Here is a 114274-nt window from a genome sequence, read left to right on the forward strand (position 1 = left end):
TCACATTCGACAGATCAACCCCAGACCCGTCCGCCTTCACCCGAGGCTTCACATTGTAATCCAATACCCGCTTCACCGGGACCAGCAATTTCATATCCAACCTCCTGGAAGGCACTTTTCGAACATCGGGAATGGCGAATGCTTAAGCACAACGGTGCCCGAGAATCCAGAGTTGAACCCAAGGTCGGGAAATCGCTGCCGCGTTGGGAAAATGCCGGTCCGGTCGCTATATCGCCCACGTGCCTTTGTTCGCCGCCTGTTTCCCCGTCCACCGGCCCGCCGCATGAGGGCGGTCGACTGGATCGGCCGCGTTGCGCTGCTGGTGCTGAGCGGCCTCGCGACGATGGCGCTGCTGACGTCGATCGCTTCGGTGTCCGACCAAGCTTTCGAAAGCGCGATCCAGCCGCCAGGCGCAGTCGAGCGGGCGGAATATCCACCCGATACCCCCGTCGCCGAACCAAGCGAGGGGCGGCTGGTTGGCGCCGGGCCAGCCCCGGCCAGCCGGGACGACCGGCTTGCCGCCAAGCTCGACGCGCTGATCTATGCCATCCTCGCGCTTGCCGGCTTCGCAGCGGCGATCCTGCTCGTGCTGTTGCGGATGACCGTGCATCTTTCGCGGATCGCCAGCCGCTGATGCCGCATTTGCGATCGACAGGCGGATGCCATAGGAATTCCCCGTCCGGCCGGTCGAGGAATTACGGCCGGCCGAGCAATTTCGAGGAGCGATTTCGCCAGTGATCCAGCCTGCAATCCATGCCCCGAACGCTCCCGATCCGGCATGGGACTGGCGCAAGATCGCCTATCACGTCCAGCTGTCGCGCGCGCTCGACGCGATGGAGGAAGAGCGGCTCGTCCCCGAAAAGAAGGTGCTCTATCAGTTTTCGGCGCGCGGGCACGACATGGCGCAGGTCATGCTGGGGTTGCGGCTGACCGATGTCCGCGACGCCGCCTGCGGCTATTACCGGTCGCGCCCGATGCTGCTGGCGCTGGGCGTCGATGTCGCCGATGCGCTGGGGTCGTCGATGGCGCGCGCCGGGGGCTATTCGGACGGGCGCGACATCGGCGTGGTGTTCAACTATCCCAATCCGCACGGCGCGTCTGCCTTGCCGATGTGCGGCGGTGTGGGGGCGCAATATACGCCGACCGCGGGCTGGGCGCAGGCGATCGAATATCATCGTTCGGTGCTGAAGGACCCGGCGTACGACGCCGCGATCGCGGTCGTGCTGGGCGGCGAGGCGTCGGTCGCGACCAACGGCTTCTGGGCGGCGCTGACGATTGCGACGACGCAGAAGCTGCCGATGCTCTTTTTCATCGAGGACAATGGCTATGGCATCTCGGTGCCGTCGTCGTACCAGACCCCCGGCGGCGACATCGCCGCCAATCTGGCGAGCTTTGGCGGGCTGACGATCCTGACCGGAGACGGCACCGACCCTGCCGAGGCGGCGCGGCTGATCGGGCAGGCGACCGATCATGTCCGCACTCAGCGCACGCCGATGCTGTTGCGGTTGAAGGTGCCGCGGCTGCAGGGGCACAGTTTCCAGGACACCCAGGCGTACAAGTCCGACGAAACCGTCGCCGCGGAATGGGCGCGCGATCCGTTGCCACGCCTCAAGGACTATCTGGTCGGCGCGGTCCTCGAACCGGGTGAATGGGATGCGATCGAGGCCGATGCGCAGGCTGCGGCCGAAGCCGCGCGCGAAGCTGCCGAGGCACGCCCGGTCGCCGATCCCGACACGGTGACGCGGCACGTGTTCTTCGACGGCGATATGCAGGTCGAGGGCGGGCAGTGGACGCACGGCTATGCGCCGCCGGACCCGGTTGCCGAACCGGCGCCCGAGGGTCAGCGGATCAACATGGTCACCGCGATCCGCCGCACGCTCGATCAGGAACTCGAAGCGAATCCGCGCCTCGTCCTGTTCGGCGAGGATATCGGGCCGAAGGGCGGCGTCCATGCCGTGACGCTGGGCCTGCAGGAGAAATACGGCCACGACCGCGTGTTCGACACGTCGCTGTCCGAAGAAGGGATCGTCGGCCGCGCGGTGGGGATGGCGCTGGCGGGGCTGATGCCGGTTCCCGAGATCCAGTTCCGCAAATATGCCGAGCCCGCGACCGAGCAGATCAACGATTGCGGGACAATGCGCTGGCGCACCAACAACCGCTTTGCCGCGCCGATGGTGCTGCGCGTGCCCGGCGGCTTCTTCAAATGCGGCGATCCGTGGCACAGCCAGACCAACGAGGTCGCGTTCGTCCACCAGCCCGGCTGGAAAGTCGCGGTGCCGTCGAATGCCGAGGATGCGGTGGGGCTGTTGCGCGGCGCCATGCGCGGCAACGATCCGGTGATTTTTTTCGAGCACCGGGCAATGCTCGACGACGCCTGGGCGCGGCGGCCGTGGCCCGGCGACGCCTATGTGCTGGAATTCGGCAAGGGAAGGAAGCTGGCCGAGGGCGACGCGATCACGATCGTGACCTGGGGAGCGATGGCGCCGCGCTGTCAGGAGGCCGCACAGGGGGTTTCGGCTGACGTCATCGACCTGCGCACGCTGATGCCGTGGGACAGCGAAATGGTGCTCGAATCGGTCCGCCGCACGCGCCGCTGCCTGATCGTGCACGAGGATCTCAAGACTGCCGGGTTCGGGGCCGAAATCGCGGCGGTGGTGGCGGACGAGGCGTTTCTGGACCTCGACGCGCCGGTCGCGCGGCTGACGATGCCGGACATTCCCAGCCCGCATAATCCGGTGCTGCTCGACTGGGCGGTGCCGTCGGTCGCGCGCATCCGCGCCAGGATCGACGAACTGGTGGCGTTCTGATGATGGATATCGTCATGCCGGCCGAGCTTGAGGGCACCAAGGCGGTCGTGCGCAGCTGGCTCGCGCGCGTCGGCGATCGGGTGAAGGCGAACGATCCGCTGGTCGAGCTCGAAACCGACAAGGTGACCACGGAGGTCCCCGCCCCGGTAGATGGCGTCGTATCGGAAATCCTGCTCGATACCGACGCCGATGCCCGGCCGGGCGACGTGCTCGGACGGATCGATCCGCAAGCGCGCGATGCCGATGCGGAAAAACCTTCCGCAGCTGCGCCGCCGCCGCAGGTCCGCAAGCAGGTGGCCATCTCCGCCGAACGCGAGCACCGTCTGTCGCCGTCGGTCCGGCGGGCGGTGCGCGAGCGCGGACTCGACCCTGCTGCAATCGCGGGAACCGGGCGCAACGGCCGGATCACGCGCGCCGACGTCGATGCGCATGTCGAGGCGAAGCCGGGCACCAATTTAATCGTCCCGCACGATCGCATGCGCCGGATGATCGCCGACAACATGCTGGCGAGCGTCACCGCCGCGCCGCACGTCACCGCGGTGTTCGAGGCCGATTTCAGCCGCATCATCGCGCACCGCGCCGCGAACAAGGCTGCGTTTGCGGACAAGGGCATCCAGCTTACCTACACCGCCTATCTGGTTGCCGCGTCGGTGGCGGCGATGCGCGCGGTGCCGGCGATCAACAGCCGCTGGCATGCCGATCACCTCGAGCTTATCGACGCGATCAACATCGGCGTCGGCACCGCGCTTGGCAACAAGGGGCTGGTCGTTCCGGTGATCCACCGCGCGCAGGATCTGTCGCTCGAGGGGATCGCGCAGCGCTTGCAGGACATGACCGCGCGCGCTCGCTCGGGCAAGCTGGGCGCGGCGGACATGAAGGACGGCACCTTTTCGATCTCGAACCACGGCGTGTCGGGATCGCTGGTCGCGACACCGATCATCATCCAGCAGCCGCAATCGGCGATCCTGGGCGTCGGCAAGCTCGAAAAGCGCGTGGTGGTGCGCGAGGTGGACGGTATCGACACGATCCAGATCCGCCCGATGGCGTTCGTGTCGCTGACGATCGATCACCGCGTCGTCGATGGCCACCAGACCAATGGCTGGCTGACCGCGTTCGTCGATGCGCTGGAGAATTGGGAGGGGTGAGCGGCTAGGGCAATTCCACCGGGCAAAGGTGGACTATCCCCGCTCGCCGCTGAACCGCCGCATTGCCGCCAGCGTCTCGGCGCTCAGGTGATGCTCCAGCCCCTCGGCATCCATCTCCGCGACGTCTTCCGGCACGCCCAGCGACAGCAAGAATCGTACGACCACGCCGTGACGCTCCTTGGATTGCGCGGCCATCGCGGTGCCGGCATCGGTCAGGAAGATCGAGCGATAGGGCCGCATCTCGACCAGGCCGTCGCGCTTGAGCCGGGTCAACGTGTTGGCGACCGTTGCCGGGGTCACGCCCAGCCGCTCGGCAAGATCGGCAGCGCGCGCCTCGCCGGTGGCGGCGATGAGGTCGGCGATCAGCTCGACATAATCCTCCTGCGTCTCGGTGCGGTGCGCCGATCGGACGCGCGCGAACCGGCGCGCCTGTTCCAGCGCATCGGGCAACGCGGCGGTGCGATCGTCGTGCATCGCGTCCCTGTCGCACAATGTTGCAGGCACGCCAAATATTAGTGTTGGCTAATCTTGGCAGTGGACGCATATAACCGGTTCTGCCCTGCGGAGTTGCCGATGAATCCCGATCCTTCCGCTCCCACCCCTTCGGCGGCTCCGGGCGGCTGGCGCACTCAATCGGGCGACAGCCTGCCCGAGGTGTTCCGCACCATCGCGATCCCGCGCGATCCGCGATTCTGGAAGAAGCTCGGCGCGTTCTCGGGCCCCGGCTATCTGGTCGCGGTCGGCTATATGGATCCGGGCAATTGGGCCACCGATCTCGCCGGCGGATCGCAGTTCGGCTATACCCTGCTGTCGGTCATCCTGCTGTCGAACGTTATGGCGATTCTGTTGCAGGCGCTGGCGGCAAAGCTCGGCATCGTCACCGGGCGTGACCTGGCCCAGGCGTGCCGTGATCACTACAGCCGCCCGGTCGGTTTCCTGCTGTGGGTGGCGTGCGAACTCGCAATCGTCGCCTGCGATCTGGCCGAGGTGATCGGCACCGCGATCGCGCTGCAACTCCTGTTCGGACTGCCGCTTGTCTGGGGCGTGTGCCTGACTGCGCTCGACGTGCTGCTGATCCTGGTGCTGCAGGCGCGCGGGTTTCGCAAGCTCGAGGCGTTCATCATCGCGCTGCTGATCATCATCGGCGGCTGCTTCGCGATCGAGCTGGCGCTGTCGCAGCCGGCGATCGGCGAAGTGCTGCGCGGCTATGTTCCGACCAGCGAGGTCGTCACCAATCCGGCGATGCTGTATATCGCCATCGGCATCCTCGGTGCAACAGTGATGCCGCACAACCTCTATCTCCATTCCTCGATCGTCCAGACGCGCGCGTTCGACCGCGACGATGCAGGCAAGCGCGAGGCGATCAAGTTCGCGACGATCGACAGCAGCGTCGCGCTGATGCTGGCGCTGTTCATCAACTCCGCGATCCTGATCCTGGCGGCATCGACCTTTCACGTCGCGGGGCGCACCGACGTGGCCGAGATCGGCGATGCGTACGAGTTGCTCGCGCCGATGCTCGGCGCGGGCATCGCCAGCACGCTGTTCGCCGTGGCGCTGCTCGCCTCGGGCCAGAACTCGACGGTGACCGCCACGCTGGCCGGTCAGATCGTGATGGAGGGGTTCCTGCGCATCCGGCTGCCTGCATGGCAGCGTCGGTTGATCACGCGGCTGCTGGCGATCATTCCGGCCGTGACGGTGGCGGTGCTGTACGGCGAGAGCGGGACGGCGCAGTTACTGGTGTTGAGCCAGGTGGTGCTGTCGATGCAGCTGCCGTTCGCGGTGATCCCGCTGGTTGCCTTCACCAGCAGCCGCGCGAAGATGGGCAGCTTCGCCAATCCGGGCTGGCTGAAATGGGCTGCGTGGATCATCGCGGCGGTGATCGTCGGGCTCAACCTGAAGCTGCTGTCGAGTTTTTTCTGGACGGGTTGAAGCGTTTGGCACCCTAAGATCGCTCAGTTCATCCCGGCTTGCGGAATTTGAGCGTCATGCGGTCGCTCTCACCGATCGCCTGGTATTTCGCGCGGTCGGCGTCCTTCAGCCTGAGCGTGGGAGGCAGCGTCCAGACGCCCTCGCGCCAGTCGGCAGTGTCTTTGGGATTGGCGTTGACCTCGGACTGATCGACCAGTTCGAACCCGGCGGCCTTGGCAAAGGCGACGACGCTGCTGGTCTTCATATAGCCGCTCTTTTCCTCGAGCGCGGAGTCGCGATCCTCGGGCAGGCGATGTTCCACGACGCCCAGCGTGCCGCCCGGCTTAAGCATCGCGAACATCCCGTTGAACACCCCTTGCGCCTGGTCGGCGCCGCCGAATCGCCAGTTGTGGACGTTGCGGAAGGTCAGCACTACGTCGGCGGTCCCGGCCGGTACCGATGGCGCACCGGCTGCGGCGGGAAATGCAGCTACCTCGATCTTGCCATAGGTCGCGGCGTCCTTGGCCTGGAGCGCCTGCACCGCCTTGACGCCATTGGGGAATGCGGCGGCCGCGTAATAGCGGCCCCGATCCTTGAGCAGCGGCGCGAGAATCTCGGTGTACCAACCGCCGCCGGGCGAAATCTCGACCACCGTATCGGTCGGATCGACGCCGAAGAACGCCAGCGTTTCGGCGGGATGGCGATAGCGGTCCCGCGCCACGTTGGCAGGCGTGCGGGTCGGCGCGGCGACCGCGGCGGCAATCTCGCTCGACTGGGGCGCGGTGGCGGCGACGCCTGCACAGCTTGCCAATGCTACCGCGGCTATGGCGAGAAAGGACTGGCGCATGACGACTCCCAAAAGGCTGCGAATGTGCGAAAGGCTTGTCCGGTCATAGTGGACGAGCGGCGGGGCGATGCAAGAACGATATTGGATCGGAGCGGCGGCGATGGTGGCGCTGGCGTTGCTGAGCGGCGTGGCCGAGCGGCGCGTCTCCACGCGCAATGATCCCGACCGGGTCGGCTGGGTAGCGTGGCCGTTCGTCCAATTCCTGGCGATCGGTGCCGCGCTGATTCTCGCCGCGCTGGCACTCACCGAGCGGTAGGGTGGCGGACCCAGGTCAGTAGAATTCGCGCAGCGTCAGTTCGCGTTCGCCGCCGTCGCACATGCCCAGCGCAACGGTGCGTCCCGGCGATCCCGCCGACCAGCGCGTGTCGACCGCACCTTCGGCATCGGGTGGGACGGTCGCGCCATCGACGGTGCAGATCAGCTCGCCGGTCTTCCAGCCGGCGAGCGCCGCGGGCCCGCCGCGCATGACGTGCAGCACGCGCAAGCGTCCGCGGTCATGCCCGATCAGCAGCCCGCTGGTCGATCGCACCGGCATCGCGCCTGCCTGGCGACCCGCGGCGAGTATCATGTGCCCGGCGCGCGGGTCGAGCAGCACGCGATACCGCTGCAGCAGCCCCGAGCCGATCCGTCCGGCGGTGCGGGTCCGTTCGGAAAAACCGCCCGGACCTTCGATGCGCAGCTCGACATTTGGCTCGATCCGGGTGCCGAGGCCGAGCCGGGGGAGGATGGTGACGTCGGTTTCGATCGCCCCGCCGATCCCGAACGCGATCGCGCTGGTCATCCGGCTGGGACGGGCGCCCGAACGCTGCCACGCCGCGTGCGACAGCGTGATCGCCGAGCCGTCGCCGGTATCGACGATCAACGGGGCGATGCGGCGGCCGGCGATCACGACTTCGCTGATATAGACCTGGGTGGTGGCACCGATGCGCAGGGGCACGCTGGTCCCGGTGAACGGCATCCGTCCGCTGGGCAGCAACCGGAAGCGCCGCGTATCGTAATCGATATCGAGCGCGCAGCACGACAGGATGTCGCTGCCGACCAGAATATCGACCCCGGCTGCGCTGCCGGTCGCGATCGGCGCGAGATCGACGACGGCGAGCCGCCCGCCGGTGCGTTCGAGCCCGCCCAAGGTCAGTGAATTGACGGTCGCCCAGCGGATCGGCACCGCACCGCCGATCGCCGCGGCGCGCCCGGGGGCATCGGCATGGGGCAGCGCCGCGCTGCGGGCGAACTGACGCGACGCCACTGAAAAGCTGACACCGGTATCAAGGATCGCGGTCGCGGGCTTGCCGTCGACCTGCATCGCAAAGCGAATCTGGTTGCCCGGCGTCAGGTCAAATGCGATCCAGCGCGCCTCTGCATCGCGAGCGAGCGACACGCCGCGCGGATCCATCGGCGCCTGGGCGGCGGCGGGCAGCAGCATCGACAGGGCCAGCCACAGGAAACGCATACCTACGCCTAGCGCGGACTGCCCGCGCTGGCGAGCCTGCTTACAAGCAGGCTTCGAGCATCGCCTGGTCGAAGCCGAACTGCTTGGCTTTCTCCAGCGTGTAGGGACGCAGCCCCATCGAGCGATACTCGCCGACGATCTTGCCGTCGGCGCTTTCGTCCAGATATTCGAACTTGAACAGTTCCTGCGTCACGATCACCGGACCTTCCATGCCGATCACCTCGGTGATGTTGGTGACGCGGCGCGAACCGTCGCGCAGGCGCTTGACCTGGACGATCAGATCGACCGAATCGGCGATCTGACGCGAAATCGCTTCTTTCGGCACCTTGATGTCCGACATCATCACCATGTTCTCCATTCGCGCGAGGCATTCGCGCGGGGAGTTGGAGTGAAGCGTCGCCATCGATCCGTCATGGCCGGTGTTCATTGCCGCAAGCAGGTCGAAACATTCCGATCCTCGAATTTCGCCGAGGATGATGCGATCGGGGCGCATACGCAGCGCGTTCTTGACGAGATCGCGGATGGTGATTTCGCCTTGTCCCTCAAGGTTGGGCGGGCGGGTCTCGAGCGGCAGCCAGTGTGGCTGCTGCAGCCGGAGTTCGGCGGCGTCCTCGATCGTCAGCACGCGTTCGCCCGGGTCGATCATCTTCGACAAGGCGTTGAGCATCGTCGTCTTGCCCGAACCCGTGCCGCCTGAAATGACGACGTTGAAGCGACAGGCTCCGGCGATCTTGAGCGCGGTCGCCATCTTCGCACTCATCGATCCGAACCCTGCCATCATGTCGAGCGTGATCGGCTTGGCGGAAAATTTGCGGATCGAGATCGCCGTGCCTTTCAGGCTCAGCGGCGGGACGATCACGTTGACGCGGCTGCCGTCCTTGAGGCGGGCGTCGGCGAGCGGCGTGGTCTGGTCGACGCGGCGGCCGACCGAGTTGCAGATGCGCTGCGCGATCTGGAACAGATGTTCCTCGTCGCGGAACTGGATGTTGGCGAGCTCGAGCTTGCCCTTGCGCTCGACATAGGTCTGTTCGGGGCCGTTGACCATGATGTCGCTGATCGCGGGATCGGCGAGAAGCTCCTCGAGCGGACCCAGCCCCAGCAGTTCGTCGACAAGTACCTTTTCGAGCGCAAACTGCTCGCGGCGGTTGAGCGTCAGCTTCAGCTCGGCGAGCACCTCGCCGATGATCGGACGGAATTCCTCGGCCAGTTCGTCCTTGCTGAGCGTCGCCGCTGCTTCGGGATCGACGCGTTCGAGCAGGCGCGGCAGCACCTGTTCCTTGATGCGGTGGATCGAGCTTTCGAACCCTTCCATGCGACTGGCGGCGGCGTCGCCCGATGCCGCCTGACGATCGGCAAGACGCTGCATCGCATCCGGATTGACGCTGGCGTCCAACTCGCCGCCATCGCCCATGCCGGGGAGCGGGACGCTTCCGATCGGCGGGAATTGCTCGCCGCCCGGTTCGGCGTCGGGCGCGCGTCCGCCGCCCTGCATCGGCCGGGCGACCCCGAACGACGGTCGTCCGCCGCCGCCTCCTGCGCCATTGCGTCGACCAAAAGCACTCATGCACGCATCCCCAAGCTCGTCTTGGGGAGGACGCTAGCGCCGAGAGTTTGACAATATGCTAACCAAGCGCCGCCTCAGTCGGGCAGGCTGTGGCGCGCGAAGAACGCCCACATCGCCTCATTGTCGGCGACCAGCCAATTATGTTCGCCTGCGACATCGACGTGCGCGGTGACGTCGGCGCCGTCCCGGCAGCCGGTATAACCCTCGGCATAGGTGCCGGCCTCGATCCAGCGGACGAACGGCGCATCGCGGCAGCCATTGATTGCGGCCCAGCGCTGTTCGGCGGCATGCATCGAATAGCCCCAGCGCGCGCCTTCCCCGCCGGCGATCGGATTGGTGCGGTCCTGCGCGCCGGCAAAGCTCAGCACCGGAACCGCGCGGGCAGGGGTACAGCTGGCCGTATCGACGCGGGTCTGGTCTTCGCCGAGCGCGCGTCCTGCCCTAAGGCCGACCACCGGCGCGATCGCCGCGATCCGGTCCGCAGCGGCGCAGCCCAGCCACGACGCCATGCGCCCCCCGCCCGACAGCCCGGTCGCATAGACGCGGCGCGTATCGACGCACAGCTGCGCATCCAGCGTATCGATCAGTGCACGCACGAATGCGACGTCATCGGGTGCGCCGGGTCCGGGGATCGATCCCGAGACCGTCGGCACACCGGGGATGTTCCATACAAAGCCGCGATCGTGCGCGATGCCGGCGTCGGGCGCGGCGACGATGAAGCCATGCGCATCGGCGGTCGCTGCCAGCTTCGACGAGGCCAGCTGTTCGCTGCCGCGACTGCCGCTGCCGTGGAGATTGAGGACCAGCGGCAATTGCTGGGCACCATCATAGCCGCGGGGAAGATGGACCAGCACGTCGCGGCTCGATCCCGGGATGGAGACGGCAATCCGCATCGCTCCGGCCGCATGGGCGGTCCCACAACCCGATTGCGGCGCGCCGAGCGTCGCCAGCACCGAAAGCGCACTGCCGATCATGGCTTGAGCCGCTGTGCCGCCCAGGCGACGTGATCGGCCATGAAGGTGGCGATGAAGCAGTAGCTGTGGTCGTAGCCCGGCTGCATCCGCAGCGTCAGCGCGATGCCGGCATCGCGGCACGCCGCCTCGAGCAGTTCCGGGCGCAGCTGTCCGGCAAGGAACGGATCGGCATCGCCCTGATCGATCAGCAGGTCGGAAATGCGCGCGCCGTCGGCGATCATCGCGCAGGCATCGTGGCGCCGCCATGCCTCGCGATCCGGCCCGAGATACCCGCCCAGCGCCTTTTCCCCCCACGGCACCTGCGACGGTGCGGCGATCGGCGCGAATGCCGTGACCGAGCGGAACCGATCGGGGTTGCGCAGTCCGATCGTCAGTGCACCGTGCCCGCCCATCGAATGGCCGGTGATGCCCTGGCGGCCAAGGTCCGCCATCGCAAATTCGGCGGCGATCAGCGCGGGCAGCTCGTCCTCGACATAGCGGCGCATATGGAAATGCTCGGCCCAGGGGTCCTGTGTGGCGTCGACGTAGAACCCTGCGCCCTGCCCAAAATCATAGGCATCGTCGTCGGGTACGCCCGGCCCGCGCGGCGACGTATCGGGCGCGATGAAGATCACGCCGTGCTCGGCACAGGCGCTGCGATACTCGCCCTTGTCGGTGACGTTGGCATGGGTGCAGGTGAGGCCCGAGAGATACCATAGCACCGGCAGCCTGGCGCCATCCTCGTGCGGAGGAACATAGACCGAAAAGGTCATGTCGGTACCGGTCGCCGTCGAGGCGTGGCGATAGACGCCCTGCGTGCCGCCGAACGCCTTGCTGGTCGAGATCGTTTCGAGCGTCATCGGAAAACCACCGTCTTGCCGTCGTTGAGGAATACCCGCCGCTCGCCGATCGCCTCGACCGCGCGCGCCAGCACCTGCGCCTCGATGTCGCGGCCGATGCGGATCATGTCGTCGATCGAAGCGCGGTGATCGATGCGCTCGACCGCCTGTTCGATGATCGGCCCTTCGTCGAGGTCGCCCGTGACGAAATGTGCGGTCGCGCCGATCAGCTTGACGCCGCGGGCATGGGCCCGGTGATAGGGCTTGGCGCCCTTGAAGCCGGGGAGGAAGCTGTGGTGAATGTTGATGCACCGCCCTTCGAGGCGCCGGGCGAAGTCGGGTGACAATATCTGCATGTAGCGCGCGAGCACCAGATACTGGGCATCGGTCTCGGCGATCACCGCCTCGATCGCGCGCTCCTGCGCCTCGCGGTCGTCGCTGACCGGCAGATGATGGAACGGCACGCCATGCCATTCGGCAAGTGCGCGCAGGCTTTCGTGGTTCGAGACCACCGCAGCGATCTCGACCGACAGCGCGCGGGTCTGGCGGCGGTGGAGCAGGTCGTTGAGGCAGTGCGATCCCTTCGACACCGCCACCACCACGCGCGGTCGTACCGACGCCTCGGTCAGGCTCCAGTCGAGCTGGAGCAGGGTCGCCACCCCTTCGAACGCGGCGATCAGCGCCGGCGTGTCGGGTGGGAAGCGCCGCCCCCCGCTCTTGAATACCACGCGCATGAAGAACCGCCCGGTTTCAAGATCGGCATATTGCTGGCTATCGAGGATGAAGCCGTCCCGGCTGGCGAGGAAGCCCGCGATCGCGCCGACGATGCCGACGCGATCGTCGCAGGTCAGCGTCAGGATCCAGCTCGGCTCGCTCATGCGGCGGGGCGGTGCATGGCGCAGATCTTGTTGCCCGCGGGATCACGCAGATAGGCAAGATAGAGCTTGCCGAACGCGTTCGATCGCCAGCCCGGCGCATCCTCGATCGCGGTGCCGCCGTGCGCGAGGCCCGCGCCGTGCCATGCATCGGCCAGCTCGGGCGATGCGGCCGCAAACCCGACGGTGCCGCCATTGGCGTGGCAGGCAGGCTCGCCATTGATCGGCTTGCTGAGCAGGAACAGCCCCGTCGGGTGGAGGTAGATCACGCGTCCCTTGTCGTCGGTACGGCCGGGCTTGATGCCCAGTGCGCCCAAGGCAGCATCATAGAACGCCTTGGACTCGTCGATATCGTCGGTTCCGAGCATGACGTGGCTGAACATGGTCTCTCCTGTCAGATGATGGTCAGTAGACGACGACGCTGCGGATACTTTCGCCAGCATGCATCAGGTCGAAACCCTTGTTGATCTCGTCGAGGGTCAAAACGTGCGTGATCATCGGATCGATCGCGATCTTGCCGTCCATGTACCAGTCGACGATCTTGGGCACGTCGGTACGCCCGCGCGCGCCGCCGAACGCGGTGCCGCGCCAGTTGCGGCCGGTAACGAGCTGGAACGGGCGGGTCGCGATCTCCTTGCCCGCCTCGGCGACGCCGATGATGATCGACGTGCCCCAGCCGCGATGGCAGGCTTCGAGCGCCTGGCGCATGACGTCGGTGTTGCCGGTGCAATCGAAGGTGTAGTCCGCGCCGCCGTCGGTCAGCGCGACGAGATGCTGGACGATATCTCCCGACACGTCCCTGGGATTGACGAAGTGCGTCATCCCGAACTGGCGGCCCCACTCCTCGCGGTCGGGATTGATGTCGACGCCGACGATCATCCCCGCGCCGGCCAGCCGCGCGCCTTGCAGCACGTTGAGGCCGATTCCGCCCAGCCCGAACACGATCACCGTGTCGCCCACCTGCACCTTGGCGGTGTTGACCACCGCCCCGACCCCGGTGGTGACGCCGCAGCCGATATAGCAGCTGGTCTGGAACGGCGCGTCGTCGCGGATCTTCGCGACTGCGATCTCCGGCAGCACGGTGAAGTTCGAAAAGGTCGAACATCCCATATAGTGAAAGATCGGCTGGCCCTTGTAACTGAACCGGCTGGTGCCGTCGGGCATCACTCCCTTGCCCTGGGTAGCGCGGATCGCGGTGCACAAATTGGTCTTGCCCGACAAACACGACTTACATTGGCGGCATTCGGGGGTGTAGAGCGGGATGACGTGGTCGCCCGGCACGACGCTGGTTACGCCGGCACCGACCTCGCGGACGATGCCCGCGCCCTCATGCCCCAGCACGCTCGGGAACAGCCCTTCGCTGTCGAGCCCGTCCAGCGTGTAGGCGTCGGTATGGCAGATGCCGGTCGCCATGATCTCGACCAGCACTTCGCCTGCCTTGGGGCCGTCGAGATCGAGTTCGACGATCTCGAGCGGCTGCTTGGCGGCGAACGCTACGGCGGCGCGGGTCTTCATCGGGCAGTATCTCCTAGAGCGGGCGCGTCGTTGCGCGGATCATCAGGTCGGGGGAAAAGCGCGTGGAGAGCGGCCCCGAGCCGTCGTCGCCGTCGATCGCGCGGGTGACGAGCTGGATTGCGCGTGCGCCAAGATCGGCGATGTTGACGCGCAGGGTGGTGAGTGCGGGATTGAGGTAGCGCGCGGCGGGGATGTCGTCGAACCCGGCGAGCGACAATTCGCCTGGCACCGATATCCCCCCTTCGCGCAGCGCGAGCATGCATCCGATCGCCATCATGTCGTTGGCGGCGAACACCGCGTCGGGCAGGTCGCCTGCCATCAGGCGGTGCGCGGCCTTGACGCCGCCTTCCTCCAGGAAGTCGCCCTCGATGACGCTCGCCTGATCCGACAGGCCGGCCTCGGCCATCGCCGCGAGGAAGCCGGCCGTACGTTCGTCGGCATCGATATTGCCCCTAGGCCCGCTCACATGCACGATCCGGCGGCAGCCGGTCGCGATCAGGTGGCGGGTCATTGCGCGCGCGCCGGTTTCGTTCTCGATCAGCAGCGCGGGGAACCGCTCGCGCGGATCGCTGCAATTGAGCATCACTGCGGGAACATTGCTTTGCAGGTGCCCGGCCAGCTCCTGCGGATCGCCATGCGGCGCCATCACCACCATGCCATCGACGCGGCCGCGCATCATGCGCAGCGCTTTGGTCGTCTCTTCCGAACCCATATGCATATTGGCGAGGAGGAGCTGATACCCGCGCGAGACCGCCTCGCCGTCCATCCCGCGGACGATTTCCGAAAAGAACTCGCCGTGGAGCGCCGGAAGCACCACGCCGATGATGTGCGCGCGCGACAGCGACAGGCTGCGGGCACCGGCGTGCGGAACATAAGCGAGCCGCTCGGCAACCTCGAGGATGCGCGCACGGGTCTCGGAATGGACCGATTTGTGACCGTTGAGCGCGCGCGACGCCGATGCCACCGACACCGCGGCTTCGCGAGCGACGTCCCGGATCGTCACATTAGCCATGATGGAGGGCCATGATGGGTCGATGCTCCTTGGCGGGAAGGGTGCCGGGATAGGCTGCCACGCGTTACATGGCATGTTTTATCGTTTTCGAAAGACCGTGGAACCGGTTACGGGCTTGATGATAGTGATTGGTCGGCCGATTCGACGCCGACGGCAAGGGCGGCAGGATGCGTGAGGCGTCCGCCACAGGTTCAGGAGAGACGCATGCTCGACACCCCGATCTCGCGGCGCAGCGCGATGCTCGCGACCGGAGCGACGCTTGCCTGGGCGGCCAGCCCGGCGCGTGCGCTGCTGTTGCAAGCGGATTCCGCGGCAACCCCGGCGTTCATCGATGGGCTAATCGCGCAGATGACGGTCGAGGAGAAGGCCGGGCAGCTGACGCTGATGGCCGCCGCCTGGGCGGCGAGCGCGGCGACCGCGCTCAATCCGCCGCAGGGAAATAATTTCGACGACCAGCTCGCCGCGGCGCGCAGCGGGCGGCTGACCGGCGTGTTCAACGGCAACGGGGCCGAGATGGCGCGGCGGATGCAGACCGAGGCGCTCAAGTCGCGGCTCAAGATTCCGCTGATCTTCGCTGCCGACATCATCCACGGCCACCGCACGGTGTTCCCGATGCCGATCGCGGAAGCGGCGTCGTTCGAGCCCGAGCTTGCGCGGCGCACCGCGCGCGCCGCGGCGGTCGAGGCGTCGGCGGCGGGGATCGACTGGACCTTCGCGCCGATGGTCGACATCGCGCGCGACCAGCGCTGGGGCCGCGGTGTCGAGGGATCGGGCGAGGACGTACTGCTCGGCAACCTGTTCGCCGCCGCCCGCGTGCGCGGATTCCAGGGCGACGATCTGACCGCGAACGACGCGATGCTCGCCTGCGCCAAGCATTTCGCAGCCTATGGCGCGGCGATGGGCGGGCTCGACTACAACACGGTCGACGTCTCCGAACGCACGCTGCGCGAAATCTATTTCCCGCCGTTCGAAGCGGCGATCCAGGCGGGCGTGCGCAGCTTCATGGCGTCGTTCAACGAACTGTCGGGTGTGCCCGCCACCGCAAATCGGTGGCTGCTCGACACGGTGCTGCACGACGAGTGGAAGTTCGACGGCATGGTCGTGTCCGACTACACCGCCGATTTCGAGCTGATCGACCACGGCTTTGCCATCGATGCGCGCGAGGCGACCAAGCTGGCGTTCAATGCGGGCGTCGACATGAGCATGCAGTCGGGGTTCTATATCGACCATCTGCCCGGACTGGTGGCGGCGGGCGAAGTGACTGCCGAGCGCCTCGACGAAGCGGTGCGCCGGGTGCTCAAGGCCAAGGCGGTGGCGGGCCTGTTCGACGATCCGTTTCGCCGCATCGACCCGGCCCGCGAAAAGGCGCGCAGCCGCACGCCGCAGGCGCTCAAGCTCGCTCGCGAGGCAGGCGCCAAGTCGATCGTGCTGCTTAAGAACGAGGGCGACGTGCTGCCGCTCAGGAAATCGGGCCAGCGCATCGCATTGATCGGCCCGTTCGCGCAGGGCAAGCACGACCTGATCGGGCCGTGGAACGTCTATGGCACCGATGAACAGGCGGTCGATCTCGCCACCGGGATGCGCAGCGCGCTGCGTGACGACGCGCTGCTCAGCGTGACGGACGGCTGCGCGGTGGAAGCGGCGATCCCCGGCGGGATCGATGCCGCGGTCGCCGCCGCCAGCGCCGCAGACGTGATCGTCCTGGCGATCGGCGAGCCGCAGGGTTATTCGGGTGAGGCACAATCGCGCGTCGACCTGATCGTGCCCGAAGCGCAGCAGGCGCTGGCCGAGGCGGTGGCGGCGACCGGCAAGCCGATGGTGGTGCTGCTCAAGAACGGCCGCGCGCTGGAATTGTCCGGCGCGGTCCTGAACGCCCAGGCGATCGCGGTGACATGGTTCCTTGGCAGCGAGAGCGGCCCGGCGACGGCGGACATGCTGTTCGGCGATGTCGCCCCTTCGGCGCGGCTGCCGATCAGCTTCCCGCTCGACGACGGGCAGCAGCCCTATTTCTATGCGCACAAGCCGACCGGGCGCCCCGCACCGGACGACAAGCCGGTCGAATACAAGGCGCGCTATCGCACTGCGCCGAATCAGGCGCGCTTCGCGTTCGGGCATGGCCTCACCTATGGGCGGATCGCCTATGGCGCGCCCGACAATGGCGGCGGCCGGATGGCGTGGGACGGCACGATCACGCTGTCGGCCGACGTGACCAATTCGGGGACGCGCGCCGCCGAGGAAGTCGTCCAGCTCTACACCCGCGACCTGGCGGCGAGCATCACCCGGCCGGTCCGCGAGCTCAAGGCGTTCCGCAAGATCAGGCTGGCGCCGGGCAAGACGCAGCGCGTTACCTTCACGCTACGCCGGGCGGACCTGGAGTTTATCGGGCTCGACATGGCGCGGACGGTGGAGCCGGGCGCATTCGAGTTCTGGATCGCTCCGTCCGCGCAGGACGGTGCGGCGGGGACGTTCGAATTGGTTCGGTGAGGTTCGCGGGCCGGTTCTCAGTCCCGGCCCAATTCCTCGACGATGCGGGCATGCACGCCGCGCTTCAGCGGATTTTGCGCCATTGCCAGCGCCGACAGCGCCAGTCCGGCGATCGGGATGGCGAGCATGATCCAGCGCATGCCGTCGATCGTATCCGCCGCCTGCACCATGTTCGCATGATAGCCGATCGCATCGTAGAGCAGCCCGAACAATGCTGCCGATGCGCCGATCGCGATCTTCTGGAGCAGCGCCGCCAGCCCGAACATCGTCGCTTCGCGGCGTTCGCCCGTCGCCGCCTCGCCAAATTCGACGGTGTTGGGCAGCATTGCCCAGAAGGCGTAGTGGAAGCCGACGATGGCGGACTGCATCGCGATCAGGAATGCCAGCATTGCCGGAGCCGAGCGAAGGTTCGCGATCGCGAACACCAGCAGCGCCGCGATCGACAGCCCACTGGCGGCGAACCAGATGCGGCGCGGGTCGGCGCGCTTGCCGGCCAGCATCCATAGCGGGATCGCCACTCCGCCGGCGATGCTCATCGCCGCCAGCCCGACATGCGCGGCATCGCCGTCGCCGATCACATATTTATAGTAATAAAGGATCGATTTGCTGAGCACGGTGGTGGCGACGATCATCGACAGCATCGCGATCATCAGCGTCACGAAGGCCCGGTTGCGCGCGAAGCCGGCCGCCCCGATCAACGCCTTGGGCGGAGTGATGGCCGGGCCGACGCGCTCGCGAGCCTTGAGCCCCAGCGGCAGCAGGATCAGGCAGGCGAGCCCGGCGAACAGCGCCGCCACCCCCGCGAAGCCGCCAATGCCGCCGCCCATGCGCTGCGCCAGCGGCTGAGTGACGAGCGCGACCAGAACGCCGGCGAGCGTTCCGAACAACATGCGCGCGCCGGCGATTTCGGCGCGGTCGTCGGCCCGGGTCGCGATGCGCGCCGTCATCGCTGAGTAGGGGACGTTGGTGGCGGCATAGAAGCTGCGGAACAGCATGTGCACGGCGACGATCGCAAGCGCCGACCACGCCGTGCCGCCCCACGGCAAAGCATAGACCAGCACGAACGCGAGGCCGAGCGGTACCGCACCCGCGATTAGGAAGATGCGATAGCCGCCGCGCCCGCCCTTGCGCCGGTCGGCGAAAATGCCGATGCCGAGATCGACGCAGCCGTCCCAGATCAGCCCGACCGCATAGACCCCCGCGGCCCATGCGACCGGCAGGCCGACCACATCGGTGTAGAAATACAGCAGGTAGAGCGAAACGCTCTGCCAATAGAGATTGAACGCGAAATCGCCTCCGGCGAACGCCCATTTCTCGATCCGCCCGGGACGGGATTCGTGCGAAGCCGTGGCCATCGTCGCGGCGCTAGCGCATTTTGCCGCGATAGTGAAAGCTGCCAGCCGTGGATTGACAGCGGCCCTGTCCGCGCGCCAGCTTGAGATACTGTAACAAGGGGGCAATCTCGATGATCCGCACGCTTCTCGCCGCATTGCTCGCAACCGCGGTTCCCGCGGCAGCCGTAGCGCAGACCTATTCGCAGTTGAGCGACACGGCCGCGCAGCGCGAGTTGGCGAAGCAGGCCGACAGCCAGATCGCGGTGATGGTGCCGATGCGCGACGGCGTCGGGCTGGCCACCAATATCTATCGGCCCAAGGGCGCCAATGGGCCGCTGCCGACCATATTGTGGAAAACGCCGTACAACGAGCTGGCGAACAACGCATCGACGGCGCGGCGCGCGCTGGAAGCAGTCAGCCGCGGCTACGTCTATATCGTCCAGAACGAGCGCGGGCGGTATTTTTCCGAAGGAGAGTATGAGATCCTCGGAAAGCCGCAGACCGACGGCTATGATGCGCTGAGCTGGATCGCGCAGCAGCCCTGGTCGAACGGCAAGGTCGGGACGCTTGGCTGTTCGTCGTCGGCGGAATGGCAGCTGGCACTGGCAGGGCAGAACCATCCCGCGCACGCCGCGATGGTACCCATGGCGTCGGGAGCGGGGATCGGCGATGTCGGGCGTTTCCACGAGGCCGGCAACTGGTACACCGGCGGCGTTCCGCGCACCTTGTTCCATATCTGGCTGTACGGCGTCGACAATCCGCTGCGCGCGCAACTGCCCAAGGGGCTCGATGCGGCGACGCGGGCGCGGCTGGTCCAGTATAATGATCTCGATGCCAAGAAGCCGGAGGTCAACTGGGCCCGGCAGATCGAACATCTGCCTTATGATGACTTGCTGAGGGATCTTGGCGAGCCGCCTGCCACGTTCGAGCGGTTCGTCGGCCGCACCCCTGCCGATCCGGCATGGAAGCAGGGCGGACTCTATCATCAGGAGATGGGCTGGGGCGTTCCGGCCTTGTGGGTCAACAGCTGGTACGACGTGTCAATCGGGCCGAACCTCGAATTGTTCAACCATGCCCGCACGGCGGGGACCGACAAGGAAGCGAGCGCCAACCAATATGCGATCGTCGCTCCCAACACGCATTGCGCCTTTGCCGGGCTGGGGCCGAATTTCGTGTCGGGCGACCGCGATCTGGGCGACGCGTCGTTCGATGTCGATGCGCAGGTGTGGAGCTGGTTCGACCGGTGGCTCAAGGGCAACCGGCGCGCCTTTCCAGATACCACGCCGCATGTCCGCTATTTCGAAATGGGCAGCAATCAATGGGAAAGCGCCGCGCAATGGCCGCCGCGCGCTGCCGAGCCGGTGCGGATGTACCTGCGGTCGGGCGGCGACGCCAACAGCGTCTATGGGGACGGCAGCCTGTCGCGGCAGGCTCCCCCCGCTGGGGAAGCGCCCGACCGCTATCGCTACGATCCGATGAATCCGGTGCAGACCATCGGCGGCGCGGATTGTTGCAATGGCGGCCTCATCAACCCCGGCGCGTATGATCAGCGCGCGATCGAGGCGCGCCAGGACGTGCTGGTCTATTCCACCGAGCCGCTGGCCGCGCCGATCACCGTCACCGGTTTCGTGACGCCGGTGCTCAAGGTGTCGTCCGACGCGAAGGATACGGATTTCGCGGTCAAGCTGGTCGATGTCGCACCCGACGGGACTGCCTATATCCTGGGCGACACGATCCTGCGTGCGCGGTATCGTGACGGTTTCGCCGATCCGCAGATGATGGCCCCCGGGCAGATCTATACGCTGACGCCGACGCCGATCACCACCAGCAACACCTTTCAGAAGGGGCATCGCATCCGGGTCGAGGTGACGTCGTCCAATTTCCCCAAGTTCGTACGCAACCTCAATACCGGCGGGCCGAACGAGAGCGAGAGCATCGGCGTGATCGCCAATAACGTCGTCCATCACGCAGGCGACGCCGCATCCTATATCGAGCTGCCGGTGGTGGAGTAAGGCGGGACGGCGCCTCAGGCCGCTGCGGCCGCCGCCACGCTGTCGCTGCGCCAGACGACGGGGCGGAACACCAGGATCAGCGCCATCGGCCGATCCGACGGCTTGGGCGGCGCCAGAACGAAGCCGGCGGGACCTGCGCGATACAGCCCGCCATTTTCGGCAGTCATCCCATCGGCGATGATTTCCGCACGGATCTCGTCGCCCTCGGTGCGATCGAGGTCCGCCAGCGCCACGAACTGCGCGTCGCCAAGTTGCACCCACTCGCACAGCGCGCCCAGCTGGACGGCAGGCGTCAGCGTTCCCGTGCCGATCGGCACAACCATCCGATAGAATCCGTCCGCGGTCGGGCGCGCGTCGATGTCGAGCTTTTGCTGACCGCTCGATCCGAGCAACATCACCGGCACTGGCACGCCGGCACCTTCGAAATCGGCGTTGCGCAGGTCGAGCGCATGTCGCGCCGACCCGAACAGCGCCAGGTTGAGCGCCAGCCCGTGGCGCTGCAGCTCGCCCGGCACGAACATCCGATCGGTGGTGTTGAGATAGGCGGGGCCGCGCCTGCGCAGCCCGGTGGTGGAGGCAGACCCGTCGAGCAGCCGCACGACGTCGTCGCTGCCGAGATTTACGTCGTGGTCGAACGCTTCGAGCAGTTCGACCTCGCGGGCGATCGGCAGGAACATCAACCGCGCCAGCACCGCCGCGGCGGACCGGCGATCGGCGTCGCGATCCTGGACGGCGTTGGCCTTGACCACACCGCGCGCGGCGTTGGCGACATAGGCGATTGCCGCGGCCTGCACGGCGTCGCGCACGGTGCTTTGCGCTCCCTTGATCCCGCTTGCCGCGCGGATCGGGCTGCCGTCGCTGCGATAGTCGGTGGTCGAACCCTGTGCCACGGTGCACAGCTGTTCGAGCACCGCGATCGATCCGCTGAGCGCATTGAGCACGCGTGCCTCATAATGGCGGCGGTCGAGGAAGCCGGCCTTGTCCAGCCCAGACGCGACGCCCTCTCGTAGCATCAGGTAGCGGCCGACGACGGTCAGTTTCATGCGATCGGCCAGCATCGGCGCGACCAGATTCTGGACGGTACCGTTATATCCCAGATCGACCAGCATCACCGCATCGCCGTTTTCGACTCCGGCAGCGGCGAGATGCGCGATCAGGCGATCGGCGAATTGCCGCGATCGTGCGACGATGCGCGCGACCTGCTTGCGCTCCAGCACTGCCCTGCGGAACGCGCCGCGCGTGCCGCCCGCTTGCGCCTGGCGGCGTTCGGCGGCGGTGAGCATCAACTGGTCGGCCAGTGTCGCGGTCGAGACGCGGTCGAGCGTGTCGATCACATGCACCTCCACGCTGGCGGCATCGACGAACGATGCGCGGGTGGCGGTGATGCGGCTGATCTCGACCGCCGCCGCCGGACCGTCCGCACCGAATGCGGCCCGGAACATCTCTAGTGGCAGATAGCCGTCGCGCATCAGGAACAGCGGGCGTACCGGCTTGCCCAGCGCATCCGACAGCGCCGCGATCTCGTCATGCAGCCACTGGCTGAACTCGTGCAGCAGGGGGCCCAGCACGTCGTGACCGAGCATCGCGGCGGGGCTGTCGTCGCTGCGCAGCGCCACGGCTGCGCGATGCCGCTGCCATGCGGGCGTCGTCATCCGCACCGCGGGATCGATCATCGCTGCCGCGCCCGCCTCGAGCCGCAGCCGCTGCTCGCTCGCGCGATCGAATTGGATCAGGTGCGCGCAGCCGATGCCGAGCCGGGAAGGGGCGTCGCGATCTGCGGCGGGGTTGTCGCCGACATGGAACAGCGCCTGCGGATCGATGCCGAGTGCGGACAGCACCTGCGCGAACAATCCGGCGGTCTTCCCGACGCGGTATTGCGACGACACGAAGACGCGGTCGATCAGCGCCAGCACGTCGGCGCCGGCCGCCTGTTCGATCAGCATCCGCAACTGCGCCTCGCTCAGATACGTGTCCGAGACGATGACGATGCCAAGTCCGCGCTCCTTTGCGGCGCGCATCAGGGCAATGGTGGGAGCGAAGCCGAAACAATGCCGCGCCTCGAGCGCGCATTCGTGCGCAACTGCGCGCGCCTGCTGCTCAGCGTTCGCGGTGGGATCGAACGTGCGGTGGATGGTTGCGAGATCGATCTCGATCCCCTTGCCGCGGTTGCGCTGGCGGCGGCGCGCGGTGCGCTCTGCCCACATACGCGGTTCGACGGCACCGCCCGGCAGGTCGATACCCGCGAAAACGTCGCGCGGCGCCGCGACGTCACGCCACAGCAGCGTGTCGAAACAGTCGAGCGAGAGCGTCGTCACCCCGGGCGGCAACTGGTCGAGCAGCGATGCGATCGCATGCGCGCGGATGGTCAGCTTGGTCACGCCATGTCCCCCTGGCAATTCTGTCCGGGTTATTGACGGCCAGGGTTAGCAAGCAGTTAAGGCGCTCCGGTCATCGCGCGGCAGTCCAGCGCTGCGTCTTGCACAGGAAAGCGATGCACCCCTTGACGCTGAGCGCACCCGTGCCTTCGCGCCTCAGGACCGAACGATAGCTCTTGCCGCTCTTGGGGTCGTAGATGCGGCCTTTCCACTCGTCGCCAGCGGCGGCGAAGCCGCTGAGGATGTCGATCCCGACCAGCGGACGCGCGCGCAATCCGGGTTCGGGATTGTTGGCATCGGTGGTCGGCGCGCCTTTGGGCGCCTTGAGCACGCGCACGATCTTGCCGCACAGAGACGCCCCGCACGGCGCGATCGCGATCAGCGCCGCCTTGTCCTGGGTGAGCCAGCGCCCCGTGACCGGCGCGGGAGTGGGGGCGGCCATGCCCGAAGTGGCCAACAGCGTGATCGCTGCGCCCATCGCTTTCAACCGCACGGCCAATCTCCTAACGCAGCTCCAGCGGCACGATGCAGGAGGAGCCGATGCGCGACAAGGGCCGAATGGGCGGCGGCTGGACGATCGGGATCATCGGCGGTTCCGGTCTCTACGCTGTCGACGGGATTGAGGACGGCCAATGGATCGAGGTGGCAACGCCCTGGGGCGCGCCGTCCGACGCCTTGTTCACGGGCCGGGTCGGTCACGTTTCCGTCGTGTTCCTGCCGCGTCACGGCCGCGGCCATCGCATCGCGCCGGGCGAGATCAACGCGCGGGCGAATATCGACGCGCTGAAGCGGCTGGGCGTCACCGACATCCTGGCGGTGTCGTCGGTTGGCAGTCTCGCGGAAGCGCGACCGCCCGGGAGTTTCACCATCGCCGATCAGTTCATCGACCGGACCAGGGGGCGGCCGCCGAGTTTCTTCGGAACCGGCATGGTCGCGCATGTTTCGTTGGCCGATCCGGTCTGCCCGCGATTGTCGCGCTTGGCAGGCGATGCCGCCGAGGCTGCCGGCGCGCAGGTGCATCGCGGCGGCACGTATCTCGCGATGGAAGGCCCGCAATTCTCGACGCGTGCCGAGAGCAACCTGTATCGCCAGTGGGGCTGCGACGTGATCGGCATGACGGCGATGCCCGAGGCGCGGCTCGCGCGTGAGGCTCAGCTGCCCTACGCGCTGGTCGGGATGGTGACCGATTATGATTGCTGGCGCGAAGGCGAAGACGCCGTCGATGTCGCACAGGTGATCGCGCAGCTTGGCGCAAACGCCGCCAAGGCGCGCGCGATGGTGGTCAATCTTCTGCGCTCCTTGCCGCGAACGCGCGAGCCGAGCCCGATCGACAGCTGCCTCAACAGCGCGTTGATCACCGCGCCATCGTCGCGCGACCCGGAATTGCTGGCCACGCTCGATGCGGTGATGGGGCACCGGCGATGAAGCGGCAGGCCGCACGTCGCAACGGGTTGCCCTGACCCCGATCGGCTCCCTATCAGGCGAGGGGAAGGGGAAATCGATGACCAGCAGCCTGTTCCGCCGCAAACCGATCGTCACCGAACCGCGGGAGGGCGAACATGTGCTCGCGCGGACGCTCAGCTGGCCGCATCTGATGGCGCTCGGGGTCGGCGCGATCGTCGGGACGGGCATCCTGACGCTGATCGGCGTCGGTGCCGACAAGGCGGGGCCGGCCGTGATCGTGTCGTTCGCGGTCGCGGGACTGATCTGCGCCTGCGCGGCGCTTGCCTATGCGGAGATGGCGACGGTGATCCCGGCGTCGGGCAGCGCCTATACCTACAGCTACGTGGTGATCGGCGAATTGGTGGCGTGGATCATCGGATGGAGCCTGATCCTCGAATATACGCTGGTGGTCAGCGCCGTCGCGGTCGGATGGTCCGGCTATGCCGCGCCGCTGCTCGGCCAGTGGGCGGGGGTGCCGATGGCTCTGATGCAGGGACCCGAACTAGGCGGGATCGTCAACCTGCCGGCGATCGCGATCATCGGTGTCGTCGCGGGCATGCTGATGCTGGGCACACGCGAAAGTGCCACGGTCAATGCGATCCTGGTGCTGGTCAAGATTGCGGCGCTGATCGTGTTCGTCGCGGTCACGTTTCCGTATTTCGATGCCACCAATTTCGAACCGTTCAGCCCCTATGGCTTTCCCAAGAGCCTTGGCCCCGATGGCGTCGAGCGCGGAGTGATGGCGGCCGCGGCGATCATCTTCTTCGCCTTTTACGGATTCGACGCGATCGCGACCGCGGCGGAGGAAACGCGCAATCCCGATCGCGACCTCAAGATCGGTATCGTCGGGTCGATGGTCGCGTGCGTCGTGATCTATATGGCAGTTGCCGCCGCGGCGATCGGCGCGATCAGCTATACCCGCTTCGCCGACAGCCCCGAGCCGCTGGCACTTATCCTGCGCGAACTGGGGCAGCCGCTGGCAGCGCAGTATCTGGCGGCCTCGGCTGTGATCGCACTGCCGACGGTGATTCTGGCGTTCTTCTATGGCCAGAGCCGGATTTTCTTCACCATGGCGCGCGACGGCATGCTTCCAGCATCGCTGGCCAAGGTGTCGTCGCGGGGGACGCCGGTCAGGATCACCCTGTTCACCGCCGCGATCGTCGCGGTGCTGGCCGGGATCGTGCCGCTGGGCGAGCTTGCCGCATTGGCCAACGCCGGGACGCTGGCGGCGTTCAGCGCCGTGGCGCTTTGCATGCTGATCCTGCGCCGCCGCGCTCCGGATACTCCGCGCCCGTTTCGTACCCCCGCGCCCTGGCTGGTCGGGGGCGTGGCGATCCTTGGCTGCGCCTATCTGTTCTTCAGCCTGCCCACGCAGACGCAATTGTGGTTCGGAATCTGGAATGTGGCGGGGCTGGCGGTATATTTCCTGTACGGTCGGCAGCGAGCCATCGCAGCAGGGTAACAAAGGCGGCAGGCGGGCGTCTTCGTTCGCCTAGACCGGGCGGCCCCCGTCAGGAACGGGCAGCGTCGTCCCTACCGGGAGGCAAGTGCCTCCCGGCCTTCTGGCGCTGCCCGCACCCTTATGCCGCGAGCTTGCGCAATACGTACTGCAGGATCCCGCCGTTGAGGAAATATTCCAGCTCGTTGACGGTATCGATCCGGCACCGGGTCAGGAACTTCTCGCTCGAACCGTCGGCGCGGGTGAGGGTGACTTCGACCGGCTGGCGCGGCTTGATGTCGGCGACGCCGTGGATCGTGAAGGTCTCCGATCCGTCGAGCTTGAGCGTCTGACGGGTCACCCCATCGACGAACTGCAGCGGCAGCACGCCCATCCCGACCAGGTTCGAGCGGTGGATACGCTCGAAGCTCTCGACGATCACGGCCCGGACGCCGAGCAGGTTGGTGCCCTTGGCCGCCCAGTCGCGCGACGATCCGGTGCCATATTCCTTGCCCGCGACGATGACGAGCGGGGTGCCGTCGGCCTTGTGCCGCATCGCCGCGTCATAGATCGGCATGATTTCGCCGGCATAGCGGGTCATGCCGCCCTCGACGCCCGGCACCATTTCGTTCTTGATGCGGATATTGGCGAAGGTGCCGCGCATCATCACCTCGTGATTGCCGCGCCGCGCGCCATAGGAGTTGAAGTCGGCGCGGCTGACCTGATGCTCCTGCAGGAACCTGCCCGCAGGCGAATCCGCCTTGATGCTGCCCGCCGGGGAGATGTGGTCGGTGGTGATGCTGTCACCCAGGATCGCCAGCGGCTTCGCCTCGATGATGTCTGCGGTCGGTGCCGGCGTCATCGTCATCCCTTCGAAATAGGGCGGGTTGGCGATGTAGGTCGATCCCGCACGCCATTGATAGGTGTCCGACCCTTCGACGCCGATCGCCTGCCAATGCCCGTCGCCGAGATAGACGTCGCCATAACGCGCACGAAACATGCCGTCGTCGATATTGGCAGCAACGGTGGCGGCGACCTCTTCGTTGGTCGGCCACACGTCCCTCAGATATACCGGGCCGTCCGTGCCCTCGCCCAGCGGCGTCTCGACCATGTCCTGCGTCACCGTGCCCTTGAGCGCATAGGCGACGACCAGCGGAGGGCTTGCGAGAAAATTGGCGCGCACGTCGGCCGATACGCGGCCCTCGAAATTGCGGTTGCCCGACAGGACCGAGGCCGCGACGATATCGTTGCCGTTGATCGCCTTGCTGATCGGCTCGGCGAGCGGGCCGGAATTGCCGATACAGGTGGTGCAGCCATAGCCGACCAGGTTGAAGCCGAGCGCATCGAGATCCTCGGTCAGTCCGGCCTTGGTGAGATAATCGGTGACGACCTGGCTACCCGGCGCCAGCGACGTCTTGACCCAAGGCTTGGGCTTGAGCCCGAGTGCGCGGGCCTTGCGCGCGACCAGCCCCGCCGCGACCAGGACGGACGGGTTGGACGTGTTGGTACAGCTGGTGATCGCGGCGATCACGACGTCGCCGTCGCCGATGTCGTGATCGCGGCCCTCGACATTGACGCGCGCCGGTGCCGACTTCTTGTAGACGCTGGCTAGGTCGCCGTTGAACACGTCATCGACCTTGCCCAGCGCGACCCGATCCTGCGGGCGCTTGGGTCCGGCCAGGCTGGCCTCGACGCTGCCCATGTCGAGTTCGAGGGTGTCGGTGAAGATCGGGTCCGGCACGTCGTCCAGCCGCCACATGCCCTGCGCACGGCAATAGGCCTCGACCAGCGCGACATCCTCCTCGGGACGGCCGGTCAGGCGCATATAATCGAGCGTCTTGTCGTCGATCGGGAAGAAGCCGCAGGTTGCGCCATATTCGGGCGCCATGTTGGCGATCGTCGCGCGATCGGCGAGGCTCATGCCGGCAAGGCCGGGACCGTAGAATTCCACGAACCGCCCGACCACGCCGCGCGCGCGAAGCATCTGCGTCACGGTCAGCACCAGATCGGTGGCGGTAATACCCTCCCGCAAGCGCCCCGTCAGCTTGAAGCCGACGACCTCGGGGATCAGCATCGACACCGGCTGGCCGAGCATCGCCGCCTCCGCCTCGATGCCGCCGACGCCCCAGCCGAGCACGCCCAGGCCGTTGATCATCGTCGTATGGCTGTCGGTGCCGACCAGCGTGTCGGGATAGGCGACCTTCGACCCGTCGGGCGCATCGGAGGACCACACGCCGCGGCCGATATATTCGAGGTTCACCTGATGGCAGATGCCGGTACCCGGCGGCACCACCGCGAAATCGTCCAGCGCCTTCGATCCCCATTTCAGGAACTCGTAGCGTTCGATGTTGCGCTGATATTCAAGATCGACATTGGCCTCGGCGGCCTTGGGCGTGCCGAATTCGTCGACCATCACGCTGTGGTCGATGACGAGGTGGACCGGTACCTGCGGATTGATCTTGGCCGGGTCGCCGCCCAGCCGGGTGATCGCGTCGCGCATCGCGGCGAGATCGACGACGCAGGGCACGCCGGTGAAATCCTGCATCAGCACTCGCGCCGGGCGGTACTGGATTTCGCGGTCCGAGCGGGCATCCTTCTGCCAGTCGACCAGCGCCTGCGCATCCTCGGGCGTGACCGTCACGCCGTCCTCGAAGCGCAGCATGTTTTCGAGGAGGACCTTCATCGAAAATGGCAAGCGGCTGATGTCGCCGAGCTTTTCCGCCGCCTTGGCCAGCGAGTAAAAGCCATAGGATGTACCGCCGACGTCGAGCGTGTCGCGGGTACCGAGCGTGTCCTGGCCGATTGCCGTCATGCGAAGACCTTTCTTGTGCAACCGATGCGGCGGGGAGGCGGCATCGAGCCGCGCGGCGCTCCGGTTTCGCTGCAGATGCGAGATTCGTCGGGGCTGTAGCAAGCGCGCCGGGGTTGGGAAAGGGCGAGTGGCGGGATCGAGGCCGGATCGACAAATGAAGCAATGCGCATCGCAATCGCGACCGGCCCAGCGAGATCTCGGTTTGCGAGGATCGTTGCATGACGCGAATGAACCGCCCACAGGGTGAAGCGTTGACCATGGCTGCCAATTCACTTGCGCCATTGCGGCGGCGCAGCCGTCCCCCATTTCAGGATACCGCATGACGCTTCAGGTAGTTTCGCCGACCGCAACGGTTTCCGACGATGCCGAGGTCAGGCGGCTGCAGATCGTTCGCGGCGATGATCTCGCCGGGCTCACCGACGATCCGCGGTTGACGGCGATCACCGATCTCGCGGCGGCGCTGTCCGGGGTTCCGGTAGGGCTCATCACCACGATCGACGCCGCCGATCAGCATTTCCTCGCGCGGACCGGTACCGACCTTACCGGAACGCCTCGCGACATCAGCTTTTGCACTCACGCAATTCGCGGCGACGGGCTGATGGAAGTGCGCGACGCGACTACCGATCCGCGCTTTGCCGACAATCCGCTGGTCACCGGGGAACTCAACATCCGCTTTTATGCCGGTGTGCCGTTGCAGGTGGACGGAACGGCGATCGGATCGCTGTGCGTGTTAGGGTTCGAACCCCATTCGCTGACGCCGCTGCAGCACCAGGCGCTCACCGTCCTGGCGCAGAATGTGACCACGCTCATCGCGGCGCGGCGCGGCGAGCGCGAGCAACGCATCGCCGCCGATCGCTTCCGCGACGAACGCGACGATCAGGCTGCGCGCTTTCGGGTGCTGGCTGACACCATGCCGCAGATGGTGTGGTCGACGACAGCGGACGGCTCGCACGATTACTATAATGCGCGCTGGTATGAATTCACCGGAATGACGCCGGGTTCGACCGACGGCGACGAATGGCATGGCATGTTCCATCCCGACGACCGCGATCGCGCCTGGACGCGCTGGCGCGAATGCCTCGCCAGCGGCGACGATTACGACATTGAATATCGGCTGCGCGACGCGCACGGCCAGTACCGTTGGGTGTTGGGCCGGGCGCTCCCGATTCGCGACGACAACGGCGCGATCATCCGCTGGTTCGGCACCTGTACCGATATCCACGAGCACAAATTGGCGTCCGACCAGCGCGAGATTGTCGCGCACGAACTGAGCCACCGGATCAAGAACATCTTTTCGGTTATCGGCGGTCTGATCGGATTTTCGACGCGCGAGCATCCGCAGTTCAAGCCGGTCGCGGACACGCTGCGCGACCGTGTGATGGCGCTCGGCCGCGCGCATGATTTCGTCCGCCCGCACAGCGAGGCTTCGCGACCGGCCGCGCCGCAGTCGAGCCTCCACGGTATGCTGGCAGAATTGCTTGCGGCGTATCAGACGCCGGGTCTTCGGCGAATCTCCATTACCGGCGATGATCCCGAAATCGACGATCAGTCGGCGACGCCGCTCGCCTTGCTGTTCCACGAACTCGCCACCAACGCAGCCAAATACGGCGCCTTATCGACACCCGACGGCGTCGTCGGTCTTCACGTCGCCGTGGAAGATGCGGCGGTGGTGTTCAATTGGACAGAAGTCGGGGGGCCGGCGGTCGCCGTCCCGGCAAGTCAGGGGTTCGGCAGCCGACTGATCGAACTCAGCATCGATCGTCAGCTGGGCGGTTCGGTGACGCGTGACTGGCGCCCGGAGGGCCTTGTCGTTGTGGCGCGCATCCCGCTGATGGCTATGACCCGGAAGCGAAAAGGATGACGCCCTCGGCCGGAGTGGCGAGAGGGGTGCCGGCAGCGGCGATCTCCGCCGCCGACAGGATTGCGGTATCGCTGAAAGGCTTGCGGATATAGCCGATCGCGGTCTCTGCACGGGGTTCGATCTGCTGGGGATTGGCGGTGACGTAGATCACCCGCGTCCCCTTGCCCGCCAGCGCGCAAGCGATCGCCGGGCCGGTCGGCCCGTCGCGCAGGTTGATGTCGACGAACGCGATCCGCGCGTCCTCGCCGTGCGTTATCGCTTCCTGCTGGTCGGCGGCGATTGCGATAACGCGATATCCTGCCTCGCCAAGGATGCGCTCGATATCCATCGCTACGAAAATCTCATCCTCGACGATCAGGATCGTATGCTCGGAGCGGGGTGTGGCATCGCACGACATCATGGTTCCAAATCGACCGGATATGAACAGCGGTTGCCTTCGAATGCATGAGCGCCTGTGCGGTTCCCAAGCCGACCTTACACCGTTCCCCGATCCGTGCCAACGCTGGCGGACAGCCGTAAATAGAGCGGTAACGCTCTTTTCGTGATGGCAACGCCGAGCACCCGGCTATCGTGCAGCGCAAAGGGAACGGTAATGACCATCGAACGGGGAGTGGACGGGAATATGGGGCGGGCGCCTTGACCGGATCGACAACGGTCATTCCCCTGCTGCCCGCGCTGGGCGAGCGCATCGCCGCCGAGGATCGCCTGCGCGGTACGCTGCTGCTGGAATGCAGCGACGCCGCCGAACGCGGCGATTTCGCAGCGCTGGCGGCGGCGGGGCGTGCCTATCGAGAAGCCGATCAATCGGCGCGCGCCAAGGTCGAGATGGCGGCGCGGCTGTTCGTCGATCCCTGAGCCGGACTTACGTCTCGCGAAACACGCCGCAGGCGATGCGGCTGCCGCTATTACCCGACGGATCGGTCTTCATGTCGTCGGGTCCGGCGTGGACCATCATCGCCGATCCGTCGCCGTCGAGCAGACCCTCCATCGTTCCCGACGGCAGGGTGAAGGTCAGCGTCGCTGCGCCATCGCTGGCGACGTCCAGATTCGGCATGTCGCCGGCATGCGGCCCGGCGGGGTTCTGGGCGCCATGCTGCATCGTCGTCGGGTTCCAATGCCCGCCTGCGCTTTCAAATCCGGGTGCGTCGCAGCGGCCAGTGGTGTGGACATGCGCGCCATGCGGGCCGGGCGGCATGCCCATGCCTTCCACGACGATCTGAATGCCGTCGGCCATCGCCGTCGCCGTCGCGGTGCCGACATTGGCGTTGGTCGCGGTGCGCAATTCGGCGGTCGCGACGCGTTCGGCAGGCGCACCTACCATCGGCTCGTCCATTGGCGCACAGGCCGACAGGGCGAGCGCCGATCCGGCGATTGCGATGGTCATCGAACGTGTCTGCACGGTGTTTCTCCCGAAATTGCTGTGCAGGGGGAATGAGCGGGCGCGCATCCTGTTCCATCGTGACGCCGCTTCCCCTCGCGTCCGCTCGACCCTAGATCGATAGCGATGCCCGACTTGCCTGCCATTGCCGCGGCGACGCTGATCGTGATGCGCGACGTGCCGACCGGTCCACCCGAAATTGCGATGGTCGAACGCGCGCAGGCGATGGCATTCGCCGGAGGAGCGCTGGTTTTCCCAGGTGGACGGGTCGATACGGCGGATCGCACGTTGGCACAGCGCTTCGGCGGCGACGCTGACGATATCGCCGCGCGGATCGCCGCGATCCGCGAGACGATCGAGGAGGCCGGGATCGCGATCGGCCTGTCGCGCCCGCTGGATGCGCCTGCGATCCGGGCGCTTGGCAGCGACGTCTATGGCGGCGTAGCGATCGGCGATGCGCTCGATTCCCGTGGGGTTTCGATCGATCCGGCGGCGTTGACGCCATTTGCCCGCTGGCTGCCCAAGGGGGTGGCGCACCGAATATTCGACACGAGTTTCTACATCGCCAGGGCGCCGGTAGATGCCCCGCAAGCCCGGGTCGACGGCGGCGAGAATGTGCGGCTGATCTGGGCCAGCGCTCAGGCGATACTCGACGACGCCGATGCCGGCCGCTGCGAGATCATCTTTCCTACGCGTCGCAACCTCGAGCGACTGGCGCGGTTCGCCAACGTCGATGCGGCACTGGTCGATGCCGCTGCCTGCCCGGTGACGACGGTGACGCCGTGGATCGAGGAGCGCGGCGGTGACCGCTTCCTGTGCATTCCCGAAGGCCTAGGCTATCCGATCACTGCCGAGCGGCTGGACGCGGTTCGCCGCGCGTGAAGGCGATCCGGCAAGCGGTAGGGGCGGGCGTCATCGCCGCCTTCCTGATCGGCGCGGCCTTTCTGCTCTACGCGGCGGCGAAGAATCGGCCGCAGGATCTGCCGTGGACCGATCTCGACCTTGGCCAGCCGGTGGGCATGTTCACCGCGGCGAAGCTCACCGCATTGACCGGCGATTTTCGGCAGTGCCGAAGGCTGCTCGACCGCGCCGGGGTCGCTTATACAGCGCTGGCGCCGGTCGGCAGCGAGGCGCAGTGCGGCTATGCCGACGGCGTGCGGCTCGACACTGGCGGCTCGCGGCGCCTGCGGTTCGCTCCGCCCGGCCTTGGCGTATCCTGCCCGGTGGCGGCGTCGCTCGCGATGTGGGAATGGAACGTCGTGCAGCCGGCGGCGCAGCGATGGCTCGGGCAACGCGTCCGGTCGGTCGAGCATTTCGGGAGCTACAATTGCCGCCGCCTATATGGCCGCGATGCCGGTGCGTGGAGCGAGCATGCCACCGCCGATGCGGTCGATATCGCCGGATTCATCCTGGCCGACGGCACCCGTATAACGGTGGCGGGGGACTGGGACGCTGACGGCGAGGAAGCCGACCAGGCGGCGTTCCTGCATGCGGTGCGCGACGGCGCTTGCGACCTGTTCGCGACGACGCTTTCCCCCGACTATAACGCGGCGCATCGCGACCATCTCCACCTCGACCACGCAAAACGCGGCGCGATGCGGTGGAGCGTGTGCCGCTGAAACCGGCCGATCAGTTCGGCAGCGCCGCGGAATCGACCTTTTCCACCCACGCCGGATAGAAGCTGGGCTGCCGGTTCGACCAACCCGCGGCGGTCGCTGCCGCCTCGCTGATCGACTGCAGCAACTGGCGGCGCAATTCGGGATGAAGGTGCGGCAGCGCGGCGGCGGCGCAGAAGGCCGCGGGCAGCCACGGCCGAACCTCTGCACCGACCAGTCGCTCGTACAGGAAGCGATAGGCCTGGAAGCTGGTAAGGCGACCTTGGCCCAGGTCGAACGCGCTGACCGTTACCAGGGGCGCGAGGAACGGCTCGATCGCATCCAAGCCGCTATCATCGGGAACCAGCGCACGGACTTCGGGAAGTCGGTCGTACATGCGAGCCTGCGCGCGAATGCTGGCGGCTTCGACGATGTCGCGCGACCAGCGCGCCATCGCATCTTCGCGATCGAGGCCAACGTCGAGCGACCGGCGCACATAACGCTGGGTTGCTGCGGGAAAGCCCGCAAATTCCTTCATCTCGGAAAGCGTCATCGCGCCTTCGGCCGGTTTCATGCGAGCACCCATGATTTTCACCCCACCGCTAATTCGACACCGTTCATCATGCACGGCGATGGTTAACGGATCGCTGAACATGGTCGTCGGGTGCCGTTCAGCAAGGAATCACAGCAATGGCTGCGTTGCAACATCGCTTGCGGCCAAGTGATTGAACTGCACAATAAGGACGCAAGCTGCGATATTTGCGCAACTATCGTGCACTCGTCACTCAGTTGGCGGTAAGCCGGACCAACGCGCGCGGGACCCAGCCGGATATACACGGCCCGTCATAGCTGCGCGGACGCTCTACCCTGGCCTGGAGCCCGCAATCGTCCGTGCTCTCCGTGCCCGGGACGACGACCACGCCCAACCAGCGCTGGTCGATCGATCGCGTACAGACATATAGCCGGGTGCCGTTGGCTACACGGACAGTTTCCCCACCCTCGTCGAACGGTGCCGCACGGACAGGCACCGTGGCATCGCCGGCTTCGGTGACGACGGCGCGGATCGCGCAGGCGTCGAACGCCGGACCGCTCTCCCCGATTCGTACCGCAACCGTTCCGGGATCAAGCGCTGTGGCGCTCACATCCGCCGTGTCGAGCGTATTGCGATTGGGCGGATCGACGTCGCAACCGGCGAGCAGAAGCACAGTGCCGAGCAAGGCGCGAAGAGGGTGGTTGAGCATCGCCACCAGATAGCGGGGCAGGTCCGTCAAAGCGATGGCTTTGCGCGACGAAATGCCGGCTATCACGCTGGATCGCGAAAGGTTGCTCGGTTCATCGGAAAGATTGCGCGACCGAACGCTTGCAGCTTTCCCGCACATGAACGCCGCGGCTAGCAAGATGTCAGGACAACGGGGACCTTGGGGGGTCGCATGACATTCCGGACGCTGACGGCGCGCTTCGCGCTGGCGCTATCGCTTTGCCTGATGACATTGGCTCCGGCCCAGGCGCGGTCCTGGCAATGTGCGCCGTATGCGCGGGAAATCTCCAGCGTGAAGATCTTCGGCAACGCAAATACCTGGTGGAGCCAGGCTGCCGGTCGCTATGAGCGCGGCAATATTCCAAAGGTCGGTGCAGTATTGTCGTTCAAGTCCTCGTCGCGGATGCGGCTGGGGCATGTCGCGATGGTGTCGCGCATCGTCAGCGATCGCGAAGTGCTGTTGACCCACGCCAACTGGTCGCGCCGCGGCGGGATCGAGCGCGACGTTCGCGCGGTCGACGTGTCGGATGCCGGTGACTGGTCTTCGGTGCGAGTGTGGTATGGGCCGATCGGCGATCTGGGCACCAGCGCCAATCCCGCCAACGGCTTCATCTATGGCGACGGCGCACCAACCGATGACGAGGGCGAACTCGCCCCGCTGATCATCGCCACCGCAGTTCCCGCGCCGATGGGCGAAGCCATGCCGATGCCGGAGTAAACGGGCTATCGGGCGGCGTCACGCGGGCGTGAAGGTCATCGCCACGCCGTTCATGCAGTAGCGCTTGCCGGTCGGCTTGGGCCCATCGTCGAAAACATGGCCCAGATGCCCTCCGCAGCGCCGGCATTCGACTTCGGTGCGCTCGAACAGCATCGACCGGTCGGGCTTGAGCGTCACCGCATTGGCCCGGACATCGTAGAAGCTGGGCCAGCCGGTGCCGCTCTCGAACTTGGTCGACGACAGGAACAGCGGCAGCGTGCAGCCGGCACAGGAGAAGATGCCGGCGCGCTTCTCCTTGTTGAGCGGCGACGAGTAGGGGCGTTCGGTACCCTCCTCGCGAAGCACGTAGAATTGCTGGGGGGTCAGCCGTTTGCGCCACTCGGCCTCGGACAGCGAAAGCCGCGCCTGCGCCGACGCGACGTGCGGCATCGCGAGTGCGATCGGGGTGAAGCCGGCGGCGGCAAGCAGATGGCGTCGGGTGGTACGCATGGGAATCTCCATTCGGGGCTCAGGCAAGATACGCCTGAAACGCCGATCGGGTTACCTGCCGGCACGCCTCCGAACGAAAGCTGAACCGTGTCGGTTCAATATCGGCTCAGTTCGACCGGCAGCGAACGGTAGCCGTGGACGAAACACGCGGCGACCCGTTCGGGCTCGCCCGCGACGTTGATACGCAATCGGCGCTTGGCCATTTCCTCAAGCAGTAGGCTGATCTGGAGTTCGGCGAGGCGCGCCCCGACGCAGCGGTGGATGCCGTGGCCGAACGCCAGGTGTCGGCGCGCATTGGGACGATCGACGCGGATCATGTCGGCATCCTCGAACACGCTCTCGTCGCGATTGGCCGAGACGTACCACAAAGCGACCTTGTCGCCGGCCTTGATCGCATGTCCCTGCAGATCGGTATCCTGCGTGGCGGTGCGGCGCATGTGGCTGAGCGGGGTCTGCCAGCGGATGATTTCCTGCACCGTATTGTGGATCAGCGACGGATCGGCTTCGAGCTTGGCGCGCTCGTCGGGAAACTGGTCGAGCCCATAGGCGAACGCGGTCATCGAATTGCGCGTGGTGTCGTTGCCGCCGACGATCAGCAGGATGAGGTTGCCGATGAATTCCATCTGATCCATCTCTGCCATCGCGTCGGAATGGATCATCATCGAAATGAGGTCGGGAGTCGGCTCCTTGCCGATCTTGCCGTCCCACAGATTCTTGAAATAGGCGCCGCATTCGAACATGTGCATCAGCCGCTGCTGGCGCAGTTCGTCGTTCTTGACGAGTTCGATGTCGCCGGCCCAGTCGGACCAGAAGGTCAGCTTGCGGCGGTCCTCCCACGGAAAGTCGAACAGGATCGCCAGCATCTGCGTGGTCAGTTCGATCGAGACGGTGTCGACCCAATCGAAGCGCTCGCCGATCGGAAGCGTATCGAGGATGTCGGCGGTACGATCGCGAATATTCTGCGTCATCCGCGTCATCTCGCTGGGCGTGAAGGCGGGAGCGACCGTGCGGCGCTGGCCGGTGTGCTTGGGCCGGTCCATCGCGATGAACATCGGCATCTTGACGTCGACGCCTTCTTTGAAGTCGGCGATGGTGATGCCGGCAGCTTCGGACGAATAGAGATCGGGGAGCGATTCGACCTCGACCAGCGGCTTGTAGGAAGCGACCGACCAATAGGGGCCGTAATCCGAGTCGGCGGTGTAGTGGATGCCGCCCTTGGCGCGGATTTCCGCAAACGGGGCGTGCCAGGTGTCATCGCGATAGAGTTCGGCGCGACTGACGTCGAGCGGATCGACGGTTCCGGTCTTCGCTGCGGACGGTGCCAACGTGGCCATGCTACCTCTCCCTTGGGGAGCAGCATGCCTTAACTGACAAGGGTGTCAATATCGCGCGTGGTTGCGGAGCGACGGAACAGCCCGGTCCACCGGAACTTGGGCCCGGCCGATTGCAGCACGCCGCGGCGGAATGCGCGGGCGCCGATCGACACGCTGATCGCCACCCACAGCAATTGCCACGCGAGCGCGGCAAGGTGGGGCCATAGCTCGGGCGAATTGGCGGCGCGGGCGCCCATGGCAAAGGGCGAGCTGAACGGAAACAGCTCGGCGCCGAAAGCCAGCCAGCTGCCGGGCTGCGACGCAGCGGCCGACGACAGTCCGAACATCGCCACCTGGAAGATCGTGATCGGCAGCGAGAGCATCTGCAATTCGCGCGGCGTCGATGCCTGCGCACCTATGCCCAGGAACACCGCGCCGAGCAGCATGTACGCCATGGTGAAATAGGCGATGAACAGCGCAGCGAACGCCGGCCAGCCGATCGCGGGGCCGATCGAGGACAGCGCCTGCGTCGCTTCGCCGGGCAGGAGCTGTCCGACATTGAGGACGATCGTCCCCCAGAAGCCGAGGAACAGCAGCGCGACGCCGAACATCCCGATGAGCTTGCCCAGGAACACGCTTTCCAGCGGGACCGCGGCGGCGAGGACTTCGATCACCTTGTTCGAGCGTTCCTCGGCAAGCGTGCCGACGGCCTGGCCGGCGAGCAGGAGCGTCAGGAAGAACAGGCCGAACACCGTCAGGAACGCGGCTTGCCCCTGCCCGCCGATCGAGGTGGTGGCGCGTTCGGTCGGGGTCAGCGTCGCTTGCGAGAAAGTCCGCCCGGCATTGTCGATGCGGCGGTCGCGCTGAACCTGCTCGGCAAGCGCGGCCAGATAGCGCGCCTTGAGCGCACCGTCGCTGTACAGCACGCGCGGGCGGTCGAGCGGGGCGATCATGACCGCGGTGACGTCGACGTCGCGGGCGTCGAACAGGCCGCGCGCCTGCGCCGCCGGATCGCCGCTCGGCGCGTCGATGCGAATCGCCGCAGGGGCGATCTGGTCGTTGAAGATGGCGCGAAGGCGGCGGTCGGCAGCGACCAGCGCCGCGCTGTCGGCGGGCGGCGCGATTACCACCAGTACTTCCTTACGCTCCGACGACTTGGACATGGTCGAGGCGCCGATGCCGCCGATCGCGCCGAAGCTGAGCATGATCAGCGGCGCGAGCAGGAAGATGAGGAAGGTCGGCGTGAATACGGTGGCGATGAAGTCACGGCGCGCGATCGTCAGCGTCTGGCGCACCATGCGTCGGGTGCCGCTCATGCCGCCGCCTCGATCGCATCGCGCCCGACGATCTTGACGAATGCGTCGTGGAGGCGCGGCCGCTCGATCGACAGTCCGGCGATGCCGTGTCCGGCTTCGATAAGGCGCAGGATCAGCGGTTCGATCCCGGCGCCGGGCACCGTGAACCACCAGCCGTCATCCTTGTGCTCGGCATCGGCAGGAAGCAGCGCGGCCAAGCCCGGGCGATCATGGTCGGGCACATAATGCGCACGCATCGGCAGCATCGCCCGGGCATCGCCGACGGTCCCTTCGAACCGGCATTTTCCGCCGGCAATGATGGTGAGGCGATCGCACAGCCGTTCGGCATGCGCCATGACGTGGGTCGAGAAAAGGATCGTCGCGCCGCGGTCGCGCTGCTGCAGGATCAGCGCTTCGAGGCGTTCCTGGTTGACCGGATCGAGCCCCGAAAAGGGCTCGTCGAGGACCAGGAATTCGGGCTCGTGGACCACCGATCCGAGCAATTGCACAAGCTGCGCCATGCCCTTCGACAGTTTGCGGATCTTTTGATCGACCGCGTGGCCGAGACCGGCTTCCTCGAGCAGCACCACGGCACGCTTGCGCCCGGTCGCCCAGTCGAGCCCACGCAGTGCGCCAAGAAACGCGATGGCCTCGCGTGCCTTCATGCCGGGATAGAGGCCGCGCTCCTCGGGCAGGTAGCCGACCTGATCGCTGGCGTCGCGGGGGGAGGTGTGGCCGAGCAGCGTACGGCTGCCGGCGTCGGGCTCGATGATGCCGAGCAGCATCCGCAGCGTCGTCGTCTTGCCGGCGCCGTTGGGACCGAGAACGCCGTAGATCGCGCCGGCGGGAACCGAGATTTCCACCCCATCGACGACCACCCGGTCGCCGAAGCGCTTGACCAGCCCGGTCGCGGTCAGCGCTGGCGCCGCAGAAACCACTTCACCCTCCGTTCGGATCGCGACTTGAGGGCGATGGGCCAGCGTCGGATCAGGCCGCGGTCGCGACCTTCTTGCTGATCTCGCGCTTCAGGCGGCGCGCGCGCAGCGAGAGCTTCTCGCTCTTGGTCTTGAGCAGCCAGTTGTCGAGCCCGCCGACATGCTCGACCGAACGCAGGCCATTGGTCGACACGCGCAGCTTGACGCTCTTTTCGAGTGCTTCCGACATCAGCGTGACATTCTGCAGGTTGGGCAGAAAGGTGCGCTTGGTCTTGTTGTTGGCGTGGGAAACATTGTGGCCCACCTGCCGGCCCTTGCCGGTCAGCTCGCAAATGCGCGACATCGCTATGGCTTCCTGATTTCAGTGCAGGGGAAATTGCCCCGGAAAGTCGGTGCCGTTAGCGAGAACCGCCGTCGCAGTCAACTCCGCCCCCGCGCATGCTCGCCGTTGCAGTGCAACCCGGATGGGGCATAAGGCGTTATTTCGCAAGTGAACCGACAGGGAGAATGACAATGCGTGCGATCCTGGTGCTGCTCGGCCTCGCCGCGCTCGTTCTCGTCGTCCTGATGTCGCTGGGATTCGTCAGCCTCGAACAGACGCAGCAGGCATCGATCACGCCTCCCGAGTTCAAGGCCGATGTCGGGCGCATCGACGTCGGAACGTCGAACCGCACCATCGAAGTGCCGACGATCGAAGTCGAGAAGGCCGATCCGGCTCCCGCCGATCCGGCCCCGGCACCCGCGCAATAGTCGCCGCTTGCCGGGATTTCCCCTGCCGCCGCCGATGCGTGCGGCGCTCGATGCCGCTCGCTTGGCTGCCGATCGCGGGGAAGTTCCTGTCGGAGCGGTCATCATGCGCGGAAACGCCATCGTCGCCACCGCTGCCAATGCCCCGCGCGAGCGCCGCGACCCGACCGCCCATGCCGAGATCGTCGCGATCCGGGCAGCCGCGCGCGCGCTCGGCAGCGACCGGCTCGAAGGATGCGATCTGTGGGTGACGCTCGAGCCGTGCGCGATGTGCGCTGCCGCGATCAGCCACGCGCGAATCGCTCGGCTCTATTATGGAGCGTCGGACGAAAAGGGCGGGGCGGTGGAGCATGGTCCGCGCTGGTTTACCCAGCCGACCTGCCATCACCGCCCCGAACTCTATTCCGGCATCGGCGCAATGGCAGCCGGCGAACTGCTCCGCCGCTTCTTCGCCGCACGCCGGTGATGCTGGCGTCGCTTACTGATAGCCGAGTTCTTCCTGGTTGATCGGCACCAGCTTGATCTCGACGCGGCGGTTCTCGGCGCGCCCTGCCTCGGTGTCGTTCGACGCGACCGGCTGGGTTTCGCCGAAACCGCGCGTGCCCAGACGAGCCGAGGAGACGCCGCGGCTGGTCAGATAGTTGGCGACCGACGATGCGCGGCGCTCGGACAGGCCCTGGTTATACGCATCGCTGCCGGTCGAATCGGTATGGCCGTACACATCGACATAGGTCTGGTTATATTGCGACAGCACCTGCGCCACCTGATCGAGCGTCGACTGGAAACGCGGTTCGATATTGGCGCTGTCATACGCAAAGGTGATGCCGGCCGGCATGTTGAGCAGCAGGTCGTCGCCCTGACGCACCACGTCGATGTCGGTACCTGCGGTGCGCTGGCGCAGTTCGCGCTCCTGCTTGTCCATATATGCTCCGATACCGGCCCCGGCGAGGCCGCCGATGCCGGCGCCCAGGATCTTCTCGGTACGGTCGCGGCGTCCGCCGACGAGGTCGCCGAGCAGATAGCCGCCGAGCGCGCCGCCGATGCCGCCGATCGCAGCCTTCGAGATCTGGCGCTCGCCGGTCACCGGGTCGGTCACACATGCGCTAGTCAGCACGAGCGCGCCGAGAGCGCCGCTCATCAGCAGTTTGGATGTCAAATTCATATCTGTTCCTCCTCTTTATCCGGTTCCGACCGGCACGATCACCTGCCGGAAACCCCCGCCCGCGCGGCTTGTTCCGCAGTCGAATTGAACAGCGGATGACGCAGCGGTTGTGAAATCGTCAGGAGTGCGGCTAAAGGGCGGGCAACCGGCATGGACGCGCCCTCTCCCTTCCCCTGGATTGACGTTGCGATCATCCTCGCGCTGATCGCGCTCAACGGCGTCTTTGCGATGTCGGAGCTGGCGATCGTGTCGGCTCGGCAGGCGCGGCTCGATTCGCTGGCGAAGGGCGGGAGCAAGGGCGCCTCGATGGCGCTCCGTCTGGCGAGCGACCCCGGCAAGTTTCTGTCGACGGTTCAGATCGGCATCACCCTGATCGGTATCCTCGCCGGCGCCTATTCGGGGGCGAGCCTTGGCGAGCCGGTGGGCGAGCGGCTGGCACTTCTGGGGGTTCCGGCGGACATCTCGGACACGGCCGGGTTCGGACTGGTGATCGCGCTGACCACCTATGCCTCGCTGATCATCGGCGAACTCGTCCCCAAGCAATTCGCCTTGCGTTCTCCCGAGCCCATCGCGGCGCTGATCGCGCTGCCGATGTACGGACTTTCGAAGGTCACCGCGCCGCTGGTCTGGCTGCTCGACGGAACCAGCGCTCTGGTATTCCGCCTGCTCGGCATGAAACGCGAATCGGAAAATCGCGTGACCGCCGAAGAACTGCACCTGATCGCGTCCGAAGCGATGCGATCGGGCGTGATCGAGGAGCATGAACGCACGATTATCTCGGGCGTGGTTCGTCTTGCTGACCGGCCGGTGCGCGAAGTGATGACGCCGCGCACCGAGGTCGACTGGCTCGACGTCGATCTGAGCGCCCAGGCGATCCGCGCGGCGCTTCTCGAAACCCAGCATACCCGGCTGGTCGTCGCCGAGGGGTCGATTGATGCCGTTCTGGGCGTGGTCCAGGCGCGCGACATCGTCGCCGCGCTGGTCCGCGGCGACACGCTCGACCTGCGTACCTTGTGCCGCGAAGCGCCGGTGCTGCCCGATCAGGTCGATGCGATGGATGCGCTCGGCGCGCTGCGCAAGGCCGAAGTGCCGATGGGCTTCGTGCACGACGAATATGGCCATTTCGAAGGAATCGTCACCCCCGCCAACCTGCTCGCCGCGATCGCCGGCGAATTCGCATCGGACGTCGATGCGCACGACCAGCCCTATGTCGTCGAGCGTCAGGACGGGTCGCTGCTGGTGTCGGGACAGATGCCGGCCGACAATCTCGCCGAACGTATCGGCATCGACCTGCCCGAAGATCGCGATTACGCAACGGTCGCGGGGCTGGTGCTGGCGGTGCTCAAGCACCTGCCCGAGGAAGGCGAGAACTTCCTGGAGCAGGGCTGGCGGTTCGAGATCGTCGATATGGACGGCCGCAAGATCGACAAGCTGCTGGTGACGCAGATCAAGCGGACCGCGGAGCGCGACGAGGAATAGCTGCGCAGCCTTGCCGCGGACGAATCCGCGGTTCAGGGCAGCCAGAAGATCGTCTCAAGCGGCTGCTTCAGAGCGCGCGCCATCTTGAGCGACACGATCGTCGATGGCACGAAGATGCCGTTCTCGATCGTGTTCACCGTCTTGCGGCTGACCCCCATCTGCTCAGCCAGGTCAAGTTGCGTCCAGCCCCGCGCTTCGCGCAGTTCGCGCACGCGATTGTGCAGCGCCTCAGCCAAGGTGGCGGCGCTCCTCGATCCCGAACACCACCAGCGCGATGCCCAGGCCGAGCGAGCAAATGATATGCGCGGCGCGCTGTGCCGACAGCGGCTCGAACGGCGAGACCGCGAACACGATCAGTGCGGTGACCAGCGCCGAGAGGAACCCTGCCTTGATTGCGACCTGACGGCTGCGCTCGGTCGTCTCGTCGTTCGCAAGCGCACGCACTTGCGCCGATCTGAACCACATCCCGCCGGTCATCAGGAAGAGCAGCGCGAGGATCGCGAGCACCAGCCAGGCGCCCAGTTGCAGCGCGCCGACGTCGTTCCATTCGCGGCTGAAGAACAGCCATTGCTGTACCGAAAGCAGGGCGACACCGGCAAAGGGTGCGTAGGTTGCGCGGCTTCGCGCCGCGATATCGGCTTGTTCGACGGTACGGGACATGCATTGGCTCCTTGTAACCCAAAGGTTACATGTAACCTACAAGTTACATTGTCAAGCGCTGCCCGTGTTTGCGGTGGTAACCCTACAATTTCCCGAATGCCGCTTCGAACCCCGCCCGATCGCCCTCGGCCAGATAGCGCGCCTGATCGATCCAGCGGTCGCGAAACATGCGGCCGCGGAAATTGCCGAGCTGCGCGTCGAGTGCTTCAGCATCTGCCGGCGAAAGGGCAGCGAGATCGGCGAAGCGCGTGATGCCGTGCTCGCTGAGCTGCGCCGCGACCTTGGGTCCGACGCCCTTGAGCAGCGTCAGATCGTCGCCACCGGTCGGCGGCGGCGCGATTGGCGCTGCCGAGGCGGCAGCGACGGTCGGGCTGTCGGCGAGCGGTGGGGGCGACGGCGCCGTGGGTGCAACGACCGGCATCGCCTCGGTGCTGGGCGCCGAGGCGAGCGCGACGTCGCCGGGATGCTCCGCAGCGGCGCGCCGCGCTGGCGAGGGGGGTGGGGCTGGAGCTGGCGCATCTGCGACGCGATCGAGCCGGCCTTCGTCCTCCAGCGTCGCGATCGCGTCACGCCGCGCCCGCCACAGCCGCGTTCCCCACCAGATCATCAGCAGCGTGGCGACGATGGCGAGACCGATCACCACCAGGCTGGTGGTCGTGACCGGTGCCATCTGCACAGCGGCACCGGCGGGCGAGGTCGAGGTTCCGCTGTTCTGCATCGCGAATTCCTTGGAGTACGCTGGACGGAAGATCGACCCTAGCGAATCGCAGGCTCAGCGCAACGCATGCGTCCGCTCGATCTCGCGCCAGCCGATGTCGCGGCGGCAAAAGCCGTCCGGGAAGTCGAGCGCATTGACGCCGCGATAGGCCGCCGCCTGTGCCGCGGCGATGTCGGGAGCGATCGCAGTGACCGACACGACCCGGCCACCGCTTGCGACCACCGCGTCGCCCTGCGCGCGGGTGCCGGCTTGGAACACGATCGCACCGGTCGCGGCGGCGGCGTCGATCCCGGCGACGGTTCCCCCCGATGCCGGCGTGCCGGGATAGCCGCGTGCCGCGACGACTACGGTCAGGGCGCAGCCTGGCGCAAATCGCACCGGCGGGACGCTGGCCAGCCTTTCTTCGGCGACCGCCAGCAGGATGGCGAGCAGGTCGTCGTCGAGCCGCGCCATCAACACCTGGCATTCGGGGTCACCGAAACGGGCATTATATTCGATCAGCTTGGGACCGGTATTGGTCAGGATCAGCCCGGCATAGAGCACTCCCGAAAACGGTGTGCCGTCACGCCGCATCGCCGCAACGGTGGGCCGGATGATTTCCTCGATCGCGCGGGCCTCGAGCGCGGGCGTAAGCACCGGGGCAGGCGAGTACGCGCCCATGCCGCCGGTGTTGGGACCGGTGTCGCCTTCGCCGACGCGTTTGTGGTCCTGCGCCGTTCCGAACGGCAGGATCGCGTCGCCGTCGGTCAGCACGAACAGGCTGACTTCCTCGCCGGTCAGGAATTCCTCGATCACCGCTTCGCCGCCGGGCGTTTCGAACAATGCGGCGATGGCCATTTCCGCCTCCGCGGGCGTGTAGGCGATCGTCACGCCCTTGCCTGCAGCCAGTCCGTCGGCCTTGATGACCACGGGCAGGCCGAAATCGATCAGCGCCGCCCGCGCTTCCTCCAAGGTCGTCACTCGCGCATAGCCTGCCGTGGGAATGCCCTCGCGCGCGCACAGATCCTTGGTGAAGCCCTTCGACCCTTCGAGCCGCGCGGCGGCACGGTCGGGGCCGAACACCGCGATGCCGGCGGCGCGCAGGCTGTCGGCAAGGCCGTCGACCAGCGGCGCCTCGGGGCCGATCACCACCAGCCCGATCGCCTGGGCGCGGCAGAATGCCTCGACGGTGCCGTGATCGGTGGCGGACAGATCGACCAGGGTCGCATGCTGCGCTATTCCCGGATTGCCCGGCGTGGCATAGAGCGTCGCGAGCCGCGGCGATTGCGCCAGCTTCCACGCCAGCGCATGTTCGCGGCCCCCCGACCCAAGCAGCAGGACGTTCATGGCTTCCCCTCAAGACTTCGACAGCCCGCGCCTCGTAGCCGAGGAGTTTGTGGGCGACAACGCCGCGGCGGTGTCGGTGAGCGAGCTGTCCAGCCGCCTCAAGCGCATGGTCGAGGGCGAGTTCGGACATGTTCGCCTCAAAGGCGAGATATCGGGATACAAGCGCGCAGCGTCGGGGCACGTCTATCTGTGCCTCAAGGACGACAGCGCGGTGATCGACGCGGTGATGTGGCGGGGCTCCGCCGGGGCGCTGCCGTTCGTGCCGCAGGACGGGATCGAGGTGGTCGCGACCGGCAAGCTCACTACCTATCCCGGCCGGTCGAAATACCAGATCGTCGTCGAGCGGATGGAACTGGCGGGCGAAGGCGCGCTGATGGCGCTGCTCGAAAAGCGCAAGGCAATGCTTGCCGCCGAAGGGCTGTTCGACCCCGCGCGCAAGCAGCCGCTGCCGTATCTGCCGCGCGTGATCGGCGTGGTGACGTCGCCGACCGGCGCGGTGATCCGCGACATCCTCCACCGGCTGGCCGACCGCTTTCCGACGCAGGTGCTGGTGTGGCCGGTCGCCGTGCAGGGCGAGGCGGCGGCGGGGCAGGTGGCAGCGGCGATTCGCGGCTTCGATGCGATCGACGGCGCCGGGGTGGTGCCGCGGCCCGACCTCGTCATCGTCGCGCGCGGCGGCGGGTCGATCGAGGACCTGTGGGCATTCAACGAGGAAGCGGTGGTGCGCGCGGTCGCCGATTGCTCGATCCCGATCATCTCTGCCGTCGGGCACGAGACCGACACCAGCCTGTCGGACTTCGCGGCCGACGTCCGTGCCCCGACCCCAACGGCGGCGGCCGAGATGGCGGTGCCGGTACGCGCCGACCTGATCGACCAGATCGCCGCGCTCAAGCTGCGCAGCGATCGCAGCATACGCCGCCATCATCAGCGCGGCGCCGAGCGTCTTGCCGCGATGGTGCGGCTGTTGCCCCGGCGCGACGCGATCCTGGGGCCGCAGCGGCAACGGCTCGACGATCTTGCCGGACGGCTTGGTCGCGGGCTCGAACGCCGGATCACGCAGGCGCGGCGCGACGTCGATCGTGCCGGAGCGGCGCTGCGCCCGGCGATCCTGCGCCAGCGGTTGAGCGCGGCGCGCGACCGGTTGGCTGGAGTTTCGCGGCTGCTCGACGCGGCGCATCCGGACAAGCCGCTCGACCGCGGTTATGCCTGGGTGGCGGCGCGGACGTCGGGCAAGGTGGTCGGGACGGCGGCGGCGGCGCGTGCCGCGGGCGCGGTGACGCTGCATTTCCGGGACGGTGCGATCGACGCTCGGGTTGAGCGCGGCGGCGGCAGGGCCTATGCTGCCGCCAAACCCGACCAGCCCGATTTATTCTAACCTTTCGAGGATCGCTGCCCCGTGCTCATGTCGAATTCCGCGCGTACCGCCCGGCTGCATTATATGGCCAATGGCTTCCGGATGCTGACTCAAGGCGATCATGTGCTGTGCGCGGTTACGCGCGAGCCGATCCCGCTCGACCACCTGCGCTATTGGAGCGTGGCGCGGCAGGAGCCCTACGCCACCGCGCAGATCGCGACGCAGGCGATCCACGGCGACCGCGCTTCGTGAGGCGGTTGCGAGCCGCGCTGGCAGTGGCAATGATGGGTGCGTGCAGCGCGGCGATGCCCGCCAGCATGGCGGTGCAGGCCTCCACGGCTGACTTTCGGATCGACGGCCCGCTCATCCAGGGCGGCGCGGTGCTGGCGACGGCGCCTGCGGGGACGCGTACGCTGACGCTCGATGGCGCGCCGGTGCGCTTCGCCGCCGACCGCCGCTTCCTGCTGGCGTTCGATCGCGATGCCGACGCCAGTGCGGAACTCGTCGCCACACTCGATGGGGGGCGCCGCGTCGTGCGCACGCTCGCGATTGCACCGCGGGCATGGCGGATCGAGCGGCTCGACACCCTGCCGCGCGTATCGCAGCCCAGCGCCGAGTTTCAGCGCCGCCGCCCGCCGGAACTGGCGCGGATCGCCGCCGCCCGGGCGCAATCCAATGACATCGCCGGTTGGCGCCAGCGCTTCATCTGGCCGACCACCGGCAGGATTTCCGGCCTGTTCGGATCGCAGCGGGTCTATCGCGGCGAGCCCGGCTCCTATCATGGCGGCGTTGATGTCGCGCGCTCGACGGGAACGCCGGTCGTCGCACCGGCGGATGGCGTGGTGATCCTGGCGGCAGCGTCGGACTTCACGCTGGAAGGCCGGTTGCTGATGCTCGACCACGGCATGGGGCTCAACAGCGCGTTCCTGCATCTGTCGCGGATCGACGTGCGCGAAGGCGAACGCGTGCGCCAGGGCCAGACGATCGGCGCGGTCGGCGCGACCGGGCGGGCGACGGGGCCGCATCTGCATTGGGGGATGAAGTGGAATGTGGCGCGGATCGATCCGCTGTTGCTGGCGGGGCCGATGCCGCGCGATTGAGCGCCCGGTCCCGCGGATCGAACCCGCGCAATATTCGAACAATCGACCTTCGCACCTGCACAAAAACCGCGCGCAATAGGTGCGGAATGCTTCCCTATTGCGACGAAGCTGTGGCATTTTCGCTACAGCGCCCCTCGAAATCGGTGCTCTCAAGCTGAATGGCGGGTTTACAGCACCCCTTCGCACCTGCATCCATACCGCCATGCACCACAGGCCGTGCCTTGCGCGGGATAGTAGGTGTGGGAACACATGTCGGTTCGGGGGGCGCCATATGGCGTGCAGCGACCACAGGGAACGAGGGAACCCATCGTGAAGACACTTCACCAGATTACACGCACGCTGCGCGGCGGCACCGCGCTCCAGGCTCTGGCGCTGGTTGGCGCGGCTGCCGGTTCGGCGGTTGCTTTTGCCGCGCCTGCTGCGGCTCAGGATTTGACCGCGGGTGCCATCAACGGCACCGTAACCGACGACGCGGGTAACACTGTAGCGGGCGCGACCGTGACATTGACGTCAAACGATCAGGGCTTCACCCGCACCGCCACCACCAGTGGCTCGGGCGGCTTCCGCTTCAACGGTCTTGCGCCCGGCAGTTATGACATCGCCATTGAGTCGTCGGCCGGTAACTATCGTGCCGAAGGCGTCCAGGTGCAGCCGTCGGGAACGGCATCGATCAACGCCACAGTTTCGACCGCGGAAGAGATTGTCGTTACGGGGTCTGCGATTCAGCAGGATTTCGTGGGAACAGAAACTGGCGTCACGATCGATCTTGAAGACTTCGTCAAAACGGCGCCGATCAACCGTAATATTCAGTCAGTGATCTTGTTGGCGCCGAGCACTTCTCAAGGTGATAGCGCGTTTGGAAATCAGATTTCAGTCGGTGGCTCGTCGATCGCGGAGAATGCCTACTACATCAACGGGCTTAACATCACGAATTTCGACAACTATGTTGGTGCGGCGCGTGTGCCGTTCGAGTTCTACAAGAGCGTTGAGGTCAAGTCGGGCGGTTACGCTGCTGAATATGGTCGCGCAACGGGCGGTATCATCAACAGCGTGTCGAAGGCGGGTACCAACGACTTCACAGCGGCGATGCACTTGAACTGGGAGCCGAACTTCCTGGAATCCAGAGGCCGTAATATTCAGACGTGTGAAGGCGACCCCGGCGAGCTGGTGTGCGTCAATAGCACGAATCGGCAACTTGATCAGAGTGAGAGCTATTCGGCAATCCTTGAGGCCGGCGGCCCGATCATTCGCGACCGTCTGTTCCTGTACGGGCTGGTGGAGTTTCGCGAGGACACTTCGCTGACGATCAATCGTAATACCGGTATTGCGACTTCGCAGGAAAGCAACGATCCGTTCTACGCGATCAAAGCCGACGCGTATCCCATCGATGGTCAGCACCTCGAGTTCACGCTGTTCGACCAGCGGCGTACGAATACCGTCCGTCAGTTGGCGTATAATGAAGTCGATGGCGAAGGTGTGATCGGCGGTGCTAACAATATCCAGGATCAGATCAACGGCGGTGTAAGCTTCGTTGGTAAGTACACCGGCAATTTTACTGACTGGCTCACGGTTTCAGGCGCTTATGGCCGCACTCGTGATCGGTTCGAGACGATTGGTATCGATGCTGGGTCGAGCGATTTCTTTTTCCAGAATGCTTCTGGGGCAGAGGTAGCAGGCGTGCCGAATGGCCGTGTGTTTACGGGTCAAGGAACATCGGGACGTGATTTCCCGTATACGACCGAACGCGAGTTTTATCGCGCTGACGTCGATCTTTTCGTGACGCTGCTCGGCGACCATCATTTCCGTGGTGGCTTCGATGTTGAGAACAATACGTTGGTCCATACGTCCGTGCGCACGGGCGGGGACGCGTTGTTCAATGCCGGCTTCTTGTCAGAGGAGGCTCTAGCCGCGGGCGCTGGTGGCGGTGGCGCGGCATTGATCCTGCGAGCAAATAACATCGTTGAAGTAAATTACTTCAACTCCGGGGGGGCGTTCGCCGCAACCAATCGGGCGTTCTATATCCAGGATGAATGGCGTGTCACTGATCGGTTCACTTTGAACCTCGGCTTGCGCCGCGACGACTTCAAACTCGATAAGCCAGATGGTTCCGAGTATATCAACCTCCCTGAAAACTATGCGCCACGTATCGGCTTCACGTACAACCTGTGGCCTGAACGGCAAGGCAAGCTGTTTGGCTCTTACGGACAGTATTTCCTGCCGGTCGCGAGCAACACGGCGTTCCGTCAGGCGGGATCGGAGTTTTTCTTCCGCGAACGTTTCCAGTTTGGAGGCTTTGGCCCGGGCAACCTGCCAATCCTTGGTGCTCAGGTTACGAACGACTCGACTTATCAGGGCGTTTGTCCGTTTGGGCTGACAACTGTGTCGAGCGGACAAAATTGTAGCATCACTGGCGACGGTTCGGTTGCTCCGACGGGGGCATCATTGTCCACGACGCTGGAAGCCACGCGGCAGACCGAGTTCATCGTCGGATACGAGCATCGGTTTGGCGAAATCACGTTGGGCCTTAACTATACCCACCGTGAACTGGATACGACCGCAGAAGACGTTGCAGTCGATGCGGCCGTACTGGCCTATTGTGACGAGAATGGTTTGGTCGGGTGTGAAGACACTTGGACCGGCTTCCACCAGTATGTGATCCTCAATCCTGGCAGCTCGGCCACGTTCAACCTTAATGGACAGGACGGACGCCAGATCACACTCGATGCAGAGACGCTTGCCTATCCAAAGGCGACGCGCACCTATGATGCAGTCGAATTCACTTTCGACAAGGCTTGGGACGGAACCTGGAGCCTTGGCGGAAGCTACAGCTGGTCCGAAGCCAAGGGTAACTCCGAAGGTTTCGTGCAGTCTGACTTCGGGCAGGACGATGCCGGCATCACGCAGGACTATGACTCGGTCGGGTTCACGGACGGTGCCACAGGCTTGCTGCCTAATCACCGCCGCCATCGCTTCAAAGTATATGGTGCGGTCGCTCTGTCGGAGCAGTTTACCGTTGGTGCCAATATTCGGGTAGATTCGCCACGGCCGCTCAGCTGCTTCGGGTTCAACCCGAACCCGAACTACAACGATCCTGACGGTGATCCGTATAGCGACTTCGGAAATCTCTACGGGGCTGCTTCGCGGTTCTGCGGGACCGGCCCGGTGAACGCCGATGGTGCACAAACGGAAAGTGTTCAGGTTCCGCGTGGTACCGCACTGGAGTCGTCGTGGATCGAGACGATTGATCTCTCCGCACGGTACAACATCCCGTTTGGTGATCGTATCGTCACGCTGCGAGGCGATGTGTTCAATCTGCTCAACTCGCAGGGTGTGCAGCAGCGTAACGAAACCGGTGATCTCGACCTGTACACGCCAGACGGCGCGGATTTCCCGGCAGGTGTGTTCCCGAATCCCAACTATGGCCAGGCGACTTTGTATCAGACGCCTCGCTATGTTCGGCTTGGTGTAGACATCAGCTTCTAAGAGTCTGGTATCAGAAACTTTGGGGGGCGGACCGCGAGGTCCGCCCCCTTCGTTATGTGCGGTAATATCGCTCGCGAAATGCAGTCATCTGCCGCTCGAATCCGGAAGCGGCACCCACTCGCGTTGCAGAGATCGGCGCGCGAACCTGTTGGACGCTGGCTGTGCGCACCGACCGGGCGCTGGTGTGGAAGTCGAGAAGGCCGGGTTCCGGCGGAAGTCCGGTATGCGACAAGATGCGGGGCAACCACATTATCGGGTCGCGCACTAGGTCCTCGTAGGGCACCACCAGAATATTGTCGCTGAATTGACCAGTCCAGTGAGCGAACAGGCGGTCCTCGATCCGAAAGAAATCTGCGATGTCTTCAAACGACCAGCTCCAAGCGGTCGGCGCGGTGAAGAAGGTACGAAAGCATGACAGCGCGGTATCAGCGGGATCGCGCCGCATCCAGATTATCCGAGCGTCGGGCAGGGTGTGCAAGAGCAAGCCCATCAAATGCGATTGCCCTAGAGTTTTATCGACAATGCGGCCCGACTGTCCAAACCGCATGTCCAACATGCGATGATACGTGGCCGCTATTTTGCCCCATGGATCGTCTCCGCTGGCAGCATTATTCTGATATGCCGTTGCGCCGGTCATCAAGAAATCTCCGGTCGGGATAAGCGCGGCGCGGAGCAGATTGATCTCGCCGCCATCAGTTACCGCCGAATGGCTGGTTAACATCTGCTCGATCAGCGTCGTGCCCGACCGCGGAAGGCCGTTGACGAATATCGCCCGGGTGTTGTCCGGACGAGGCGGAGTAAGCGCCGCCATCGCGTCAGGCGTGAATGCACTGATCACGCGTTCGGCGAAGTCAGCGAGCGAAGCCGCATCGAATGCGCGCTCCTCGCGCCGAAGCGCGGCGCCTTCGTGATACAATTCAAACGCGCGATCCGGATCCCCAGCGTCGGACCATGCCTTCGCCAAGCCATAGAGGAAACGCGCGCGCATCTGCGGCGGGCCCCGAGCAATCGTCGGACGCAATTGCTCCATCGCCGCGATATCGGGATCATCCGCGGTAAAGCGGTGGATCATTGCCAGCGCGAACCATGTTTCCGGCAGGGCCGCAATCGCCAGGGCCCTGCGGTAATGCGCTTCCGCCGCCGCGAAATCGCCTTGCTCGCCGGCGGTAGTGCCTAGAAAATGCTGAATACTCGGATGCTCCCGGACCGGCATCGGAAGCGCTGATGCCGCTGCCCGCGCTTGGGCAGTACGCCCGTAATTCGCGAGTTCGCCCCAATAATGCATCAATCGCGACATGCTGACTGGCGGCGTCGCCGCATAGCGTCGGGCGGCTTCGATCGCGGTGTCGATCTCACCGATACGGCCAGCGAGCATGCCAATGCTTTTCCAACGATCACCGATTGCCGGGCCGTCTCGTAATTCGGCGTGAAGCAGAGCGGCGGCGCGCTCGCGATCAAAGTGTTTCAGTGCGTCGAGTGCTTCGAGCGTGCGGGAGGGCGGGCGAGACATGGCGGAAGCCTAACCGGATTAACCGCTGGTAGGAACCGGTGCGGAGTACATCCCGGCGAAGCAGATCGGTGTTCGCTTTGCGTCGATACTGGGTAAGCCATGATTTCCGCCAGCCTCGTGTTGTGGATTGTCAACCTACCCCCAGCACCAGCGCTCCATCGCCTTCGTCCACCCGCACCACCGCGCCATCCCGCACGTCGCCGCGTAGGATCAGGTCGGCGAGTGGATCCTGGAGATAGCGCTGGACCGCGCGCTTGAGCGGACGCGCACCGTACACCGGATCGTAGCCCACCCGGCCGAGCCATGCCCGTGCGGCGTCGGTCAGTTCGAGCGTAATCTTGCGATCGGCCAGCAGCTTCTGGACCCGCGCGACCTGGATATCGACGATCGGCGCCATGTGATCGGCCGCCAAGCGATGGAACAGGATGATCTCGTCGAGGCGGTTGAGGAATTCCGGGCGGAAATGCGCGCGGACGATGTCCATCACCTGTGGTTCGACATCGGCGACCGACTGGCCGTCGGCAAGGTTGGTGAGGAGCTGTGACCCGAGGTTCGACGTCAGGATGACGATGGTGTTGGCGAAATCGACGGTGCGGCCCTGGCCGTCGGTCAGCCGCCCGTCGTCGAGCACCTGCAGCAGCACGTTGAACACGTCCGAATGGGCCTTTTCGACCTCGTCGAACAGGATCACCTGATAGGGGCGGCGGCGCACGGCTTCGGTCAGCACGCCGCCTTCCTCATAGCCGACATAGCCCGGAGGTGCGCCGATCAGGCGGGCGACGGCGTGCTTCTCCATGAACTCGCTCATGTCGATGCGCACCATCGCGGCCGGATCGTCGAACAGGAATTCGGCGAGCGCTTTGGTCAGCTCGGTCTTGCCGACGCCCGTGGGGCCGAGGAAGAGGAACGAGCCGAGCGGACGGTTGGGGTCCTGCAGCCCGGCGCGGCTGCGGCGGACGGCGGTGGCCACCGCGCGGACCGCCTGGTCCTGGCCGATCACGCGCTTGCCCAGCGCCTCCTCCATCGCCAGCAGCTTTTCACGCTCGCCCTCGAGCATGCGGTCGACGGGGATGCCGGTCCAGCGATGGACGACGGCGGCGATGTCGTCGGCGGTAACTTCCTCGCGCAGCATCGCGCCCTCGCTCGCGCCCGCCGCGTCATCGAGCTGGCGCGTGAGCTGCGGGATGACGCCGTAGGACAGCTCGCCCGCCCGCGCGAGGTCGCCCGCGCGCTGCGCCTGGTCGAGTTCCTGCCGGGCGGCGTCCAGCTGCTCCTTGAGCTTGCCTTCCGACTGGATCTTGACCTTTTCGGCCTGCCAACGCTCGGTCAGCTCCGCCGATTGCGCCTCGAGATCGGCGAGCTCGGCTTCGATGCGAGCCAGGCGGTCGCGTGACGCGGCATCGCTTTCCTTGCCGAGCGCCATCGCCTCGATCTTGAGCTGAATGATGCGACGGTCGAGTGTCTCGATCTCCTCGGGCTTGCTCTCCACCTCCATGCGGATGCGGCTCGCCGCCTCGTCCATCAGGTCGATCGCCTTGTCGGGCAGGAAGCGATCGGTGATGTAGCGATGCGACAGCGTCGCCGCCGCGACCAGCGCCGCGTCGGTGATGCGCACGCCGTGATGGAGCTCGTATTTCTCCTTCAGGCCGCGCAGGATCGATATGGTATCCTCGACCGTCGGCTCGCCGACCATGACCGGCTGGAACCGGCGCTGGAGCGCGGCGTCCTTTTCGACATATTTGCGATATTCGTCGAGCGTGGTGGCGCCGATGCAGTGCAGCTCGCCGCGGGCCAGCGCGGGCTTGAGCAGGTTCCCGGCATCCATCGCGCCTTCGGATTTGCCCGCGCCGATCAGCGTGTGCATCTCGTCGATAAACAGGATGATGTCGCCTTCGCCGGCCTTGACCTCGTCGAGCACGCCTTTCAGCCGCTCCTCGAACTCGCCGCGATATTTCGCGCCGGCGATCAGCGACCCCATGTCGAGCGCCATCAGCTTGCGATCCTTGAGGCCGTCGGGCACGTCGCCATTGACGATGCGCAGCGCGAGCCCTTCGGCGATCGCGGTCTTGCCGACGCCGGGTTCGCCGATCAGCACCGGATTGTTCTTGGTACGCCGGGCGAGAATCTGGATCGTGCGGCGGATTTCCTCGTCGCGGCCGATCACCGGGTCGAGCTTGCCGTCGCGCGCAGCTTGCGTCAGGTCGCGTGCGAATTTCTTGAGCGCGTCGTAGCGGTCTTCGGCCCCGGCGGTGTCCGCGGTGCGGCCGTTGCGTAGCTGGTCGATCGCGGCGTTGAGCGCCTCGGCCTTGACCCCGGCAGCGGCGAGCGCCTTGCCGGCGGTGGTGGTGGTCGCCAGCGTCAGCGCGAGCAGTAGGCGTTCGACCGTGACATAGCTGTCGCCAGCCTTGGCCGCGACCTGCTCGGCCTGGTCGAGCACTCGGACTGCGTCATTGTCGAGGCCCGGGGTGGATTGCGCACCCGATCCCGATACCGACGGGACACGGGCCAGCGCTGCGTCGGTGTCGGCAAGGGCGCGCTTGGGATCGCCCCCCGCGGCGGCGATCAGGCCCGACGCCATGCCCTGTTCGTCTTCGAGCAGCGCCTTGAGCAGATGCTCGGGCCCGATCCGCTGATGGCTCATGCGGATCGCGACGGTTTGCGCCGACTGCAGAAAGCCCTTGGCGCGATCGGTGAATTTCTCGAGATTCATGGCGTGCCCCTGTTGCTGGCGGCACCGACATGGTTGTTGTATTTATACAACACAAGGGGTGCGGTCACCTTTTGTGACGACACCCCTTGTCCGTGAAATATTCCGCCGGATTACTTCGCGGCGGTGAGTTTCGCCACGCCCGCGGGACGTTCGGCCTTGGCAGCGGTCGGGGCGTATTGCTTGCCGAACGGGCTGTCCGAATACCATTGCGGAGCGGTCGGCGCGTCGGCGATCTGGCGCGCGATCGCATAGTTGACCTTGGCGAACTTCGCGCCCGATTCCCAGTTGATCGGCAGCGTCACCTGGTCGGACGGCTTGTGATAATCGGTCGCCAGGAATTTCTTGAACGCTTCCTCGCCGCCATTCTTGAAGCCGGTGACGAGGAATACCGACGGCACGCCTTCCTTGACGAAGCTGTAATGGTCCGAGCGGACGAACAGATTCTCCTCGGGCATCGGGTCGGGTGACAGCGTCAGGCCGGCCTCCTTGGCAGCAGCATCGACCATCGGCCCCATCGTCGAATGCTCGGCGCCGAACGCGACGACATCCTGAAAGTCATACAGCAGTACGGGCATGTCGAGATTGACGACGCTGACCACCTTGTGGCCGGGCAGGGGGTGCTTCGCGAGATATTGCGAACCCAGCAGTCCGTCCTCCTCGGCCGTCACTGCCGCGAACATCACCGTGCGCTTCGGCGCAGCGCCCGCCTTGGTAAAGGCGCGCGCAACCTCGAGCATCGTCGCCACGCCCGATGCATTGTCCATCGCGCCGTTGTAGATCTTGTCGGGACCTTCGGTCTCGGGATCGACGCCATTATGGTCGAGATGCGCCATCAGCAGCACCGCCTCGCCCGCCAGCGCGGGATCGCTGCCCGGGATCATGCCGACGACATTGGGGCTTTCGAAGCGACGCCATTTGGTCGTGCCCTCGATCTTGACCGGCTGCTTCAGCGCGAATCCCTTGGGCGCCTCACCCTTGTCGACGGCGGCAAGGGTGGCGGCGTAGGTCGCCGGTGCGCCAGCAAATAGCGCCTCGGCAGCAGGCGCGGTCAGCAAGCCCTGTGCCTGGATACCCATCGATTCGCGATACGGGGTGCCATCGGGATTCATCCAGTTGAGGCTGGGGTGGGACGACTGCTGCTTAATCATTTCCCACGGAAACTTCTTGGCCATCTCGGTCGGCAGCAGCGTAATTACCCCGACCGCACCATTGGCAGCGGCCAGCTTGCCCTTGCTGTTGTTCATCGCCGCGGCAACGTCGCTCGGCAGGCTTTTGGGCGCGCCGTAGAACATGACTACCGTCTTGCCCTTGACGTCGAGCCCGGCATAGTCGTCGATCTTGTGCTCGGGGCTGGTCAGGCCGTAGCCGACAAATACGGCGTCGGTCGCGACCGTCTGCTTGCCCTCGCCGGTGGTGCCGGCAAGCACCTGGTCTCCGTGGGTGTAGGTCTTGCCGCCGATGGTCATCGTTGCGGGAGCGGCGGTATCGGTCGCGCGCTCGACGAAGGGCACTTCCTGGTACCAAGCGTCGGCATTGGCAGGCTTGAGGCCAAGTTCGGCGAAGCGATCCGACACATATTTGGCGGCGGCGTCATAGCCCGGCGTGCCTGCGTCGCGCCCCTCGCGCGCGTCGTCGGCGAGCCAGGTCAGGTCGGTCTTGAACCGCTCCGCCGAAAAGTCGGGCGTGGTGGTCTGGGCAAGGGTCAAGCTCGACGATGCGAGCAGCGAGAAAGCGATACCAAGCGAGAGCGTGCGCATGCGAGTCGGTTCCTTGAGACGAGTTGGTGGTTGCGCACGGTGTAGCGAATCGGCAAGCCTTTGCCAGACCGGAAAATCGTCCGGCAGGGGGGATGGATGATCCGGCGGTTGCTGCTTGGCGTGCTCGGCCTGATCGTGCTGGTCGCGATCGGATTGATGATCTGGGAACCGCTGGCCGCCACGCGCGTCGCGCCGCCGCCTTCGCGTCGGTACGCGGTCGAGATCGCCCGCGACGACTATGGCGTTCCGCACATCTTCGGCCGGACGGACGCCGACGTCGCGTTCGGCATCGCCTATGCCCATGCCGAGGACGACTTTTCAACGCTGCAACAGGTCGTGGCGATGACGCGCGGACGGCTGGGGGCAATCACCGGACAGGAAGGCGCGGCGACGGATTACGTGCTGCATCTGCTGCGCGCGCGCGACACGGTAGCGCGCGATTATGACGGCCAGCCCGAGGATGTTCGGCGGTTGCTCGACGGCTATGCCGCCGGCCTCAACCGCTATGCCGCAAAGCATCCGGACGAGGTTGCGCTGGCCAGGCTGTTCCCGGTCGATGGGCGCGACATCGCCGCGGGCTTCGTGCTGCGCGCGCCGTTCTTCTTCGGCCTCGACGGGGTGCTCGGGGCGCTGGTCGGCAACGAAGCGGCGCCCAAAGAAACCAGCGATCCGCTGCCCGACGCGCCCGGCGTCACCCCCGCCGGGCCGCCCGCGATCGAAAAAGGTTCGAACGCATGGGCAGTCGCACCGCAGCGGTCGAGCGACGGCTACACCCGGCTGGTGTCGAATGCGCATCAGCCGTGGCGCGGGTCGGTCGCCTGGTACGAACTGGTCGTGCATTCGGGGCAGGGCTGGGATTTCGCGGGCGCCACCTTTCCCGGCGCGCCCTATCCGCTGCTCGGGCACAACAGGACGCTTGGGTGGACCAACACCGTCAATCGTCCCGACCTGATCGACATCTACCGCCTCGTCCTAGACGACAGCGGCGAGCGCTATCGCTTCGATGGAAAATGGCTGCCACTTGCGAAACGGCGAGTTTGGCTTCCGGTCAAGTTCGGGCCGTTCACGTTGCCGATCCCGCGCACCGTGCTGCATTCGGTGCACGGTCCGGTGATCGCCAATGACGAGGGCACCTTTGCGATCCGCTATGGCGGGATCGACCAGCTGAAAATGGTCGAGCAATATTACCGCCTGACCAAAGCGCGTGATTTTGGCGAGTGGCAGCGCGCGATGGCGATGCAGGGGGTGATGAGCACCAATTTCCTCTACGCCGATGCCGCGGGCAATATCGGGCATTTCTATAACGCCGTGTTCCCGGATCGTGCGCACGGGTATGACTGGTCGGGCATCCTGCCGGGCGACGAATCGCGGGCGCTGTGGAAGCGGGCGCTACCCTGGGCGCGGGTGCCGCGTAACGTCAACCCGGACTCGGGCTATGTCATCAACGCCAACAATACGCCGTTCATCGCGGCGGGGCGCGGGTCCGAACTCGACCCGGCCGACTATTCGCCGCTGATGGGGATTGAAACCGACATCACCAATCGTGCGGTGCGGGCGATCGAACTGATGGACGCCGACAGCTCGATCTCGCAGGCCGAGCTGGAAGCGATCAAATATGATACGGCGGTTTCGCGGGCGAGCTGGGCCGGGCGATGGTTCGACGATGTGATCGCGCTCGATCCGCGCAGCGATGCCGATGTCGCGGCGGGGATTGCCCTGCTGAAGCGGTGGGACTGGAACCATGACGGGCAGGGACCGGCCGATGCACTGGCGACGCTGCTGCTGCGCGAGGGCAATCGCTGGCATTACCCCCGCAAGCCCCGCGCCGACCCGCGCGAGGCGCTGGTCAAATCGGTGACCCATCTGCGTACCCATTTCGGGCGGCTCGATCCACCGCTCGGCGACGTGCTGCGGCTGCGCCAGGGCAAGGTCGACCTGCCGCTCGATGGCGGTCCCGACGTGCTGCGTGCGATGGCGCTGTGGGACGTTGCCGACGACGGGCGGCTGGCGGTGCGGCATGGCGACAGCTTCCAGATGTTCGTCGCGTGGGACCGCCAGGGTCGGGTGCGCTCGAAATCGGTGCAGCCGTTCGGATCGGCGACGACGCGGCCGGATTCTCCGCACTACACCGATCAGATGGCGTTGTTCGCGACCAAGCGGTTCAAGCCGGTGTGGTTCGATCCCGCCGACCTCGCCGCGCATACCGAGCGGCGCTACACACCCTGACCAGCGCTTTCGGAGACCTTGTATCATGCTCCCAGGGCGTTATAGCTATGCAAAACACCCAATTGAGAGGTTTTTCATGCGTTTTTCCGTTGCCGTGCTGAGCGGCGCCGCTTTGTGCGCGCTTGCCGCACCGGCCATTGCGCAGCGTGCCGATCCCGCACCGGTCGCCGAACTGGTCCGCCAGGTAAACATTCCCTATGAGGAATTCACCCTGCCGAACGGCCTGCGCGTCATCACCCACACTGATCGCAAGGCACCGATCGTCGCGGTGTCGGTGTGGTACGATGTCGGGTCGAAGCACGAGCCCGATGGACGCACCGGCTTTGCCCATCTGTTCGAGCATCTGATGTTTAACGGGTCAGAGAATGCGCCGGGCGAGTTCTTCACCCCGCTGCGCGAAATCGGCGCGACCGATTTCAACGGCACGACGTCGAACGACCGCACCAATTATTTCGAAACGGTGCCCAAGGCTGGGCTTGAGCGGACCCTGTTCCTCGAGAGCGATCGCATGGGCTATCTGCTCGGCGCGGTGACGCAGGGCGTGCTCGACGAGCAGCGCGGCGTCGTGCAGAACGAGAAGCGGCAGGGCGACAACCAGCCCTATGGCCTCACCTGGTACAGCATCAACGAAGGGCTGTTCCCCGAAGGGCATCCCTATCGCCACTCGGTGATCGGATCGATGGCCGATCTCGACGCCGCCAGCCTTGCCGACGTCAAGACCTTCTTCCGGTCGCATTACGGGCCGAACAACGCGGTGCTGGTGCTGGCAGGCGACATCGACGCCGCCGAGGCGCGGCCGCTGGTCGAGAAATATTTCGGATCGATCCCCAAGGGACCGGAGACGATCGAGCCCAGGGCCCCGGTACCCGTTCTGTCGGCACCAGTGGTCGAGACGATGAAGGACCGCGTCGCGACGACGCGGATCTACCGGGTGTGGCCGGTTCCCGGCTTGCGCGATCCCGACATGGCGCCGCTCGACGTCGCCGCCAGCGTGCTGGGCGGCTTGTCGTCGTCGCGGCTGCAGAATGTGCTGGTGCGGCAGGAACGGCTGGCCGTCGGTGTCAACGCGTATAATTCCTCGCTGGCCCAGGCGGGCATGTTTCTGGTGTCGATCGACGTGCGTCCCGGAGTCGATCCTGCGCTCGCCGCCAAACGCCTCGACGAAGTGATCGCCGAGCTGGTGGCCAAGGGGCCGACCGCCGACGAAGTGCAGCGCGTCGCGACTACCGCGGCCTCGTCGCGCATTTCCGGCCTCGAATCGGTCGGCGGCTTCGGCGGCAAGGCGGTCGCGCTGGCGTCGGGCGCGCTCTACAACGACGATCCGGGCCAGTATAAGAAGGACCTGGCCGCGCTGGCAGCCGCCACGCCTGAACAGGTCCGCGCCGTCACGGCCAAATGGTTGTCGCGGCCAAGCTATCAGCTGACGGTCGTGCCCGGCGAACGCGATGCCTATGTCGAGGCGCAAGGAGCACCCCAGGCAGTTCCGGGCGCCACCGCACCGGCTACCGCGAGCAGCGAGGGGCCGGCCAAGGGCACGCGCGGCGCGATGCCGCCGGTCGGCGAGATCGGCAGTCTCAAATTCCCTGCCGTCCAGCGCGCGACGCTGTCAAACGGGATCGAACTGGTCTACGCCCAGGTCTCGGCTGTGCCGGTAACGCAGGCGGTGCTCAGCTTCGACGCGGGGATCGTCGCCGATCCGGTGGGTAAGCTCGGCACGCAGGGGCTGACGCTGTCGGTCCTCGACGAAGGCACCGCGTCGCTCGATTCGGTCGAAATCGCCGAGACCAAGGAGCGCTTTGGCGCCGGGATCAGCGCCGGAAGCTCTGCCGACCGGACCTATCTGTCGCTGTCGACGCCGAGTGCAAATCTCGACGGTTCGGCGGCTCTGCTTGCCGACATCGTCCGCAACCCTGCGTTCGCCCCGGCCGAGGTCGAGCGGCTCAAGGCGCAGCAGCTGGCGCGCATCGCCGCCGAGGCAACCGAGCCGCAGGCGATCGCGCAGCGGACGCTGCCCGGACTGATCTATGGTGAGGCCTCGCCCTACGCCAAGCTGGCGGCGGGCAGCGGCGATCCGGAGGCGGTCGCGGCGCTTACGCGGGCCGATCTGGTGGCGTTCCAGCAGGCATGGCTGCGACCCGAAAAGGCCAAGATTTTCGTCGTCAGCGATCGTCCGATCGCCGAGGTGCGCGGGGTGCTGGACCGTCATTTCGGCGACTGGAAAGGCGAAGGCGCACCCGGCGCCAAGCCGATAGCCGGTGCCGGGCAGACCGTGTCTCCGCGGATCGTGCTCGTCGATCGCCCCAATTCGCCCCAGTCGATCATCGTTGGCGGCGAGTTGACCCCGCTCAAGCCGCGCGACGAACTGCTGCCGGCGCTGACCGCCAACGAGGTGCTTGGCGGTAATTTCCTGTCGCGGATCAACATGGATCTGCGCGAGGAAAAGGGCTGGTCCTATGGCGCGGGCGGCGGGTTCCGCCGTTATGAGGGCGCGGTACCCTATCAGGTCAGCGCGCCGGTACAGGCCGACAAGACCGGCGAGGCGCTGGCCTCGCTGCGCCGCGAGCTGGGCGAGTTCACCTCGACCGCGGGAGTGACGCCGACCGAGTTCGACCAGACCATCGACGGCAAGACCAACGAGCTGGCCGGTAATTTCGAGACCAGTGACGCGATTCTGGCAGCGATGCAGCAGAACGACTTGTTCGGCCGTCCCGACGATTATTACGCCACGATCGCGCAAAAATATCGCGGGCTGACGCGCGAGCAGCTTGACGCTGCGGCACGTGCGGCGATCGACCCCGCCGAGTTCGTCTGGGTCGTGGTCGGCGATGCCAAGACCGTGCGGCCGCAGCTTGACTCGATCGGTCTGCCTGTCGAGGTGGTGACCGCAACCCCCGCGCCGACGCCTGCAGCGGCCGTCGGGCAATAGGAGAGACGATGATGGCAACAGTTGACGGCAGCTACGACGTGACCGTGAAGTCGCCGATGGGCGACCAGAAGGCGAACCTGACGGTACAGAGCGACGGCAGCGCCTTCACCGGTAATTTCGCTGGTGGGATGGGAACTTCCGACGTCACGGGAACCGTCGATGGCGACACGCTGAAGTGGAAGATGGATATCACCGTGCCGATGCCGATGACGCTCGACTGCGAAGCGACGGTTGCCGGTGACAGCATCGACGGCACCGTCGGCGCCGGCGCATTCGGCGCATTCCCGATGACCGGAACGCGTACCGCCTGAGGATCAGGCCCGCACGACGCGCGTGACGTGGCCCATCTTGCGGCCCGGCCGCGCGTCGTGCTTGCCATAGAGGTGGAGATGGGCCTCGGGGTCCGCCAACAGCTCGGCCCAGCGGTCGCGTTCGTCTCCGATCAGGTTTTCCATGACGATGCGCTTCGCCGTGAGCCCGGTCGGGCCAAGTGGCAGGCCGCAGATCGCACGGATATGATTTTCGAATTGCGAGGTTTCCGCGCCTTCGATCGTCCAGTGGCCGGAATTGTGCACCCGGGGCGCCATCTCGTTGAATACCGGCCCGTCGTCGCTGGCAAAGAACTCCAGCGTCAGCATGCCGACATGATCGAGCGCGTCGGCGACGCGGCCGGCCAGCGCCGCCGCCTCGGTCCATTGCACCGCGACGCGGCCCGGGGCGGGGAGCGACGAGCGCGCCAGGATGCCGTCCTTATGCTCGTTCCACGGCGGCGGATAGCTGGTGATCGCGCCGTCGCTGCCGCGCACCAGCAGGATCGAGAATTCGGCGCCGAAGGTCACGAAACTCTCGACAATGGCAGGCCCGCCGCCGATCGCGTTCCACGCCGCATCGGCATCGGCGGGTGACGCGATGCGCGCCTGCCCCTTGCCATCATAGCCGAACCGCGTCGTCTTGAGCACGGCGGGGGTCCCGACCCGATCGAGCGCGGCGCTCAGCCCGGCGCGGTCGGCGACCTCGGCCCAGCGCGCCGCTCGGCCGCCGACCTCCTCGACGAAACGCTTTTCGGCGACCCGGTCCTGCCCGATTGCCAGCGAGCGCGGCGACGGGCGGACGGCAACTCGTTGCGCTAGCGCTTCAATCGGTGCGGCAGCGACATTCTCGAATTCATAGGTGACCACATCCACCGCCTGGGCGAACGCCGTCAGCGCGTCGTCATCGTCATAGGCGCCGCGGCTGAAATCGGCACAGACGTCGCAGGCGGGGCCGGTCTCCGGCGCGTAGATGTGGACCCGATAGCCAAGCTGCGCCGCGGCGATGCCGAGCATCCTGCCAAGCTGGCCGCTGCCGAGGATGCCGATCGTCGATCCCGGGGCGAGCGGTGTCATTCGGGGTGTTCCGCGACATTCTCGGTCTGGCGCGCACGCCATTCCGCGAGCCGCGTCGCAAGCGCCGCGTCGCCGAGCGCCAGAATCGCCGCGGCGAGCAGGCCCGCGTTGATCGCGCCGGGCTTGCCGATCGCCAGCGTCGCCACCGGCACGCCGCCGGGCATCTGGACGATCGAGAGCAGGCTGTCCAAGCCGTTGAGCGCCTTGGACTCGACGGGAACGCCGAGCACGGGCAGGGGAGTCATCGCCGCGGCCATGCCCGGCAGATGCGCGGCCCCGCCCGCGCCGGCGATGAGAAGTTGGAGCCCGCGTTCGGCAGCGGTTTCGGCATAGTCGTAGAGGCGCCGGGGGGTGCGGTGCGCCGAGACTATCTTGACCTCGTGCGCGATGCCCAGTTCGTCGAGCATGGCGGCGGCATGGCGCATCGTCTCCCAATCGGAGCGGCTGCCCATGATGATGCCGACGCGGGGCGCAGGAGTCATGCGGTGCGCTCGTGGAGATAATAGCGGTCGGTGGCCGTGAGCGCTTCGTCGAGCTGGTAGACCATGGGCTTGCCGGTCGGGATTTCGAGCGACGCGATGTCGGCGTCGGAAATGCCCGACAGATGCTTGACCAGCGCGCGCAGCGAGTTGCCGTGCGCCGAGATCAGCACGCGCTTGCCCGCCTTGAGTTCGGGCGCGATCGCACTTTCCCAATAGGGAAGTACGCGCGCGATCGTGTCCTTCAGGCTTTCGGTCTGCGGGATCGGAACGCCGTTATAGCGGCTGTCCTTTGACAGATCCCACGGGCTGCCTTCGTCGGGAAGCGGCGGCGGGATGTCGAAGCTGCGCCGCCAGATATGCACCTGTTCGTCGCCGTGGCGCGCGGCGGTCTCGGCCTTGTCGAGCCCGGTCAGGCCGCCATAATGCCGCTCGTTCAGTCGCCAGTCTTTGACCGTCGGCAGCCACAACCGCCCCATCGCCTCGAGCGCGAGGTTCAAGGTCTTGATCGCGCGCGACTGGAAGCTGGTGAAGGTGAGGTCGAAATCGAGCCCGGCGTCCTTGAGCGCAAGTCCGGCGTCCCACGCCTCCTGCACACCCTGTTCGGTCAGATCGACGTCCCACCAGCCGGTGAAGCGGTTTTCCAGGTTCCAGGCCGATTGGCCGTGGCGGACTAGGACGAGCGTGGGCATAAAGGCGATCTCCTGTGTCGCGCTTGTCTCTAGCGGCTGGGATGGGGGGTGCAACCGGGCGGTGAGTTTGCCGCGACAGCGACCGGCAGGATCGAGGAGTGGACATGCGAACGATCGGGCCGGCAATCGCACTGGCGGCGGCTGCAGCCGTCCCCGCCGCGGCGCAGGTGCTCGATCCTGCGGCGGGTAGTCTGGAGCCGGTAGCCGCGCACGTCGTCGGGCGCGGCGTCGCTGCGCCGGGCGGGGGCATGCTGCGGCAATGGCCGGGCACCTATTTCGAAACCGCGTTCACCGGTCCGGCGATCTGGTTCCGGGTCGGCGAGGGCGAGGTCAATCTGCGCGTGACGATCGACGGCGTCGCCGCGCCGCTGACCCGGCCCGAGCCCGGCATGTACCGCATCGACGCGTCCGGCATGGGGCCGCACCGGGTACGCATCGACGTGATCAGCGAAAGCCAGGCGGGGCCAACCACGCTCGGCGGATTCTTCGCCACCAGCGGCACGCGCGCGGTACCGATGCCGCCGCGTGCCCGCCAGATCGAGCTGATCGGCGATTCGCACAGCGTCGGATATGGCAACACCTCGCCGACCCGCGAGTGCGACGACGCCGCGGTGTGGGCGACGACCGACACCGCGCAGGGAATCGGCGGGCTACTCGCGAAGCGCTACGACGCCGATGTCCAGGTCAACGCGATTTCGGGGCGCGGGGTGGTGCGCAATTATGGCGGCTTTGCCGGCGACACGCTGCCGCAGGCCTATCCGTTCGCGCTGTTCGACAAGGGGGAGCGTGCCGCCGACAGCGAATGGCAGCCCGACGTGTTCGTCATCGCGCTGGGCACCAATGACTTCACCACGCCGCTGAAAGCGGGCGAGCAATGGCCCGACCGCGCCGCGCTCCACGCCGATGTCGAGGCGCGCTATGCCGAGTTCGTGAACGCGTTGCGCGCGGCCCACCCGGATGCGTTCCTCGTGCTGTGGTCGACCGACATGGCCGATGGCGAGATCGAGGCGGAAGTGCGCAAGGTGGCCGAGCGCTTGAAGGCCGGCGGCGAGCGCCGCATCGCGTTCGTGCCGATGCGCGGTCTGACGCTGGCGGGATGCCATGCCCATCCGAGCGTGGCGGACGACCGGGTAATCGCGGGCGCGGTGGCGGCGGCGATCGATGCGGCGGGGATTTGGGGGGAGTGATCGCGCGCCGGCCAGCCCTGGCCGAACGCGATCGGCTCCATGGATGTAGAGTGGCTGCGCTTGAGGAACCAGAATGCTGACAGCACTGACGCTTGTCCTACCCGGCGCCATCGGATGGTTCCCGAGCGTGCCCATTGTCGGGCAGGTCGTGCCTGATGGAGCCCAGGACAGGGCCGCCGACGAAGCGATCATTCGACAGCGCGCAGCGGCGTGGGGCGCTGCCTTCACGCGGGGGGATGTCAGCGCCGTCGAAAGCCTGTTGGCCGACGATTTCGTGGGAACGGCCAAGGACGGGACGCTTTACGACAAGCAAGCCATGCTCGGCTGGGTCCGGGCTGGCCCAAATCTCACGTCCAGCACGACACACGTCAATCGCCTCCGCTTTTATGGCGATATCGCCATTGCCACCGGAACCGATGAGATGGTCGGTCCGCCGCCGGCGTTGAAACCGATCAAGACTGTCTGGACCGACATCTGGATTCACCGAGACGGCGAATGGCGAGTAGTGGCGGCACACGATATGGCGGGGGTACCGACGGGACATTGAGCTGCGACCCCGCTCATCTGCGCAACGGGGGTCTGAACCCGATCTGTCATGCCTCAGGGCAGTTACGGTGCGGCCGTTCCGCGCGTGTCGCTCACCTCCAGCCAATAGCCATCGGGATCCTGGACGTAGATCTGCCGGACGCCGTCGAAGCGCGTCTGCATCGTGCGCTGCTCCCCCGCCAGGTTGGTCCAGGGCAATCCCTGACTGTCGAGCCACGCCGTGACCGTCCCGAGATCGTCGACGTGCATCGCCAGATGCTCATTGCGGTTCGACGGCTTCGGCGCGGCCCGCCCGTCGAGGATGTGAAGCGCCACGCCGTTGCCGAGATCGAGCCAGCGACGGTTCGCGAGCGGGGTAGGAATGAGGCGCAGTCCGAAGGCTGCCTGGTAAAAGGCCGCGCTGCGATCGATGTCGGCGGCCTGGATGGCGACATGCTCGATCCGCACCGCCGTTGCGGCCGCGGCCTGCCCGGCCGCGCTCGGGTCCTCGCTATTCTGCCCGGTCGCAGCCTGCAATGCGAGCGCGATCGGCAGGAGGAAAGGGTAGGGAGCCATGGCAGATATTCCTCCTCAGACCGCTCGCGTCATGTACCGGTTGAATTCGGTTACTTCGTATGTCCCGAACGGTCCGCACGCTTCGAACCCGTGCCGCGCATAAAGCGCCTGCGCCGCCGCGAAGGGCTCGCCCGAGCCGGTCTCGAGGCTGAGGCGCTCGAGGCCGAGGGCCTTGGCGCGTGCGACGATCGCCTCGAGGAGCGCGCTGGCGACGCCGCGGCGCAGGGCGGTGTCGGCGGTGCGCATCGACTTGATCTCGCCGTGCCCGGGGGCGATCAGCTTCATCGCGCCGCAGCCAAGCAGCGCGTCGCCGTCCCACGCCGTCCAGAAGGTGACGCCCGGCGCGGCGAGCGCGGTCAGGTCGAGGAAGTGGCAGCTGCCGCACGGCGAGTGCTGCAGCATCCGATCGAAATGCTGCAGCAGCAGCGCGGTGGTGGCGGGGTGGTCGAGACCGCCCTCGCGCACCTCCGTCATATGCCGCCGATCCGGTCGGCGAGCGTGTCGAGCATCGCGTGCGCGAGCTGCTTCGAGCGGTCGGGCGACCAGCCATGTACCGGATCGGGCGAGGGGTCGTGGTCCTTGAACGGCATCTCCAGTGTCATCGCCACCGCGCCGAAGCGCTCGGCGAGCTGATTGGTCGACATCGACAGATTGGCGCGGCCGGGTCCGGCCTTGGGATAGCCCTTGTCGGTCTGGAACAACGGCGTGCGCGCGGCGAGCGCGTCGGCATAGCCGTAGAACTGCGCGCCAAGCGCGTCGGTCCAGGACGGGATGCCTTCGAACCCCGCAACGAAATTGGCGGGAATCGCCTCGTCGCCATGGACGTCGATCGCAAAGGCGACGCCGGTCTCGTCCATCGCGCTCAGTACCGCCAGCACCTCGGGGCTGCGCTCTCGCGTCGGTGCGTGCCATTCGCGATTGAGGTTCACGCCGGCGGCGTTGGTGCGCAGGTGGCCGCGCGCCGATCCGTCGGGGTTCATGTTGGGCACCAGGTGCAGCGTCGCCGCCTCGCGCAGGGTGCGCGCAGCAGGATCGGACGTGTCGGTGAGCTTTTCGAGCGCACCTTCCATATACCATTCGGTCATCGCTTCGCCGGGATGCTGGCGCGCATAGATCCACACCTGCTTCGGGCCGGTGCCGAGCGTCAGGCAGTCGATCGGCTGGCCATCCAGGGAGCGGCCGAGCTCGCGATGCGCGACCCCCGGTGCCAGCGCCATGCGCGCGATCAGGCCATTGTGGCGCTCGGTCGTATAGGGCGCGAAATAGGCGAACCAGGCAAGGTCGCTGTCGAAGCTGTGGCTGAAGCTCAGCACGCCGTCGGCATAGTCGGTGTCGGCCATCGCCCAGGTCTCGCGGTCGCGGCTGACGCGGGTGCGATAGCCCGGCCAGCCGAACGCATAGGCCGCGCCGCCGGCGTTGAGGATGCGAAAGACGAGCGTGCGGCCCCTGGCTCCCGCGACGCGGAAATAGAACCATTGGTAGAAGTCGGAGCCGCCATCCTTGCGGATGTTGAGGTCGATGCGGTCGCCGTCGATGCGGACAAGGTCGATATTGCCGCCATCGAAGGCGCACGAGATGCTGGGGGTCATTTGACCGTTGTAGTGATCCCCGACTCTCCGGGAAACCCCTGGAACAGCGCGTTTGCGAGGCGATCGGCGGTGGGGCCGGGCTGATTGGCATCGATACCGACGCCCTGCGTCTGCGCGCGCCCTTCCCACACAGTGGTGGCATCGCTGCGGCGGCGGATCTGCACGGCGAGTTCAGAGACGATGACTTCCTGGCGCCCGCCGCCGCCCAGCCCGAAGCCGACGCCGCCGCCGACCCCCAGCCCGCCGCCGCCGAAGCGCCCGCCGCCGGTACCGCCGCCGATGCCGATCGACACGGGCGAGCGGCGCTGCACCTCGCCAACGCCGGCGCGGGTGAACGACACCGCGGCGATATAGTCCGAGGTGGTGTTCGGCGCGGCAGGGGTGAAGCCCAATGGCAGCATCGCGCGGCCGACCGCATCGGCATAGCTTTGATATTCGGGGCTGACCGTCATCGCCCCCGAAGACGCCTCGACCACGAAGCTGCCGCGCGATAGCGGCGTGCCGAGGTGATAGCGGGTGACGTCGACCGGCCCCTGCCGCGCGCCGGTGGTGCACGCGCCGGTCAGGCCCGCGCAGATGAGGATGCCGAACGCCGTCAACCGCTTCATAAGCCTACTCCCGTCGCGGATGAAAAACGCTTCATCGCTCGGGAAGTTGCTAGGGCCATTCGACCGCAAAGGCCAGCGCGCGGTTGACTTGGGCGTCGCGCGACGATAGGCGAGCGCCTCTTTTTCCGCAGCATTTGATACGAGAAGCGAATCGGTCATGAAGATCGTCAACAGCCTCAAGTCGCTCAAGGACCGGCATCGCGACAATCGCGTGATCCGCCGCCGTGGGCGCATCTACGTCATCAACAAGACCAACCGCCGGTTCAAGGCACGCCAGGGCTGAAGGAAGTGGCAGGGCCGACCGCTGTCGTCTTCGACATCGGCAATGTCCTGTTCCACTGGCATCCGCGGTTCTTGTACGAGCGCCTGATCGGGGACGATCGGGCGCTTGCTGCATTCCTGCGCGACGTGGTTACGACCCAGTGGCATTTCCAGCATGACGCGGGGCGCGCGTTCGCCGAGACCTCGGCCGAACTGACGTCGCGGTTCCCCGAGCATGCCGAGCTGATCGCCGCATGGGGGCCGCGCTTCAACGAAAGCAATGGCGGCGCGGTCGTGGGCATGCACGAGATCGTCGATGAGCTCGGTGCGGCGGGCGTGCCGCTGTTCGCGATCACCAATTTTTCCGGCGAGTTCTTTCCGCCGTTCCGCGCGGAACATGCTGGGTTGTTCGAACGGTTCCGCGACATCGTGGTGTCGGGCGACGAGCGCTTGGTGAAGCCGGACCCCGCTATCTACCGCCTCGCGCTCGCCCGCTTCGGGCTGGAGCCGGGCGAGGCGGTGTTCGTCGATGATAATGCGGCGAACGTCGCTGCGGCGGCGGCACTGGGGATCGATGCGGTGCTGTTCAGCGATGCGGCAGAGTTCAGGGCGCATCTGGTGGGGGCAGGGTTGCTCCAGTAAGAGGCGGAACTTCGCTAAGCGTGCAGGGCCGGAACTGGGTGGTTAGCTGCCGTTCCGCTTGCTGCGCCAAGAGCGGACCTTGGCGATCAGCAAATTGATTATAAAGGCTAGTCCGATAGCGACCATTACGACAATGCCGATCATGATCCAAAGCGGGGTATAGTCGCCGACGCAGGGCGGCTCCCGTCCATCGCACCCGCCTCCGCCCCATCATGCCAGCGCCAAGCACGATCAGCATCACCGGCGTCATCAGCACAACGGCAGCCAGACACCCCCAGTTGGTCGGACGCTTTTGATAGCTTATCCAGCGATCGTGCTCCGCGATCCTAGCGTCCGCAAGTAAAGCGTTAGCCGTTCTTTTCACGTTCCAAGGCAGCTAGCAGTTCGGCGAGCTGCCGCCTGCGGAATGGCGCGTAGGCTGGGTCCTTAGCGCGAATGTCGTCATCGTCTGCCCAATAACTTAGGCCATGCCACGCTTTACGCTCAGCACCTCGCAGCACCGCCGGATCGGCGATAGCGGCGTCTAGCTCATCGTTCGTCACGTCGCCGCCACTTATGACGTGTTGAAGGCGGGTCATCAGAAAGGCCCTAGCGTCTGTCATGTCGGCAGACTGGCTCAACACTGCGTGGCCGGCAATGTCCAACTTCGGGAACGCCGATTCGCGGACCGAACGGCAAAAAGTGGGGCGGAAGCCGACCTCACCACAGACAACCTCACGACGTAGCAACCGCGCGCAACTCGCAGCCGGGGGGGGGTGAGGCGAGCAAGGGTCTCAGATCACCTCCATCTCCGCCATGTAATGGTGCCACGCGAACACCGCGACCGCGCCGCGGTGGGGGCGCCAGTCCTCGGCGAGCGCGCGGGTTTCGCGTTCGCTGGGGCGGCCCTCGCGGCCAAGGATGCGGTGGATCTCGATCTGCACCGCAAGGTCGCCGGCCGGCCAGATGTCAGTGCGGCCTTCGGCGAACAGCAGATAGATTTCCGCCGACCAGCGGCCGATGCCCTTGATGCCGGTCAGCGCCTTGATCGCTTCCTCGTCATCGACCGGCAGCCTCTCGAAATCGAGACGACCGCTGGCGACTTCCTCGGCAAGGCTGCGGACATAGGCGACCTTTTGCCGCGAAAGCCCGGCCGAGCGCAGTTCCTCGTCGGACTTCGCCAGCAAGGTGGAGGGATCAAGCGTGTCGCCGCCGAGCACCGCTTCGAACTTGTTCCAGATCGACGCCGCCGCCTTTACGCTGACCTGCTGCCCGATGATCGTGCGCAGCAGCGTGGCATAGCCGCGCTCGCGGATACGCTCGGGGGGATAGCCGACGCGGGCGAGCGCCGCGGCAAAGGCGGGTTCGCGCGCGGCGAGCGTATCGAGCGCGGTCTTGAGCTGGTCGGCGGTCAGGCCCATCGGGAATCCTTGATATGCGGCGGTGCCGTCGGCGCTTGATATGATCCGCTGCGGGCGGCATTGGCGGTGCGAACCCGCCGTCAGGAGAATGCAATGCCCAAACTTATCGTCGTTACCCGCAGCGGGGAAGAGCGCGAGGTCGAAGGCGAAACCGGGCTGTCGGTGATGGAAGTGATCCGCGACAACGGCTTCGACGAATTGCTCGCGCTGTGCGGCGGCTGCTGTTCGTGCGCGACTTGCCACGTCCATGTCGATCCGGAATTTGCGGCCAAACTGCCGGCGATGAGCGAGGATGAGGACGATCTGCTCGACAGCTCGTCCGATCGCGACGCGCGCTCGCGGCTGGCGTGCCAGCTGCAATTCACCGATGCGCTCGACGGAATGCGGGTGACGATCGCGGCGGAGGATTAAAGGGGGGTAAGGCGGACCGGTCTGCGCTGATCGTGCTCCGGCGAAGGCCGGAGCTGTGGCCATCGAAGTCCTATGCTCGCCAAAGCTCCGGCCTTCGCCGGAGCACGGCTAAGGGGGAAGGAGCGTAGCACCGCCGCTATTCCGTCCAATCCTACCCCACCGCCACCGCGTACAGCGCGATCGCCGCGGCGTTCGATACGTTGAGGCTCTCGACCTTCGGACTGATCGGAAGCCTCGCCAGCACGTCGCAATGTTGTTGCGTGTTGTGGCGCATGCCTTCGCCTTCGGCACCGAGCACCAGCGCCACCTTGTTCGCGCCCAGCGCCGATTGCAGCGTCGTCTCGGTCGCGCCGGTCAAGCCGATGCGCCAGTAATCGGCATCGCCGATCTCGCCCAGCGCGCGCGACAGGTTGACCACGCGCACCCACGGCACCAGTTCGAGCGCGCCCGATGCCGAGCGCGCCAGCGCACCGCTTTCGGGCGGGGCGTGCCGATCCTGCGTGACGATGCACAGCGCGTCGAAGGCGGCAGCAGAGCGCAGCACCGCGCCGACATTGTGCGGATCGGTGACCTGATCGAGCACCAGGATAGGCCGCGCGCTATCGCGGGCGGCATCGAGCACGTCGCCCAGGAACACGTCGTCAAGCGGCTCGACCTCGATCACCAAGCCCTGATGCGGCGCGTCGCGCGGCACCATTTTCCCGAGATCGGCGACATCGGCATAGGTGATCGGGATCACCGGCGGCAGGTCGAGCGCACCGACCGCCTCGCGCGTGCCCCACAGCTTGCGCACCACCCGATCGGGATTGGCGAGCGCGGCGAGCACGGCATGCCGTCCCCAGAAGCGCGGCCGCTGCGCGTTGTTCTTGGTCGGATGATGTCCCTTGCGTGCCATGCTGCCGCGCTCAATCCTCGGCGGGCGGCGTGGCGAAGGGATCGGTAGCGACCGGCTGGCGCGGCAGCGGCGTGCGCGGCAGCTTGTCGTCGGCATTCGCCGCCTGCCACAGCATCCCGGCCAGGATGATCGCGCCCTGGCGCATGTCGGCGCCGCGCAGATGATCGAAGGTATCGGCGCTCGAGTGATGCGTGAGCGTGCTGTATTCGAGCGGATCCTGGATGAACTGAAAGGCGGGCAGGCCGATCGCCGACATGAACTGGTGATCGGTGCCGCCGGTCTTGGAGATGACGACATCGGTCGCGCCCATCGCCGCAAACGGGCTCAGCCATTGCTGCAGGATCGGCATCGCCGCGACATTCTGTTCGGCATAGATGCCGCGTAGCTTGCCGCCGCCATTGTCGATGTTGAAGTAGGCAGCGAGGTCGTCATAGCCCGGCTTGCGCGTGATCGGAAAGCGCGTCGCCTGGTTGTAGTAATGCTGATTGCTGTTCTCCGGCCCGTTGGGCGCGGGCCGCGTGGCGAGATGCCGCTCGATATAGGCCGTGCTGCCATACAGCGCCTGTTCCTCACCGTTCCACAGCGCGAAGCGGATCGTGCGCTTGGGTCGGACACCCAGCGATTTGAGGATCCGCGCCGCTTCCATCACCATCGCCGAGCCGGCGGCATTGTCGGTGGCGCCGTCGCCCGCGACCCAGCTGTCGTAATGCGCGCCCGCCATGACATATTCGCCGTTGCCGCCCGATCCGGGGATGTCGGCGAGGATGTTGTACGCCTGTGCGTCGCTGTCGTCGAAGCGCACGTCGCTCAGGATTTCCAGCGTCGGCGTCTGTCCGGCCGCGACCAGCCGGGTCAGGCGGCGATAATCCTCCGCCGCGATCTCCACACCCGGCAGCGGCGACGTCTTGCCGACCTGGTGCATATAGCCTTCACCGTGGAGCAGCTTGCCGTCGCGATAGGATTTGGTGACATAGGCAAGCGCGCCTTCGTCCGCGAGAAACGCGGCCAGCGCTTCGTCGAACACCAGCGAATCGGCGCTTCGGGCAAGCCGCTGCGGGTCGTAGGTCGGTTCGCGATAGGCTTCGAGCTTGGCGATATCCTCGCCGGTCAGCCGCTTGAAGGTCGGATCGGTCAACTCGCGCGTAGTGCCGGGTTCGGAGACGAGCACGATCTTCCCGCGCAGCTTCCCGCGCCACTTGGCGAAATGCTCGGCCTTTTCCATCGGCGCGACGACGATCGGCGCGGTCAGCGCGCCCTGGGTGGCGGGTGTCCAGGCGATCGGGATCGCGGTCAGCTGCAACGGGCGGGGGCCGACCATCCGCACGCTCGATCGTTCGATCGACCAGCCCCGGCCGAAATCGAAGCCTTCCTTGTGGACGTTCGACAGACCCATTTCGGCGAATTTGTCCTGCGCCCATTGTTCGGCGACGCGCATCTGCGGCGAATTGGTCAGGCGCGGGCCGATCACGTCTGTCATGTGCTGGACCAGCGGCATCACCTGCGACTGGGTAGTGCCTTCATCGATGATCCGCGCGACCATCGCGCGATCGACCTGCTGCGCAGGCGCGGGCACGGCGAAACACAGCGCCACCGGCGCGATAGTGAGCAGCAGACGGCGCATGAGATCCCCCTTTATGATATGTCGCGCGAGACGCTATGCCGCGCGCAAAGCACGCGCAAGCCGTTGACAGCGCAAAGGCGAGGCGGCAAGGGACCGCCTCGCTTTTTCGAAGCGGCCCTGATGGACAGGTGGCCGAGTGGTTAAAGGCAGCAGACTGTAAATCTGCCCGGGTTTCCCGTACGCTGGTTCGAATCCAGCCCTGTCCACCAACACCTAAACCCGCTCGGACACTGGATAAATGGCCTTGCACCCGGCGCGGGGCAATTAGCCGTCGTTCGCGACTTGGTGTAATTCTGGTGTAACTGTGTCAGAAATTGCGGTGTCGAGGGCGGCAACGGCGTCGTCGATGTGGACGCCGTGGATGTGCGAATAATGTTCGACCGTCGCCGTTGTCTTGTGACCGCTAATCTTCTTGATGGTCAGCAGATCGACGCCAGCCTTTACCAGTCGCTTGATGGCGGTGTGCCGCATGACGTGCGGCGTGCAATGCTTCGGGTCCATTCCGGCAGCTTTCACGCATCGGGCGAAGGTGTCCCGCATATCGCGCCGATGTTCGCTGGCGCTGTCCGATCGCAGGGCCGGGAAAATCCACCCGGCTTTGTCGGTTCGCATTTCCCGTTCGGCCTTGATCGCGTCACGTAACGAGGCGGTCATGGGCTGGTCGCGCTCGCCAGCCTTCGCGCTGTCGATCCAAATGCGGCTACTGGCAAAGTCGATCTCGTCGAAGCTGCGGCACATGATCTCGCTGTGTCGCATCGCCGCATTCAGCCCGAACATGACAAATAGCCATGCGTGCGGGTCTTGGTCGGCCTTCGCTGCCTCGATCAGCCGGTTGCACTGCTGGGCGGTCAGCACGCGGATTTGTTTGCGCGCTTCCTTCTCCTTCGGAATGTCCGGCACCGCGTCGGGCTTGATCCACGCCCATCCCTTCGATGAAGCCCGGCGCATTAGGTGCGAGAACGTCGCCAACTCGCGGTTGATGGTGGCAGGCTTAGCGCCTTGATCGCCGCGGCGCATGCGGTACTGACGCAGCCGAAAATCGGTGATGTTGTCCAGGCGCTCGTCGCCAAGGAACGGGACAAGGTAGGTGCGCAGGTGACGGCGCTTGTTTGCCATGTCCTTGCCATCCGTTTCCTCCATGCGCTCGATGTAGCTCTCTGCCGCCTCGGCGAAACTGCGGTGCAACTTGCGTCCGCTGGGCAGGTTAAGGCGCTTCTCGCGGGCATAAGCTCGTATCCGACGTGATGCGGGAAGCGCGGGCAGAGGTGCGGCGCGGGTTGTTTGGGCAGGCATTGGGAAGGTCGAACGGCCCCGATCCCTTCGGCGAGTTTCGACCGGTTCGGGGTCGCAAGCGGCAACAGCCTAGCCGTGATCCGTGGTCTGAGTTCCAGGAGGTTCGTTAGACCAAAGGCGCGTCAGTCGATGGTGGCGTATGAAGCCGGGCGTCAACCCACGTTGAAAACAAACATAGCACTGGCTTAGCTGATAGGGCTCAGGCATGCATTCGAAGGAACGTACTGATAAGGCAGGGTGCTTTTTATGGACAGTTTGGTGAACTTGCGTAGAACACTGGCTATCGGTGTGCTGCTCGGTTGTGCGGCATGTAGCGGAGGGCAGCCAAGCAGCACCGGATCCGAGCCTCGGCCGCCTATACCCGTTCCGACCCCGACCCCGACCCCGACCCCAACCCCGACCCCGACGCCGGAACCAGTCCTGGATCCGACACAGCTAGCGACCACTACGCTTCTTCCCTTTCCGATCGACCTTGCTAGACCGTACCAGACAGCTTCGGGGGAGACTGTTGATGATATTATCGAACCCGAGTTCGATTATCCGTACATCGATTTGGCCACAGCGACGTCGCCCTATTATATCAACGGCCTCAGCGGATTGGTTACCCTTGAATTCGATGGTTATTGGAGTGCGCCTGGCGGCAGCGCCACTCATGGGCTAGCATTGTGGTTTGATCCATCGCGTCCCAGTGCGGTTATTGAAGAATTTGGGAATAGTGATCGATTGGCTTTCCCCTCGGGCGATCTCGTCCGAAACACCCCAACAGAGATTTTGTTCGCGCGATATGCAAATATCGATAACTTTGTCATCGAAGATGCTTTGCAAATCTTAAAGAATGGGCCTGGAAGTAATCTTCCGCAATTTCGATATACGACCGCAGGTTTTCTTGGTCGAGGGCACGGGATTGTCCTTGCCGCAACTACTAACAGGCCATTTTCACAAGATCGTCGCTATTGGTTTGGGATAGGGTCAAGAACTAAAGAACCAGATTTGCCGACAGCAGGATCAGTTCAATTCTCTCAATTATTTCAACGCAGTAGTGGATACTTTAGGCCAGGGAATGTGTCAACTTACGACCTTGCAGGGATGCAAAGTTTTGAAGTAAAGGCTAGTGCCGCGGCATCTGTGGACTTCACCGAGAAAGTTGTGCATTTGGCGCTGAACATTCAGAATGGTGAAACCTTTAGGTTGCCCTTGTCAGTTGAAATTGACGACACCACTCTTCGTCGAGAGCCGGGCTTCGGTGCGACATACGCTGCCACTATCGAGCAAAACGGATTGTTCATATCGCTGAAGTTTTGTATCAATGGCCCTGATGCAAATGAAGCAGTCTTAACTTATGCGGTACGTGATGATTTGAGCGGTGGTAACGACGCAATTGCTTACGGGATAGTTTTAATGAAAGCCGGCATGTCTTAACGTCCCGCTCTGCGGCGCCCGGCTTACATCGGCCGCAGCGAAGCAGTGCTTGAACGCGCAGCCTTTTGCGGCACGATGCCGCGCCCGTGATTTTTGAGAAGCGGGCTATGTGGTTCAAAGCCGCGATTGACGATGCGATTCAGCGAATGGGCGGTGACGCAAAGCCGGACTGGCGTACAAAGAGCCTCTTATATGCTGACCGCAACGCAGAGGGAGCGCTTCCCCCTCGGCGCGAGCGGAAACCTGAGGAGCCGAAGCAATGAGCGCTAAGTTTGAAACGTGGAAACTTGGCGCTGGCTTGGCGCTCGCGATCATGCTGGCGGTCCTAGCCGGGATAATAGCTGTTGGCTTGCCCTTCCTGCTGCTCGGGCTGCTCTTGGAGGCAATGGGCTTCGGGCAGTTCGGGGCGGCGCTGGACACGCTTTCCATAGCGGGGATGGTCGCTGCTGTTCCGTATTTCATCGGGCGCATTGTCTCTCGCTTCCTTGGCGATCTGAAAGCGGCGGACGCATCCGGTATCTGAGCATGGTGTAATTCGTGTGTAATGGCGCAGGGTATTGCACGGCAGTTTCGGGAATGTTCCAAACGCGAACGCGGCGCGAACAGGCCCGCGATTGCAGCGAGTCGGGAACGCACCGGAATTGTCCGGAATTGCAGGCGCATTGACTGTAAATCTGCCCGGGTTTCCCGTACGCTGGTTCGAATCCAGCCCTGTCCACCAACACTGGCATAGGCCTCGCTCAGCGGATCGCGCGCCAGCCAGTTTCGCCTTCGATTGCTCCATAGTCGACGGTGCCGACATAGCGCGTTCCGTTCGCGACGAAGGTCAGCTTCGCGCCGCGCAGCGTGACATCGGAAAGCGCCGCACCGCCGAGCGTGCCCGACACCTGCTGATACCGCTGGGTCAGGACCAGCGGACGCTCCTCGCCACCGGGCAGCGTCGCTCGCCACTCACCGCCGACCACCGCGGGCACGATCCACAGATAGATACGGCGCTCGTCGTCGCGCTCGAACCGGTCGGGGCGCCAGTCGCCCATGTCGAAGGCGTGGCTGACGATGCGCGCGCCGGGCTGCATCTCGGCGAGCAGGCGAGGGCGCAGTTTCAGGTTCATCTCGGGCAGCAGATAGAGCGAGACGATGTCGGCATCGCGGACATTGGCGGTGAACAAGTCTTCGCCGCGAAATCTCGTGCGCGCCTCCACCCCCGCCTCGCGCGCCTTGTAGCGGGCGCGCGTCACCAGCGCGGGATTGCGCTCGATGCCGGTCGCGCGCGCACCGCGCCGGGCGGCAGCGATGGCGATGCGCCCGTCGCCCGAGCCCAGGTCGAGCCACCGCTCGCCTGGCTGGACGCCAGCGATGTCGAGCATCGCTTCCACTGTCGACGGCGGGGTCGGGACATAGGGCGCGTCGCGATCGTCCTGCGCATGGGCAGGCACGGCGAGAATGAGGGCGGTGAGCAGCAGACGAAGCATGGCGCGAACCCCTATCAGATGCAGACTGACGTTGCGATTGACTGCTCGCTACGGGCCGCTAAGGGCCGAAAATCTCATCGCTGCGAGGCTGCCGCATGTACGTCAAACGCAACCTGTCGCCCCGGTTCGTCGCACGCTACGTCTGGCCGGACCTGCTTTGGACCAGCCTCTACAATCTGTGCATCTTCGCGCTGTTCTTCATCGTGCAGATCAAATGGTTCGACATGCCGTTCGAACTGGTCAGCACCGTCGGCATCGCCGTCGCATTTCTGATCGGGTTCAAGAACAATCAGGCCTATGACCGGTTCTGGGAAGGCCGCAAGATCTGGGGCGCGATCGTCAATTCGTCGCGAATGTGGGCGGCGCAGGTGATCTCGCTGGTACGCGTCCGCGAAGCGAGCGCGGGCGTCGATACGGCGGCGGTCGAGGCGATGCACCGCGAGCTGATCTATCGCCAGATCGCCTGGATCAACGCGCTGCGCGTCCAGCTGCGCACGCAGAAGCAATGGGCGGTGAAGGAGAATTTCCTGGTCGAGCGGTTCATCGATCGCCACCGCGACCGCACCAGCGTCGCCGAGACGATCGCGCCGTTCGTGAGCGCCGCCGAACTCGACGACCTGAGCCGCCGCCAGAATGTCGCCACGCATCTGGTCAAGAACCAGGCGCGCCAGCTGGAAGCGCTGCGCCACGAACACAAGCTGATCGACGGGTTCGACATGCTGCTGCTGATGAAGACGGTCAACGACGCCTATGACCTGCAGGGCATGTGCGAGCGGATCAAGAACACGCCGCTGCCGCGGCAATTCGCGTATTTCTCCAAGGTCTTCACGATCCTGTTCTGCCTGCTCATCCCGCTCGGCCTGATCGACATGTTCGAGGAAGAGTTCATGCGCGGCGCGGAATATGCGAACCTGTTCGGCACGATGTACAAGCCGCCATCGTCCTATTTGCTCATTTTTATCGTGCCGCTATCGGTACTGATCTCGTCGGTGTTCCTGACCTGGGAACAGATCGGCGACAACTCCGAAGAGCCGTTCGAGGCGCGCCCGTTCGACGTGTCGATGACCGCGCTGTGCCGGACGATCGAGATCGACCTGCGCGACATGCTCGACGAGGCCAACCTGCCGCCAGCGACCGCCGCGAGAGACCATATCCTGAACTGACCTGTCGGCGCGAGGGAGGATAAAGCGGAAAACGGGGTTCGGACGAAGCGTGTCGTCGCTCCGAAGCCCGCTTTCAGCTTATTTACGAAGTTCGTTCGGCGCATCGGCTCAAGGCACAGTGACTTCCGGCCAGTGACGAACGAGGGTTTGTCGCACCTAACACCTAACGGTCGCCACGCCAGCAGCAAAGCACGCCGCGCATCCGGCGCGCGCTTTTACCTGTTTAGTCTCAACATAGTTGTGTCCCCAGCACGGCCGAGTCGATCCGAGGGCAACAAAAAAATTAGCATTTGGGGTCGCTGGATATGCCCCTAGCCGAATCTCGCCGGACGGTGTCGGGCGATCCTCAGTCTGTAAATGCAATGTGACCAGCCGCTTACTGGACGCTGCTGGACGTATCCAGAGCCAGTATTGGTGCCCAGAAGAGGACTCGAACCTCCACGGCCTTGCGACCGCCAGCACCTGAAGCTGGTGCGTCTACCAATTCCGCCATCTGGGCACGGGGTAGGGGGCGGGCTCTAGGCGGCGGGGCGGGGGGGTGTCAACATGGTTTGCGGGCGCGATCGACGGTGGTGGCTTGGCGCTTGCCGTTTGCTGCCCAAGCGGGCAATTGCCGCAGCGATGCTCCGCAGTAACTGAAGGCCGCAGATGAAGGACAAATTGGTAACGCTGGTCGGCGGGGGCGGCTTTCTGGGTCGCTATATCACGCAGGAACTGCTGGCGGCGGGCGCGCGCGTGCGCATCGCGCAGCGCGATCCGCGCCGGGCGTTCTTCCTCAAGCCGCTCGGTGGGCTTGGCCAGACTCAATTCATTGCCGCCGACCTGGGCAAGCCGGAAACGCTGGCACGCGCCGTCGCGGGCGCCGATGCCGTGGTCAACCTGGTCGGCATCCTGGCTGGCGATTTCGACAAGGTGCAGCGGGTCGGGGCCGGCAATGTCGCGGCGGCCGCCGCAGCCGAGGGCGTCGGCGCGCTGGTGCAGATGTCGGCGATCGGCGCCGATGCGGCGTCGCGGTCGGGCTATGCACGATCCAAGGCGGGGGGCGAGGCTGCAGTGCTCGCGGCGTTTCCGCGCGCGACGATCCTGCGCCCGTCGATCGTGTTCGGCCGCGAGGATCAGTTCGTCAATCGCTTCGCGGCGATGATCGCGTCGGCGCCGGTGGTCCCGGTGCTGCGCGCGCCGGCGCGATTCCAGCCAGTCTATGTCGTCGATGTCGCCAGGGCGGTGGTCGCCGCGCTTGCCGACCCGGGCAGCTTCGGCGGCCATGTCTATGAACTGGGCGGTCCCGATGTCATGTCGATGGGCGCCCTCGTGCGCTGGATCGCGAAGACGATCGACCGGTCCCCGGCGATCGTCGACCTGCCCGATACGGCCGGCAAGCTGATCGCGTCGCTGGGCTTTCTCCCCGGGGCGCCGATCACCGCCGACCAGTGGGCGATGCTGCAGAGCGACAATGTCGTGGCGGACGACGCCCGCACCATCGCCGCGTTCGGCATCGATCCGACGCCGATCGGCAGCGTCGCACCGGGATGGCTGGTGCAGTATCGCAAGAACGGCCGGTTCGGCAGGCGCGACGCCACCTGATGGGCGAACTGATCACGGTCCTGCTGCTCGGCATCCTCGAAGGGCTGACCGAGTTCCTGCCGGTGTCGTCGACCGGCCACCTGATCCTTGCCGGGGAGTTGCTCGGCTTTACCGACCAGAGCTCGGTCACTTTCAAGATCGCGATCCAGCTCGGCGCGATCCTGGCGGTCATCGTCGCCTATTGGGGGCGATTCTGGCGGGTCGCGACCGGATTGGTCGCGCGGGACGCCGGAGCATGGGCCTTCGCGCGCAACATCCTGATCGCATTCCTTCCGGCGATGGTGATCGGCGTGCTCGTCTATGACGCGGTGCGCGCGGCGATGCAGACCCCGATGATCGTTGCGGTCGCCCTGGTCTTGGGGGGAATTGCGATCCTCGCGATCGAGCGCATGGTACGGCGGGTGCGGATCGAGAGCGTCGAGGCGATGCCGCCGCGAACCGCAGGCGCGATCGGACTGGTCCAGTGTCTCGCAATGCTTCCGGGAGTAAGCCGTTCGGGAGCGACGATCATGGGCGCGCTGCTGATGGGCGTCGAACGGCGGACGGCGGCGGAGTTCAGCTTCTTTCTGGCGGTGCCGACGATGACCGCGGCAACGGTCTATGCGCTGTGGAGTGATCGCGCCCTGCTCAGCCTCGACGACCTGATGGCGATCGCGATCGGCTTCACCGCCGCGTTTCTGGTGGCGCTGATCGTGGTCAAGGCGTTCGTCGCGATCGTCGGACGCTTCGGGTTCGCGCCGTTCGCCTGGTATCGCATCGTCGTGGGCAGTGCTGCAATCATCTGGCTACTTGCCGGATAGGTCCGAAGCGAGACCATCATATCAGTTCTCCGGTGGGAGATCGGCACAATCAGCCTTCGCCGTCGCGGATAGGTCAGTACGACTTACTTTAACGCGTTTTCGTGCGTGACTCGTCCCCTGATTTGATCTATTCGGCCAGCAATCTGGCTGAGGGGTGAAGCGATGTCCGCGCCAATGTTGAAATTCGTCGGGCTGGGCCAGTCATACCCGTCCAAGCGGGCCGCCGACGCGCGCGCCGACGACTTTCGCGAAATCGCGGATCGCTATGCCGCCGACCAAGCCGAGGATCAGTCGGCGCGCTGTTCGCAATGTGGCGTGCCCTATTGCTCGGTGCATTGCCCGCTCCACAATCATATCCCCGATTGGCTGCGCCTGACCGCCGAGGGAAGGCTGCGCGAGGCGTACGAACTGTCCAACGCGACCTCGACCATGCCCGAGATCTGCGGGCGCATCTGTCCGCAGGACCGGCTGTGCGAAGGCAATTGCGTGATCGAATTCTCCGGCCATGGTGCCGTCACGATCGGCGCGGTCGAGAAGTTCATCACCGACACTGCATGGGAGGAAGGCTGGGTCGAGCCGCTCGTTCCGGGCGCGCCGCGTGGCCAGTCGGTCGGAGTGATCGGCGCGGGGCCGGCAGGATTGAGCGCGGCGGAATATCTGCGCGGGATGGGCTACGACGTCCATGTCTACGATCGCCACGACCGTGCGGGCGGGCTGCTGACCTATGGCATTCCCGGCTTCAAGCTCGAAAAGCCGGTGGTGATGCGTCGTATCGAACGGTTGCGGGCAGGCGGCATCGCCTTTCACCAGGGGTACGAGGTCGGCCGCGACGCGAGCATGGACGACCTGCGCCAGCGCCACGACGCGCTGCTGATCGCGACGGGAGTCTACAAGGCACGCGCCATCAAGGCGCCGGGTATCGGCAGCGTCGGCGTGGTCGAGGCGCTTGACTATCTCACCGCATCGAACCGCAAGGGGTTCGGTGATGCCGTACCAGAATTCGACGACGGCAGCCTGAACGCGACCGGCAAGCATGTCGTCGTGATCGGCGGCGGCGACACCGCGATGGACTGCGTACGTACCGCGATCCGCCAGGATGCCGCGTCGGTGAAGTGCCTGTATCGCCGTGACCGTGCCAACATGCCGGGATCGCAGCGCGAAGTCGCCAATGCCGAGGAGGAGGGCGTCGAATTTGTCTGGCTGTCCGCTCCGGCCGGGTTCGACGCGGCGAGCGAAGGGCGGGTGTCGTCGGTCAAAGGCACGCGGATGCGGCTCGGCGCTCCCGACGCCAGCGGCAGGCGGGCACCCGAACCCGATCCCGACAGCGATTTCACCGTCCGTGCCGACATGGTGATCAAGGCATTGGGCTTCGACGCCGAGGATCTGCCGGCGCTGTTCGGCGCCCCCGAACTGGGCGTGACACGCTGGGGCACGGTGCGCGTCGACAACAAGTCGATGATGACCAGCCTCGACGGCGTGTTCGCGGCCGGCGACATCGTGCGCGGGGCCAGCCTGGTGGTATGGGCGATCCGCGACGGCCGCGACGTCAGCGAGCGCATGCATGCATGGTTGAAGGCGAAGGCAGTGAGCGAGAGGAAGGCAGCATGATCGCTATCGTCTTCGCGCTATTGTTCGGCGCATCGCCGGTGCAGCAGTCGGTGTCCGATCCGCAACGGCTTGAGAAAGCGCGCGAGGTGGTAGAATTGTCGCTGCCCGTCGATCAGCGAGAAGCGCTGTTTTCCAGCGTCGTAACGGCATTTATCGGGAACATGGTGGCCGGTATCGCCGATGCGGAACCCGAGTTTCGGGAGGTTCTGGACACCGAACCCGAGGTGCGCGAGGCGTTCAACGCTTTTCTAGAGCGGCAGCGCGATCTGGCGCTGGACGATATCCGTGCGACGACGCCCGAATATATTCAGGCTTTCTCTAGCGCATATGCCCGCGCCTTTTCGCTGAAGGAACTAACCGACATCGCCGCGTTCCTGCGCACCCCCAGCGGTGCTCGGTTCGCCGTCGCATCTGCCGGTCTGCTCGCTGACCCCGATGTGGGTGCTTGGCAGCGTCAAGTGACGGAAATGGGGCAGCGCCGCCAAGCCGAAGAGGTTGGGCAGCTGATGAAAGAGCTCGCTCCGATCTTTGAGAGGCACAAGGATACCGACAGTGACTCTTGAGCTCGAACGCGCCCGCCTCGCTCGCGATGGCATGTATCGCCCCGAGTTCGAAGGCGATGCCTGCGGCGTGGGGCTGGTCGCCGCGACCGATGGCAAGGCGTCGCGCCGGGTGGTGCAGGCGGCGATCGATGCGCTGCGTGCGGTCTGGCATCGCGGTGCGGTCGATGCCGATGGCAAGACCGGCGACGGCGCTGGGCTGCACGTCGATCTGCCGGTCAAGTTCTTCGACGATGCGGTGGTCGCGTCGGGGCACCGGGCGATGCCGAACCGGCTGGCGGTCGGAATGGTGTTCCTGCCGCGCACCGATCTTGGGGCGCAGGAAACGTGCCGCACCATCGTCGAGAGCGAAGTGATCGACGCGGGCTACACCATCTATGGCTGGCGGCAGGTCCCGGTCGACGTGTCGGTGATCGGCCGCAAGGCGCAAGAAACGCGGCCCGAGATCGAGCAGATCATGATCGCCGGGCCGCTGCCCGGCGACGTCGATGCAGCAGAGTTCGAAAAGAACCTGTATCTGGTGCGCCGCCGCATAGAGAAGCGCGTAATCGCTGCGCAGATCCAGGGTTTCTACATCTGCTCGCTCAGCTGCCGCTCGATCATCTACAAGGGGCTGTTCCTTGCCGAGAGCCTGTCGGACTTCTATCCCGACCTGACCGACGAACGCTTCGAGAGCCGCGTCGCGATCTTTCATCAGCGCTATTCGACCAACACCTTTCCGCAATGGTGGCTGGCACAGCCGTTCCGCTGCCTCGCGCATAATGGCGAGATCAACACGATCCGCGGCAACAAGAACTGGATGCTGAGCCACGAGATCAAGATGGCGAGCCTGGCGTTCGGCGAGCAGTCGGAGGACATCAAGCCAGTGATCCCGGCGGGCGCTTCCGACACTGCGGCGCTCGACGCGGTGTTCGAAGCGATCTGCCGATCGGGCCGCGATGCGCCGACGGCCAAGCTGATGCTGGTACCCGAAGCATGGCAGGGGCGCCCGGACCTGCCGACCGATCACAAGGCGATGTACGAGTATCTCGCCAGCGTGATGGAGCCGTGGGACGGCCCCGCCGCGCTTGCCATGACCGACGGCCGCTGGGCGGTGGCGGGGATGGACCGTAATGCGCTGCGCCCGTTGCGCTATACCCATACCGGCGACGGACTGCTGATCGTCGGGTCGGAAACCGGCATGGTGGTGGTCCCCGAAGCGAGCGTGATCGCCAAGGGGCGGTTGGGACCGGGCGAGATGATCGCGGTCGACCTCGACGAAGGCCGGGTGATGCTTGACCGGGCGGTCAAGGACAGGATTGCGGGCGAGGCCGATTATGCCGCAATGATCGGCGAGTTTCTGACGCTCGGCGACTTGCCCGACGCGGGCGACGACGCGCGGCCGCACTATGACCGCGCCGAGCTTGCGCGCCGCCAGGTCGCGGCGGGCCAGACCATCGAGGATATGGAGCTGATCCTGGGCCCGATGATCGAGACGGCCAAGGAAGCGATCGGGTCGATGGGCGACGACACCCCGCTGGCGGTGGTGTCGGACAAGCCGCGCCTCATCAGCCAATTCTTCCGCCAGAATTTCAGCCAGGTCACCAACCCGCCGATCGATCCCCTGCGCGAACGCCATGTCATGTCGCTCAAGACGCGCTTCGGCAATTTCGCCAACATCCTCGACACCGGCGGCACGCCCAGCCCGGTACTGGTGCTCGATTCACCGGTGCTGACCTGCGCGGACTGGGCGCGGCTCAAGGCCTATTTCGGGCGCACTGCGGCGGAGATCGACTGCACCTTTGATCCGGAAAGCGGGCAGGAGGGGCTGCGCGCGGCGATCCAGCGAATCCGCGTCGCCGCCGAGCAGGCGGTGCGCGAGGGCCGTACCGAGCTGTTCCTGACCGACGAGGCGACCGGGCCGGGCCGCATGGGCATCGCCGGGGTGCTGGCGGCGGCGGCGGTCCATACGCACCTCGTGCGGCGCGGGCTGCGCTCCTACGCCAGCGTCAACGTCCGTACCGCCGAATGCCTCGACACGCATTATTACGCGGTCCTGATCGGCGTTGGTGCGACGACGGTGAACGCGTATCTTGCCGAAGCGGCGATCGCCGACCGCCAGGCGCGGGGCCTGTTCGGCGACCTGTCGCTCGAGGACTGCCTCAAGCGGCATCGCACCGCGATCGACGAGGGGCTGCTCAAGATCCTGTCGAAGATGGGAATCGCGGTGATCTCCTCGTATCGCGGCGGGTACAATTTCGAAGCGGTCGGGCTTTCGCGTGCGCTCGTCCATGAATTCTTTCCCGGCATGCCCGCCAAGATCTCGGGCGAAGGCTATGCCTCGCTTTACCTGAACGCCAAGATGCGGCACGAGGCGGCATTCGCCAGTTTTGAAAATGGGCGCGCGGTCGTGACGTTGCCGATCGGCGGCTTCTATCGCCAGCGGCATTCGGGCGAGACGCACGCCTATTCGGCGCAACTGATGCACCTGCTGCAAAGCGCGGTCGGCAGCGACAGCTATTCGACCTATCTGCAATTCTCGCGCGGAGTGCGCGATCTGCCGCCGGTGTATCTGCGCGACCTGCTCGAATTCAATTTTCCTCGCGAGGGCGTGGCGATCGACCAGGTCGAGGCGATCACCGAAATCCGCAAGCGCTTCGTGACGCCCGGCATGTCGCTTGGCGCGCTGTCGCCCGAGGCGCACGAGACGCTGGCGATCGCGATGAACCGCATCGGCGCGCGCGCGGTTTCGGGCGAAGGGGGAGAGGACGTCGCGCGCTACAAACCCTATGCCAATGGCGACAACGCCAATTCCGGGGTCAAGCAGATCGCAAGCGGCCGCTTCGGCGTCACCGCAGAATATCTCAATGCCTGCGACGAGATCGAGATCAAGGTCGCACAGGGTGCCAAGCCCGGCGAGGGCGGACAGCTGCCCGGTTTCAAGGTCACCGAGTTCATCGCCAAGCTGCGCCACGCGACGCCGGGCGTGACGCTGATCAGCCCGCCGCCGCACCACGACATCTATTCGATCGAGGATCTCGCGCAGCTCATCTACGACCTCAAGCAGATCAACCCGCGCGCGCGGGTCTGCGTCAAATTGGTGTCGTCGGCCGGCATCGGCACGGTCGCGGCAGGCGTGGCAAAGGCGCATGCCGACGTGATCCTGATCGCCGGGCACACCGGCGGAACCGGCGCGTCCCCGCAGACGTCGATCAAATATGCCGGCACGCCGTGGGAAATGGGGCTGAGCGAGGTCAACCAGACGTTGACGCTCAACGGCCTGCGCGGACGCGTCACGCTGCGCACCGATGGCGGGCTCAAGACCGGGCGCGACATCGTCATCGCCGCGATCCTGGGCGCGGAAGAGTTCGGCATCGGCACGCTGTCGCTGGTGGCGATGGGCTGCATCATGGTGCGCCAGTGCCATTCGAACACCTGCCCGGTCGGGGTGTGCACGCAGGACGAAAAGCTGCGCGACAAATTCACCGGGTCGCCCGAAAAGGTCATCAACCTGATGACCTTTATCGCCGAGGAAGTGCGCGAGATCCTAGCGCGGCTGGGAGTCAAGTCGCTCGACGAGGTGATCGGCCGCACCGAATTACTGCGCCAGGTCAGCCGCGGCGCCGAGCATCTCGATGATCTGGACTTGAACCCGATCCTCGCCAAGGTCGATGCCGACGAGGATCAGCGACGGTTTTCGCTCGCCACCTTCCGCAACGAAGTGCCCGACAGCCTCGACGCGCAGATGATCCGCGATGCCGCCGCGGTGTTCTCGCGCGGCGAGAAGATGCAGCTGACCTACTCGGTGCGTAACACCCACCGCGCGGTCGGCACGCGGCTGTCGAGCGAGATCACGCGCACCTTCGGCATGTCGAAGCTCGCCGACGGCCATGTCCATGTCCGACTGCGCGGCAGCGCGGGACAGTCGCTCGGTGCGTTTCTGTGCAAGGGCATCACGCTGGAAGTGTTCGGCGACGCCAACGATTATGTCGGCAAGGGACTTTCCGGCGGCATCATCGCGGTGCGGCCGATGGTGTCGTCGCCGCTGGCATCGAACGAGAACACCATCATCGGCAACACCGTCCTATACGGCGCGACCTCGGGCCGCCTGTTCGCGGCGGGGCAGGCTGGCGAGCGCTTCGCCGTCCGTAATTCGGGCGCACAGGTCGTGGTCGAGGGCTGCGGCGCTAATGGCTGCGAATATATGACCGGCGGCGTCGCCGTCGTGCTGGGGCAAGTGGGTACCAACTTCGGTGCGGGCATGACCGGCGGCATGGCGTTCGTCTACGACGCAGCCGGCAGTTTTGCGGAGCGGGCCAATCCCGACAGCATCCTGTGGCAGCGCATTGCGTCCGACCATTGGGAAGGCGTGGTGCGCGACCTGATCGCCGCCCATGCCGACGCGACCGACAGCAAATGGGCGACCGGCCTGCTCGAGGACTGGGACCGCATCCGCGGCCATTTCTGGCAGGTGGTGCCCAAGGAGATGATCGACCGGCTCGAAGTCCCGATCGACCATCGCACGGCGCCGGAGATGGTCGCGGCGGAGTAGCTTCCCTGTGCTTGCCTCGCCCGCTAAGACCGGGACCATGTGGCAACTCCTGCAATTTCCGCTATGTCCGTTCTCGCGCAAGGTCCGCGTCCTGCTTGCCGAAAAGGGCGTCGGGTACGAACCGGTGCGCGAGCATCCGTGGGAGCGGCGCGACGAGTTCCTCGACATGAACCCGACCGGGCAGGTGCCGGTGATGGTCGATACCGCGCGCAAGATCGTGCTGCTCGATTCGATGGCGATCTGCGAGTATCTCGAGGAAACCGTCGACAAGGCGGCGATGCTCAACGGCACCGCCGCCGATCGCGCGGAAATCCGGCGGCTGGTGACGTGGTTCGACGTTCATTTCTATCGCGACATCACCGCATTGCTGCTCCACGAGCGGATGGAAAAGCGCATCGTCCACCGCGCCGCGCCCGATGCCAAGCTGCTGCGCGAGGCGATGAAGGCCGCGGTCGCGCATCTCGATTATATCGACTACCTGCTCGATCACCGTACCTGGCTGGCCGGTTCGACGATGAGCCTCGCCGATCTGGCGGCCGCCTCGCAGATTTCGATCGCCGACTATCTCGGCGGCATCGACTGGAAGAGCCATGAACAGGCCAAGCGCTGGTATGTCGGGATGAAGAGCCGCCCGAGCTTCCGCCCGTTGCTGGCCGAGCGCATGCCCGGGATCAATCCGCCGACCGACTACGAAACCCTCGACATCTGACGCGCGGAGGCAGGAGGATCGATGCTCGAACATATTCCGCGCTGGCTGGGCAAGGCGCTGTCGGGTCTGCGCGCCGGACAGGACAAGCTGGCGATCGCACAACCCGGTCTGGGCAGCTTCGAGGCGATCCGGCTGATGAGCCCGGCGTTCGCCAATGGCGCGCGCCTGCCCGAACGGTTCACCGCCGACGGCGCGGGGGTGTCGCCGCCGCTCTACTGGACGGGGGTTCCCGACGGCACGGCGCGGCTCGCGCTGCTGGTCGAGGATGCCGACGCGCCCACCCCGTCGCCGCTGGTGCACGCGGTGGTGTGGGACTTGCCCGCCGAGGTCGAGGACCTGAAGGAAGGCGCGATCGTCGCCGACGCGTCGAGCGCGACCGATGATGGCCGCGATGTCGGCCGCAACAGCTATTTCGCCGAGGGCTGGCTGCCGCCCGATCCGCCGACCGGGCACGGCGTGCATCATTATGCGTTCCAGTTGTTCGCGCTGTCCGATGGGCCGGATGTCCGCGACAATCCCAGCCGCTCGGCGATCGTCAAGGCGATGCGCGGACGGGTGCTGGCCGCAGGCGTTTTGACCGGCACCTACTCGCGCGGCGAGCAGGCACCGGTCGGGCCATTCGGCGCCGCGCAGCCGGCGACGTGACGCCTAGCCGTTGACGATCATCCCGCCATTGGGATGGAGAACCTGTCCCGACATGTAGCTAGCGTCGTCGCACGCCAGGAACAGGAAGGACGGCGCGATTTCGTTGGGCTGCCCCGGCCGGCCGATCGGCGTCTTTTCGCCGAACGTCGCGAGCTTTTCTTCGTCGGCGCCGCCGCATGGATTGAGCGGGGTCCAGATCGGACCGGGCGCGACCGCGTTGACGCGGATGCCGTCGCCGATCAGATTTTCCGACAGGCTGCGGGTAAATGCGGTGATCGCGCCCTTGGTAGCCGAATAATCGAGCAGGTCCTTCGATCCATTGTACATCGTCACCGACGTGCAGTTGACGATCGCCGCGCCGGACTTGAGATGCGGACGCGCCGCTTGCACCAGAAAAAACATGCCGAAGATGTTGGTCTGGAACGTGCGGCGCAGTTGTTGCTCGGAAATGTCGGTAATGTCCTTGTCGGGATGCTGTTCGCCGGCATTGTTGACCAGAATGTCGAGCTTGCCGAGCTGTGCCACGACCTGTGCCACGGCATTTTCGCAGAACGCCTTGTCGCCGACATCGCCGGCGATGGTGAGCGCACGGCGCCCTTCTGATCGGACGATATCGGCGGTTTCTTCGGCGTCGTCCTGTTCGCACAGATACAGGATCGCGACGTCGGCGCCTTCACGCGCGAACAATGCCGCGACCGCACGGCCGATACCGCTGTCGGCACCGGTGACGATCGCCACCTTGCCCGCGAGCCGCCCCGATCCGGGGTAGCGCGGCTGCCATTCGGGCTTCGGATCGAGCGCGCTCTCGTGACCGGGCAGCGCGTCTTCGTGAATCATGGGGATCGTATCGGTCATTGCGGCTGGCTCCTTTTGCCTCGCCGCCTCAACCGGTTAGCATGGGGGCGGTTCCGTCGCCCCATACCGGCTGCGCGCTTCGCGGGTCATACGAAGAAGCGCGCGCCGAGGGTGAGGAGACCGAGCATCGTCAGCCCGAACGATGCCATCCCCACCCGGATCATCTGCGGCGTGCGTGTCGCCGCCGGGCAGTGATCGAATGTCATGCCAGCGGAACCGATGGCGCCGAAGCAATGACCAGAACCGCGGTGCAGACGAACGCCGCAACGAGCGAGACGACCGAGTTCTGAAGCGAGGTGAAACGAAGTGCCATGGTGATTACTCCCTGATTTCGGCTTGTCCGGACCATCCGGCTGCCGATATCGGGGACGTTGCATGCGGCGTGCCAAACTCGAAAAGCACGCGAATACGCGATCCGCGCCCGTTTGCATGCGTCATCTGGCAAATATCACCAACTGCAATTGGTCAAAACCACCAATAGGCGGTAGTCAATCGACCATGATGCAGTTGCGGCCGTTGCCCTTGGCCAGATACATCAGCCGGTCGGCGCGGTGGAAGACCGTGGAGGCGCCTTCGCCGGCGCGCGACCGGCTGACCCCGGCCGAGATCGTCACCTCGCCCAGCGGCTCGTCGGATTCGCGAAGCCGGTAGCGCTTGACCGCAATCGCGTGCCGGGCATCGTCGATGACCGCACGCGCTTGTTCGAGCGAGCAGCGCAGCAGGATCGCAAATTCCTCGCCGCCATAGCGCGCGACGAAATGTCCGTCGCACGTCGCACGCAGCGCATCGGCGATAGCGCGCAGCACCCGGTCACCGATCGAATGGCCGAAGCGGTCGTTGACCGTCTTGAAATGATCGACATCGCACACCGCGATGACGAACGGCGCGTCGCGATCGATCCCCTCGACTTCGCGTTCGAAGGCGCGGCGGTTGGCGAGGCCGGTGAGCGGATCGCGCAATGCGTCCTCGCGAGCTTCCTCCAGCTTCGAACGCAGCTCCTGCGCTTCGAGATTGGCCTTGGCCAGCCGCGCCTCGCTGTCGGAAATGCGCTTGAGCATTCCGGCGGTCACGGACGCGAGCTGGTCGAGCGCGACATTGCCCGATGCTCCGCTGGCCTGCGTCTGCGCGATGGCGTCGGCACTGGCCGCAAGGTCGCGCCCGAAATCGCGGGCTTCGTCGCGGATTGCGCTGACCATGTCGGAAAAGCCTTCGACCTGAAGCTGCGTCTGCGCCACCAGCAGGTCGGTCCCGCCCTTTGGACGCGCGCGTTCGGCATCGACGGTCGCGCCCAGTTCGTCGATGTCGCGCATCGTCAGGCGAAAGCCGCCATCGGTCAGCCGGTCGACGCTTTTGGCGAGTTCCCCATCGGGCTCGGCCATGACGTGATAGGCAAAGGTGAAGTTGGTGGGATTTGGTTCGAGCCGCTGGTCGCGCAGAAATGCTCCGATGCGAGCATAAAGCAGCTGCGCCGGATCGTCGCCCGAATCGGCGCGTACTGCGTTCGATCGTGGCATTCCCCCGTCCCGCATCCCTTCCAAGCATTGACGCCGATCAAGCGCATTTAGCGATGATCTGCTAAAATTAGGTTTTCAAGTGGTATCGACCATTTCGGCGCAGAAAACCGCGTGTTTGCGCTACCTGAGCAATGTAACCGATTTCATCGATACGGTTGCCAGAACCGATCGATCGGTCGCGCGTTACGCGACATGGTCCTACACCCTTTCGGGACCGGTGCTACGGGCACCGGCCGTGCCCGCGCATCCGGGCACGGCCCTACCCCCGGACCTGTCCGGGGGCAGGGATCGCGATTACCAGTAGAAGCCGCGGATCACGTCAACGACATAGCCGCGACGCGTGTCAATCAGGATGACGTCGTTATAGTGGCGTACCCAGCGCTGATACCGTCCAACCGGGGGCAGGCGATAGCGGCCGGGATCGTTGATCCAGTAGCGCTGACCATAATAAGCAGGGGCGATCCGGCCGCCGACGCGGAACTGATTGTAGCGGAACGGGGCGCGCCAGTTGCCGCGCGCATAAAGGGCACGGTTACGCCCGCGATAGTCGCGCCAGTCATTGCGGCCCCAGCGCTGCTCGCGCCGTTCCTCGTTCAGGTCGCGGCGGGCGTCGCGCACATCACGCCGTTCGCGGCGCACATCGCGGCGATCGCCGTAGCGGCGCGCCTGGTTAAGTTCGCGGCGTTCCTCGCGCAGGTCGGCGCGTTCGCGGCGAACTTCGCGGTTCTGGGCGCTTGCGACGCTGGGGACCGCTATCGCCGGCAGCGCCACTGCCGCGATCAATGCGGTGATCAAAGTCTTACGCATGACTATGTCCTTCCGATTACGGCCGGCACGCGCACGAGTGGCGGTCGGCAGGTAGCCGTCTGGACGATACGGGCTGAACGGTCCGGGAATGATCCGGTCAGCCGCGCGAAAGGTTGCGCTATTGCGGCGGCGCTCCGGCCGCTCCGGGCGCGCCGACCGTGCCGATATTGCCGAACAGATCCTGGAAGAACCCGCGCTCGCGGCCGAGCGTCGGCGTCTTGTCATTGGTCGGATTGATCGATGCGACCTGTTCGAGGCCGAGGCGGTCGATCGCGGTCACGGTGCCTGCTTCGTCGAAGCGGATGCGGAGCGTGGTCTGGGCGACCGGATCCGGCCTGTTGAACGCCAGATTGCGCGTATCGCGCGCGACATAGTACCATTCGCCCTCGTTGAACTGGCTGGTCAGCGATGGCCGTCCGAGCACCTTGAGCACCGAATCGCGATTGTCCACGCCGGGCTGGACCGAGTTGACCAGGTCGACGTCGAGCACATATCCCTGATGCGCGCGCACCGGGGTGCAGGCCGACGCTCCCAGCGCGGCGAGGCCGAGCGCGGCGGCGAGCAGCGCACGGGCAGGCAGGAAGGGCGCGGCCAGGGGCGACGCTGGGACAGGCGACATCGAACGATCCTTTCGCGGCAATCGAACGCTTTTGGCACGCATGGCGCACGCGATTGCATCGCGCGCCGATCGCCTCAATATGCGGGGGCGTGCGCCCAAACAAGGGCGCGTGGTACAGGAAGGCGTCATGGCCCTATTCGATCGATGGTTCGGTGCGCGTGAAGCGAGCCCGGCGGCGGCGCTTTACGCCGCGGTGGTGGAGCGCGCGCGCCAGCCGCATTGGTATCTGAGCGGGGACGTCCCCGATTCGATCGACGGCCGGTTCGACATGGTGGCGGCGGTGCTCGCGATGGTGTTGCTGCGTATGGAGCAGGATCCCGCAGCGGCCGAGGCGAGCGCGGCGCTTGCCGAGCGCTTCGTCGAGGATATGGACGGCCAGCTGCGGCAGATCGGCATCGGCGACATCACCGTGGGCAAGCATATCGGCAAGATGATGGGGATGCTCGGCGGGCGATTGGGCGCGTATCGCGATGCGCTGGCGGCGGGCAAGCTGGACGATGCGCTGGTGCGCAACCTGTACCGTGGCAACCGGCCCGAACCGCGCGCGCTGGCGCATAGCGAGGAGCGGCTGCTGGCGCTGCGCGGCGATCTCGATGCCCTGCCGCTCGATGCGCTGCTGGCCGGCCAGTTGCCGTGACGCCGACGCCCGAATTCGCCCGGCCGCAGCGGCTCGACCAGATCGGCGCGGGCGAAACGACCGTGGCGATTGCCGCGACCGCTGCGGAATGCGCGGCGCTGGCGCGGCGGTTCGACCTCGCCTCGATCAAAGGCCTGTCCGCCGATATCACGCTCAGGCGCGAAGCCGCCGGGATCGTCGCGAAGGGCCGGGTGCGCGCGTCGGTCGAACAGCATTGCGTCGCTACCGGCGACCCGGTCGCGGCGGAGATCGACGAGCCGTTTCTGGTCCGCTTCGTTCCCGAACCCGCCGCCACCGCCGACGAGGTCGAACTGAGCGGGGACGAGGTCGACACGATATTCTATAGCGGCGGCACGATCGATCTCGGCGAAGCCGCCGCGGAGACGATGGCACTGGCGCTCGATCCGTTTCCGCGCTGCCCCGCCGCGGCCGAAATCCTCCGATCGGCAGGCGTGGTCGATGAAGACGCCGTGGTGCCGGGCGAACGTACAGGTGGCCTGGCCGGGCTGAAGGATCTGCTAGGGAAAGCCTAGCGCGCGTCGCTTTTCACGGTCGCGAAAAAAGCTACTGTGCCCTGCGGCGTCCCATCCCTGCTTGATACCTCGCCGCGATCGAAGACGAAGCCGCATCTGGAGCGCCATGACCCTCGCCACCTCCTCCGCCGAGCCCCGTGCCGTCACCCCCGCCTATCGCGGGCTGGTGCTGGCGATGCTGCTGCTGGTCTATACGTTCAATTTCCTCGACCGTCAGATCCTCGGCATCCTGGTGCAGCCGATCAAGGCCGACCTCGGCCTCACCGACACGCAGCTTGGCGCGCTGGGCGGGATCGCGTTCGCCATGCTCTATTCGACGCTCGCCATCCCGCTCGCGCTCGTCGCCGACCGCACCAGCCGCAGCTGGGTCATCACCATCTCGCTGACCGTGTGGTCGGGCTTTACCGCGCTGTGCGGCGTGGCGACCAGCTTCTGGCAGCTGTTCGCGTTCCGGCTAGGGGTCGGCGTCGGCGAGGCGGGCGGGGTCGCGCCTTCCTATGCGATGATCGCCGATTATTTTCCGCCCGAACGCCGCGCCCGCGCGCTCGCCATCTATTCACTCGGTATCCCGATCGGACTGGCTGGCGGCGCGATCCTGGGCGGCTATATCGCCGCGACCGTCGATTGGCGCATGGCGTTCATCGTCGTCGGCGTTGCCGGGATCGTCATCGCGCCGATCTTCCGGCTGGTGGTGCGCGAACCGGTACGCGGCGGCGCCGACGCGGCCGCGCTTGCGCCCCGGTCCGACCGCGCGCCGGTCGGACAGGTGTTCGGCATCCTCGCGCGCAAACCCAGCTTCTGGCTGATGGGGTTCGCCGCCGGGTTCAGTTCGATGTGTGGCTATGGCCTCGCCTTCTGGGTGCCGTCGGTGCTGATCCGCAGCTTCGGCTTCGACCTGTTCACTGCCGCGCTCTATATCGGGTCGGTGCTGCTGATCGGCGGGTGCGCAGGGATCCTGCTCGGCGGCTCGCTGGCCGACCGTTTCGGCGTGCGCGACAAGGGCGCCTATGCCTGGCTTCCGGCCATCGCATGGGTGGTCACAGTGCCGCTGTTCGCTGCCGCGTTGCTGGTGCCGTCGCCCTATGTCGCGTGGTTCCTGTTCCTGATCCCAAACGGCCTCAACATCCTGTGGCTCGGCCCCGTCAACACCGCGGTGCAGGGGCTGGTGCCGTCGCACATGCGCGCCACCGCCAGTGCGTCGTTCCTGCTGATCAACAATCTGATCGGGCTTGGCCTGGGGTCGTGGCTGATGGGCGCGATGTCCGATGCGATGACCGCGCGCTTCGGCGAGGAGGCGCTACGCTATGCGACGGTGGCAGCGCTCGGCTTCTACGTCGTCGCGGCGGTGCTGATGCTGCTGGCGGTCAAGCCGCTGAGGCGCGACTGGGTGGGCTGAAGCCTCACCGTTCCCGCGTGGCGGCGAACGTCACCTTGGGATAGCGCTCGGCGACATAGCCCACTTCCCATGCGCTCTTTGCCAGGAATACCGGGTTGCCGTCGCGGTCCCGCGCCATCGACGTGCGGTTGAGGTCCATGAAACTGGTCAGTTCGGCGGGGTCGTCGGCCGATACCCAGCGCGCGGTGTCGAACGGAGCGGGTTCGAGCCCTGCAGCGACCTTGTATTCCGCGTCGAGCCGCGACAGCAGCACTTCGAGCTGCAGCTGACCGACCACGCCGATGATCCAGTTCGACCCGATTTCGGGATAGAAGACCTGGGTGACGCCTTCCTCGGCCATGTCGTCCAATGCCTTGCGCAACTGCTTGGTCTTTGTCGGGTCCTTCAACTGGACGCGGCGGAGGATTTCGGGGGCAAAGTTGGGCAGGCCGGTGAAGCGGACATCGGCCTTTTCGGACAGTGTGTCGCCCACGCGCAGCGTGCCGTGATTGGGGATGCCGATGATGTCGCCGGGAAACGCCTCGTCGGCCAGCTCGCGCTGCTGCGCGAAGAACAGGATCGGCGAGTGCACCGCGATCGGCTTGCCATGTCCGGTCGGGGTCAGCTTCATGCCACGCTTAAAGGTGCCGGAACACAGCCGCATGAACGCGATGCGGTCGCGGTGGTTGGGGTCCATGTTTGCCTGGACCTTGAAGATGAAGCCGGTGACGCGCGGGTCGCCCGGTGCGACCGGTGCCGGCTCGGCGGGCTGCGGACGCGGCGGCGGTGCGTGGCGAGCGATGGCGTCGATCAGCGAATCGACGCCGAATTCCTTGAGCGCAGACCCGAAATAGACCGGCGTAAGGTCGCCCGCGCGATACGCTTCTCCGTCAAAATCGGCATAGCCGGCGACCGCCAGCTCGGCTTCCTCGCGCAGCCGCTCGACACCTTCCTCCGACAGGGTGTTGGCAAGATCGGGATCGTCGAGGCCGCGATACTGCTCGACCTTGCCCAGAAACTCGCGGCTGTCGCCCTGCGGCAGCAGCAGTCGGTTGTCGACGAGGTCGTAGATGCCTTCGAACTGCCCGCCCATTCCGACCGGCCACGTCATCGGGCAGACGTCGAGCGCGAGCATGTCGGCGACTTCGTCGAGCAGCTCGAACGGCGGACGCCCTTCGCGATCGACCTTGTTGATGAAGGTGATGATCGGCACGCTGCGCAGCCGGCAAACCTCGAACAGCTTGCGCGTCTGCGGCTCGATCCCTTTGGCGGCGTCGATCACCATCACCGCGCTGTCGACCGCGGTCAGCGTGCGATAGGTGTCTTCGGAAAAATCCTCATGCCCCGGCGTGTCGAGCAGGTTGAAGGTGATGCCCGCACGCTCGAACGTCATCACGCTCGACGTCACCGAAATTCCGCGCTGCTGCTCGATCTTCATCCAGTCCGACCGCGCGCGCCGTGCCTGTCCGCGGGCCTTGACCTCGCCCGCCAGATGGATCGCGCCGCCGAACAGCAGCAGCTTTTCCGTGAGCGTCGTCTTGCCCGCATCGGGGTGCGAGATGATCGCGAAGGTACGGCGGTCGGATGGGGTGGTCATGGCGGCCTATATCGTCATTCCCGCAAAGGCGGGAAGGTGCAGGGGCACGGAAGGTTGAAGGGTATGGCGTCTCGCCTAGACGGGAATGCCGCGCGTTGGAAGCGTCAGGCCTCCAGCGTCACCGCCATCGCAAAGCTGCGCGCCTCGCCGGGAGCGAAGCGCAACATCCCCGGCTTGTCCCATATCTCGCCTGCGAAGCCTTGCGGATCGGCAATGCCGTGCCACGGCTCGACACAGACAAACGCGGCGCCCGGCTTCGTCCAGATGCCCAGCATCGGCGTTTGGGGGAAATCGATGCGCAGTTGCGGTGCGGCCGGCGCGCCATAGCGCACGCTCTGGCTGACGATTTCGCTCCACACCAGCGCATTGACCGCGAACAGGTCGTCGCGCAGCGCCAGCTTGTGGCCTTCAAGCGGGCTGGCGGCGTCGGCCGGACCGATCAGCCCGCCGGGAACGATGCGGTTTAGCAGCGCGGGTTCGTCGCGCTCGAAGACGATGCGGTGATCGGCACGTTCGCCGCCATAGGGCAGCGGCCATGCGAAGGCCGGGTGAAATCCGACGCTCGCCGGCATGGCGCGGTCGCCGCGGTTTGTAACGGTGACGGTAGTGGTCAGCGTCGCGCCGTCGATCGCGTGTTCGACATCGAGGGTGAACGCGAACGGATAGACCGCGTGGGTGGCATCATTGTCGGTTAGCCGCAGGCGGACGCGGGCATCATCCTGTTCGATCACGTCGAAGGGCAGGGTGCGCGCGAAGCCGTGCTGCGGCAGGGAATATTCGCTACCATCCAGCCGGTAGACCCCGCCGTTCAGCGCGCCGACGATCGGAAACAGGATCGGCGCGCGGCCGGTCCAGAACGCCGGATCGGCATCGGTCATCAACTCGCGGCCGTCGCCATCGCGCAGGTGGGTGAGCTCCGCGCCGTGCGGATTGACGACCGCGGACAGGGCCGAGGAAGCGATCTCGACCATGCCCCGCTGGCGATTGCCGGTCACCCGCGCAGCTCCGCCCCGACCTTCGCCGCTGCCGCCACCACCTTGTCGGCGATCGTCTTGATTTCCGCATCGGTGAAGCTCTTGTCGCCGGGCTGGAGCGTGACTTCGATCGCGAGGCTCTTGCGCCCTTCGGGCACGCCCTGGCCGGTGAACTGGTCGAACAGCCGCGCATCGACGATCGCCGCCTTGTCCGCGCCCCGAACCGCGCGCACCAGATCGCCCGCGGCGAGGTCCGCCGGGACCAGGAACGCGAAGTCGCGTGTCACCGCCTGCTGCGCGGGCGGCGTATAGGCCGCCCGCATGAATCCCGTCGCCCGCTTGGCAGGCAGCGCGTCGAGGAACAGCTCGACCGCCGCGACGTCGCCGCCCAGGTCGAATGCGCCGAGCACGCCGGGATGTACCATGCCGAACCGCGCGAGCACCGTCTTCGGCCCCAGCCGCAGCGTGCCCGACCGGCCGGGGTGATAGGCGTCGCCGGCCCCATCGCTCTCTGGCCCCATCACCGCCAGATTGGCGACGGGTGCGCCCGCGGCCTCGAGCAGCGCCAGCGCCTCGGCCTTGGCATCATAGGCGTCGAACGCGCGCGCCTTGCCCGATCGCCAGCCGCGTGCCGCCGCCTCGCCCGCCAGGACCACGGTCAAGGTCGGCTTCTCGCCGTCGGCCAGATAGCGTCGGCCAACCTCGAACAGCCGGATCGTCGTCGCCCCGCGCCGCGCATTGCGCGCCGCCGCCATCAACAGGCCGGGGAGCAGCGACGGGCGCATCACCTTCATGTCCTCGCTGATCGGATTGGCCAGCGTCCACGCGCCGCCGCCGAACACAGCCGCTTGTTGCTCGCCGACGAAGCTCCACGTTATTGCCTCGTGCAGCCCGCGTGCCGCCGCGAACCGGCGCAGCTTGCGTTCGAGCTTCTGTTCGGGAGTCGCGGTTGGCTTCGCTACGCCTGCGATACGCGGAAGCGGCACCGGCGGCACCTTGTCGATGCCTTCGATGCGGATCACTTCCTCGACCAGATCGGGGCCGCCATCGACATCGCGGCGCCAACTCGGGGGCGTCACCTGCCAGTCGTCCGACACGGCAAAGCCCAGGCTTTCGAGGATCGCCCTTTGCCGCTCTGGTGCCACGGCCAGCCCACCAAGCCGTTCGGCATGATCGGGATCATAGGCGATGGTCCGGGCAGTATCAGGCGGTGATCCGGCGCGCGTCACGCCGCTGGCAGTACCGCCGCAATGCTCGGTAACCAGCCACGTCGCGATGGCGAGGCCGTCGCCCAGGAACGCCGGATCGACGCCGCGCTCGAACCGCGTGCGCGCGTCGCTGGTCAGCATCAGCTTCTGCCCCGTGCGCGCGATCGCTTCGGGCGTGAAATAGGCGCATTCGATGAGGACGTCGGTGGTCGCGTCGCTGACCCCTGAATCCTCGCCGCCCATGATGCCGCCGATGTCGTGAACCTGGGCGTCGTCGGCGATGACGGTCATGGTGTCGTCGAGCGTGTAGGTCTTGCCGTTGAGTGCCAGTACCTGTTCGCCTGCCCGAGCTTTGCGCGCGGTCAGCCCGCCCGACAGCCTGGCCTTGTCATAGACGTGGAGCGGACGCCCCAGGTCGATCATCACGAAATTGGTGATATCGACCAGCGCCGAAATCGGCTTCTGCCCGATCGCCTTGAGGCTGCGTGCCATCCACGGCGGCGCGGCACCGTTGCGGACGCCGCGCACTTCCTGGCCGTAAAACGCCGGGCAGCCTTCCGGATCGTCGGTGCGCACGTCGGGGCTGGGGCCGACCGGAGCGACGGATTCCGCCGGCATGCGATAGACCTCGCGCAGCGGCTTGAGCGTGCCCATCCCCGCCGCCGCCAGGTCGCGCGCGATCCCGCGCACGCCCATGCAATCCTGCCGATTGGGAGTGATGCTGACGTCGATCACCGGGTCGTTGAGGCCGGCATAATCGGGATACGGCGTTCCCACCGGCGCATCGCCGGGCAGTTCGATGATGCCGTCATGCTCGTCGCCGATCTCCAGCTCGCGCACCGAACACATCATCCCGTTCGATTCGACGCCGCGGATGGCCGCGACCTTCAGGGTCATGTCGCTGCCGGGGACATAGGCTCCGGGCGGCCCGAACACGCCGATCAGTCCCGCGCGCGCGTTGGGCGCGCCGCACACCACCTGTATCGGGCCGGAACCGGCATCGATCGACAGCACCTGCAGCTTGTCCGCCTGCGGATGCTTTTCGGCGCTCAGCACGCGGGCGACGGTAAAGGCGGCGAGCTTCTCGCCGGGATTGTCGACACCCTCAACCTCCAGCCCGATGCGCGTCAGCGCGGCCAGGATGTCGTTCAGCGAGGCTTCGGTTTCGAGATGCTCCTTGAGCCAGCTCAGCGTGAACTTCATGCGCCCACTCCCCCCGACAGCGTCGGCACGTCGAGGGCGCCGAACCCGTAATGCCTCAGCCAGCGCAGATCGCCGTCGAAAAAGGCGCGCAGGTCGTCCATGCCGTATTTGAGCATCGCCAGCCGATCGACGCCGGTCCCGAATGCGAAACCCTGCCATTCTTCGGGATCGAGCCCGCATGCGGCGATCACCTTGGGATGGACCATGCCGCTGCCCAGCACTTCCATCCAGCCGCCATCGGTGTCGTCGCCGCTGCCACCGATCACGCGCTTGCCGCCGCGCAGCGTGTAGCCGACATCGACTTCCGCCGAAGGCTCGGTGAACGGGAAATAGCTCGGCCGCAGCCGCAGGACGATGTCGTCGCGCTCGAAGAACGCCTTGAGGAACGTCTCCAGCGTCCATTTCAGATGCGCCAGCGTGATCCCCTTGTCGATCACCAGTCCTTCGATCTGATGGAACATCGGCGTGTGGGTGGCGTCGGAATCCGAGCGATAGACGCGGCCCGGGGCGATGATGCGGATAGGCGGCTTCTGCGCCATCATCGTGCGGATCTGGACGGGGGAGGTGTGGGTGCGCAGCACCATCGGCCGTTCATGCTGGCCCGCGAGATAGAAGGTATCGTGCATCGCCCGCGCGGGATGCGTCTCGGGAATGTTGAGCGCGGTGAAATTGTGCCAGTCGTCCTCGATCTCGGGACCGGTCGCGACCGCGAAGCCCAGATCGGCGAAGATCTCGGCCAATTCGTCCATCACCTGGGAAACCGGATGCACCGATCCCGGTGGGGTGAGGTCGACCGGCAGGGTCAGGTCGATCGTCTCGCTGGACAGGCGCGCGTCGAGCGCGGATTGCTCGAGCGCCTGCTTGCGCGCCGCGATCGCGTCGCTGACCGCCTCGCGCAATCCTTGGATGCGGGGCCCCTCGACCTGCCGCTCGTCGGGCGACATGCCGCCCAGCGTCTTGAGCAGCGCGGTGATCGCGCCTTGTTTGCCGAGCGCATGGACGCGCACCGCGTCGAGCGCGTCGAGCCCGGGCGCAGCATCGACAGCGGCGAGCAGATCGGTGCGAAGCTGGTCGAGATCGGTGGTCATCGGGTTCCTTGGTTTACGCGTTCGCGCAGGGCTCTATCGCTCTGCGACGGATACGCAAAGGGCGCCGGTGGTTGCCCACCGACGCCCCTGGACTTCGCTTGCGCGGTATCGCCTCAGGCGGCCTGGGGCAGCGCCGCCTTCGATTGCGCGATCAACGCGCTGAATGCTTCGCCTTCGTGCATCGCGATGTCGGCCAGGACTTTCCGGTCGAGTTCGACGCCGGCGAGCTTCAGCCCGTGCATGAACTGCGAATAGGTCAGCCCTTCGGCGCGGACGCCGGCGTTGATGCGCTGGATCCACAGGCCGCGGAACGTACGCTTCTTAACCTTGCGGTCGCGATAGGCATACTGGCCGGCCTTTTCGACGGCCTGGCGCGCGATGCGAATCGTGTTCTTGCGACGACCATAATAGCCCTTCGCCTGATCCAGAATCCGCTTGTGCTTCGCCTTGGTGGTTACACCACGCTTCACTCTTGCCATGTCTCGGGCTCCTTACTTCAGACCGTACGGCGCCCACAGGCGCACGTGACCGGCATCCGAATCGGAGAGCACCGACGTGCCGCGATTCTGGCGAATATACTTGGCGTTGTGCGAGATCAGGCGATGGCGCTTGCCGGCCACGCCGTGCTTGACCTTGCCGGTCGCGGTGAACTTGAACCGCTTCTTGACCCCGCTCTTGGTCTTCATCTTGGGCATTTTCGTCTCCTTGTCCGGAACGATCGCGAACGGCCATGGCAGCCCACACTGGCCAGGCAGTTCCTTACGAATGATCGTGGAAGAGCGCGCGACTATCGCACTGGTCCCGGAAATGCAAGCCGGGTCGGCTATTGCCCACGTTCGAGATGACGGCGCTGAACCTCCAGGTCGGAAGCCTGTCGCCGCTTGATCTCCTCGCGCAGCCGGTCGGCCTCCGCCCCGACGCGTTCAACCGTCGCCAGCGCCTCCTCCACCAGCAGGCGCCGCTCGGCCGGCGTCGCGTCGGCGGCGTGGGCAAGGCAGGTCTCGATATGCGCCGGGATGTGCTTGCGGATGCGGATCGCCAGGCCTTCGGTCTCCACGATCATGCCGCTGTCATCGGCGACCTTCAGGAACCGCTCGCAGCTGGTCCGTGCCACGGCCACCCGGCTCGCCGCCCAGTCGCCTTCCCGCGCCAGCGCACTCCATGCGGCGTGGCGGCGGCGGTCTTCCGGAGGGAGCGCCGGCGCCGGCTGGATCGGCCTGGGCTGGTCGAGAGCGGAGGGACGTCTGCGGTCCAACCGCGCGAACAACGCGATCGTCAGTGCGAACAATGGTATCCACGATAGCAGCAGGATGCCGAAAAATTCGAACGGCCCGTGTCCCAAAGATAGTGCCAGCCCCAGCGATCCGATGCTGGCAATGCCGAATGCAGCGGCGGTACGCGCGAAAATGCGCGCGATCGCCACGCCGAACGTCAGCAACACCCCGAATACGAACGTCCAGATGAGAAAGCGCAAGCCGCGGGCCTCCTGTCCCGCGCTCAACATCGTGCTGTCGGGCGCAAACCTCAAGCGCCGCCGCGCACTGCCTGCGTGGCCGCGTCGATCCGGCGCAGCATCGCGACGAACGCGGCGATCTCATCCTGGCTGAACCCTTCGAAGATGCGGCGTTCAAGCTCGATCGCCTTGGGCGCGATCGCGCCGTACAGCGTCCGCCCGGCGTCGGTCAGTGCCAGCAGGTGCGAGCGTCTGTCATCGGGATTGGCGCGGCGCTCGAGCAGGCCCCGGTCGGCAAGCGCGATCGCCGCACGGCTGACTGTGACCTTGTCCATGCGCGTTCGCTGCCCGATCGCGGCCTGGCTGATCGCTTCCATCTCAGCGACGACCGCGACCAGCCGCCATTCGGGAATGGAAAGGCCGAACAACGCCTCGTAGGCGCGCGCGATCGTGTCGCTCACCAGGTTCGACGTGAACGAAAGACGGAACGGGATGAACTCGTCGAGGATCAGCGCGTCGGCCATATCCACTGGTAGCAATTGACACCAGTTGCGCAAATGCGGAAAAGATAGTCGCAATTGATACCAGTTTAATGGAGCCTGCCATGACCGACGTCGCCAACCCGCTGGGTCTCGACGGATTCGAGTTCTGCGAATTCACGTCGCCCGATGCCGATGCGCTGGCACAGCAGTTCGAGATGATGGGATTCGTCGTGTCGCACCGGCATCCGGCCAAGCAGGTCGTCCGCTATGTACAGGGCAACATCACGCTGCTGCTGAACCGTGAGGGCGAGGGGCAAGCGGCGGATTTCCGTGCCGCGCATGGTCCGTCGGCCAGCGGCATGGCGTTTCGCGTCGCCGATCCCAAGGCCGCCTATGACCATGCCGTGGCGGAGGGCGCGACGCCGGTTGATGCCGCGCGCGGGACGCTAGGTGCCGAATCGTTCGCGATCGAAGGGATCGGCGGGTCGTATCTCTATCTGGTCCAGGCCGGGGCCGATCTCTACGCCGACTGGGACGAGGTGCCGGGATGGCGCGAGGCCGCGGCCCGGGAAAATGTCGGGCTCAAGCTGCTCGACCATCTTACCCACAATGTCCGCCGCGGTGAGATGCGGACCTGGTCGGGCTTCTACGCCCGGCTGTTCGGGTTCGAGGAGCAGAAGTTCTTCGATATCAAGGGCAAGGCGACGGCGCTGTTCAGTCAGGCGATGATCGCGCCCGACAAGGCGATCCGCATTCCGCTGAACGAATCCCAGGACGACAACAGCCAGATCGAGGAATTCATCCGCGAATATGGCGGCGAGGGCATCCAGCACCTTGCGCTCACCACCGACGACATCTTCGCCACGGTGGAAAAGCTGCGTGAGCGCGGCGTCAGACTTCAGGACACGATCGAGACCTATTACGAGCTGGTCGACAAGCGCGTGCCTGGGCATGGCGAGGATCTCGAACGGCTCAAGCGCAACCGTATTCTGATCGACGGAAATGTTGGTGACGAGGGTATCTTGCTCCAGATCTTCACCGAGAACATGGTCGGCCCGATCTTCTTCGAGATCATCCAGCGCAAGGGCAATGAGGGGTTCGGCAACGGCAATTTTCAGGCGCTGTTCGAAAGCATCGAGCTGGACCAGATCCGGCGGGGCGTGGTGAAGGTCGACGCGTGATCATGGGCTGGGGGTGACGACATGACCGACTATCTTCCCGGCTTCGCCAACCACGTGTCTACCGAAGCGGTGCCGGGAGCCCTCCCGATCGGCCGCAATTCCCCGCAAAAGCCTGCGTTCGGGCTTTATGCCGAGCAGCTTTCCGGTACGGCGTTCACCGCGCCGCGCCACGAAAACCGGCGCTCGTGGCTCTACCGGATGCGTCCGACCGCCGAGCATCCGCCCTATGCGCGCTATCGGGGCGCCGCGCGGTTCGCGCCCGGCACCAGCGACGAACCGCTCGCGCCAAACCGCTTGCGCTGGGATCCGATGCCGGATCTTAGCGAGCCGGTCGATTGGCTCGACAGTATGACGACGATGTTGGCCAATCGCGATCCCGCCGACCTCGAAGGCGTGGCGGTGCACCTTTATTCCGCCAACAAGGACATGGCCGACCGGGTGTTCGTCGATGCCGATGCCGAACTGCTGTTCGTGCCGCAGCACGGCCGGCTCGATATCCGGACCGAGCTCGGCCGGATCGATATCGCGCCGGGCCAAATCGCGCTGGTTCCGCGCGGCGTGAAGCTGCGCGTGCTGCTTCCCGACGGCACCGCGCGGGGCTATTGCATCGAGAACCACGGAAGCCTGTTCCGCCTCCCCGATCTCGGCCCGATCGGCGCCAATGGCCTTGCCAATCCGCGCGACTTCGAAACGCCGGTGGCATGGTTCGAGGATCGCGACGAACCCACCGAGGTGGTCCAGAAATTCATGGGATCGCTGTGGACGATGATGCTCGATCACAGCCCGCTCGACGTCGTCGCATGGCACGGTAACCTCGGCCCCTGGCGCTACGATCTCGCCCGCTTCAATGCGGTGGGCACTGTGTCATTCGACCATCCCGACCCGTCGATCTTTACCGTCTTGACCTCGCCCAGCGACGTGCCGGGCCGCGCCAACGCCGATTTCGTCGTGTTTCCGCCGCGCTGGATGGTCGCCGAGGACACGTTCCGCCCGCCCTGGTTCCACCGCAACGTCATGTCGGAGGCGATGGGGCTGATCGGCGGCGCCTATGATGCCAAGGCGGAGGGGTTCGCGCCCGGCGGGCTGTCGCTCCACAACCTGATGGCGGGCCACGGCCCCGACCACGCATCGTGGCTGGCCGCCAGCGAGGCCGATCTGAAGCCGCACAAGATCGAGGGCGCGCTCGCGTTCATGGTCGAAAGCTGCTGGCCATACCGCCCGACCGAGCATGCGCTGGCCACATCGCAGCTCGACTACGATGCGGTATGGGCCGACTTCCCCAAGGCGCGGCTGCCCTGATCGCCGACTTTGCCCTTGCACCGCGTCGGTAGCGCTGGAAGGGAGAAACGAAACAAGGAGAGCGTGCTTGTCGTCGACGATCGAGGAACTGGAACGCCGCCGCGCGGCCGCGCGAGTGGGCGGCGGGCAGAAGCGTATCGATGCGCAGCATGCCAAGGGCAAGCTGACCGCACGCGAACGGCTCGACGTCCTGCTCGACCAGGGTTCGTTCGAGGAACTCGACATGTATGTCGAGCATAATTGCGTCGATTTCGGGATGGAGGAACAGATCATCCCCGGCGACGGCGTCGTCACCGGATCGGGCACGATCAATGGCCGCCTCGTCTTCGTGTTCAGCCAGGACTTCACCGTGTTCGGCGGATCGCTGTCCGAACGCCACGCTGCCAAGATCTGCAAGATCATGGACATGGCGATGAAGGTCGGTGCCCCCGTCATCGGCCTCAACGACAGCGGCGGCGCGCGCATCCAGGAGGGTGTCGCGTCGCTCGGCGGCTATGCCGAGGTGTTCCAGCGCAACGTGCTCGCGTCCGGCGTCGTCCCGCAGCTCAGCCTCATCATGGGGCCGTGTGCGGGCGGCGCGGTCTATTCTCCCGCGATGACCGACTTCATCTTCATGGTGAAGGATTCGTCGTACATGTTCGTCACCGGCCCGGATGTAGTGAAGACCGTTACCAACGAGATCGTCACGCAGGAGGAACTGGGTGGAGCGGTGACGCATACCACGAAGTCGGGGGTCGCCGATCTGGCCCTGGACAATGATATCGAGGCGCTGCTCGCAGCCCGCGACTTCGTGGACTTCCTTCCCGCCTCGAACCGGGTGGACCCGCCGGTGCGACCGAGCGACGATGCGTGGGATCGCGTGGAGGACAGCCTAGACACGCTGATTCCGCCCAGTGCCAACCAGCCCTACGACATGCACGAACTGATCGCGAAGGTCGTCGACGAGGGCGATTTCTTCGAACTGCAACCCGCGCACGCCGGCAACATGCTGATCGGCTTTGGCCGGATCGAAGGGCGGACGGTCGGCATCGTCGCCAACCAGCCGATGGTGCTGGCCGGCGTACTCGACATCAACTCGTCGAAGAAAGCCGCGCGGTTCGTGCGCTTCTGCGACGCGTTTGACATTCCGATCGTCACCTTCGTCGACGTGCCGGGTTTCCTGCCCGGGGTAGGGCAGGAGCATTCGGGGATCATCAAGCACGGCGCAAAGCTGCTGTTCGCGTACGGCGAGGCGACCGTGCCCAAGATCACCGTCATCACGCGCAAGGCCTATGGCGGCGCATACGACGTGATGGCGTCGAAGCATCTGCGCGGCGACCTCAACTATGCCTGGCCGACCGCCGAGATCGCGGTGATGGGTGCCAAGGGCGCGACCGAGATCATCTTTCGCGGGAAGACGCCGGAGGAGATTGCCGAGCGCGCAGCCGAATATGAGGCACGCTTCGCCAATCCGTTCGTCGCGGCGAGCAAGGGCTTCATCGACGAGGTGATCCAGCCGCACTCTACCCGGCGGCGCGTGGCGCTGGGGCTACGGAAATTGCGCGGGAAGCAGTTGGAGAACCCGTGGAAGAAGCATGATAACATTCCGCTGTGATGCGATCGTGGTTGCAGACCTGGAGTACACATTTGTCTCGGCGCTAGAGCCAGACGCCAGCGGGTTGGAGGTAGGTTTAGAAGGCAATTCGCCCTTCTCGATCGATGCTACTACGGACGGCCGGATCACGGTAACCTTCGCAGATATCGAAAACGCTATCTGACGACATCGCAGAAGATGATGACCGCGTCGAACGCTGAGGAACCCATAATGACTACCGACCCCGTTCTCATCCTGTCCTACGCTCGCACCCCGATGGGCAGTTTCCAGGGCAGCCTGTCCGGCGCGAAGGCGACCGATCTCGGTGCCGCCGCCGTCCGCGCGGCGGTCGAGCGCGCCGGCGTGGCGGGCGAGGATGTCGCGCGCTGTTATATGGGCTGCGTGCTTCCGGCCGGGCTGGGACAGGCGCCGGCGCGGCAGGCGGCGCGGCTGGGCGGACTGCCCGACCATGTCGAGGCGGTGACCGTCAACAAGATGTGCGGATCCGGCATGATGGCGGCGATGATGGCTGCCGACGCGATCGCCGCCGGCTCGGCCGATATCGTCGTCGCGGGCGGCATGGAAAGCATGTCGAACGCGCCGTATCTGTTGCAGAAGCACCGTGCGGGCGCGCGGATCGGACACGACACCGCGTACGACCACATGATGCTCGACGGACTTGAGGATGCGTACGAACCCGGCCGGGCGATGGGGACGTTCGCGGAGGACTCGGCACGCGACTATCAGTTCACACGGCAAGCTCAGGACGCCTATGCGATCGAATCGCTGACCCGCGCGCAGACCGCGCAGACATCGGGCTGGTTCGACCGCGAGATCACCGGCGTCGAGGTCAAAACGCGCAAGGGCACCGACACCGTGCTGCTCGACGAACAGCCTGCCAAGGGCGACGTCGCCAAGATCCCGACGCTGCGCGCGGCGTTCGCCAAGGAAGGCACGATCACCGCCGCCAACGCCTCGTCGATCTCCGACGGCGCGGCGGCGCTGGTGCTGGCGCGCGCGGGCTTTGCCGATGCCAAGGGGCTGGCCCCGATCGCGCGGATCGTCGGCCATACCGCGCACGCCCGCGCGCCGAAGGATTTCACCACCGCCCCTGTCGGCGCGATCGAGAAGTTGCTCGCAAAGACCGGTTGGAGCGTCGACGACGTCGACCTGTTCGAGATCAACGAGGCGTTCGCGTGCGTGACGATGATCGCGATGCACGACCTCGATATCCCGCATGCCAAGGTCAACATCCACGGCGGAGCCACCGCGATGGGACACCCGATCGGCGCGTCGGGCGCGCGCATCCTCGCGACCTTGCTGTCCGCGCTGGAGCGGACCGGCGGCAAGCGTGGCGTCGCGTCGCTGTGCATCGGCGGCGGCGAGGCGACGGCGATGGCTGTGGAACTGGTGTGATGCACCTTGGCCGCCTCAACCATGTCGGCGTTGCTACGCCATCGATAACCGATGCCATTCCCTATTGGCGCGACGTGATGGGCGCGACCGGCATCGGCGAGCCGTTCGACTTGCCCGCGCAGGGGGTGAAGGTGTGCTTTGTCGATACGCCGAACACGCAGATCGAACTGATCGAGCCGCTCGGCCCCGAATCGCCGATCGCCGCGTTCCTCCAAAAGAACCCGGCCGGTGGGCAGCATCATTTGTGCTACGAAGTACCCGACATTGCCGAGGCAAAGGCCTGGTTCGAGGAACAGGGCGCGCGCCTGCTGGGGGAGCCCCGCATCGGCGCGCACGGCACGCCGATCTTCTTCGTCCACCCGCGCGACATGGGCGGCGTGCTGACCGAGATCATGGAGAGCCCGCGTGGCGGACATTGAGAAGATGACCGGTGAGGATTCGGGCGCCCCGCCCGATTCCCGCACCCTGCCGGAAGCGGCGGCGGAACGGCCGACGGTGTCGAATTGGCAGGCGCTCGCCGAAAAGGAGGTGAAGGGCCGCGACCTGACGTGGCACACGCCCGAGGGGATCGCGGTCAAGCCGCTCTACACCGCCGAAGATACCGCCGATATCGACCCCGGCCTGCCCGGCTTCGGCCCGTTCACGCGCGGCGCGCGCGCGTCGATGTATGCCGGGCGACCCTGGACCATTCGGCAATATGCGGGATTTTCCACTGCCGAGGAATCGAACGCCTTCTACCGCCGCAACCTCGCCGCGGGGCAAAAGGGGCTGAGCGTCGCCTTCGACCTCGCCACGCATCGCGGCTATGACAGCGACCATCCGCGCGTGACCGGCGATGTCGGCAAGGCCGGCGTGGCGATTGACAGCGTCGAGGACATGAAGATCCTGTTCGACGGCATCCCGCTCGACGCGATGTCGGTCAGCATGACGATGAACGGCGCGGTGATCCCGATCCTGGCGTTCTTCATCGTCGCTGGCGAGGAACAGGGCGTGCCGCTGGCCAAGCTCGACGGCACGATCCAGAACGATATTCTCAAGGAGTTCATGGTCCGCAACACGTACATCTATCCGCCCGAACCCTCGATGCGGATCGTATCGGACATCATCGCCTATACGTCGCGGCACATGCCCAAGTTCAACAGCATCAGCATTTCCGGCTATCACATGCAGGAAGCCGGTGCGACGCAGGTGCAGGAACTGGCCTTCACCATCGCCGACGGCCGCGAATATGCGAAGGCGGCGATCGCCAGCGGGCTCGACATCGACCAGTTCGCCGGGCGGCTGTCGTTCTTCTTCGCGATCGGCATGAACTTCTTCATGGAGATCGCGAAGCTGCGCGCGGCGCGGCTGCTGTGGCACCGGGTGATGACCGGGCTTGGCGCGAAGGACGAGCGGTCCAAGATGCTCCGCACGCATTGCCAGACATCGGGCGTGTCGTTGCAGGAACAGGATCCCTACAACAACGTCATCCGCACGACGGTGGAGGCGATGGCGGCGGTGCTGGGCGGTACGCAATCGCTCCACACAAACGCGCTCGACGAAGCGATCGCGCTGCCGACCGATTTTTCCGCGCGCATCGCCCGCAACACCCAGATCGTTCTGCAGGAAGAAACCGGGATCACCAACGTCGTCGATCCCTTGGGCGGCAGCTATTATGTCGAGGCGCTGACGCAGCAGCTCGCCGACAAGGCGTGGGAGATCATCGAACGGGTTGAGACCGAGGGCGGGATGGCAGAGGCGGTCGCCGCAGGCTGGCCCAAGGCGATGATTGAGGAGGCATCGGCCGCCCGCGCCGCCCGCGTCGATCGCGGCGAGGACGTGATCGTCGGCGTCAACAAATACCGGCTTGCGGACGAAGACCCGGTCGAGACCCTCGACATCGACAACCATGCGGTGCGCGCGGGACAGGTGGCGCGGATCGCGCGGGTGAAAGCGGCGCGCGACGAGGGCAAGTGCCAGGCCGCGCTCGACGCGCTGCGCAAAGGCGCGCGTGGGTCGGACAATCTGCTGGCGCTCGCCGTCGAAGCCGCGCGGGCCCGCGCTACCCTTGGTGAGATCAGCCAGGCGATGGAGGATGTGTTCGGCCGCTACGATACGCAGCCTACTCCTGTCAGCGGCATCTATGGCGGCGCATATCATGACGATCCGCGCTGGGAGCGGCTGACCGACGGCGTTGCCGCGACCGAAGCCCGGCTTGGCCGCCGCCCACGGATGCTGGTCGCCAAGATGGGGCAGGACGGTCATGATCGCGGCGCCAACCTGGTATCGAGCATGTTCGGCGATCTTGGCTTCGAGGTCGTTCCCGGGCCGCTGTTCCAGACGCCGGAGGAAGCCGCAAAGCTCGCGATCGCCAGCGATGTCGATGTCGTCGGTGCGTCGAGCCTTGCCGCCGGGCACAAGACGCTCGTTCCCGAACTGATCGGCCATCTGCGCGATGCCGGACGCGGCGATATCAAGGTGATTGCCGGCGGCGTGATCCCGTCGAAGGACTATGCTTTCCTGCGCGATGCGGGCGTGCAGGCGATCTTCGGCCCGGGCACCAACCTGATCGACGCGGCGGGGCAGGTGCTCGCGCTGCTCGGCCACAACATGCCGCCGCAAGAGGAAGCCGCCGAATGACCGACCTCGTCGCCGAGACGTTCGAACCCGATCTGGTCGATCTCAAGCCATGGTTCGACGATACCAAAGCGGGGCTGCGCTTCGACTGGAGCCGCGAGGAGATCGCGGCATTGTTCGACCTGCCGTTCCCCGAACTGCTGTTCCGCGCGGCGGAGGTCCATCGCCGCCACCACGCGCCCGATCAGGTGCAATTATGCACGTTGCTGTCGATCAAGACCGGCGGATGTCCGGAAGATTGCGGCTATTGCTCGCAAAGCGCGTCGGCGGACAGCGGGCTCAAGGCCGAGAAGCTGATGGACGTCGATGCCGTGCTGGCATCGGCGGCCGAGGCAAAGGCGGCCGGCTCGCAGCGGTTCTGCATGGGCGCGGCGTGGCGCAATCCCAAGGACCGCGACATGGATGCGGTCGTCGCGATGGTGGAGGGGGTGCGCGCGCTGGGGCTGGAAACCTGCATGACGCTGGGCATGCTCGAACCGCATCAGGCAGCGCGGCTCAAGGATGCGGGCCTCGATTACTACAACCACAATATCGATACTTCGCCCGAGCATTATGGCGATGTCATCACCACGCGGACGTTTCAGGACCGGCTCGATACGCTGGCGAATGTCCGCGACGCCGGGATCGCGGTGTGCTGCGGCGGCATCGTCGGGATGGGGGAGACGCGGGCAGATCGGGTGGGGTTCGTCCACGCGCTCGCGACGCTGCCGCGCCATCCTGAAAGCGTTCCGGTCAACGCGCTGGTGCCAGTGCCGGGAACGCCGCTCGGCGACATGCTCGCCGACACGCCGCTGGCGAAGATCGACGATATCGAGTTCGTGCGGACGGTGGCCGTCGCGCGGATCGCGATGCCCAGGTCAATGGTGCGCTTGTCGGCTGGGCGCGAGAGCATGAGTGAGGCGACACAGGGCTTGTGCTTCCTGGCTGGCGCAAATTCGATCTTCACCGGTGACAAGCTGCTGACCACCGGCAACGC

105 protein-coding genes, 2 tRNA genes and 1 pseudogene (1 of these 108 cut by a window edge) are annotated in these 114274 nt (G+C 65.8%); 50 read left to right on the forward strand and 58 right to left on the reverse strand.

Annotated elements, in window-relative coordinates; all coding sequences use genetic code 11:
• A pseudogene (locus tag FHY50_RS14300) lies at positions 1-94 on the reverse strand (electron transfer flavoprotein subunit beta/FixA family protein); the annotation flags it as partial.
• Between the two features lie 189 nt (positions 95-283).
• Here FHY50_RS14300 and FHY50_RS13540 point away from each other — a divergent pair.
• The 3 genes from FHY50_RS13540 to FHY50_RS13550 all read left to right on the forward strand — a co-directional run bounded on the left by FHY50_RS13540 (position 284) and on the right by FHY50_RS13550 (position 3952).
• Positions 284-634, forward strand: coding sequence for a hypothetical protein (locus FHY50_RS13540; RefSeq protein WP_140231474.1), 351 nt, complete (start codon positions 284-286; stop codon positions 632-634).
• Positions 635-734: 100 nt separating this feature from the next.
• On the forward strand, positions 735-2807 hold the full coding sequence (locus FHY50_RS13545) for a transketolase C-terminal domain-containing protein (RefSeq protein WP_244935379.1): 2073 nt from the start codon (positions 735-737) through the stop codon (positions 2805-2807).
• Entirely contained in the window at positions 2807-3952 is a 1146-nt protein-coding gene (locus FHY50_RS13550; protein ID WP_140231475.1) for a dihydrolipoamide acetyltransferase family protein, read from the forward strand. The genes FHY50_RS13545 and FHY50_RS13550 overlap by 1 nt, the downstream gene beginning before the upstream one ends.
• 33 nt (positions 3953-3985) lie before the next feature.
• Here FHY50_RS13550 and mntR read toward each other — a convergent pair whose 3' ends face one another.
• Entirely contained in the window at positions 3986-4426 is a 441-nt protein-coding gene (gene mntR / locus FHY50_RS13555; RefSeq protein WP_140231476.1) for a manganese-binding transcriptional regulator MntR, read from the reverse strand.
• Positions 4427-4525: 99 nt separating this feature from the next.
• Here mntR and FHY50_RS13560 point away from each other — a divergent pair, with 99 nt between their 5' ends.
• On the forward strand, positions 4526-5881 hold the full coding sequence (locus FHY50_RS13560; RefSeq protein ID WP_140231477.1) for an Nramp family divalent metal transporter: 1356 nt from the start codon (positions 4526-4528) through the stop codon (positions 5879-5881).
• Positions 5882-5909: 28 nt separating this feature from the next.
• Here the strand turns inward: FHY50_RS13560 and FHY50_RS13565 are convergent, their stop codons facing one another.
• Positions 5910-6707, reverse strand: coding sequence for a class I SAM-dependent methyltransferase (locus FHY50_RS13565; protein WP_140231478.1), 798 nt, complete (start codon positions 6705-6707; stop codon positions 5910-5912).
• 67 nt (positions 6708-6774) lie between these two features.
• Between FHY50_RS13565 and FHY50_RS13570 the strand changes: the two genes are divergently transcribed.
• Positions 6775-6963 (forward strand): hypothetical protein, encoded by a 189-nt coding sequence (locus FHY50_RS13570; protein ID WP_140231479.1) that lies wholly within the window; start codon positions 6775-6777, stop codon positions 6961-6963.
• 15 nt (positions 6964-6978) lie between these two features.
• On the opposite strand, the gene FHY50_RS13575 is transcribed toward FHY50_RS13570, so the two are convergent.
• From FHY50_RS13575 to FHY50_RS13610, 8 genes are all read right to left on the reverse strand, one after another.
• The gene (locus FHY50_RS13575; protein WP_140231480.1) at positions 6979-8157 is read right to left on the reverse strand and encodes an aspartyl protease family protein; all 1179 of its coding nucleotides are present in this window, start codon (positions 8155-8157) and stop codon (positions 6979-6981) included.
• Between the two features lie 40 nt (positions 8158-8197).
• On the reverse strand, positions 8198-9721 hold the full coding sequence (locus FHY50_RS13580; RefSeq protein WP_140231481.1) for a TadA family conjugal transfer-associated ATPase: 1524 nt from the start codon (positions 9719-9721) through the stop codon (positions 8198-8200).
• 74 nt (positions 9722-9795) lie between these two features.
• A complete protein-coding gene (locus FHY50_RS13585) occupies positions 9796-10695 on the reverse strand; it encodes a CE1 family esterase (protein WP_208402852.1) in 900 nt (299 codons plus the stop codon).
• Positions 10692-11534: an S-formylglutathione hydrolase gene (gene fghA, locus FHY50_RS13590; RefSeq protein WP_140231482.1), complete on the reverse strand. Its 843-nt coding sequence runs from the start codon at positions 11532-11534 to the stop codon at positions 10692-10694. Before fghA ends, FHY50_RS13585 begins: the two co-directional genes overlap by 4 nt.
• Positions 11531-12391: a formyltetrahydrofolate deformylase gene (gene purU, locus FHY50_RS13595; RefSeq protein WP_140231483.1), complete on the reverse strand. Its 861-nt coding sequence runs from the start codon at positions 12389-12391 to the stop codon at positions 11531-11533. Before purU ends, fghA begins: the two co-directional genes overlap by 4 nt.
• Positions 12388-12771 carry a VOC family protein gene (locus tag FHY50_RS13600; RefSeq protein WP_140231484.1) on the reverse strand — a complete coding sequence of 128 codons (384 nt, stop codon included), beginning with the start codon at positions 12769-12771 and terminating at the stop codon, positions 12388-12390. Before FHY50_RS13600 ends, purU begins: the two co-directional genes overlap by 4 nt.
• 22 nt (positions 12772-12793) lie before the next feature.
• Positions 12794-13903 (reverse strand): S-(hydroxymethyl)glutathione dehydrogenase/class III alcohol dehydrogenase, encoded by a 1110-nt coding sequence (locus FHY50_RS13605; RefSeq protein WP_140231485.1) that lies wholly within the window; start codon positions 13901-13903, stop codon positions 12794-12796.
• 13 nt (positions 13904-13916) lie between these two features.
• A complete protein-coding gene (locus tag FHY50_RS13610; protein ID WP_140231486.1) occupies positions 13917-14915 on the reverse strand; it encodes a LacI family DNA-binding transcriptional regulator in 999 nt (332 codons plus the stop codon).
• A 204-nt stretch (positions 14916-15119) separates the two neighbouring features.
• Between FHY50_RS13610 and FHY50_RS13615 the strand changes: the two genes are divergently transcribed.
• Positions 15120-17399: a glycoside hydrolase family 3 N-terminal domain-containing protein gene (locus FHY50_RS13615; protein WP_140231487.1), complete on the forward strand. Its 2280-nt coding sequence runs from the start codon at positions 15120-15122 to the stop codon at positions 17397-17399.
• Positions 17400-17416: 17 nt separating this feature from the next.
• Here the strand turns inward: FHY50_RS13615 and FHY50_RS13620 are convergent, their stop codons facing one another.
• Positions 17417-18754 (reverse strand): MFS transporter, encoded by a 1338-nt coding sequence (locus FHY50_RS13620; RefSeq protein WP_166745454.1) that lies wholly within the window; start codon positions 18752-18754, stop codon positions 17417-17419.
• 110 nt (positions 18755-18864) lie between these two features.
• On the opposite strand from FHY50_RS13620, the gene FHY50_RS13625 reads away from it, so the two are divergent.
• Positions 18865-20745, forward strand: coding sequence for a CocE/NonD family hydrolase (locus FHY50_RS13625; protein WP_140231489.1), 1881 nt, complete (start codon positions 18865-18867; stop codon positions 20743-20745).
• Positions 20746-20759: 14 nt separating this feature from the next.
• Here the strand turns inward: FHY50_RS13625 and FHY50_RS13630 are convergent, their stop codons facing one another.
• Both FHY50_RS13630 and FHY50_RS13635 read right to left on the reverse strand, forming a co-directional pair.
• A complete protein-coding gene (locus tag FHY50_RS13630; RefSeq protein ID WP_140231490.1) occupies positions 20760-23123 on the reverse strand; it encodes a hydrolase in 2364 nt (787 codons plus the stop codon).
• Between the two features lie 70 nt (positions 23124-23193).
• Positions 23194-23613 (reverse strand): DUF2147 domain-containing protein, encoded by a 420-nt coding sequence (locus FHY50_RS13635; protein WP_244935380.1) that lies wholly within the window; start codon positions 23611-23613, stop codon positions 23194-23196.
• A gap of 65 nt (positions 23614-23678) precedes the next feature.
• Between FHY50_RS13635 and mtnP the strand changes: the two genes are divergently transcribed.
• The gene (mtnP, locus tag FHY50_RS13640; protein ID WP_140231566.1) at positions 23679-24545 is read left to right on the forward strand and encodes an S-methyl-5'-thioadenosine phosphorylase; all 867 of its coding nucleotides are present in this window, start codon (positions 23679-23681) and stop codon (positions 24543-24545) included.
• A 76-nt stretch (positions 24546-24621) separates the two neighbouring features.
• Positions 24622-26025, forward strand: a complete 1404-nt coding sequence (locus FHY50_RS13645; RefSeq protein WP_140231491.1) for an amino acid permease — start codon at positions 24622-24624, stop codon at positions 26023-26025.
• Between the two features lie 118 nt (positions 26026-26143).
• Here the strand turns inward: FHY50_RS13645 and acnA are convergent, their stop codons facing one another.
• Positions 26144-28813 (reverse strand): aconitate hydratase AcnA, encoded by a 2670-nt coding sequence (gene acnA, locus FHY50_RS13650; protein WP_140231492.1) that lies wholly within the window; start codon positions 28811-28813, stop codon positions 26144-26146.
• Between the two features lie 319 nt (positions 28814-29132).
• On the opposite strand from acnA, the gene FHY50_RS13655 reads away from it, so the two are divergent.
• A complete protein-coding gene (locus tag FHY50_RS13655) occupies positions 29133-30674 on the forward strand; it encodes a PAS domain-containing protein (protein ID WP_140231493.1) in 1542 nt (513 codons plus the stop codon).
• On the opposite strand, the gene FHY50_RS13660 is transcribed toward FHY50_RS13655, so the two are convergent.
• Positions 30649-31074, reverse strand: a complete 426-nt coding sequence (locus FHY50_RS13660; protein WP_243846651.1) for a response regulator — start codon at positions 31072-31074, stop codon at positions 30649-30651. The genes FHY50_RS13655 and FHY50_RS13660 overlap by 26 nt on opposite strands.
• A 236-nt stretch (positions 31075-31310) precedes the next feature.
• Here FHY50_RS13660 and FHY50_RS13665 point away from each other — a divergent pair, with 236 nt between their 5' ends.
• Complete coding sequence (locus tag FHY50_RS13665; RefSeq protein WP_140231494.1) at positions 31311-31529, forward strand: hypothetical protein; 219 nt, start codon at positions 31311-31313, stop codon at positions 31527-31529.
• Positions 31530-31536: 7 nt separating this feature from the next.
• Here FHY50_RS13665 and FHY50_RS13670 read toward each other — a convergent pair whose 3' ends face one another.
• A complete protein-coding gene (locus FHY50_RS13670; RefSeq protein ID WP_337250280.1) occupies positions 31537-32073 on the reverse strand; it encodes a superoxide dismutase family protein in 537 nt (178 codons plus the stop codon).
• 105 nt (positions 32074-32178) lie between these two features.
• Here FHY50_RS13670 and FHY50_RS13675 point away from each other — a divergent pair, with 105 nt between their 5' ends.
• Positions 32179-32934, forward strand: coding sequence for an NUDIX hydrolase (locus FHY50_RS13675; protein ID WP_140231495.1), 756 nt, complete (start codon positions 32179-32181; stop codon positions 32932-32934).
• The gene (locus tag FHY50_RS13680; RefSeq protein WP_420030892.1) at positions 32931-33671 is read left to right on the forward strand and encodes an extensin-like domain-containing protein; all 741 of its coding nucleotides are present in this window, start codon (positions 32931-32933) and stop codon (positions 33669-33671) included. Before FHY50_RS13675 ends, FHY50_RS13680 begins: the two co-directional genes overlap by 4 nt.
• A 10-nt stretch (positions 33672-33681) precedes the next feature.
• On the opposite strand, the gene FHY50_RS13685 is transcribed toward FHY50_RS13680, so the two are convergent.
• Positions 33682-34233: a transcription elongation factor Spt5 gene (locus FHY50_RS13685; protein ID WP_140231496.1), complete on the reverse strand. Its 552-nt coding sequence runs from the start codon at positions 34231-34233 to the stop codon at positions 33682-33684.
• A gap of 199 nt (positions 34234-34432) precedes the next feature.
• Positions 34433-34918, reverse strand: a complete 486-nt coding sequence (locus FHY50_RS13690) for a hypothetical protein (RefSeq protein ID WP_140231497.1) — start codon at positions 34916-34918, stop codon at positions 34433-34435.
• A gap of 159 nt (positions 34919-35077) precedes the next feature.
• Here FHY50_RS13690 and FHY50_RS13695 point away from each other — a divergent pair, with 159 nt between their 5' ends.
• Complete coding sequence (locus tag FHY50_RS13695; RefSeq protein ID WP_140231498.1) at positions 35078-35623, forward strand: CHAP domain-containing protein; 546 nt, start codon at positions 35078-35080, stop codon at positions 35621-35623.
• Positions 35624-35641: 18 nt separating this feature from the next.
• Here FHY50_RS13695 and msrB read toward each other — a convergent pair whose 3' ends face one another.
• The 5 genes from msrB to rpmB form a co-directional block, all read right to left on the reverse strand.
• Positions 35642-36112: a peptide-methionine (R)-S-oxide reductase MsrB gene (gene msrB, locus FHY50_RS13700; RefSeq protein WP_140231499.1), complete on the reverse strand. Its 471-nt coding sequence runs from the start codon at positions 36110-36112 to the stop codon at positions 35642-35644.
• A gap of 95 nt (positions 36113-36207) precedes the next feature.
• Entirely contained in the window at positions 36208-37446 is a 1239-nt protein-coding gene (locus tag FHY50_RS13705; protein WP_140231500.1) for a cytochrome P450, read from the reverse strand.
• Between the two features lie 29 nt (positions 37447-37475).
• Positions 37476-38741, reverse strand: a complete 1266-nt coding sequence (locus FHY50_RS13710) for an ABC transporter permease (protein WP_140231501.1) — start codon at positions 38739-38741, stop codon at positions 37476-37478.
• The gene (locus FHY50_RS13715; RefSeq protein ID WP_140231502.1) at positions 38738-39658 is read right to left on the reverse strand and encodes an ABC transporter ATP-binding protein; all 921 of its coding nucleotides are present in this window, start codon (positions 39656-39658) and stop codon (positions 38738-38740) included. Before FHY50_RS13715 ends, FHY50_RS13710 begins: the two co-directional genes overlap by 4 nt.
• Before the next feature lie 49 nt (positions 39659-39707).
• A complete protein-coding gene (gene rpmB / locus FHY50_RS13720; protein ID WP_140231503.1) occupies positions 39708-39998 on the reverse strand; it encodes a 50S ribosomal protein L28 in 291 nt (96 codons plus the stop codon).
• A gap of 170 nt (positions 39999-40168) precedes the next feature.
• Between rpmB and FHY50_RS13725 the strand changes: the two genes are divergently transcribed.
• A complete protein-coding gene (locus tag FHY50_RS13725) occupies positions 40169-40405 on the forward strand; it encodes a hypothetical protein (protein WP_140231504.1) in 237 nt (78 codons plus the stop codon).
• 34 nt (positions 40406-40439) lie between these two features.
• Positions 40440-40868 carry a nucleoside deaminase gene (locus FHY50_RS13730; RefSeq protein WP_140231570.1) on the forward strand — a complete coding sequence of 143 codons (429 nt, stop codon included), beginning with the start codon at positions 40440-40442 and terminating at the stop codon, positions 40866-40868.
• 12 nt (positions 40869-40880) lie between these two features.
• On the opposite strand, the gene FHY50_RS13735 is transcribed toward FHY50_RS13730, so the two are convergent.
• Positions 40881-41564, reverse strand: a complete 684-nt coding sequence (locus FHY50_RS13735; RefSeq protein ID WP_166745455.1) for a YiaD family glycine zipper/OmpA-like lipoprotein — start codon at positions 41562-41564, stop codon at positions 40881-40883.
• Between the two features lie 150 nt (positions 41565-41714).
• Between FHY50_RS13735 and FHY50_RS13740 the strand changes: the two genes are divergently transcribed.
• Positions 41715-43043 carry a hemolysin family protein gene (locus FHY50_RS13740; RefSeq protein ID WP_140231505.1) on the forward strand — a complete coding sequence of 443 codons (1329 nt, stop codon included), beginning with the start codon at positions 41715-41717 and terminating at the stop codon, positions 43041-43043.
• A 32-nt stretch (positions 43044-43075) separates the two neighbouring features.
• Here the strand turns inward: FHY50_RS13740 and FHY50_RS13745 are convergent, their stop codons facing one another.
• The 4 genes from FHY50_RS13745 to purD all read right to left on the reverse strand — a co-directional run bounded on the left by FHY50_RS13745 (position 43076) and on the right by purD (position 45747).
• On the reverse strand, positions 43076-43279 hold the full coding sequence (locus tag FHY50_RS13745) for a helix-turn-helix transcriptional regulator (protein WP_140231506.1): 204 nt from the start codon (positions 43277-43279) through the stop codon (positions 43076-43078).
• Positions 43272-43703, reverse strand: coding sequence for a hypothetical protein (locus FHY50_RS13750; RefSeq protein WP_140231507.1), 432 nt, complete (start codon positions 43701-43703; stop codon positions 43272-43274). The genes FHY50_RS13745 and FHY50_RS13750 overlap by 8 nt, the downstream gene beginning before the upstream one ends.
• Positions 43704-43785: 82 nt before the next feature.
• The gene (locus FHY50_RS13755; RefSeq protein WP_140231508.1) at positions 43786-44421 is read right to left on the reverse strand and encodes a hypothetical protein; all 636 of its coding nucleotides are present in this window, start codon (positions 44419-44421) and stop codon (positions 43786-43788) included.
• A 54-nt stretch (positions 44422-44475) separates the two neighbouring features.
• Positions 44476-45747, reverse strand: coding sequence for a phosphoribosylamine--glycine ligase (gene purD, locus FHY50_RS13760; protein ID WP_140231509.1), 1272 nt, complete (start codon positions 45745-45747; stop codon positions 44476-44478).
• On the opposite strand from purD, the gene xseA reads away from it, so the two are divergent.
• The 4 genes from xseA (at position 45746) to FHY50_RS13780 (ending at position 51684) form a co-directional block, all read left to right on the forward strand.
• A complete protein-coding gene (xseA, locus tag FHY50_RS13765; RefSeq protein ID WP_140231510.1) occupies positions 45746-47122 on the forward strand; it encodes an exodeoxyribonuclease VII large subunit in 1377 nt (458 codons plus the stop codon). The genes purD and xseA overlap by 2 nt on opposite strands.
• A gap of 21 nt (positions 47123-47143) precedes the next feature.
• Positions 47144-47353, forward strand: a complete 210-nt coding sequence (locus FHY50_RS13770) for a DUF2093 domain-containing protein (RefSeq protein ID WP_140231511.1) — start codon at positions 47144-47146, stop codon at positions 47351-47353.
• The gene (locus FHY50_RS13775; RefSeq protein ID WP_420030893.1) at positions 47350-48201 is read left to right on the forward strand and encodes a M23 family metallopeptidase; all 852 of its coding nucleotides are present in this window, start codon (positions 47350-47352) and stop codon (positions 48199-48201) included. Before FHY50_RS13770 ends, FHY50_RS13775 begins: the two co-directional genes overlap by 4 nt.
• Positions 48202-48510: 309 nt before the next feature.
• Positions 48511-51684, forward strand: a complete 3174-nt coding sequence (locus FHY50_RS13780) for a TonB-dependent receptor (RefSeq protein WP_180345159.1) — start codon at positions 48511-48513, stop codon at positions 51682-51684.
• Positions 51685-51736: 52 nt separating this feature from the next.
• Here FHY50_RS13780 and FHY50_RS13785 read toward each other — a convergent pair whose 3' ends face one another.
• The 3 genes from FHY50_RS13785 to FHY50_RS13795 all read right to left on the reverse strand — a co-directional run bounded on the left by FHY50_RS13785 (position 51737) and on the right by FHY50_RS13795 (position 57661).
• Entirely contained in the window at positions 51737-53194 is a 1458-nt protein-coding gene (locus tag FHY50_RS13785; RefSeq protein ID WP_140231513.1) for a tetratricopeptide repeat-containing sulfotransferase family protein, read from the reverse strand.
• 130 nt (positions 53195-53324) lie between these two features.
• Positions 53325-55904, reverse strand: a complete 2580-nt coding sequence (gene clpB / locus FHY50_RS13790; RefSeq protein ID WP_140231514.1) for an ATP-dependent chaperone ClpB — start codon at positions 55902-55904, stop codon at positions 53325-53327.
• A gap of 110 nt (positions 55905-56014) precedes the next feature.
• Complete coding sequence (locus FHY50_RS13795) at positions 56015-57661, reverse strand: M20/M25/M40 family metallo-hydrolase (protein ID WP_140231515.1); 1647 nt, start codon at positions 57659-57661, stop codon at positions 56015-56017.
• A 96-nt stretch (positions 57662-57757) separates the two neighbouring features.
• Between FHY50_RS13795 and FHY50_RS13800 the strand changes: the two genes are divergently transcribed.
• From FHY50_RS13800 to FHY50_RS13810, 3 genes are all read left to right on the forward strand, one after another.
• Positions 57758-59887, forward strand: coding sequence for an acylase (locus tag FHY50_RS13800; RefSeq protein WP_140231516.1), 2130 nt, complete (start codon positions 57758-57760; stop codon positions 59885-59887).
• 76 nt (positions 59888-59963) lie between these two features.
• Positions 59964-62813 (forward strand): M16 family metallopeptidase, encoded by a 2850-nt coding sequence (locus FHY50_RS13805; RefSeq protein ID WP_140231517.1) that lies wholly within the window; start codon positions 59964-59966, stop codon positions 62811-62813.
• An 11-nt stretch (positions 62814-62824) separates the two neighbouring features.
• A complete protein-coding gene (locus tag FHY50_RS13810) occupies positions 62825-63124 on the forward strand; it encodes a hypothetical protein (protein ID WP_140231573.1) in 300 nt (99 codons plus the stop codon).
• A 3-nt stretch (positions 63125-63127) separates the two neighbouring features.
• Here the strand turns inward: FHY50_RS13810 and FHY50_RS13815 are convergent, their stop codons facing one another.
• From FHY50_RS13815 to gpmA, 3 genes are read right to left on the reverse strand one after another with little or no spacing between them, the layout of a single operon-like run.
• The gene (locus tag FHY50_RS13815; RefSeq protein WP_140231518.1) at positions 63128-64198 is read right to left on the reverse strand and encodes a 5-(carboxyamino)imidazole ribonucleotide synthase; all 1071 of its coding nucleotides are present in this window, start codon (positions 64196-64198) and stop codon (positions 63128-63130) included.
• Entirely contained in the window at positions 64195-64680 is a 486-nt protein-coding gene (purE, locus tag FHY50_RS13820) for a 5-(carboxyamino)imidazole ribonucleotide mutase (protein ID WP_140231519.1), read from the reverse strand. Before purE ends, FHY50_RS13815 begins: the two co-directional genes overlap by 4 nt.
• Complete coding sequence (gpmA, locus tag FHY50_RS13825) at positions 64677-65369, reverse strand: 2,3-diphosphoglycerate-dependent phosphoglycerate mutase (RefSeq protein ID WP_140231520.1); 693 nt, start codon at positions 65367-65369, stop codon at positions 64677-64679. Before gpmA ends, purE begins: the two co-directional genes overlap by 4 nt.
• 104 nt (positions 65370-65473) lie before the next feature.
• Here gpmA and FHY50_RS13830 point away from each other — a divergent pair, with 104 nt between their 5' ends.
• Both FHY50_RS13830 and FHY50_RS13835 read left to right on the forward strand, forming a co-directional pair.
• Positions 65474-66556 (forward strand): SGNH/GDSL hydrolase family protein, encoded by a 1083-nt coding sequence (locus FHY50_RS13830; RefSeq protein WP_140231521.1) that lies wholly within the window; start codon positions 65474-65476, stop codon positions 66554-66556.
• A 73-nt stretch (positions 66557-66629) separates the two neighbouring features.
• The gene (locus FHY50_RS13835; protein ID WP_140231522.1) at positions 66630-67103 is read left to right on the forward strand and encodes a nuclear transport factor 2 family protein; all 474 of its coding nucleotides are present in this window, start codon (positions 66630-66632) and stop codon (positions 67101-67103) included.
• A gap of 62 nt (positions 67104-67165) precedes the next feature.
• Here the strand turns inward: FHY50_RS13835 and FHY50_RS13840 are convergent, their stop codons facing one another.
• The 4 genes from FHY50_RS13840 to FHY50_RS13855 are packed head-to-tail and all read right to left on the reverse strand — an operon-like array spanning position 67166 to position 69854.
• On the reverse strand, positions 67166-67657 hold the full coding sequence (locus tag FHY50_RS13840; protein ID WP_140231523.1) for a VOC family protein: 492 nt from the start codon (positions 67655-67657) through the stop codon (positions 67166-67168).
• 15 nt (positions 67658-67672) lie between these two features.
• The gene (locus FHY50_RS13845; protein WP_140231524.1) at positions 67673-68131 is read right to left on the reverse strand and encodes a GNAT family N-acetyltransferase; all 459 of its coding nucleotides are present in this window, start codon (positions 68129-68131) and stop codon (positions 67673-67675) included.
• Positions 68128-69246 carry a M14 family metallopeptidase gene (locus FHY50_RS13850; RefSeq protein ID WP_140231525.1) on the reverse strand — a complete coding sequence of 373 codons (1119 nt, stop codon included), beginning with the start codon at positions 69244-69246 and terminating at the stop codon, positions 68128-68130. Before FHY50_RS13850 ends, FHY50_RS13845 begins: the two co-directional genes overlap by 4 nt.
• Positions 69243-69854: a DUF4136 domain-containing protein gene (locus FHY50_RS13855; protein ID WP_140231526.1), complete on the reverse strand. Its 612-nt coding sequence runs from the start codon at positions 69852-69854 to the stop codon at positions 69243-69245. The genes FHY50_RS13850 and FHY50_RS13855 overlap by 4 nt, the downstream gene beginning before the upstream one ends.
• 157 nt (positions 69855-70011) lie before the next feature.
• On the opposite strand from FHY50_RS13855, the gene ykgO reads away from it, so the two are divergent.
• Positions 70012-70137 (forward strand): type B 50S ribosomal protein L36, encoded by a 126-nt coding sequence (ykgO, locus tag FHY50_RS13860; protein WP_055755695.1) that lies wholly within the window; start codon positions 70012-70014, stop codon positions 70135-70137.
• A gap of 5 nt (positions 70138-70142) precedes the next feature.
• The gene (locus FHY50_RS13865; protein WP_140231527.1) at positions 70143-70757 is read left to right on the forward strand and encodes an HAD-IA family hydrolase; all 615 of its coding nucleotides are present in this window, start codon (positions 70143-70145) and stop codon (positions 70755-70757) included.
• A 347-nt stretch (positions 70758-71104) separates the two neighbouring features.
• On the opposite strand, the gene FHY50_RS13870 is transcribed toward FHY50_RS13865, so the two are convergent.
• Together FHY50_RS13870 and FHY50_RS13875 are read right to left on the reverse strand one after the other, a co-directional pair.
• Entirely contained in the window at positions 71105-71335 is a 231-nt protein-coding gene (locus FHY50_RS13870; RefSeq protein ID WP_140231528.1) for a hypothetical protein, read from the reverse strand.
• A gap of 195 nt (positions 71336-71530) precedes the next feature.
• On the reverse strand, positions 71531-72157 hold the full coding sequence (locus tag FHY50_RS13875) for a DNA-3-methyladenine glycosylase family protein (RefSeq protein ID WP_140231529.1): 627 nt from the start codon (positions 72155-72157) through the stop codon (positions 71531-71533).
• A gap of 93 nt (positions 72158-72250) precedes the next feature.
• Between FHY50_RS13875 and FHY50_RS13880 the strand changes: the two genes are divergently transcribed.
• Positions 72251-72568: a 2Fe-2S iron-sulfur cluster-binding protein gene (locus tag FHY50_RS13880; protein WP_140231530.1), complete on the forward strand. Its 318-nt coding sequence runs from the start codon at positions 72251-72253 to the stop codon at positions 72566-72568.
• A 151-nt stretch (positions 72569-72719) separates the two neighbouring features.
• On the opposite strand, the gene FHY50_RS13885 is transcribed toward FHY50_RS13880, so the two are convergent.
• Positions 72720-73463 (reverse strand): TrmH family RNA methyltransferase, encoded by a 744-nt coding sequence (locus tag FHY50_RS13885; protein WP_140231531.1) that lies wholly within the window; start codon positions 73461-73463, stop codon positions 72720-72722.
• A 10-nt stretch (positions 73464-73473) separates the two neighbouring features.
• Positions 73474-75084: a M20/M25/M40 family metallo-hydrolase gene (locus tag FHY50_RS13890; protein WP_140231532.1), complete on the reverse strand. Its 1611-nt coding sequence runs from the start codon at positions 75082-75084 to the stop codon at positions 73474-73476.
• Between the two features lie 122 nt (positions 75085-75206).
• Between FHY50_RS13890 and FHY50_RS13895 the strand changes: the two genes are divergently transcribed.
• Positions 75207-75293 (forward strand) — tRNA-Tyr (locus FHY50_RS13895).
• Between the two features lie 55 nt (positions 75294-75348).
• Here FHY50_RS13895 and FHY50_RS13900 read toward each other — a convergent pair.
• Positions 75349-76269: a tyrosine-type recombinase/integrase gene (locus FHY50_RS13900; protein WP_243846653.1), complete on the reverse strand. Its 921-nt coding sequence runs from the start codon at positions 76267-76269 to the stop codon at positions 75349-75351.
• Between the two features lie 705 nt (positions 76270-76974).
• On the opposite strand from FHY50_RS13900, the gene FHY50_RS14270 reads away from it, so the two are divergent.
• Both FHY50_RS14270 and FHY50_RS13910 read left to right on the forward strand, forming a co-directional pair.
• On the forward strand, positions 76975-77796 hold the full coding sequence (locus FHY50_RS14270; RefSeq protein ID WP_166745457.1) for a hypothetical protein: 822 nt from the start codon (positions 76975-76977) through the stop codon (positions 77794-77796).
• Between the two features lie 298 nt (positions 77797-78094).
• Entirely contained in the window at positions 78095-78319 is a 225-nt protein-coding gene (locus FHY50_RS13910; protein ID WP_140231534.1) for a hypothetical protein, read from the forward strand.
• Between the two features lie 217 nt (positions 78320-78536).
• On the opposite strand, the gene FHY50_RS13915 is transcribed toward FHY50_RS13910, so the two are convergent.
• The gene (locus FHY50_RS13915) at positions 78537-79268 is read right to left on the reverse strand and encodes a class I SAM-dependent methyltransferase (RefSeq protein ID WP_140231535.1); all 732 of its coding nucleotides are present in this window, start codon (positions 79266-79268) and stop codon (positions 78537-78539) included.
• A 95-nt stretch (positions 79269-79363) separates the two neighbouring features.
• On the opposite strand from FHY50_RS13915, the gene FHY50_RS13920 reads away from it, so the two are divergent.
• Positions 79364-80431: a bestrophin family protein gene (locus tag FHY50_RS13920; protein WP_140231536.1), complete on the forward strand. Its 1068-nt coding sequence runs from the start codon at positions 79364-79366 to the stop codon at positions 80429-80431.
• 412 nt (positions 80432-80843) lie between these two features.
• Here the strand turns inward: FHY50_RS13920 and FHY50_RS13925 are convergent.
• A tRNA-Leu gene (locus FHY50_RS13925) sits at positions 80844-80930 on the reverse strand.
• A gap of 149 nt (positions 80931-81079) precedes the next feature.
• Between FHY50_RS13925 and FHY50_RS13930 the strand changes: the two genes are divergently transcribed.
• The 7 genes from FHY50_RS13930 to FHY50_RS13960 all read left to right on the forward strand — a co-directional run bounded on the left by FHY50_RS13930 (position 81080) and on the right by FHY50_RS13960 (position 90868).
• Positions 81080-82015, forward strand: a complete 936-nt coding sequence (locus FHY50_RS13930; RefSeq protein WP_140231537.1) for a complex I NDUFA9 subunit family protein — start codon at positions 81080-81082, stop codon at positions 82013-82015.
• The gene (locus tag FHY50_RS13935; protein WP_140231538.1) at positions 82015-82815 is read left to right on the forward strand and encodes an undecaprenyl-diphosphate phosphatase; all 801 of its coding nucleotides are present in this window, start codon (positions 82015-82017) and stop codon (positions 82813-82815) included. The genes FHY50_RS13930 and FHY50_RS13935 overlap by 1 nt, the downstream gene beginning before the upstream one ends.
• 162 nt (positions 82816-82977) lie before the next feature.
• Positions 82978-84423 carry an NAD(P)-dependent oxidoreductase gene (locus tag FHY50_RS13940; protein ID WP_140231539.1) on the forward strand — a complete coding sequence of 482 codons (1446 nt, stop codon included), beginning with the start codon at positions 82978-82980 and terminating at the stop codon, positions 84421-84423.
• A complete protein-coding gene (locus FHY50_RS13945; RefSeq protein ID WP_140231540.1) occupies positions 84420-84986 on the forward strand; it encodes a DUF2059 domain-containing protein in 567 nt (188 codons plus the stop codon). Before FHY50_RS13940 ends, FHY50_RS13945 begins: the two co-directional genes overlap by 4 nt.
• Positions 84987-85017: 31 nt before the next feature.
• The gene (gene gltB / locus FHY50_RS13950) at positions 85018-89514 is read left to right on the forward strand and encodes a glutamate synthase large subunit (protein WP_140231574.1); all 4497 of its coding nucleotides are present in this window, start codon (positions 85018-85020) and stop codon (positions 89512-89514) included.
• Positions 89515-89551: 37 nt separating this feature from the next.
• Positions 89552-90223 carry a glutathione S-transferase family protein gene (locus FHY50_RS13955; RefSeq protein ID WP_140231541.1) on the forward strand — a complete coding sequence of 224 codons (672 nt, stop codon included), beginning with the start codon at positions 89552-89554 and terminating at the stop codon, positions 90221-90223.
• A 21-nt stretch (positions 90224-90244) separates the two neighbouring features.
• Positions 90245-90868 (forward strand): YbhB/YbcL family Raf kinase inhibitor-like protein, encoded by a 624-nt coding sequence (locus FHY50_RS13960; RefSeq protein ID WP_140231542.1) that lies wholly within the window; start codon positions 90245-90247, stop codon positions 90866-90868.
• Between the two features lie 3 nt (positions 90869-90871).
• Here the strand turns inward: FHY50_RS13960 and FHY50_RS13965 are convergent, their stop codons facing one another.
• The 4 genes from FHY50_RS13965 to FHY50_RS13980 form a co-directional block, all read right to left on the reverse strand.
• Positions 90872-91723 (reverse strand): SDR family oxidoreductase, encoded by an 852-nt coding sequence (locus tag FHY50_RS13965; RefSeq protein ID WP_140231543.1) that lies wholly within the window; start codon positions 91721-91723, stop codon positions 90872-90874.
• Positions 91724-92211: 488 nt separating this feature from the next.
• The gene (locus FHY50_RS13970; RefSeq protein WP_140231544.1) at positions 92212-93237 is read right to left on the reverse strand and encodes a GGDEF domain-containing protein; all 1026 of its coding nucleotides are present in this window, start codon (positions 93235-93237) and stop codon (positions 92212-92214) included.
• A 294-nt stretch (positions 93238-93531) separates the two neighbouring features.
• Complete coding sequence (locus FHY50_RS13975) at positions 93532-94044, reverse strand: RcnB family protein (RefSeq protein ID WP_140231545.1); 513 nt, start codon at positions 94042-94044, stop codon at positions 93532-93534.
• 118 nt (positions 94045-94162) lie between these two features.
• Positions 94163-94663, reverse strand: coding sequence for an outer membrane protein assembly factor BamE (locus FHY50_RS13980; protein ID WP_140231546.1), 501 nt, complete (start codon positions 94661-94663; stop codon positions 94163-94165).
• 127 nt (positions 94664-94790) lie between these two features.
• Between FHY50_RS13980 and FHY50_RS13985 the strand changes: the two genes are divergently transcribed.
• From FHY50_RS13985 to FHY50_RS13995, 3 genes are all read left to right on the forward strand, one after another.
• Complete coding sequence (locus FHY50_RS13985) at positions 94791-95300, forward strand: ubiquinol-cytochrome C chaperone family protein (RefSeq protein ID WP_140231547.1); 510 nt, start codon at positions 94791-94793, stop codon at positions 95298-95300.
• Positions 95297-95833: a YceD family protein gene (locus FHY50_RS13990; RefSeq protein WP_140231548.1), complete on the forward strand. Its 537-nt coding sequence runs from the start codon at positions 95297-95299 to the stop codon at positions 95831-95833. Before FHY50_RS13985 ends, FHY50_RS13990 begins: the two co-directional genes overlap by 4 nt.
• A 106-nt stretch (positions 95834-95939) precedes the next feature.
• Positions 95940-97229 carry a spinster family MFS transporter gene (locus FHY50_RS13995; protein ID WP_140231549.1) on the forward strand — a complete coding sequence of 430 codons (1290 nt, stop codon included), beginning with the start codon at positions 95940-95942 and terminating at the stop codon, positions 97227-97229.
• A gap of 4 nt (positions 97230-97233) precedes the next feature.
• Here FHY50_RS13995 and FHY50_RS14000 read toward each other — a convergent pair whose 3' ends face one another.
• The 8 genes from FHY50_RS14000 to FHY50_RS14035 form a co-directional block, all read right to left on the reverse strand.
• Positions 97234-98805: a peptide chain release factor 3 gene (locus FHY50_RS14000; protein ID WP_140231550.1), complete on the reverse strand. Its 1572-nt coding sequence runs from the start codon at positions 98803-98805 to the stop codon at positions 97234-97236.
• 104 nt (positions 98806-98909) lie between these two features.
• Entirely contained in the window at positions 98910-99776 is an 867-nt protein-coding gene (locus tag FHY50_RS14005; RefSeq protein WP_140231575.1) for an aldose 1-epimerase family protein, read from the reverse strand.
• Between the two features lie 20 nt (positions 99777-99796).
• Entirely contained in the window at positions 99797-102190 is a 2394-nt protein-coding gene (gene pheT, locus FHY50_RS14010; protein ID WP_140231551.1) for a phenylalanine--tRNA ligase subunit beta, read from the reverse strand.
• On the reverse strand, positions 102187-103278 hold the full coding sequence (pheS, locus tag FHY50_RS14015; protein WP_140231552.1) for a phenylalanine--tRNA ligase subunit alpha: 1092 nt from the start codon (positions 103276-103278) through the stop codon (positions 102187-102189). Before pheS ends, pheT begins: the two co-directional genes overlap by 4 nt.
• Positions 103279-103391: 113 nt before the next feature.
• Positions 103392-103757, reverse strand: coding sequence for a 50S ribosomal protein L20 (rplT, locus tag FHY50_RS14020; protein ID WP_140231553.1), 366 nt, complete (start codon positions 103755-103757; stop codon positions 103392-103394).
• A gap of 12 nt (positions 103758-103769) precedes the next feature.
• The gene (gene rpmI, locus FHY50_RS14025) at positions 103770-103973 is read right to left on the reverse strand and encodes a 50S ribosomal protein L35 (RefSeq protein ID WP_009823219.1); all 204 of its coding nucleotides are present in this window, start codon (positions 103971-103973) and stop codon (positions 103770-103772) included.
• 128 nt (positions 103974-104101) lie between these two features.
• A complete protein-coding gene (locus tag FHY50_RS14030; protein WP_140231554.1) occupies positions 104102-104752 on the reverse strand; it encodes a hypothetical protein in 651 nt (216 codons plus the stop codon).
• Positions 104753-104802: 50 nt separating this feature from the next.
• The gene (locus FHY50_RS14035; protein ID WP_140231555.1) at positions 104803-105255 is read right to left on the reverse strand and encodes a MarR family winged helix-turn-helix transcriptional regulator; all 453 of its coding nucleotides are present in this window, start codon (positions 105253-105255) and stop codon (positions 104803-104805) included.
• 80 nt (positions 105256-105335) lie between these two features.
• Between FHY50_RS14035 and hppD the strand changes: the two genes are divergently transcribed.
• The 7 genes from hppD to bioB all read left to right on the forward strand — a co-directional run.
• Positions 105336-106394, forward strand: coding sequence for a 4-hydroxyphenylpyruvate dioxygenase (hppD, locus tag FHY50_RS14040; RefSeq protein WP_140231556.1), 1059 nt, complete (start codon positions 105336-105338; stop codon positions 106392-106394).
• Positions 106395-106415: 21 nt separating this feature from the next.
• Positions 106416-107693 carry a homogentisate 1,2-dioxygenase gene (gene hmgA, locus FHY50_RS14045; RefSeq protein WP_140231557.1) on the forward strand — a complete coding sequence of 426 codons (1278 nt, stop codon included), beginning with the start codon at positions 106416-106418 and terminating at the stop codon, positions 107691-107693.
• A 67-nt stretch (positions 107694-107760) separates the two neighbouring features.
• Positions 107761-109287, forward strand: coding sequence for an acyl-CoA carboxylase subunit beta (locus FHY50_RS14050; RefSeq protein WP_140231558.1), 1527 nt, complete (start codon positions 107761-107763; stop codon positions 109285-109287).
• 210 nt (positions 109288-109497) lie between these two features.
• On the forward strand, positions 109498-110682 hold the full coding sequence (locus FHY50_RS14055; RefSeq protein ID WP_140231559.1) for an acetyl-CoA C-acyltransferase: 1185 nt from the start codon (positions 109498-109500) through the stop codon (positions 110680-110682).
• Complete coding sequence (gene mce, locus FHY50_RS14060; RefSeq protein ID WP_140231560.1) at positions 110682-111101, forward strand: methylmalonyl-CoA epimerase; 420 nt, start codon at positions 110682-110684, stop codon at positions 111099-111101. The genes FHY50_RS14055 and mce overlap by 1 nt, the downstream gene beginning before the upstream one ends.
• Positions 111088-113301, forward strand: a complete 2214-nt coding sequence (gene scpA / locus FHY50_RS14065; RefSeq protein WP_420030894.1) for a methylmalonyl-CoA mutase — start codon at positions 111088-111090, stop codon at positions 113299-113301. The genes mce and scpA overlap by 14 nt, the downstream gene beginning before the upstream one ends.
• A gap of 74 nt (positions 113302-113375) precedes the next feature.
• Positions 113376-114274, forward strand: the 5' portion of a protein-coding gene (bioB, locus tag FHY50_RS14070; RefSeq protein ID WP_243846896.1) for a biotin synthase BioB. 88 nt of this gene lie beyond the right edge of the window; the window shows 899 of its 987 coding nt (coding positions 1-899); the start codon lies at positions 113376-113378; the stop codon falls past the right edge of the window.

The organism is Sphingomonas japonica, assembly GCF_006346325.1.
Lineage (GTDB): Bacteria > Pseudomonadota > Alphaproteobacteria > Sphingomonadales > Sphingomonadaceae > Sphingomonas > Sphingomonas japonica.

Coding starts and splice junctions, on each gene's coding strand:
- FHY50_RS13540 (WP_140231474.1), top strand. CDS start 284: ATGAGGGCGGTCGACTGGATCGGCCGCGTTGCGCTGCTGGTGCTGAGC.
- FHY50_RS13550 (WP_140231475.1), top strand. CDS start 2,807: ATGATGGATATCGTCATGCCGGCCGAGCTTGAGGGCACCAAGGCGGTC.
- mntR (WP_140231476.1), bottom strand. CDS start 4,426: ATGCACGACGATCGCACCGCCGCGTTGCCCGATGCGCTGGAACAGGCG.
- FHY50_RS13560 (WP_140231477.1), top strand. CDS start 4,526: ATGAATCCCGATCCTTCCGCTCCCACCCCTTCGGCGGCTCCGGGCGGC.
- FHY50_RS13565 (WP_140231478.1), bottom strand. CDS start 6,707: ATGCGCCAGTCCTTTCTCGCCATAGCCGCGGTAGCATTGGCAAGCTGT.
- FHY50_RS13570 (WP_140231479.1), top strand. CDS start 6,775: ATGCAAGAACGATATTGGATCGGAGCGGCGGCGATGGTGGCGCTGGCG.
- FHY50_RS13575 (WP_140231480.1), bottom strand. CDS start 8,157: ATGCGTTTCCTGTGGCTGGCCCTGTCGATGCTGCTGCCCGCCGCCGCC.
- FHY50_RS13580 (WP_140231481.1), bottom strand. CDS start 9,721: ATGAGTGCTTTTGGTCGACGCAATGGCGCAGGAGGCGGCGGCGGACGA.
- FHY50_RS13585 (WP_208402852.1), bottom strand. CDS start 10,695: ATGATCGGCAGTGCGCTTTCGGTGCTGGCGACGCTCGGCGCGCCGCAA.
- fghA (WP_140231482.1), bottom strand. CDS start 11,534: ATGACGCTCGAAACGATCTCGACCAGCAAGGCGTTCGGCGGCACGCAG.
- purU (WP_140231483.1), bottom strand. CDS start 12,391: ATGAGCGAGCCGAGCTGGATCCTGACGCTGACCTGCGACGATCGCGTC.
- FHY50_RS13600 (WP_140231484.1), bottom strand. CDS start 12,771: ATGTTCAGCCACGTCATGCTCGGAACCGACGATATCGACGAGTCCAAG.
- FHY50_RS13605 (WP_140231485.1), bottom strand. CDS start 13,903: ATGAAGACCCGCGCCGCCGTAGCGTTCGCCGCCAAGCAGCCGCTCGAG.
- FHY50_RS13610 (WP_140231486.1), bottom strand. CDS start 14,915: ATGGCTAATGTGACGATCCGGGACGTCGCTCGCGAAGCCGCGGTGTCG.
- FHY50_RS13615 (WP_140231487.1), top strand. CDS start 15,120: ATGCTCGACACCCCGATCTCGCGGCGCAGCGCGATGCTCGCGACCGGA.
- FHY50_RS13620 (WP_166745454.1), bottom strand. CDS start 18,754: ATGGCCACGGCTTCGCACGAATCCCGTCCCGGGCGGATCGAGAAATGG.
- FHY50_RS13625 (WP_140231489.1), top strand. CDS start 18,865: ATGATCCGCACGCTTCTCGCCGCATTGCTCGCAACCGCGGTTCCCGCG.
- mtnP (WP_140231566.1), top strand. CDS start 23,679: ATGGGCGGCGGCTGGACGATCGGGATCATCGGCGGTTCCGGTCTCTAC.
- FHY50_RS13645 (WP_140231491.1), top strand. CDS start 24,622: ATGACCAGCAGCCTGTTCCGCCGCAAACCGATCGTCACCGAACCGCGG.
- acnA (WP_140231492.1), bottom strand. CDS start 28,813: ATGACGGCAATCGGCCAGGACACGCTCGGTACCCGCGACACGCTCGAC.
- FHY50_RS13655 (WP_140231493.1), top strand. CDS start 29,133: ATGACGCTTCAGGTAGTTTCGCCGACCGCAACGGTTTCCGACGATGCC.
- FHY50_RS13660 (WP_243846651.1), bottom strand. CDS start 31,074: ATGATGTCGTGCGATGCCACACCCCGCTCCGAGCATACGATCCTGATC.
- FHY50_RS13675 (WP_140231495.1), top strand. CDS start 32,179: ATGCCCGACTTGCCTGCCATTGCCGCGGCGACGCTGATCGTGATGCGC.
- FHY50_RS13685 (WP_140231496.1), bottom strand. CDS start 34,233: ATGGGTGCTCGCATGAAACCGGCCGAAGGCGCGATGACGCTTTCCGAG.
- FHY50_RS13695 (WP_140231498.1), top strand. CDS start 35,078: ATGACATTCCGGACGCTGACGGCGCGCTTCGCGCTGGCGCTATCGCTT.
- msrB (WP_140231499.1), bottom strand. CDS start 36,112: ATGCGTACCACCCGACGCCATCTGCTTGCCGCCGCCGGCTTCACCCCG.
- FHY50_RS13705 (WP_140231500.1), bottom strand. CDS start 37,446: ATGGCCACGTTGGCACCGTCCGCAGCGAAGACCGGAACCGTCGATCCG.
- FHY50_RS13710 (WP_140231501.1), bottom strand. CDS start 38,741: ATGAGCGGCACCCGACGCATGGTGCGCCAGACGCTGACGATCGCGCGC.
- rpmB (WP_140231503.1), bottom strand. CDS start 39,998: ATGTCGCGCATTTGCGAGCTGACCGGCAAGGGCCGGCAGGTGGGCCAC.
- FHY50_RS13725 (WP_140231504.1), top strand. CDS start 40,169: ATGCGTGCGATCCTGGTGCTGCTCGGCCTCGCCGCGCTCGTTCTCGTC.
- FHY50_RS13730 (WP_140231570.1), top strand. CDS start 40,440: ATGCGTGCGGCGCTCGATGCCGCTCGCTTGGCTGCCGATCGCGGGGAA.
- FHY50_RS13735 (WP_166745455.1), bottom strand. CDS start 41,564: ATGAATTTGACATCCAAACTGCTGATGAGCGGCGCTCTCGGCGCGCTC.
- FHY50_RS13740 (WP_140231505.1), top strand. CDS start 41,715: ATGGACGCGCCCTCTCCCTTCCCCTGGATTGACGTTGCGATCATCCTC.
- FHY50_RS13750 (WP_140231507.1), bottom strand. CDS start 43,703: ATGTCCCGTACCGTCGAACAAGCCGATATCGCGGCGCGAAGCCGCGCA.
- FHY50_RS13755 (WP_140231508.1), bottom strand. CDS start 44,421: ATGCAGAACAGCGGAACCTCGACCTCGCCCGCCGGTGCCGCTGTGCAG.
- xseA (WP_140231510.1), top strand. CDS start 45,746: ATGGCTTCCCCTCAAGACTTCGACAGCCCGCGCCTCGTAGCCGAGGAG.
- purD (WP_140231509.1), bottom strand. CDS start 45,747: ATGAACGTCCTGCTGCTTGGGTCGGGGGGCCGCGAACATGCGCTGGCG.
- FHY50_RS13785 (WP_140231513.1), bottom strand. CDS start 53,194: ATGTCTCGCCCGCCCTCCCGCACGCTCGAAGCACTCGACGCACTGAAA.
- clpB (WP_140231514.1), bottom strand. CDS start 55,904: ATGAATCTCGAGAAATTCACCGATCGCGCCAAGGGCTTTCTGCAGTCG.
- FHY50_RS13795 (WP_140231515.1), bottom strand. CDS start 57,661: ATGCGCACGCTCTCGCTTGGTATCGCTTTCTCGCTGCTCGCATCGTCG.
- FHY50_RS13800 (WP_140231516.1), top strand. CDS start 57,758: ATGATCCGGCGGTTGCTGCTTGGCGTGCTCGGCCTGATCGTGCTGGTC.
- FHY50_RS13805 (WP_140231517.1), top strand. CDS start 59,964: ATGCGTTTTTCCGTTGCCGTGCTGAGCGGCGCCGCTTTGTGCGCGCTT.
- FHY50_RS13810 (WP_140231573.1), top strand. CDS start 62,825: ATGGCAACAGTTGACGGCAGCTACGACGTGACCGTGAAGTCGCCGATG.
- FHY50_RS13815 (WP_140231518.1), bottom strand. CDS start 64,198: ATGACACCGCTCGCCCCGGGATCGACGATCGGCATCCTCGGCAGCGGC.
- purE (WP_140231519.1), bottom strand. CDS start 64,680: ATGACTCCTGCGCCCCGCGTCGGCATCATCATGGGCAGCCGCTCCGAT.
- gpmA (WP_140231520.1), bottom strand. CDS start 65,369: ATGCCCACGCTCGTCCTAGTCCGCCACGGCCAATCGGCCTGGAACCTG.
- FHY50_RS13830 (WP_140231521.1), top strand. CDS start 65,474: ATGCGAACGATCGGGCCGGCAATCGCACTGGCGGCGGCTGCAGCCGTC.
- FHY50_RS13835 (WP_140231522.1), top strand. CDS start 66,630: ATGCTGACAGCACTGACGCTTGTCCTACCCGGCGCCATCGGATGGTTC.
- FHY50_RS13840 (WP_140231523.1), bottom strand. CDS start 67,657: ATGGCTCCCTACCCTTTCCTCCTGCCGATCGCGCTCGCATTGCAGGCT.
- FHY50_RS13845 (WP_140231524.1), bottom strand. CDS start 68,131: ATGACGGAGGTGCGCGAGGGCGGTCTCGACCACCCCGCCACCACCGCG.
- FHY50_RS13850 (WP_140231525.1), bottom strand. CDS start 69,246: ATGACCCCCAGCATCTCGTGCGCCTTCGATGGCGGCAATATCGACCTT.
- FHY50_RS13855 (WP_140231526.1), bottom strand. CDS start 69,854: ATGAAGCGGTTGACGGCGTTCGGCATCCTCATCTGCGCGGGCCTGACC.
- ykgO (WP_055755695.1), top strand. CDS start 70,012: ATGAAGATCGTCAACAGCCTCAAGTCGCTCAAGGACCGGCATCGCGAC.
- FHY50_RS13870 (WP_140231528.1), bottom strand. CDS start 71,335: ATGACCCGCCTTCAACACGTCATAAGTGGCGGCGACGTGACGAACGAT.
- FHY50_RS13875 (WP_140231529.1), bottom strand. CDS start 72,157: ATGGGCCTGACCGCCGACCAGCTCAAGACCGCGCTCGATACGCTCGCC.
- FHY50_RS13880 (WP_140231530.1), top strand. CDS start 72,251: ATGCCCAAACTTATCGTCGTTACCCGCAGCGGGGAAGAGCGCGAGGTC.
- FHY50_RS13885 (WP_140231531.1), bottom strand. CDS start 73,463: ATGGCACGCAAGGGACATCATCCGACCAAGAACAACGCGCAGCGGCCG.
- FHY50_RS13890 (WP_140231532.1), bottom strand. CDS start 75,084: ATGCGCCGTCTGCTGCTCACTATCGCGCCGGTGGCGCTGTGTTTCGCC.
- FHY50_RS13915 (WP_140231535.1), bottom strand. CDS start 79,268: ATGCTTCGTCTGCTGCTCACCGCCCTCATTCTCGCCGTGCCTGCCCAT.
- FHY50_RS13920 (WP_140231536.1), top strand. CDS start 79,364: ATGTACGTCAAACGCAACCTGTCGCCCCGGTTCGTCGCACGCTACGTC.
- FHY50_RS13930 (WP_140231537.1), top strand. CDS start 81,080: ATGAAGGACAAATTGGTAACGCTGGTCGGCGGGGGCGGCTTTCTGGGT.
- FHY50_RS13935 (WP_140231538.1), top strand. CDS start 82,015: ATGGGCGAACTGATCACGGTCCTGCTGCTCGGCATCCTCGAAGGGCTG.
- FHY50_RS13940 (WP_140231539.1), top strand. CDS start 82,978: ATGTCCGCGCCAATGTTGAAATTCGTCGGGCTGGGCCAGTCATACCCG.
- FHY50_RS13945 (WP_140231540.1), top strand. CDS start 84,420: ATGATCGCTATCGTCTTCGCGCTATTGTTCGGCGCATCGCCGGTGCAG.
- gltB (WP_140231574.1), top strand. CDS start 85,018: ATGTATCGCCCCGAGTTCGAAGGCGATGCCTGCGGCGTGGGGCTGGTC.
- FHY50_RS13955 (WP_140231541.1), top strand. CDS start 89,552: ATGTGGCAACTCCTGCAATTTCCGCTATGTCCGTTCTCGCGCAAGGTC.
- FHY50_RS13960 (WP_140231542.1), top strand. CDS start 90,245: ATGCTCGAACATATTCCGCGCTGGCTGGGCAAGGCGCTGTCGGGTCTG.
- FHY50_RS13965 (WP_140231543.1), bottom strand. CDS start 91,723: ATGACCGATACGATCCCCATGATTCACGAAGACGCGCTGCCCGGTCAC.
- FHY50_RS13970 (WP_140231544.1), bottom strand. CDS start 93,237: ATGCCACGATCGAACGCAGTACGCGCCGATTCGGGCGACGATCCGGCG.
- FHY50_RS13975 (WP_140231545.1), bottom strand. CDS start 94,044: ATGCGTAAGACTTTGATCACCGCATTGATCGCGGCAGTGGCGCTGCCG.
- FHY50_RS13980 (WP_140231546.1), bottom strand. CDS start 94,663: ATGTCGCCTGTCCCAGCGTCGCCCCTGGCCGCGCCCTTCCTGCCTGCC.
- FHY50_RS13985 (WP_140231547.1), top strand. CDS start 94,791: ATGGCCCTATTCGATCGATGGTTCGGTGCGCGTGAAGCGAGCCCGGCG.
- FHY50_RS13995 (WP_140231549.1), top strand. CDS start 95,940: ATGACCCTCGCCACCTCCTCCGCCGAGCCCCGTGCCGTCACCCCCGCC.
- FHY50_RS14000 (WP_140231550.1), bottom strand. CDS start 98,805: ATGACCACCCCATCCGACCGCCGTACCTTCGCGATCATCTCGCACCCC.
- FHY50_RS14005 (WP_140231575.1), bottom strand. CDS start 99,776: ATGGTCGAGATCGCTTCCTCGGCCCTGTCCGCGGTCGTCAATCCGCAC.
- pheT (WP_140231551.1), bottom strand. CDS start 102,190: ATGAAGTTCACGCTGAGCTGGCTCAAGGAGCATCTCGAAACCGAAGCC.
- pheS (WP_140231552.1), bottom strand. CDS start 103,278: ATGACCACCGATCTCGACCAGCTTCGCACCGATCTGCTCGCCGCTGTC.
- rplT (WP_140231553.1), bottom strand. CDS start 103,757: ATGGCAAGAGTGAAGCGTGGTGTAACCACCAAGGCGAAGCACAAGCGG.
- rpmI (WP_009823219.1), bottom strand. CDS start 103,973: ATGCCCAAGATGAAGACCAAGAGCGGGGTCAAGAAGCGGTTCAAGTTC.
- FHY50_RS14035 (WP_140231555.1), bottom strand. CDS start 105,255: ATGGCCGACGCGCTGATCCTCGACGAGTTCATCCCGTTCCGTCTTTCG.
- hppD (WP_140231556.1), top strand. CDS start 105,336: ATGACCGACGTCGCCAACCCGCTGGGTCTCGACGGATTCGAGTTCTGC.
- hmgA (WP_140231557.1), top strand. CDS start 106,416: ATGACCGACTATCTTCCCGGCTTCGCCAACCACGTGTCTACCGAAGCG.
- FHY50_RS14055 (WP_140231559.1), top strand. CDS start 109,498: ATGACTACCGACCCCGTTCTCATCCTGTCCTACGCTCGCACCCCGATG.
- mce (WP_140231560.1), top strand. CDS start 110,682: ATGCACCTTGGCCGCCTCAACCATGTCGGCGTTGCTACGCCATCGATA.